General features: G+C 69.1%; 95 protein-coding genes and 3 pseudogenes (2 of these 98 running past the window's edge). 50 read left to right on the top strand and 48 right to left on the bottom strand.

What is annotated here, in order from left to right; all coding sequences use genetic code 11:
* On the bottom strand, positions 1–494 hold the start of the coding sequence (locus ACG83_RS15090; protein WP_054566850.1) for a recombinase family protein. The gene continues 1,471 nt to the left of window position 1, outside the view; the window shows 494 of its 1,965 coding nt (coding positions 1–494); the start codon lies at positions 492–494; its stop codon lies beyond the left edge, outside the window.
* A gap of 591 nt (positions 495–1,085) precedes the next feature.
* Between ACG83_RS15090 and ACG83_RS15085 the strand changes: the two genes are divergently transcribed.
* Together ACG83_RS15085 and ACG83_RS15080 are read left to right on the top strand one after the other, a co-directional pair.
* Positions 1,086–1,667 (top strand): MarR family transcriptional regulator, encoded by a 582-nt coding sequence (locus ACG83_RS15085; RefSeq protein ID WP_161934763.1) that lies wholly within the window; start codon positions 1,086–1,088, stop codon positions 1,665–1,667.
* 92 nt (positions 1,668–1,759) lie between these two features.
* Positions 1,760–2,011, top strand: coding sequence for a hypothetical protein (locus tag ACG83_RS15080; protein WP_054566848.1), 252 nt, complete (start codon positions 1,760–1,762; stop codon positions 2,009–2,011).
* A 56-nt stretch (positions 2,012–2,067) separates the two neighbouring features.
* Here the strand turns inward: ACG83_RS15080 and ACG83_RS15075 are convergent, their stop codons facing one another.
* Positions 2,068–2,919, bottom strand: coding sequence for a replication-relaxation family protein (locus ACG83_RS15075; protein ID WP_161934762.1), 852 nt, complete (start codon positions 2,917–2,919; stop codon positions 2,068–2,070).
* Positions 2,920–3,923: 1,004 nt separating this feature from the next.
* Between ACG83_RS15075 and ACG83_RS15070 the strand changes: the two genes are divergently transcribed.
* On the top strand, positions 3,924–4,673 hold the full coding sequence (locus ACG83_RS15070) for a bifunctional 2-polyprenyl-6-hydroxyphenol methylase/3-demethylubiquinol 3-O-methyltransferase UbiG (RefSeq protein WP_054566846.1): 750 nt from the start codon (positions 3,924–3,926) through the stop codon (positions 4,671–4,673).
* A 206-nt stretch (positions 4,674–4,879) separates the two neighbouring features.
* Here the strand turns inward: ACG83_RS15070 and ACG83_RS15065 are convergent, their stop codons facing one another.
* Both ACG83_RS15065 and ACG83_RS15060 read right to left on the bottom strand, forming a co-directional pair.
* Positions 4,880–5,452, bottom strand: a complete 573-nt coding sequence (locus ACG83_RS15065; RefSeq protein WP_054566845.1) for a GNAT family N-acetyltransferase — start codon at positions 5,450–5,452, stop codon at positions 4,880–4,882.
* A 2-nt stretch (positions 5,453–5,454) separates the two neighbouring features.
* A complete protein-coding gene (locus ACG83_RS15060) occupies positions 5,455–6,747 on the bottom strand; it encodes a hypothetical protein (RefSeq protein ID WP_063793091.1) in 1,293 nt (430 codons plus the stop codon).
* Between the two features lie 285 nt (positions 6,748–7,032).
* Between ACG83_RS15060 and ACG83_RS15055 the strand changes: the two genes are divergently transcribed.
* The 8 genes from ACG83_RS15055 to ACG83_RS15025 all read left to right on the top strand — a co-directional run bounded on the left by ACG83_RS15055 (position 7,033) and on the right by ACG83_RS15025 (position 16,219).
* Positions 7,033–7,263: a DUF397 domain-containing protein gene (locus ACG83_RS15055; RefSeq protein WP_235497916.1), complete on the top strand. Its 231-nt coding sequence runs from the start codon at positions 7,033–7,035 to the stop codon at positions 7,261–7,263.
* Complete coding sequence (gene fxlM / locus ACG83_RS15050) at positions 7,263–8,471, top strand: methyltransferase, FxLD system (RefSeq protein ID WP_054566842.1); 1,209 nt, start codon at positions 7,263–7,265, stop codon at positions 8,469–8,471. Before ACG83_RS15055 ends, fxlM (ACG83_RS15050) begins: the two co-directional genes overlap by 1 nt.
* A 37-nt stretch (positions 8,472–8,508) precedes the next feature.
* A complete protein-coding gene (gene fxlM / locus ACG83_RS15045; RefSeq protein WP_347280105.1) occupies positions 8,509–9,753 on the top strand; it encodes a methyltransferase, FxLD system in 1,245 nt (414 codons plus the stop codon).
* Between the two features lie 49 nt (positions 9,754–9,802).
* Entirely contained in the window at positions 9,803–9,973 is a 171-nt protein-coding gene (locus tag ACG83_RS42385) for an FxLD family lanthipeptide (protein WP_076825254.1), read from the top strand.
* Positions 9,974–9,997: 24 nt separating this feature from the next.
* Positions 9,998–13,087 carry a lantibiotic dehydratase gene (locus tag ACG83_RS15040; protein ID WP_054566841.1) on the top strand — a complete coding sequence of 1,030 codons (3,090 nt, stop codon included), beginning with the start codon at positions 9,998–10,000 and terminating at the stop codon, positions 13,085–13,087.
* Positions 13,084–14,301 (top strand): lanthionine synthetase C family protein, encoded by a 1,218-nt coding sequence (locus ACG83_RS15035; protein WP_054566840.1) that lies wholly within the window; start codon positions 13,084–13,086, stop codon positions 14,299–14,301. The genes ACG83_RS15040 and ACG83_RS15035 overlap by 4 nt, the downstream gene beginning before the upstream one ends.
* Positions 14,283–15,323 (top strand): thiopeptide-type bacteriocin biosynthesis protein, encoded by a 1,041-nt coding sequence (locus ACG83_RS15030; protein WP_054566839.1) that lies wholly within the window; start codon positions 14,283–14,285, stop codon positions 15,321–15,323. The genes ACG83_RS15035 and ACG83_RS15030 overlap by 19 nt, the downstream gene beginning before the upstream one ends.
* A 146-nt stretch (positions 15,324–15,469) precedes the next feature.
* Positions 15,470–16,219, top strand: a complete 750-nt coding sequence (locus ACG83_RS15025) for a hypothetical protein (RefSeq protein WP_235497915.1) — start codon at positions 15,470–15,472, stop codon at positions 16,217–16,219.
* Between the two features lie 872 nt (positions 16,220–17,091).
* On the opposite strand, the gene ACG83_RS42380 is transcribed toward ACG83_RS15025, so the two are convergent.
* The 4 genes from ACG83_RS42380 to ACG83_RS15005 all read right to left on the bottom strand — a co-directional run bounded on the left by ACG83_RS42380 (position 17,092) and on the right by ACG83_RS15005 (position 25,280).
* The gene (locus ACG83_RS42380) at positions 17,092–20,688 is read right to left on the bottom strand and encodes an NB-ARC domain-containing protein (protein ID WP_161934761.1); all 3,597 of its coding nucleotides are present in this window, start codon (positions 20,686–20,688) and stop codon (positions 17,092–17,094) included.
* A 544-nt stretch (positions 20,689–21,232) separates the two neighbouring features.
* The gene (locus ACG83_RS15015) at positions 21,233–22,978 is read right to left on the bottom strand and encodes a ThiF family adenylyltransferase (RefSeq protein ID WP_054566836.1); all 1,746 of its coding nucleotides are present in this window, start codon (positions 22,976–22,978) and stop codon (positions 21,233–21,235) included.
* A 15-nt stretch (positions 22,979–22,993) separates the two neighbouring features.
* The gene (locus ACG83_RS15010) at positions 22,994–24,022 is read right to left on the bottom strand and encodes a cyclic GMP-AMP synthase DncV-like nucleotidyltransferase (RefSeq protein ID WP_054566835.1); all 1,029 of its coding nucleotides are present in this window, start codon (positions 24,020–24,022) and stop codon (positions 22,994–22,996) included.
* A 91-nt stretch (positions 24,023–24,113) separates the two neighbouring features.
* Positions 24,114–25,280: an SAVED domain-containing protein gene (locus ACG83_RS15005; protein ID WP_054566834.1), complete on the bottom strand. Its 1,167-nt coding sequence runs from the start codon at positions 25,278–25,280 to the stop codon at positions 24,114–24,116.
* 926 nt (positions 25,281–26,206) lie between these two features.
* Between ACG83_RS15005 and fxsT the strand changes: the two genes are divergently transcribed.
* A complete protein-coding gene (gene fxsT / locus ACG83_RS42375; protein WP_083473264.1) occupies positions 26,207–28,738 on the top strand; it encodes an FxSxx-COOH system tetratricopeptide repeat protein in 2,532 nt (843 codons plus the stop codon).
* A 919-nt stretch (positions 28,739–29,657) separates the two neighbouring features.
* Here fxsT and ACG83_RS15000 read toward each other — a convergent pair.
* The 3 genes from ACG83_RS15000 to ACG83_RS47605 form a co-directional block, all read right to left on the bottom strand.
* A complete protein-coding gene (locus ACG83_RS15000; protein WP_054566833.1) occupies positions 29,658–30,038 on the bottom strand; it encodes a type II toxin-antitoxin system death-on-curing family toxin in 381 nt (126 codons plus the stop codon).
* Positions 30,035–30,232 carry a ribbon-helix-helix protein, CopG family gene (locus ACG83_RS14995; RefSeq protein ID WP_006541402.1) on the bottom strand — a complete coding sequence of 66 codons (198 nt, stop codon included), beginning with the start codon at positions 30,230–30,232 and terminating at the stop codon, positions 30,035–30,037. Before ACG83_RS14995 ends, ACG83_RS15000 begins: the two co-directional genes overlap by 4 nt.
* Before the next feature lie 86 nt (positions 30,233–30,318).
* Entirely contained in the window at positions 30,319–30,450 is a 132-nt protein-coding gene (locus tag ACG83_RS47605; RefSeq protein ID WP_255354736.1) for a hypothetical protein, read from the bottom strand.
* 368 nt (positions 30,451–30,818) lie between these two features.
* Here ACG83_RS47605 and ACG83_RS14990 point away from each other — a divergent pair, with 368 nt between their 5' ends.
* From ACG83_RS14990 to ACG83_RS46690, 6 genes and pseudogenes are all read left to right on the top strand, one after another.
* Positions 30,819–31,469, top strand: a complete 651-nt coding sequence (locus ACG83_RS14990) for a toll/interleukin-1 receptor domain-containing protein (RefSeq protein WP_083473263.1) — start codon at positions 30,819–30,821, stop codon at positions 31,467–31,469.
* The gene (locus ACG83_RS14985) at positions 31,459–32,250 is read left to right on the top strand and encodes an NUDIX domain-containing protein (RefSeq protein ID WP_054566832.1); all 792 of its coding nucleotides are present in this window, start codon (positions 31,459–31,461) and stop codon (positions 32,248–32,250) included. Before ACG83_RS14990 ends, ACG83_RS14985 begins: the two co-directional genes overlap by 11 nt.
* The gene (locus tag ACG83_RS14980; RefSeq protein ID WP_054566831.1) at positions 32,210–33,382 is read left to right on the top strand and encodes a 5'-methylthioadenosine/S-adenosylhomocysteine nucleosidase; all 1,173 of its coding nucleotides are present in this window, start codon (positions 32,210–32,212) and stop codon (positions 33,380–33,382) included. Before ACG83_RS14985 ends, ACG83_RS14980 begins: the two co-directional genes overlap by 41 nt.
* On the top strand, positions 33,379–35,325 hold the full coding sequence (locus ACG83_RS14975; protein ID WP_054566830.1) for a hypothetical protein: 1,947 nt from the start codon (positions 33,379–33,381) through the stop codon (positions 35,323–35,325). The genes ACG83_RS14980 and ACG83_RS14975 overlap by 4 nt, the downstream gene beginning before the upstream one ends.
* A gap of 1,264 nt (positions 35,326–36,589) precedes the next feature.
* Positions 36,590–36,640 (top strand): annotated as a pseudogene (locus ACG83_RS46695) (hypothetical protein); the annotation flags it as partial.
* A gap of 181 nt (positions 36,641–36,821) precedes the next feature.
* A pseudogene (locus tag ACG83_RS46690) lies at positions 36,822–37,024 on the top strand (transposase); the annotation flags it as partial.
* A gap of 276 nt (positions 37,025–37,300) precedes the next feature.
* Here the strand turns inward: ACG83_RS46690 and ACG83_RS44200 are convergent.
* Positions 37,301–38,755: a hypothetical protein gene (locus tag ACG83_RS44200; RefSeq protein ID WP_152991389.1), complete on the bottom strand. Its 1,455-nt coding sequence runs from the start codon at positions 38,753–38,755 to the stop codon at positions 37,301–37,303.
* Positions 38,756–39,397: 642 nt separating this feature from the next.
* Here ACG83_RS44200 and ACG83_RS14970 point away from each other — a divergent pair.
* The 6 genes and pseudogenes from ACG83_RS14970 (at position 39,398) to ACG83_RS14945 (ending at position 43,772) form a co-directional block, all read left to right on the top strand.
* Entirely contained in the window at positions 39,398–39,622 is a 225-nt protein-coding gene (locus tag ACG83_RS14970) for a hypothetical protein (protein ID WP_054566829.1), read from the top strand.
* Positions 39,619–40,029: pseudogene (locus ACG83_RS47945) on the top strand (type II toxin-antitoxin system VapC family toxin). The gene ACG83_RS14970 and the pseudogene ACG83_RS47945 overlap by 4 nt, the downstream one beginning before the upstream one ends.
* A gap of 384 nt (positions 40,030–40,413) precedes the next feature.
* The gene (locus ACG83_RS14960) at positions 40,414–41,514 is read left to right on the top strand and encodes a phosphotransferase (RefSeq protein ID WP_054566828.1); all 1,101 of its coding nucleotides are present in this window, start codon (positions 40,414–40,416) and stop codon (positions 41,512–41,514) included.
* A 103-nt stretch (positions 41,515–41,617) separates the two neighbouring features.
* The gene (locus ACG83_RS14955; RefSeq protein WP_054566827.1) at positions 41,618–42,334 is read left to right on the top strand and encodes a CoA transferase; all 717 of its coding nucleotides are present in this window, start codon (positions 41,618–41,620) and stop codon (positions 42,332–42,334) included.
* Positions 42,335–42,394: 60 nt separating this feature from the next.
* Positions 42,395–42,865 (top strand): nuclear transport factor 2 family protein, encoded by a 471-nt coding sequence (locus ACG83_RS14950; protein WP_054566826.1) that lies wholly within the window; start codon positions 42,395–42,397, stop codon positions 42,863–42,865.
* Complete coding sequence (locus ACG83_RS14945) at positions 42,855–43,772, top strand: hypothetical protein (RefSeq protein WP_054566825.1); 918 nt, start codon at positions 42,855–42,857, stop codon at positions 43,770–43,772. Before ACG83_RS14950 ends, ACG83_RS14945 begins: the two co-directional genes overlap by 11 nt.
* A 40-nt stretch (positions 43,773–43,812) precedes the next feature.
* Here ACG83_RS14945 and ACG83_RS14940 read toward each other — a convergent pair whose 3' ends face one another.
* On the bottom strand, positions 43,813–44,202 hold the full coding sequence (locus ACG83_RS14940; RefSeq protein ID WP_054566824.1) for a VOC family protein: 390 nt from the start codon (positions 44,200–44,202) through the stop codon (positions 43,813–43,815).
* Positions 44,203–44,446: 244 nt separating this feature from the next.
* Here ACG83_RS14940 and ACG83_RS45400 point away from each other — a divergent pair, with 244 nt between their 5' ends.
* On the top strand, positions 44,447–44,620 hold the full coding sequence (locus tag ACG83_RS45400) for a hypothetical protein (RefSeq protein WP_161934760.1): 174 nt from the start codon (positions 44,447–44,449) through the stop codon (positions 44,618–44,620).
* A 190-nt stretch (positions 44,621–44,810) separates the two neighbouring features.
* On the opposite strand, the gene ACG83_RS14935 is transcribed toward ACG83_RS45400, so the two are convergent.
* The 4 genes from ACG83_RS14935 to ACG83_RS14920 all read right to left on the bottom strand — a co-directional run bounded on the left by ACG83_RS14935 (position 44,811) and on the right by ACG83_RS14920 (position 47,715).
* Complete coding sequence (locus ACG83_RS14935) at positions 44,811–45,191, bottom strand: type II toxin-antitoxin system death-on-curing family toxin (protein WP_054566823.1); 381 nt, start codon at positions 45,189–45,191, stop codon at positions 44,811–44,813.
* Positions 45,188–45,385, bottom strand: coding sequence for a ribbon-helix-helix protein, CopG family (locus ACG83_RS14930; RefSeq protein WP_006541402.1), 198 nt, complete (start codon positions 45,383–45,385; stop codon positions 45,188–45,190). Before ACG83_RS14930 ends, ACG83_RS14935 begins: the two co-directional genes overlap by 4 nt.
* Before the next feature lie 466 nt (positions 45,386–45,851).
* A complete protein-coding gene (locus tag ACG83_RS14925; RefSeq protein WP_054566822.1) occupies positions 45,852–46,211 on the bottom strand; it encodes a type II toxin-antitoxin system PemK/MazF family toxin in 360 nt (119 codons plus the stop codon).
* 226 nt (positions 46,212–46,437) lie between these two features.
* Entirely contained in the window at positions 46,438–47,715 is a 1,278-nt protein-coding gene (locus tag ACG83_RS14920; RefSeq protein ID WP_054567241.1) for a YncE family protein, read from the bottom strand.
* Positions 47,716–48,050: 335 nt separating this feature from the next.
* On the opposite strand from ACG83_RS14920, the gene ACG83_RS14915 reads away from it, so the two are divergent.
* Positions 48,051–48,911: a polysaccharide deacetylase family protein gene (locus ACG83_RS14915; protein WP_054566821.1), complete on the top strand. Its 861-nt coding sequence runs from the start codon at positions 48,051–48,053 to the stop codon at positions 48,909–48,911.
* Positions 48,912–49,023: 112 nt separating this feature from the next.
* On the opposite strand, the gene ACG83_RS14910 is transcribed toward ACG83_RS14915, so the two are convergent.
* Both ACG83_RS14910 and ACG83_RS14905 read right to left on the bottom strand, forming a co-directional pair.
* On the bottom strand, positions 49,024–49,974 hold the full coding sequence (locus ACG83_RS14910) for a DMT family transporter (protein ID WP_054566820.1): 951 nt from the start codon (positions 49,972–49,974) through the stop codon (positions 49,024–49,026).
* Positions 49,940–50,782, bottom strand: a complete 843-nt coding sequence (locus tag ACG83_RS14905; RefSeq protein WP_235497912.1) for an iron-containing redox enzyme family protein — start codon at positions 50,780–50,782, stop codon at positions 49,940–49,942. The genes ACG83_RS14910 and ACG83_RS14905 overlap by 35 nt, the downstream gene beginning before the upstream one ends.
* 29 nt (positions 50,783–50,811) lie before the next feature.
* On the opposite strand from ACG83_RS14905, the gene ACG83_RS14900 reads away from it, so the two are divergent.
* Together ACG83_RS14900 and ACG83_RS14895 are read left to right on the top strand one after the other, a co-directional pair.
* Positions 50,812–51,390, top strand: coding sequence for a CGNR zinc finger domain-containing protein (locus ACG83_RS14900; protein ID WP_054566819.1), 579 nt, complete (start codon positions 50,812–50,814; stop codon positions 51,388–51,390).
* 10 nt (positions 51,391–51,400) lie between these two features.
* Positions 51,401–51,916, top strand: a complete 516-nt coding sequence (locus ACG83_RS14895; RefSeq protein ID WP_054566818.1) for a hypothetical protein — start codon at positions 51,401–51,403, stop codon at positions 51,914–51,916.
* 410 nt (positions 51,917–52,326) lie between these two features.
* Here the strand turns inward: ACG83_RS14895 and acpP are convergent, their stop codons facing one another.
* Positions 52,327–52,563, bottom strand: coding sequence for an acyl carrier protein (gene acpP, locus ACG83_RS14890; RefSeq protein ID WP_054566817.1), 237 nt, complete (start codon positions 52,561–52,563; stop codon positions 52,327–52,329).
* A 422-nt stretch (positions 52,564–52,985) separates the two neighbouring features.
* Here acpP and ACG83_RS14885 point away from each other — a divergent pair, with 422 nt between their 5' ends.
* The 8 genes from ACG83_RS14885 (at position 52,986) to ACG83_RS42360 (ending at position 60,118) form a co-directional block, all read left to right on the top strand.
* Complete coding sequence (locus ACG83_RS14885; RefSeq protein ID WP_054566816.1) at positions 52,986–54,056, top strand: dihydrodipicolinate reductase; 1,071 nt, start codon at positions 52,986–52,988, stop codon at positions 54,054–54,056.
* A complete protein-coding gene (locus ACG83_RS14880) occupies positions 54,053–54,763 on the top strand; it encodes a TetR/AcrR family transcriptional regulator (RefSeq protein WP_054566815.1) in 711 nt (236 codons plus the stop codon). Before ACG83_RS14885 ends, ACG83_RS14880 begins: the two co-directional genes overlap by 4 nt.
* The gene (locus ACG83_RS14875) at positions 54,760–55,815 is read left to right on the top strand and encodes a dihydrodipicolinate reductase (protein ID WP_054566814.1); all 1,056 of its coding nucleotides are present in this window, start codon (positions 54,760–54,762) and stop codon (positions 55,813–55,815) included. Before ACG83_RS14880 ends, ACG83_RS14875 begins: the two co-directional genes overlap by 4 nt.
* Before the next feature lie 84 nt (positions 55,816–55,899).
* On the top strand, positions 55,900–56,721 hold the full coding sequence (locus tag ACG83_RS14870) for an SDR family oxidoreductase (protein WP_063793090.1): 822 nt from the start codon (positions 55,900–55,902) through the stop codon (positions 56,719–56,721).
* The gene (locus ACG83_RS14865; RefSeq protein ID WP_054566812.1) at positions 56,718–57,827 is read left to right on the top strand and encodes a dihydrodipicolinate reductase; all 1,110 of its coding nucleotides are present in this window, start codon (positions 56,718–56,720) and stop codon (positions 57,825–57,827) included. The genes ACG83_RS14870 and ACG83_RS14865 overlap by 4 nt, the downstream gene beginning before the upstream one ends.
* Positions 57,828–57,948: 121 nt before the next feature.
* Positions 57,949–58,806 carry an SDR family oxidoreductase gene (locus ACG83_RS14860; protein WP_054566811.1) on the top strand — a complete coding sequence of 286 codons (858 nt, stop codon included), beginning with the start codon at positions 57,949–57,951 and terminating at the stop codon, positions 58,804–58,806.
* 59 nt (positions 58,807–58,865) lie between these two features.
* Positions 58,866–59,897 carry a dihydrodipicolinate reductase gene (locus ACG83_RS14855; RefSeq protein WP_054566810.1) on the top strand — a complete coding sequence of 344 codons (1,032 nt, stop codon included), beginning with the start codon at positions 58,866–58,868 and terminating at the stop codon, positions 59,895–59,897.
* Between the two features lie 71 nt (positions 59,898–59,968).
* Positions 59,969–60,118 (top strand): toll/interleukin-1 receptor domain-containing protein, encoded by a 150-nt coding sequence (locus tag ACG83_RS42360; RefSeq protein ID WP_076825314.1) that lies wholly within the window; start codon positions 59,969–59,971, stop codon positions 60,116–60,118.
* Between the two features lie 4 nt (positions 60,119–60,122).
* Here the strand turns inward: ACG83_RS42360 and ACG83_RS14850 are convergent, their stop codons facing one another.
* From ACG83_RS14850 to ACG83_RS14825, 6 genes are all read right to left on the bottom strand, one after another.
* Entirely contained in the window at positions 60,123–61,496 is a 1,374-nt protein-coding gene (locus ACG83_RS14850; protein ID WP_054566809.1) for a M20/M25/M40 family metallo-hydrolase, read from the bottom strand.
* Between the two features lie 27 nt (positions 61,497–61,523).
* Positions 61,524–62,795: an FAD-binding protein gene (locus tag ACG83_RS14845; RefSeq protein ID WP_054566808.1), complete on the bottom strand. Its 1,272-nt coding sequence runs from the start codon at positions 62,793–62,795 to the stop codon at positions 61,524–61,526.
* Between the two features lie 225 nt (positions 62,796–63,020).
* A complete protein-coding gene (locus ACG83_RS14840; protein WP_235497911.1) occupies positions 63,021–63,956 on the bottom strand; it encodes a hypothetical protein in 936 nt (311 codons plus the stop codon).
* Positions 63,953–64,195 carry a helix-turn-helix transcriptional regulator gene (locus ACG83_RS14835; RefSeq protein WP_255354735.1) on the bottom strand — a complete coding sequence of 81 codons (243 nt, stop codon included), beginning with the start codon at positions 64,193–64,195 and terminating at the stop codon, positions 63,953–63,955. Before ACG83_RS14835 ends, ACG83_RS14840 begins: the two co-directional genes overlap by 4 nt.
* Positions 64,196–64,203: 8 nt before the next feature.
* Positions 64,204–64,638 (bottom strand): hypothetical protein, encoded by a 435-nt coding sequence (locus ACG83_RS14830; protein ID WP_054566806.1) that lies wholly within the window; start codon positions 64,636–64,638, stop codon positions 64,204–64,206.
* A gap of 162 nt (positions 64,639–64,800) precedes the next feature.
* A complete protein-coding gene (locus ACG83_RS14825) occupies positions 64,801–68,100 on the bottom strand; it encodes an FG-GAP-like repeat-containing protein (RefSeq protein WP_083473261.1) in 3,300 nt (1,099 codons plus the stop codon).
* A 1,196-nt stretch (positions 68,101–69,296) separates the two neighbouring features.
* Here ACG83_RS14825 and ACG83_RS14815 point away from each other — a divergent pair.
* On the top strand, positions 69,297–70,463 hold the full coding sequence (locus ACG83_RS14815; protein WP_235497910.1) for a hypothetical protein: 1,167 nt from the start codon (positions 69,297–69,299) through the stop codon (positions 70,461–70,463).
* A gap of 94 nt (positions 70,464–70,557) precedes the next feature.
* On the opposite strand, the gene ACG83_RS14810 is transcribed toward ACG83_RS14815, so the two are convergent.
* Complete coding sequence (locus ACG83_RS14810) at positions 70,558–72,024, bottom strand: YhgE/Pip domain-containing protein (protein WP_083473260.1); 1,467 nt, start codon at positions 72,022–72,024, stop codon at positions 70,558–70,560.
* 791 nt (positions 72,025–72,815) lie between these two features.
* Here ACG83_RS14810 and ACG83_RS14800 point away from each other — a divergent pair.
* Positions 72,816–73,325 carry a hypothetical protein gene (locus ACG83_RS14800; protein ID WP_152991388.1) on the top strand — a complete coding sequence of 170 codons (510 nt, stop codon included), beginning with the start codon at positions 72,816–72,818 and terminating at the stop codon, positions 73,323–73,325.
* A 59-nt stretch (positions 73,326–73,384) separates the two neighbouring features.
* Here ACG83_RS14800 and ACG83_RS14795 read toward each other — a convergent pair whose 3' ends face one another.
* The 6 genes from ACG83_RS14795 to ACG83_RS14770 all read right to left on the bottom strand — a co-directional run bounded on the left by ACG83_RS14795 (position 73,385) and on the right by ACG83_RS14770 (position 82,334).
* Positions 73,385–73,684: a hypothetical protein gene (locus tag ACG83_RS14795; RefSeq protein ID WP_152991387.1), complete on the bottom strand. Its 300-nt coding sequence runs from the start codon at positions 73,682–73,684 to the stop codon at positions 73,385–73,387.
* 86 nt (positions 73,685–73,770) lie between these two features.
* The gene (locus ACG83_RS14790; protein ID WP_054566799.1) at positions 73,771–76,353 is read right to left on the bottom strand and encodes an Hsp70 family protein; all 2,583 of its coding nucleotides are present in this window, start codon (positions 76,351–76,353) and stop codon (positions 73,771–73,773) included.
* Positions 76,350–77,030, bottom strand: a complete 681-nt coding sequence (locus ACG83_RS14785) for a hypothetical protein (RefSeq protein ID WP_054566798.1) — start codon at positions 77,028–77,030, stop codon at positions 76,350–76,352. The genes ACG83_RS14790 and ACG83_RS14785 overlap by 4 nt, the downstream gene beginning before the upstream one ends.
* A complete protein-coding gene (locus tag ACG83_RS45395) occupies positions 77,027–79,954 on the bottom strand; it encodes a hypothetical protein (RefSeq protein ID WP_161934759.1) in 2,928 nt (975 codons plus the stop codon). Before ACG83_RS45395 ends, ACG83_RS14785 begins: the two co-directional genes overlap by 4 nt.
* Positions 79,955–80,387: 433 nt before the next feature.
* Positions 80,388–81,272, bottom strand: a complete 885-nt coding sequence (locus tag ACG83_RS46035) for an SgcJ/EcaC family oxidoreductase (protein WP_200931324.1) — start codon at positions 81,270–81,272, stop codon at positions 80,388–80,390.
* A gap of 129 nt (positions 81,273–81,401) precedes the next feature.
* On the bottom strand, positions 81,402–82,334 hold the full coding sequence (locus ACG83_RS14770; protein ID WP_054567236.1) for an NAD-dependent epimerase/dehydratase family protein: 933 nt from the start codon (positions 82,332–82,334) through the stop codon (positions 81,402–81,404).
* A gap of 115 nt (positions 82,335–82,449) precedes the next feature.
* Between ACG83_RS14770 and ACG83_RS14765 the strand changes: the two genes are divergently transcribed.
* Entirely contained in the window at positions 82,450–83,406 is a 957-nt protein-coding gene (locus ACG83_RS14765; protein WP_054566796.1) for a GlxA family transcriptional regulator, read from the top strand.
* 38 nt (positions 83,407–83,444) lie between these two features.
* On the opposite strand, the gene ACG83_RS14760 is transcribed toward ACG83_RS14765, so the two are convergent.
* The 3 genes from ACG83_RS14760 to ACG83_RS14750 are packed head-to-tail and all read right to left on the bottom strand — an operon-like array spanning position 83,445 to position 86,819.
* Positions 83,445–84,122 (bottom strand): hypothetical protein, encoded by a 678-nt coding sequence (locus ACG83_RS14760; protein ID WP_054566795.1) that lies wholly within the window; start codon positions 84,120–84,122, stop codon positions 83,445–83,447.
* Positions 84,109–85,710 (bottom strand): VWA domain-containing protein, encoded by a 1,602-nt coding sequence (locus ACG83_RS14755; RefSeq protein WP_054566794.1) that lies wholly within the window; start codon positions 85,708–85,710, stop codon positions 84,109–84,111. Before ACG83_RS14755 ends, ACG83_RS14760 begins: the two co-directional genes overlap by 14 nt.
* 5 nt (positions 85,711–85,715) lie before the next feature.
* Entirely contained in the window at positions 85,716–86,819 is a 1,104-nt protein-coding gene (locus ACG83_RS14750) for a hypothetical protein (protein ID WP_054566793.1), read from the bottom strand.
* Positions 86,820–87,323: 504 nt separating this feature from the next.
* Here ACG83_RS14750 and ACG83_RS14745 point away from each other — a divergent pair.
* The gene (locus tag ACG83_RS14745) at positions 87,324–87,893 is read left to right on the top strand and encodes a hypothetical protein (protein ID WP_054566792.1); all 570 of its coding nucleotides are present in this window, start codon (positions 87,324–87,326) and stop codon (positions 87,891–87,893) included.
* 15 nt (positions 87,894–87,908) lie between these two features.
* Here the strand turns inward: ACG83_RS14745 and ACG83_RS14740 are convergent, their stop codons facing one another.
* Both ACG83_RS14740 and ACG83_RS14735 read right to left on the bottom strand, forming a co-directional pair.
* Entirely contained in the window at positions 87,909–88,550 is a 642-nt protein-coding gene (locus tag ACG83_RS14740; RefSeq protein ID WP_054566791.1) for a DsbA family oxidoreductase, read from the bottom strand.
* Positions 88,551–88,660: 110 nt separating this feature from the next.
* Positions 88,661–89,467 carry an SDR family NAD(P)-dependent oxidoreductase gene (locus tag ACG83_RS14735; RefSeq protein WP_054566790.1) on the bottom strand — a complete coding sequence of 269 codons (807 nt, stop codon included), beginning with the start codon at positions 89,465–89,467 and terminating at the stop codon, positions 88,661–88,663.
* 160 nt (positions 89,468–89,627) lie between these two features.
* On the opposite strand from ACG83_RS14735, the gene ACG83_RS14730 reads away from it, so the two are divergent.
* Both ACG83_RS14730 and ACG83_RS46675 read left to right on the top strand, forming a co-directional pair.
* Positions 89,628–90,533 carry an AraC family transcriptional regulator gene (locus tag ACG83_RS14730; protein WP_054567235.1) on the top strand — a complete coding sequence of 302 codons (906 nt, stop codon included), beginning with the start codon at positions 89,628–89,630 and terminating at the stop codon, positions 90,531–90,533.
* Between the two features lie 217 nt (positions 90,534–90,750).
* Positions 90,751–91,626, top strand: coding sequence for a serine/threonine protein kinase (locus tag ACG83_RS46675; protein ID WP_235497908.1), 876 nt, complete (start codon positions 90,751–90,753; stop codon positions 91,624–91,626).
* Positions 91,627–91,652: 26 nt separating this feature from the next.
* On the opposite strand, the gene ACG83_RS14720 is transcribed toward ACG83_RS46675, so the two are convergent.
* From ACG83_RS14720 to ACG83_RS14685, 8 genes are all read right to left on the bottom strand, one after another.
* Positions 91,653–96,905, bottom strand: a complete 5,253-nt coding sequence (locus tag ACG83_RS14720; RefSeq protein WP_054567234.1) for a DNA repair ATPase — start codon at positions 96,903–96,905, stop codon at positions 91,653–91,655.
* 10 nt (positions 96,906–96,915) lie between these two features.
* A complete protein-coding gene (locus ACG83_RS14715; protein WP_054566789.1) occupies positions 96,916–99,015 on the bottom strand; it encodes a hypothetical protein in 2,100 nt (699 codons plus the stop codon).
* A 21-nt stretch (positions 99,016–99,036) separates the two neighbouring features.
* Positions 99,037–99,441: an OB-fold-containig protein gene (locus ACG83_RS14710; protein ID WP_054566788.1), complete on the bottom strand. Its 405-nt coding sequence runs from the start codon at positions 99,439–99,441 to the stop codon at positions 99,037–99,039.
* Positions 99,442–99,744: 303 nt separating this feature from the next.
* On the bottom strand, positions 99,745–100,971 hold the full coding sequence (gene fahA, locus ACG83_RS14705; protein ID WP_054567233.1) for a fumarylacetoacetase: 1,227 nt from the start codon (positions 100,969–100,971) through the stop codon (positions 99,745–99,747).
* A gap of 13 nt (positions 100,972–100,984) precedes the next feature.
* Complete coding sequence (locus tag ACG83_RS14700; protein ID WP_054566787.1) at positions 100,985–102,235, bottom strand: homogentisate 1,2-dioxygenase; 1,251 nt, start codon at positions 102,233–102,235, stop codon at positions 100,985–100,987.
* A gap of 103 nt (positions 102,236–102,338) precedes the next feature.
* Complete coding sequence (gene hppD / locus ACG83_RS14695; RefSeq protein ID WP_054566786.1) at positions 102,339–103,544, bottom strand: 4-hydroxyphenylpyruvate dioxygenase; 1,206 nt, start codon at positions 103,542–103,544, stop codon at positions 102,339–102,341.
* Between the two features lie 37 nt (positions 103,545–103,581).
* A complete protein-coding gene (locus ACG83_RS14690) occupies positions 103,582–104,478 on the bottom strand; it encodes an alpha/beta fold hydrolase (protein ID WP_083473259.1) in 897 nt (298 codons plus the stop codon).
* Entirely contained in the window at positions 104,478–105,197 is a 720-nt protein-coding gene (locus ACG83_RS14685) for a DNA alkylation repair protein (protein WP_054567232.1), read from the bottom strand. Before ACG83_RS14685 ends, ACG83_RS14690 begins: the two co-directional genes overlap by 1 nt.
* A gap of 145 nt (positions 105,198–105,342) precedes the next feature.
* Between ACG83_RS14685 and ACG83_RS14680 the strand changes: the two genes are divergently transcribed.
* The 4 genes from ACG83_RS14680 to purN all read left to right on the top strand — a co-directional run bounded on the left by ACG83_RS14680 (position 105,343) and on the right by purN (position 108,285).
* On the top strand, positions 105,343–105,705 hold the full coding sequence (locus ACG83_RS14680; protein WP_054566785.1) for a PadR family transcriptional regulator: 363 nt from the start codon (positions 105,343–105,345) through the stop codon (positions 105,703–105,705).
* Position 105,706: 1 nt separating this feature from the next.
* Positions 105,707–106,294 (top strand): hypothetical protein, encoded by a 588-nt coding sequence (locus ACG83_RS14675; protein ID WP_054566784.1) that lies wholly within the window; start codon positions 105,707–105,709, stop codon positions 106,292–106,294.
* A gap of 74 nt (positions 106,295–106,368) precedes the next feature.
* The gene (locus tag ACG83_RS14670) at positions 106,369–107,535 is read left to right on the top strand and encodes a serine hydrolase (protein ID WP_235497906.1); all 1,167 of its coding nucleotides are present in this window, start codon (positions 106,369–106,371) and stop codon (positions 107,533–107,535) included.
* Between the two features lie 117 nt (positions 107,536–107,652).
* Positions 107,653–108,285 carry a phosphoribosylglycinamide formyltransferase gene (purN, locus tag ACG83_RS14665; protein WP_054566783.1) on the top strand — a complete coding sequence of 211 codons (633 nt, stop codon included), beginning with the start codon at positions 107,653–107,655 and terminating at the stop codon, positions 108,283–108,285.
* 71 nt (positions 108,286–108,356) lie between these two features.
* Here purN and ACG83_RS14660 read toward each other — a convergent pair whose 3' ends face one another.
* A complete protein-coding gene (locus ACG83_RS14660) occupies positions 108,357–109,352 on the bottom strand; it encodes an aldo/keto reductase (protein ID WP_054566782.1) in 996 nt (331 codons plus the stop codon).
* Positions 109,353–109,524: 172 nt separating this feature from the next.
* Here ACG83_RS14660 and ACG83_RS14655 point away from each other — a divergent pair, with 172 nt between their 5' ends.
* The 4 genes from ACG83_RS14655 to ACG83_RS14640 all read left to right on the top strand — a co-directional run bounded on the left by ACG83_RS14655 (position 109,525) and on the right by ACG83_RS14640 (position 114,806).
* Positions 109,525–110,391, top strand: coding sequence for a helix-turn-helix transcriptional regulator (locus ACG83_RS14655; protein ID WP_054566781.1), 867 nt, complete (start codon positions 109,525–109,527; stop codon positions 110,389–110,391).
* 775 nt (positions 110,392–111,166) lie between these two features.
* Positions 111,167–113,314 carry a PASTA domain-containing protein gene (locus ACG83_RS14650; protein ID WP_054566780.1) on the top strand — a complete coding sequence of 716 codons (2,148 nt, stop codon included), beginning with the start codon at positions 111,167–111,169 and terminating at the stop codon, positions 113,312–113,314.
* Between the two features lie 212 nt (positions 113,315–113,526).
* Complete coding sequence (locus ACG83_RS14645; RefSeq protein ID WP_054566779.1) at positions 113,527–113,796, top strand: hypothetical protein; 270 nt, start codon at positions 113,527–113,529, stop codon at positions 113,794–113,796.
* 101 nt (positions 113,797–113,897) lie between these two features.
* On the top strand, positions 113,898–114,806 hold the full coding sequence (locus ACG83_RS14640) for an oxygenase MpaB family protein (protein ID WP_054566778.1): 909 nt from the start codon (positions 113,898–113,900) through the stop codon (positions 114,804–114,806).
* A 40-nt stretch (positions 114,807–114,846) separates the two neighbouring features.
* On the opposite strand, the gene ACG83_RS14635 is transcribed toward ACG83_RS14640, so the two are convergent.
* A protein-coding gene (locus ACG83_RS14635; RefSeq protein WP_054566777.1) for a response regulator transcription factor crosses the window boundary here: on the bottom strand, positions 114,847–115,343 show its 3' portion. It continues 148 nt past the right edge of the window; 497 of the gene's 645 nt are visible here — the last part of the coding sequence; its start codon lies off the right edge, out of view; the stop codon is at positions 114,847–114,849.

The raw sequence follows: 115,343 nt of genomic DNA, 5'->3' as shown, positions 1-115,343 counted from the left end.
CCGAGGCTGGCTTTGACTTCCATGCCGTTGATGACACGGTCGATGATGAGGGCGCGTTCGAACTCGGCGATGACGCCGAGAATCTGGATGATCATTCGTCCGGTGGCGTTGCCGGTGTCGAAGGGTTCGGTGGCGGAGCGGAACGCGACTCCGGCCTTGTCGAGGGTTTCGAGGAGTTCGGTCAGGCCGCGTAGGGAGCGGGTGAGGCGGTCGAGGCGGTAGACGAGCAGGATGTCGAACTTCCCGGCGCGTGCCGCGGTGAGGGCGCGTTGGAGCTGGGGGCGGTCGGTGGTGGCGCCGGACGCCTGGTCGACGTACTTGCTGGTCAGTTCCCAGCCGTCCTGGCTGGTGATGAACGCCAGGAGCTTGATCTCCTGCGCTTCCAGGGAGAACGGCTGGTTCTTCTCGTCGGTGGAGATGCGCAGGTAGATCGCTACCCGTTTGGTCGTGCGGTCGGGCTGGTGGATGCGACTTTTTCGATGGCTGGACGTCACGTCAGTTCTCCTCGGGAATGAACGATCGACAGGTCAGCGACGCGCCGATAATGGTGGACGCCGGGTTATCGCTGTTTATTATCGCTCGCATTCAACGGCGGGACGACCGTCATTCGACATCATTTGGCTGCTCTTCCTGTTGCCTGCTTCGATGTGCGCGAAGGAGGTCCGTGAGGGCGCTGACAGCGGCGGCGTGTTCCTCAACGGTCAGAGGAATGAAGTGCGGCGCCGCGACGACTACGTCGATAGATGGGAGGGCTGGGCTTCTCCGCCTGACAGGTTTCTTCGGCCGGTGGGTGGCCGGGCGGCGTCCGACTACGGGCCGGGTTGCGCTCGGGTCTGGCGGGGTCGTGTCATCGGTTGACGCGATAGCCCTGTTCTCCTCTGCCTAGGCACCACGGACTTTTCCTGCTCGACGTCGCACTCCGACACGGCGATCTCCGTCGAGACTTTTCTCAACTTCCGATACCCGGAACGTGGGCATCCGGGTTTTCTTTTGGTTTTTGCTTGCAAGGGCGGCGGTTTGGAGTTCTCCTGCTGGCGGCCCGGCACATGTCGGGTCGCCGTTCGGAAATATGCGGAGGGTTTCTGGTGTCGGTTTCCTTGAACGACGACGAAGACGGGTCCGGGTCCGGTACCTCGCGACTGGTGGCAGGGGCACTTGCCGCCGCGGAGGGGTCGGTGACGGTGGCGGAGCTGGTGGAGAAGACGGGGCTGGCGCGCACGACGGTGAGTCGTTCGTTGACTGTGCTGGAGGCCGGCGGTCGTGCCGTGCGCGTTCCCGGCCGGCGGCATGGTGCCGGCCGGGATCCGGACCAGTGGAGCCCCACCGGCAAGCCGGGTTCGGCTGACACGGCACCGCCGCCGGTGCCGTCCAGCCCGGGGGCCGAGGTGCCGTCCCCGGGCGGCAGGGCCGAGGTCGACGGTGCGCCGGTGTGGAGGACACAGGGCCGGGTGACGTCGACGGGTAGCCGGCTGGCGCCGGGTGGGTTGCGGGAGTTGGTGGTGGCCTGCCTGGGCCGGGATCGGACCCGGGCCTGGTCGGCCGGGGAGATCGCTCGCGTGGTAGGCCGTTCCGCCGGGGCGGTGACGAACGTGTTCGATCTGCTGATCGCGACCGGCGTCGCCGAACAGGCCGGGACGTGCCGTCCCCGCCGCGTCCGCCTCCGATGAGGCGAGGCCTCCGGCGGCCCGCCGGCCCGTTCCCGCCAGGTCACGACCGGGAGCCGGACCCGGTCGGGAACCAGCCGCAGGGGCAGGACCGCGTGTCGAGGCTGGTGGACTACGGAGCGGGCAGCAGCGTTCTCACCGGCTACCTCGACGGGACAGAGATCCTGATCCGCCCCGAGGGCGGCACCGCAACCGGGCCGGTGATTCTGCTGCGTCTGCACAACACCCTCGGCGATGTCGGCGCCTGCTATCTGACCCCGGCGGAAGGCCGGGCGCTGGCGGCGGCGCTGCACCGCGCCGTCGACCAGCAAAGCCCGTCCTCGGGAACGGCCGTCGCGCCGAGGTGAGAGCACACTGGCGGCCGGTGGGAGAGCCGGCCGCCGCCTCTCCCTGTGGACGGGGCTCACGCGATCTCCGGGAGATGCGGGGCCGGGAGCGGGGCGGTGCCGACACTGAACTCGTTGATCTGTAGAGCGAATCCGCTGTTTGCCAGTTCGTTCAGCCGGAGGCGGCGCCGAGTGCCAGCCGCGCTGGCCAGCCAGACCGGCCCGCTCGCGCCTTCTCCCGACGCGGCGAGGAGCTCGGCCGTCGTGGTCGCGATTCCCTCCCGACCGGCTCCGATGAGCCTGTGGTGGAAGTGCGTCTCACGAAGCGCGGAATGTAGGTGGAACAGGACGGTCATGCCCGGATAGTGAGTCGCATAGGCGGTGATCTTGCTGCCTAGCCGTTCCAGCGACTCGGTCCCCCGGTCGTACTCGACGAAGAACGTCGTCACCCTCGAGCCTTCGATCCACCGGCCGTACCCATCTGGACGGACCGCCCCTGCGAGCCGGTGCCATTTCATCACCTCGTAGATGGTGGATTCCGAGTACCAGCTGGCCAACCGGGTCGCTGGACGGGCAGCCGCGTCTCGAGCGAGGCTGGTGAAAAAGCCGTTCACACCCAGCTGGTGCTCGAGGGTTCCGCTCCGCGCCAAGCGGAGCACCGCGGTGTTGTGCGCCGACCGAGACACCGGCCGCTCTGCCCGCGCAGCAGCGAGGAGCTGCACCGCCGGATGGCTCAGCGTGTACCGCCACGCCTGCGACCCGGGATACACCCGCGCGCGGAACCGCTCCAATGCCCCTCGGCGCGTCAACGCCAGCAGCCGGCGCTGCGCCCGATCCACCGAGGGATACAGCAACGCGGCCACCTGCTCCGCGGTCAGGACACGATGCGCCGCCAGCACATCCAGTAGGTAGAGATCTCTGTCGGTCAAACCCTGCAGGAGCGCCAGCGGACCTACCGGCCGGCCCCGCCCGCGCGTCGAAGTCGTGGGAATACCTGCTCCAGGACGTCGAGTCTGGATCCGTCCGCGAACCCACCCAGCCGCGCTGACCTGCGTCAACGCACGCGCCGGCTATCCGGCTGGCCCGCCGTCTCATAAGGCGGTGGGCCAGCCGGTCCCAGACACGGTCGGCCAACCGGACCGCCACGCGGACCCGTCGTAGGGGTCGCGGCGGTGCGCTGGCCGACCGGCGTGCTTGGCTAGGAGGTGACCTTCAGGAAGGTTCGTGGACGGAGAATGGTCGCCATCTCTGTCGTCCCTCCTTTCCGGCACGACGCCACACATGTGGCACCCGGCTGCGGACCCGCGTCCCCCGCTCACGGGAAACAGCTCCCGGGAGCGGCTCGCAGGCCACCCGACTCACAGCAACACCCGCTGGACTTCTCGCTCCGTCACCAGTCCGGTGGACCGCCGACGGAAACGAGTCCCAGCGCCTCGCTGCTACCACCACCCCGTCTCCCACCGAACCGGCCGCCCGCTAGCGGGTCGGTGCCCGGCGGTCAAGGGGGCGGATACGACCGTAGCTCCATTCCACCGTCCGGGACAAGCCCGCCCACGACCTCTCAATTCGCCTCGAAACAGCCCCTCAAAGCCAGGGAAGCGACACTCGGCGGCGCTGTTCCCGCAGGCCACAGACCCGCAGCCCCCTCCGATCGACATAAGGGACATACCAGGGCGATGATTATTTAACCGGCGAACCTGAAGTTCTGCTCACGCAAACGAACATCGGCTAACTACTCGGCGCTGGCAGATCGCGGTTGTTGGCCAGCCGCCGATGGGCAAGCTTCTCTGCAGTTGACCACAGCGGGGCACCGCAGCGGCGCCTGGCCAAGCGCTGCTGCGGTGCCCCGCTTTGAGACAGCCGTGGCCAACCGATCGCCCCGGCGGCCAAAACCGATGGACGGCGCCAACGCCCGGGACGATCGTGGTCACCCGTGGAACAGCGCGAGATCTGGGACGTTGATGCCGCTCAGCGCTATGACACGCCGGGCGTCGGTATGTTCGCCCCCGAGGTAGTGGGGCCGACCGTGGACCGCTTGGCAGGGCTCGCGGGCACCGGGAGGGCGTTGGAGTTCGCCATCGGCACCGGCCGGGTAGCCATCCCGCTCGCCGCGCGAGGGGTGCCCGTCACCGGGATCGAACTATCCCTCCCGATGATCGAACGGCTACGCGCGAGGGCGGACGAGGCGGCGATTCCCGTCATCGTGGGAGACATGGCGACGGCGGTCGCTCCGGGCACCTACGCCCTCGTCTACCTCGTCTACAACACGATCTCCAACCTGCTCACGCAGACCGAGCAGGTCGCCTGCTTCCGCAACGCCGCCCGTCACCTCGCCCCCGGCGGCCACTTCGTGATCGAACTGTGGGTGCCAGAGCTACGCAAGCTTCCACCAGGCCAGCAAGCCGTCGTCTGGCAGGCCGACCCCGACTACATCGCTCTCGACACCTACGACGTCCTGCACCAACACGTCGTCTCACACCACATCAGGCTCGAGGAGAACGGAGAAGCCCGGCTGGCACGCAGCCACCACCGCTACATCTGGCCAGCCGAACTCGACCTCATGGCGCAACTGGCAGGCTTCGAACTCGAGACCAGGCACGCCGACTGGCACGGCACCGCGTTCACCACCGAGTCCCGATCGCACGTCTCCGTCTACCGCATCCCGGCGAATCGATCGATCTAAACCCAGCTACGGCGCGTAGCCAGGAACCAGCAAGCTCATGCCACCACAAGGCATCCGCCTCGGCCGACGACGGGCGCAAGAATGCCCCGGCATTGCTCAGCACCACCCGCAGCCTGGCCAACAACGACGGCTCCCGGCCATCGACGGGCCGATCATCTCACCGAATGGCCATCTGTCCCCGATCTCTACGACCATGCACGCAACGATTAGTTTTGGACCGCTTCCGGTCGGTTGGCGGTCCAGGAGGCACGGCTGATCGCGTGGACGTTGTTCGCCTTCCACGGGCCGACGTCGGCGATCTCGCGGAAGGTCATCCCGAGCTTGTGGGCGATCATGTTCATGCCCGCGTTCTCCTGGTGTGTGGCGGTGATCAGCTCTTCGACGTCGAGGTGGGCGAACCCGAAGTCGAGCGCCGCCGTGATCGCCTCGGTGCCCAGGCCCTGGCCCCACCGGTCGCGGCGGATCGAGACCGCGACCTCGACACCCGGCCAGCCCTGGGCGAAGTAGGTGCCGGCGCGGCCGAGGAACTCCCCGCTGGCCCGGTCCTCGACCGCCCACATGCCGTGCCCGCGGATCGCCCACATGCCGATCAGATGGGTGACCAGCCGCTCGGTGCCCGCCCGGTCGAACGTGCCGTCCAGGTAACGCATCGTCTCCGGGTCCGCGTTCATCGCCGCGTAGGGGTCGAGGTCGGCAGCCCTCCAGCCGCGCAGCACCAGCCGTTCGGTGAGCACGGTGGGGATGGTGACCACCGTCGGGGTTCCGTAGTGGAGGGTCATGGTCACGCCTGGCCCGTGGTGAGTTCGAGGCGAGGACGTGCCTGCCAGCGGTCCCAGAAGTCCCGGACGGGTTCGACGGTGGGATGGCCGGTGAACGCCGTGGCGATCTCTGCGACCCGGTCGGAGACCGAGGCGGTCGGCCGGGTATCCAGCATGTCCACGACCTTCCCGGCCATGGTCGCGGCTTCGTCGATCTCGGGCTGTTCACGGGCGGTGAGGCTGGCCGCGACGGCGAGCAGCGCGTGGCCGTAGTCCTCGAAACCGCCCGCCTGCCCGCCTTCGTACGCAGCGAGCGCGGCGCGGGCGATTGGCTCCGCCTCGACACCACCGCCGATCCGGGTCAGGACCCCGGCGTACATCATCTCGGCGGCGGCGGGGCCGAACGGGCTGATCCCGGGCTGCAGCGGCAGGTCCGTGACCGACGTTCGCATCCGGTTCAGCGCCGCCCGGGTGCCCTCGACGTCGCCGAGCGCGCCGAGGGCACGGGCCTCGTAGCTGGCGATCCGCGCCCGGGTGTACGGGTGGTCCGCCACGACGGCGGTCCTGCGCGCCGAGACGGCGGCTTCCTGGTAGCGGCGGCCGTAGAACGCCAGCGTCGTCACCATCTCCCCGACCGACGCGGTGAGCACCACGTCGTCGGTCTGGCTCGCGTGGTCCTCGGCGAGGCGGATGAACCGGCGTGAAGCCAGCGTGTCTCCGAGGTTGAACGACAGCCGCGACAGCATGTAGGAGGCGTAGCCGGCGGCGACGGTGAGCCGGGTCTGTGGGCGGGCCCGGCCGCTGCCGTTCATCAGGTGGTGGTGTGCCGACTTCCAGGTCTTCCACACCTTCGGTGCGAGTCGCTGGTGCGGTTCGACGGTGAACGCGACGGTATGCGCGTTGATCGCGTCGTCGATCTCGTCGAGGGTCAGCACATCGGGTGCGGACGAGGTCCATTCCCGGTACATCTGGGCGGCGACGAGGCTCGCGGCGGCGAGTTCGAACGCCTGTCGGCGGTTGGCGTCCACGGGTTCCTCCTGCCTGCTCGGGTCGAGCCCCAGATCCCGGGCCCGCTTCTCCCTGACAGCTTCGTCCCGCAATCGCCGGATGGCTCCCCCTGCGGCCAACGCCGTGTCCAGCGCGTCCGCGAGGTCCGCGGACGGGATCTCCTGCCCGTTGACGGCGCGGGAGATCTGCTGGCGTTTGAAGCCGGTGCGGGCTTCGAGCCGGCTGTTGTTGGTCCGATGCTGGTCACGCAGGTTCTGCAGGAGATCGGCCAGGTTGGCGAGTGCGTCGTTTCGCTGACCAGCTTGCACCTTCGGCCTCCCCGTCGACGCCTTCGCAGGTGGGTGCAACGAGCTGTTGCATGCACGCAACGAGCCGTTGCGTTCTGTTGCTCCGTTTGGGCGCAGTGTGTCATGGGTGCTGCGCGCGGTGAACACGCCGATCCGGTCCCGTCCGTTCCAGCAGCTCACAGCGGATCAACTCCCCGGATCGTGTCGCGTCGCCGCTTCAGCTCCCGCCGGGCCTGGGCCGAGTCGTGCGGCCCGGGTTCGGCGGGCTCCACCCGTCCACACCGATCGCATCGTTTCGAGGAACCCGTGTCTGTTGCGCCCACCGGCATGCCTGTCCCGGCCGTCCCACGATGGCGGCGCCCGTCCACGCTCGATCCGACGGTGCCCGATGCCGTCGAAGTCGCCCTCGACGATCACCGCGTGTTGATCAGGTCGAGTCTGGGCCCGTCGGTGCGGACCACCCCCGGCGCGTTCGGGGACTTCGTCCGTGCGGTCAAGCGGGGCGAGTACGACGACCTGCTCGGCGAGGGAGCGTGATGCCCGCCTCGGCGCAGGCGTCGATCGCGCTACTGCACACGGCCATGGTCGACCTGGTCCTGGCGAAGGAGCCCGTCTCGGCCCCGGTCGTGGCCGCGTTGCGCGCCGTGCCCCGGGACCTGTTCCTGCCCGACGCCTCCACCGAGGAGGCCTACAAGGACGACGTCGTCGTCACGAAATGGGATGTCTACGGAGCACCGCTCAGCGCGGTGTCGCGGCCCTCCACCGTCGCGGCGACGCTCGAGCAGCTCCGGGTCGAACCCGGCCAGCGGATTCTGGAGATTGGCTCCGGCGGCTACACCGCGGCGCTGTTGGCTGAGCTGGCCGGGCCTACCGGCCACATCACCACCATCGACATCGACCAGTCCGTAGTCCACCGCACCCACGCCTGTCTGGACAAAGCCGGCTACACCGACGTCACGGCACTGATCAACGACGGCTATTTCGGGTTTCCGCTCCGCGCTCCTTACGACCGGATCGTCGTCACCGTCAACGCACCCGACATCCCACCGGCCTGGACCGTCCAGCTCGTCCCCGGCGGACGCATCGTCATCCCGCTGCAGCTACGCGGCCTGCTGCGCACCGTCGCGTTCACCTGGGACGGCGAGGTTCTAGCCTCGGACTCGATGCGGCCGTACGGCTTCGTCCGTCTCCAGGGTGCCGGGGCCCGTGTCTCCTCGCCTCGGATGATCCGCCTGACCGACGGGGTCCATCTTGACGTCGACGACGGCCAGGACGCTGATCCCGACGCGCTCCGCGACGCGATCAGCGGGCCGAGCCACACCCACTCCGCCGGGGTGTCCCTCTCCCCCTCCGCAGATGACCTGCCGAGTCTTGATCTGTGGCTCGCCACCGTGCAGCCCACCTACGGCCGGCTCCACGGCACCGACGCCTCCGCAGGAGCCGAACTGCCTGCGCCCACGACTCCGGCCGGGGTGTCAGCCTGCTGGTCCGACGACAGCCTCGCCTACCTGACCTTCAACCCGACCGGCGGGACCGGGGTTGAGATCGGGGTCGTCGCGTACGGCCCCGACCGTTACCGGCTCGCCGACCTGCTCACCGACGACGTCCGCATGTGGGACGCCGAGCGGCGCGGTGGGCCGGACCCCACCATCCGCGTCTACCCCACCGAGGCCGGCCGCGCCTCGGCGCCGGCCGGCCGGATCCTCACGAAACCATCCGCCCAGCTCCTGATCACCTGGGGCTGAAACCCAACCATCCGACGATCGTGAGAGGAGAACGGTGTTGAGCGACGTGCACGGGCATCAACGACCGCCCGCAGCCGACGAGGAAGCACGCGCTGAGGATCTGCGGGCCCGCCTCGTGGATGACCTCGTCGGGGCGGGCTCGATCAGAACGAAGGAGGTCGAATCCGCGTTCCGCGCGGTGCCGCGGCACCTGTTCGCTCCCGAGGTGTCGCTCCAGGACGCCTACGCCGACGACATCGTGCGGACCAAGCAGGACCAGCACGGCATGACCGTCAGCTCAGTCTCCGCGCCCTGGCTACAGGCCACGATGCTCGAACAGGCCGGGATCAGCCCCGGCATGCGGGTACTCGAAGTCGGCTCCGGAGGCTACAACGCCGCACTGATCGCGGAACTCGTCGGCCCGACCGGCGCGGTGACCACCATGGACATCGACGCCGACGTCACCGAACGAGCCCACCACTGCCTCGCAGCGGCAGGCTACGACCAGGTCCACGTCGTGCTGGCCGACGCCGAACACGGCGCCCCCGAGCAGGCACCCTACGACCGGATCATCGTCACCGCGGGCGCCTGGGACATCCCACCCGCCTGGACCGATCAGCTCGCCCCGGACGGCCGGATCGTCGTCCCCCTGCGGATGCGGGGGCTGAGCCGCACGGTCGCGCTCACCCCCCGCGACGGCGTTCTGGTCAGTCTCGACCATCAGATGGCCGGCTTCGTGCCCGTGCGCGGCGACGGCGCCCATCCCGAACGCCTCGTCCCGCTTCACGATGCCGACGTGGGCCTGCGGTTCGACGAGCAGGTTCCCGAACTCGACGCCGCCGCGCTGCGGGCCGCGCTGCTCACCCCGCGGGCCGAGGCGTGGTCGGGGGTGCGGTTCGGCGGGATGGAACCGTTCGACGGGCTGCTGCTATGGCTGGCCGGCACCCTCGACAACTATGGCCTGCTCTCCCGCGCCCGCTCCCAGACCGCGCGAGAACTCGTCGACCCCGTCTCCCCCATCGGCACCCCCACCGCCGTGGAAGCGGACAGCTTCGCCTACCTCACTCTACGAAAGGTCGAGGACGGCGACGACACCTACGAGTTCGGCGCCTACGCCCACGGACCCCACGCCGCCCACCTCGCCGACCTGGTCATCACGCAGGTCCAGGTCTGGAACCGCACCCATCGCGACGGGCCCGCGGCCACGATCAGCGTCCACCCGGCCACAACTCCGGCAGAGGCACTCCCGGCCGGCCGGGTGATCGCCAAGCGTCATCGCATCGTCGTCCTGAGCTGGCCCTGACCAGCACAGCGACACACTCACCACCACCCTTCTGAAGGAAGGCATCGCCATGACTCCTGCCCACTCAACCGCCCCGGCTCCGCTCCCCCTCGCCGGCGACTACGACCTGGACGTCGAGATCGTCGACGGCGGACCCGTCATCCCCGAGCTGCTGCGCTCCACCAGCGACAACTGCGGCAAGACCTGCTCGTCGGCCTGCACCAGCTGCAAGCAGAACTGAACCTCCGCCGCTGAGAGGTGCGTGATGTACCGCAGCCTTGACGTTCCGCTGCTACGGATGGCGGTGGTCCCCGCCGATGTCGACCTACCGCCATGGCCCGACCTCGACGACAACACCGACGGCGCTGTAGCCGGCTGGACGGATTGGCTGCGGGACATCTGGGCACGGTCCGTGTTCGCCGACGCGATGACGCTCGCCAGCCCGTCGCTGGCGGCGCGGGTCGCGTCGATCTTCGACGGGCAGTGCCACGATCGGCGGGCCGTCCGGCGGGCTGTCACGGCGACAGCCCGGTACACGTTGCGGATGCTCGGGCGCGCCACCCCGTTCGGCCTGTTCGCCGGTGTCGGGCCCGCGGGTTTCGGCCCGCGGGCCCGTGTCCGGCTCGGCGACGAGCATCGGGTTCACGCCCGGCCGGGCGGCGGCTGGCTCGCCGCGCTCGCCGACGATCTGGAAGCGTGCGACATGCTGCTGCGGCGGCTGCCGGTTGCTGCCGACGGGCTGCCAGTCGCCCGAGGCGACCGACTGTTCATCGGCCCTGTTGTCCGGCCCGGCGACGATGCCGGGGAGGAGACGGTGGTCGAGGTGTCGGTGCGCCGCACCCGGGTTGTGGAGGCCACATTGCGCCAGGCGGCGAGCTCGCGGCCCGTCCCCGAGCTGGTCGCTCGCCTCGCCGCCGACGCACCCGCCTCCGCTACCGGCCAGATCGAGACCATGGTGATCGAGCTGGTCCGCCGCCGGTTCCTGCACACACCCCTACGCCCGCCGACGACCATCACCGATCCGCTCGGCGAAGTCACCGACCAACTGGCCGCGGCACGGACTTACGACCTGCCCCCACTCGCCGGCCGCCTCAGCACGATCCGCGACCTACAAGACCTGCTCACCCACCACGACAACTCGAGCTCGGCCTCGCACCGTCGCGCGCTGCGCACGCAGGCAGCTGCACTTCAACGGCGCGTCGTCCCCAGCGCCGACCCGGACCTCGACGTAGGCCTCGTATTGAACGCGGATGTGGTCCTACCGGCGGCTGTCGCCGAGGAGGCAGGGGCCGCCGCTCAGGCGCTCGCCCGGCTCACGCCGCCGACTGCCGTCCCCTCGGAGTGGGCGGACTGGCACGAAGCCTTCCTGGAACGCTACGGTCCCGCCGCCCTCGTCCCACTGCTGGAAGCCGTCAACCCTGACACCGGCCTCGGTCTGCCCGCCACCTTCCGCGGCTCCACACGCTCCCACCGCCCCGGCGGGAACGCGGCCCGCGATCAGCGCCTGGCCGCCCTCGCGCAGCGGGCGGCCCTGGACGGCTCGCTCGAGGTACGCCTCGGCGACGCCGCCATCGCGGCTCTGGCCGGCGACACCGCACCGGCCAGGGTTCCACCGCACGCCGAACTCATTGCCGAGGTCCACGCCAACGACCTGCCGGCCTTGTCCCGCGGCCTGTTCACCCTGCGTGTGACCGGAGGCGGACGCGCCGCCGCAACCACCACTGGCCGCTTCCTGCACCTGCTCGACCCCGCGTCCTTCGACCGGTTCCGCGACATCTACGCCGCACTGCCCACCATGCGGGCCGGCGCGACGGCCGCGCAGGTTTCCTGTCCGCCGCTTCCCGCAGCCACCGTCGGCGTGGCCCGATCACCGCGGCTCACCGACACGGTGATCACGCTTGCCGAGCATCACGACGCCGGTCCGTGCGTGCTGCGTCCAGCCGATCTGGCTGTCGGTGCCGACGCTGAGGGGCTTTACCTGGTGTCGCTGCCCGACCGGCGTCTCGTCGAGCCGTCCGCCGCGCACGCGGTGGAGTTCCGGTACCACACCCACCCGCTGGCACGGTTCCTGTGCGAGCTGCCCACCGCCCGCGTCGCCGTCTCCATCCCCTTCTCCTGGGGCACCGTCAGTGGGCTGCCGTTCCTGCCCCGGCTCGTCCATCGGCGCACCGTGCTCGCCCCGGCCCGCTGGAACCTCACAGCCGCCGACCTGCCCGGCCGCGCCGAGCCGGCGAAGGAATGGCGCGAGGCCCTGGCCCGCTGGGGCGGCACGATCCCAGTGCCCGCACGGGTCCAGCTCGTCGAGACCGACAACCGGTTGCGTCTCGACCTGCACGCTGACTCTCACCTGGCCCTGCTACGCGATCACCTGCACCGCCACGGCTCCGCTCGACTCGACGAGGACGCCGCCCCGGGCGCCTTCGGCTGGCTCGACGGCCACGCCCACGAACTGGTCATCCCGCTCGCCACCACCGCCGCACCCCTCCCGGGACCAGCACCGGAACGCCTCGCGGCAACCGTGCCCGTTACTCGGTCGGATGCCCAGCTACCCGGTGTGTCGCCGTGGCTGTCGGCCCGGCTCTACGGCCACCCCGACCGGGCCACCGATCTCCTCACCCGCCTCCACAACCTCATGGACGCGTGGCCCGACCCGCCCGCGTGGTGGTTCCTGCCCTACCGCGACACCGAGCCCCACCTGCGACTACGCCTCGCCGTCAACGAACCTGGCGGCTACGGGCCGGCGGCCACGCGGCTGGGAACCTGGGCGGCGGCACAGCGCGAGGCCGGACTGCTGTCCCACCTCCACCTCGACACCTACCAACCGGAAACCGGCCGCTACGGCTGCGGCCCGGCGATGACCGCCGCCGAAGCCGTCTTCAGCGCCGACTCCGCCGCCGCCCTCGCCACCCGCCGCCTCGCCGCCAGCGCCCGCCTGCCCGTCGAAGCGCTCACCGTCGCCGGCCTGATCGACATGGCCATCGCCTTCACCGGCGCGTCTTCCACCGGCATGCGGTGGCTTCGTGACGTGCTGCCCCACGAGCCCGCCCGCGTCCCACGGACGGAACGCACCACCGCACTGCACCTGGCCAACCCCCGAGATGACTTCGCCCGTCTGCGGGCCGTGCCGGGGGCCGACACCGTGTTGTCCGCCTGGCAGACGCGGGCAGCAGCACTGGCTGCCTACCGGAATGCCCTCGCCGCGCAGCGCCCGCCTAACCAGGCCTTGGCCTCGCTGCTGCACCTGCAGGCCGTCCGAACCCTCGGCCTGAACCCCGCCGCCGAACAGACCTGCATCGCTCTCGCCCGAGCCACAGCCGCACGCATCCTCGCGACCACCGAAGCAACCGTCTCGTGATCGACCGCGATCAGGCCGCCGCCACCGCAGCCAGCCTCGCCACCCGTCTCACCATCCCGGCTCAGAGCGAACTCGGGCAGACCGTGCAGTCGCTCGCCGACGGAGCGGCCGGCATCGCCCTCCTCCATGCCGAACGAGCGCACGCCAGCGCCGAGCGCTGGGAGCCCGTCCAGACGTGGCTGACCGCGGCCACCTCCGGCCACGTCAGCGTGGCGATGGACAGCTCGCTCTACGCCGGCGCCCCGGCGGTCGCCTTCGCCCTCCACACCGCCGCCGGGCAGAGCCGCCGCTACACCACAGCGCGCACCGCGCTCGATCAGGCCGTCGCCACCATCGCCCACCGCCGCGTCGACGCCGCCAACGCCCGCATCGACCGAGGTGAACCGGGACGGTTCACCGAGTACGACGTCATCAGCGGGCTGACCGGCATCGGCGCCCACCTCCTCGCCCACACCCCCGGCGACGACGCCCTCGGCCGCATCCTCGCCTACCTCGTCCGCCTCACCACACCCCTCAACCTCGGCGGCGAGGAACTCCCCGGCTGGTGGTGCAGCCACGACCCATCCCAGGGCAACGCGCCGGAATTCGCCGGTGGACACGCCAACCTCGGCATGGCCCACGGCGCCGCCGGCCCGCTGGCCCTGCTCGCGCTCGCTGCCCGCGCCGGGATACACGTCGACGGTCAGACCGACGCGATCAGCAGGTTGTCCGCCTTCTACGACCGATGGCGCCAAGACTCCCCTGCCGGCCCGTTCTGGCCCCAGTGGATCACTCGCGCCAACCAGCACTCCGCAGCACCGGCCCAGCCCGGCCCCGGCCGTCCGAGCTGGTGCTACGGCACCCCTGGGATCGCCCGCGCCCTTCAGCTTGCCGGCCTCGCCACCGGTGACACCACCCGCCAGAACTCCGCCGAACAGGCACTCGCCGCCTGCATCGCCGACTCCACCCAGCTCGCCCACCTCACCGACGCCGGGCTATGCCACGGATGGGCCGGGCTCTACCAAACCGTCACCCGCGCCGCCGCCGACGCCACCACCGACACCCTCAGCCGCCACCTGCCGACACTCGCGGCCTTCCTCCTGCTCTCGGCCCCTTCAACCAGCGGGCGGGCTGCTGGGCTCCTCGAAGGAGACACCGGCATCGCCCTCGTCCTCCACAGCGTCGCCACCGGCACACCGGCCACCGGATGGGACAGATGCCTGCTGATCCACTGACCGTCCCCAGCAGAGCCATCGGCACCGAACAGGCCGTACTCGCCGTGCTGGCCGGCATCCCGCTACCCACTGCGGCAGCCCATGCCGCCCTGCCTCCCGACCAGCTCGCCGCAGCCGTAGCCACCTACCAGGCGGCAGGTCGCGCCGCGCTCGCAGTCCAAGGCACCGCCTGGTTCCAGGTACGCGTCACGTTCCCCGACCCAGCGGACACAGAGACCGCCGCAGCCACCCACCTGGCACCCGTCCTGCGCCACGCCCAGGCCACCGACTCTGTCGACTCCTGGTGGTTCGTACGCAAGTCGCCCGACTGGCGGCTACGGCTCTCCCCAGCCAGCGGCCAATCTGTGGCGGAGCTCCGTGCCACCCTCCGCCCCGCCTTCGACGACCTGACCCCGGCCGGAACGATCCACACCTGGACGGAAGGGATCTACGAGCCGGAGGAGTACGCCCTCGGCGGCGAGATCGGCACCGACATAGCGCACCGGCTGTTCACCGCCGACAGCGGCCACATCCTCGACCGCATCCACAGCGAGATCACCAGCAGGACCCCGCCGACTCTCGGCCGCCGCGAACTGTCGATACTGTTGATCGGCACGCTCATGCGCACCGCAGGCCTGGACTGGTACGAACGCGGCGACGTCTTCGACCGCGTCAGCCGCCTACGCCCTCCACCAGCAACATCACCCACCGCCGCCGAAATTCAACGGCTGGCCACCGCTCTACGCAGGCTGCTGACCGCCGACACCGACCCGGCAGGCGACCTGTTCAGCGCGGACCGACCGCTGGCCAACCTGGCAATCTGGGCCAGCGCCTTTCACAATGCCGGTCGGGCCCTTGGCCAGGCCGCACACACCGGGACCTTGCGCCGCGGGCTACGCGACGTCCTCGCCCACCATGTGATCTTCCACTGGAACCGCCTCGGCCTGAATGTCGAGACCCAGGGCATACTCGCCGCCACAGCACGCGAAACCATTCTCCGCGCTCCCGCACTCCCCGAAGCGCTAACGCCGCAGGCACGCTGATGTGGCCGCCGCCGAACGACGCAGACACCGTCACCCGCATGCGCGCAGCGCACAAGCGCGCCAGCACCGCCCTCCGGGTCACGGTCGACCGGACCCAGGCTGAGGAAGCGTGGGGCTTCGCCGGACGAACTCTCGGCCGACCGGTAATGACCTCCGACAGCCCAGGCTGGCTGCGGATCGCCGCCGCCGAAGCTGGACAGCAGATCACCACGTTCTGGGACGGCGGGCGCACCGCACAGCAGGCGCTGCCAGCATCCATCCCACGCCCAGCGCTACGCGCGATCCACGACCATCACCACGACGGCTGGGACTACCGCGCCGAGCTGTACGACCGCGTCCACGTCCGACCTCTCGCCGTCACCACCGTGCCGCGGCGGCTCACCGACTCACCGAACAGGCAATGGTTCCAGGCACTGCGCCACTCCCTGCGCATCCTCGCCACGGTCTCCACCGACCGGCGCACCATCGAGCAGTCCAACCTCGACGACGTCATGCCCAGGATGCTCGGCGAACCGATCACCACCACGGCGCCCGCACCGTGGGTAACTGCGCACGGAGACCTGCACTGGGCCAACCTCTGCGGCCCCACCCTCCGCGTGCTCGACTGGGAAGGCTGGGGCCTGGCACCCTCCGGCTACGACGCCGCCACCCTCCATTGCCACAGCCTGCTCATGCCATCGCTCGCCGCACAGGTTCAGGCGCGCTTCGCAGACGTACTCTTCACCGAGAGCGGCCGGTACGCCGAACTGGCCGTCATCGCCGAGCTACTCGACGCCGTCCCCTCCGGCACCGGTATCGATCATGCGGGGCTGCTGCGCATCCGCGCCACACATCTTCTCCGCCGCGCCATACCCCGCCCGAGAGAAGGCACCGTCACGAGGCCAGGACAGACATGACACGCCGCAACGGCCATGCTCGGGAACAGCTCCTCCACTGGGCAGCGTTCCGAGCCTGCGCTGGGGCCGAGCATCTGCCCCCAATGCCTGGCATGCGGCGGTGGACAGCTCTGGACCCCCAGAGCTCGCCAGAACTGGCCCACGAGAAATCTCACCGCCACTGTGCCGGGAGGTGAAGCTGTCTCGCACCCGGCGGAGACCTGCAGGCAAGTCTCGCTATTCAGCGGAGGATCCCACATCAGCCAGAAGATGATCTGACGGTGATCTGACTGTTGTTGCGTATGCAACTTCTGTCAGATCACCGTCAGATCTCTACGGCCCTGCTCCACCTGCCCCGTGACTGCTCTCCGGACAGCCGCCGCGAGCCTGGCGCCCACCGGCTACGACGCCGCCACCCTCCACTGCCACAGCCTGCTCATACCGAAGGTCGCCGCACAAGTCCGAGCCCACTTCACCCACGCGCCCACCACTGAAAGTGGCCATTGCGCCCAACTGGTCGTCATCGCCGAACAACTCGACAGCGTCGACCTCGACCATGCCGGGCCACTGCGGGCCCGCGCCGCCCACCTTCCCGGCCGTCCCGTTCCCCATCCAGCCGAAGGCACCCAGAGGCGACCTGCGCATGATCTTACGGTGGTCCGACAGAGATTGCATACGCAACAACAGGCAGAGCGCCGACAGTCAGATCGCCATGATTCGAGATCAATCGGAAACGAAGTTGCGCGGTCTTCTTTTTGGCAGGCGCGCCCCACTTGCCACGCATACGCACAATTGAATTAGGCCATCGCCAGCCCAACTGCCGGGTAACTAGGTTGCGCGGAATAGGAGTTCCGGGGCAGGTTCATCACCCAGAACGCGGAGATCCATTCATTCTATCTCCACTCCACTAAGCCCGCAGCTATCAGGCCCAGTCGCGCTGCTCCAGTGAGAGCCTCAGACCACGACTCCGGGGAAGCGAAAATCGCATCCCTCGCCTTCGGCGCGTCGAGTCGAAATCCGAAGCCGTAGAAGACAAGAGCACGACGATGACGGCGGACCGAATCAAGCCATTCCGCAGTAGAGAAATTCGTTGCGATGGCGCGAACGGCACCGCCAGCATCAACAAGTTCCAGCGTCCGATTGACTGCACGGACTACGGCGCCGGCAACCTCGGGAACACTTAGGTGATTTCCATAAACTCGCCGGAATCCCGAGTTGCAGATCCGTTGAATCTGTAATTCGACTATTTGCTCGCGGGTCACACCCGACACAACAATTTGCCGGTGCGGCTGGAGGAAAAGCACCGGAATAGTGAGATCACTAAACATTCGACTTTCAAGAAGGATGCGAGTCGTCGTTAGCCCTACATGCGCTAGCGCCGGATGGGAGCCAAGCACGGAAAAAGCATCAACCTTGACGTTCCGCAGCACCTTCTCTATCTCACGCAACGTACCCTCGTCGGCCAACTCGAGGAGTTCTTCTCCGCGCGCCTGTAGCTGATCATTATAGCTTCGACCAAAGATATGGAAGAGCCGCGCTGGCAGCGCTCTCAGAAGCAGTTCCCAGGGCATCGCATCATCTTCATTTTCGGCGAAGGAAACAGTGCTCAATGACTTCGCCTTTTTGATGAACTCACTCGAATCCCCGCGCACCGCCGCGGCGACGACCTCAATCAGCGCAATCCTTGATTGATCTTGAGACGTTAGAGTATCTCGGAAATCATCCAACCCGCAGCGATCGAGAAGAAGGCAGAGAAAATCGCCAGCCGCTTGATCCCCCCAAATGACCCACTGAAGGGCGCTCATCGAACCGACGTTGTGCACAAGATACTGGACCGAAAACTGGTGTAGCGATTGACGTCCCATGTATGCGGAAAAAAGATCGAACTCATCGGAGGCTTCGCTCCATCTACCCTGCATCACCAATGACTCGATCAGAAGACGGCGGGCTTCAACAATAGGCCTGGCGTGCGATCCATCGCCATCTGCAAGGATCCTCCGAGAGGAACTCTCCGCTTCCGCAAGACGGCCGGCTTCCAAGTGATACCCTACTGACGAAAGATCATTCATGAGCTCAGTAACTGGGGTAGAAGGCAGCTTCTGAATCAGATCAAGGAAGCGACCGTGTAGCGACTGCAGACGCATATCGCCCGGATCCCGGCGGACCTGAGATTGCAGAACAAAGAACGCATTCGTCGCAAGGTAAACGGCAGCGTCCGGCTCCTGCTGGGACATGGTATCAATATAGTTGTAGAGATCTTCAGTAAGGAGCTCGGACAGGCGCCCATCAGGTACATCAATATCGCCATGTTGATATATTTTGGCAAGAATAATTCTACTTTGAATGGCAAGCAACTCGTTCGGGTTCTCAATCTTGGCTAGCCAGGAAAGCTCAAGTTCCAGCAGTTCGGCGGCCTCGGCCGCCCTACCCTGACTCTCATGGAACGCGGCAATATTTCCGATGAGCAGGGCCGAGATATTACTCTTGATGGAAAGTCTTCTAATATGGACCGCCAGTGAAATTGCATGCTGCGCGACGTCCCAAGTCCATTCCGAACGACCGACCTCCATGCCGACACTCAGCCATCGATCAACATGACAAGCCATTCTTGATATATAGGTCGATGCGACCCCATATTTCTCGATTTCACGCCGAAGAATATCTTGCAAAACCGAGTTCATCGACACGGTCGCATCGGTTCCTACATAATCATCAACAGTTGAGATGAGCGGTTCAGAGCGGCGAATAAACGAGATGTCTAAAAGCAATCTGATGTTTTCGTGCACAACACCTTCGGCCTCATCCATAACCATGGCGGTAACGGGTCCACCCGGTACGTCTTCGGGTGGAATAAATGTAGCTACGATCGCAAGGTGTACCGGGATCCGAGACGGGCCGACAAAGCACATATGCCCCAGTAGATCCAGGGGGCGTAGCGGAACCCCAGTTTGCCGCTCGGCCGTGCGAACAAGGCGCTCAAGTCCGACTTGAACAGCCGAGACGAGCGTACGAGGGTAACCCAAGGGTAGCGAAGATGCGTCGTCCATAGCACGACTCAGAACCATCTCACGATAGTCCCCGATCCGCTCTAGATCAATCCCGCAGCTAACGATGTAGCCGCTTGCCAATTCAATGGCAAGCGGCCAATAGCCCAATACTTGCACCAGATCAGCAAGCGCTTCTGCGTGGCGTTCGACCTCTCCGGCAGAAATTCGGATTCGCCGCGCCAACAATCCTAGCGCCTCGTCGTGAGACATCGGTTCCACTTCGAACCGGCCTTGAAAATCGTTCCACCCATTGCGTCTCACTGAAGTGATGAGTATGTGACCTCGCCCGAACCTAGGTAGCCAGGAGCGAACACTATCCGGCGCGGCGTCGTCGAATACTATCATCCATCGACCCGGAAGTTGCTGCAAGATCACATGAACCCGCTCGCGAAGGAGACTAATTTCTATCTGATCTCCTCGATCATCCGTGGAATCAGCGAGAAATCGCCAAAGACGGAGATAGGATGCAACTAGAGAGTCTTCCGATGAAGCATCTACCCAGAACACTAGATCGTATCTGTACGCAAACGATGCAGTGAAGGCCGCAGCCAGGCTCGACTTTCCGATTCCTGATAGGCCTGTCAACACGCAGACTGAAGGTGAATTCTCCCGAACTCCGGGCGAGGAGAAGTTTTGACTGATCCGCTCGAGGAGCTCGTCGCGAGGAATATCGGGGATCGGAGGAACCGGCCCGGCGACTACGCCCCAGTCCCGTCGCCCGAGTGCCTCACCGAGAATATCTTCCTCAACAGAAACGTCTGCGCGAAACTCGGATAAGGTCCATCTGGAGGCGCTCGGATCGGCCGCCCGGCGGAGAGTCTCGGACACCAAGTAGCCCAAAACCAATCCACCCGAATGTTTACCCAAGCCAACTTGAGAGTTCAATCGAATGGATTTTATCGCGAAATGAAGATCCTCACGAATCTCGTCTATTTCGCGGTGATCGAATTCTATGGTTGAACGACTCAAGCGCGCCAGATGCATCGGAGACAACGAGGTAACTCGGTCGAGCGATCTGGGCGCTCGGGCGAACAAGCCGGTGAGTCTGTAGTGCAAAGTGGCAGGGTTTCCTTCGCAGTCGCGGAGGCTTTTTGCGAATGCCTGACAAGTATCGTCCGGAACCGCCTGCGTGATAAGCTTGTACCGTTCAGATTCGGTTGCCGTCGCCAGTTTCACCAAAATGGAGAGTGCTTCGGGAGCACCGAGCCGACGCCCCGGCGTCGCACTCTTGACTTGTGCGGCTACCAAACATTTTCCTAGATCATCAACTAGATCAAAATCAACTGCATCCTGCCCACCGAGGGACGTCGGGTCAACCGGTCCCTCTACGCGACAGGCGTGATGTCTCGGCTTCTCGGAAGCGACCAAGATGGCTTCCAACGTTCGCAAATACTGGTATTGAAAGCCCCGAGCTGCTGCCCGGCCTCCGTCCAGTCGTGCCATCGTCTCGCTCCCCGTCGGACATGCGCCTGCCTTCCCGAACGGTACAACCATCCACCGACATGCATCTGCCGATCCACGATTCGTCCGTGACCAGGCTGCTGGAGCAGCCGCGTTCAGGACGTCACAGGTGGCCGCCGCGCGGTTCTGTGACCACCGACCCACTGGTCACTCGTGGCCGCCTCCCGGGCGGGGACACAGCCGCCGCAGGCGGGATACTCAAGAGATAGCTAGGTGTCCGCTGTCTCTTGAGGACTACGACCGTCATCACCCCCTCCAGGTTGACAATGCTGATCAAGCTGTGTCTGTCAAAGCAAAAGCGCCAGGCTACGACCTCGTCACGGCGTTGCGACCGTCGGGGCTCTACCCGCTTCGGTTGGATCGGGCGTCGCCAACCGCAGGAACGCTCCCCGCGAGACGCGTTTGTCGACAGTCGTCTGAGGGCACCACGGTCTGGCGGGTGGTTTGAGGTGTCCGGCCGCTAATGCTCTGGCCGATACGTGCGCTGGGCCGGGCGGCTCGGCTCCCATGATCGCGGTCAGCAGCGTCAGACCGCCGGGATGAAGCGGCGGAAGGGTCCTGCGGGTGAATGCGGCAGTCCGATCAGGTGGGTGCCGGATACCGGATCGGTGCTTGCGAGGTGGCTGCCGAGCAGGGAGGTGAGGCTGGCGGCGACGGCAGCGATGTCGGCAGCGGAGCCGTGGAAGGTGGGTACCGAGCAGCCCCGGGTCGGAATGAGTTCGTCCTGAGCGGACACGTCTTTCCAGAAGGTGTGGAAAGGCTCCAGTGCGCCGTTGGCGATGACTCGTCTGCCGGCCTGTTGGTCGATTGTGTAAGGCCCAGCAGGACTAGCAGGGTCGCTGACGGTGAGCAGTCCGAGAGTGCTGGTTCCCGCGTCTGTTGCGACCTGGGCGAGCAGTGGGCGCACCGTCGCTGGAGCCAGGTCGTCGAGCAGTTGACCGATGGCGCGAGAGATGGTGGCGTCGATGACGAGGTCAGCCTCCGCGAGGAGCGTGGCGAAGTTGTCTGGGATGAGCCCGACATACGCCTCGAGTTCGATGTCGTCGCGGATGGCGGCGAGGCGCTTTCGCAGTGCCTCTACTTTCGCTTCGCCGATGTCGTCCTCGGTGAAGTCCTGACGGACCAGGAGTCCTCCGGTGACGGTGCCAGGGTCGCAGAGGACGAGGCGTCTGGCGCCCGCGCGGGCGGTGAACTCCGCGATCCAGGACCCCAAACCGCCGCAGCCCCAGATGTGGATGGTTTTTCCTAGGTAGGCGCTGGTGGGACGGCTGGTGTCGCGTCGGGTTGTGACGCTGTCCCGTTCGTCGGACACGGTGCACCACTCCACAGGTGTCTGGATGTCGAGCGCCTCAGTATCGATTCTGATCATGGGGTCGCGGCGCTGGCGGACGAGTCGCCGCAGTTCGTCGGCCGTTGTGGCGGGCACTCGGCCTGCGAGGAGATGCGGCGGTCCGCCGGTGGGGTGAGGGACCGCGAGGATGAACATTTGGGGTGTGCGCGCCGGGTTTCGGATGGCGGCAGCCGCGAGCGCCGCGAGAAAGGCCTCTGCTTGAGGCCGGGGCCGCGGAGTGACGGGGGCCCCGGGCGCGCTCGCGGTGTCGAGCCGCGTCAGCAGGTCGGATAGCCGGGTCCCCGCGCCGAGAGGTAGGGGGCCTGCCACCTGGAAGAGCACGGTTCGGTGCTGGTCTGGGTGACCGCCGTCGTAGTGAAGGTCATACCGGTGTGGTGATCGCACCGTGAGGAAGGCGGGTCGTGCCTTGGCCGGCGTGCCGGATTCACGAACGACGATGGTGGGGGTGCCCGGCGTGCGATGGAGGATGCCGCCGACGGCGTGGTGTAGGGCCGCGTCGGGGTTGAACCGTGCTGCCGCCGCGTCTGCCAGCCAGTCGTGCAGCCGATCGATCGCACCGGCGAATCCTCGCTGCGGGTTCCACTCCCGCGCAGGATCCAGGTAGATGCACAGCCGTCGCCCTTCTAGCACATGCGGGTAGCCAATGAACCGATCATGGTCGACCTCGACGGACGGCGGCACCGGCCGAATAGGGCCGATTCCCAGCAAGAACTCCTCGTACTCGTGCAGGGGAAGGCCGCGCGGGGCGCGGGGCAGGTCGGCGGTCCGCAGGCGGATGCGGGTTTGAACGAACCCGCGGTCGATCAGCCTGGGGCGGTCGAGCAGTCGGAACTCGCCCGGTAGGGCGACTGCGACCGCGTCCAGCTCACGGACGGCTGACTCCTGCCAGTCCGTGAACCGGACACGCTTCCGCTTCGTCACCACCGACTCGATTCGCTACCCGGCTCGACCGGATCGGCCGGACGAGGAGATGCGAGGAAGGTTGGTACCGCCGGTGAAGCCGGCCGCCGCTCCAGCGGCTCCGAACTTCCTGCTGGACGACGAGGCCTCCGGCGCCTGGAACTTGTCACCGAACAGGGCCTGCCACTTCTTGACGCTCTCCTCCTCGTCGGTCTCCTCGTAGGCGTCGCGGATCTCGGCCGCGTGGACGTGGATGCGGTCACGGAAGTAGGCGTAGGTCTCCTCGCTCCACCGGTGGTCGAAAGTGACAACCTGGTTCGACGGGTCGGCGATGGACGGCTTGGTGGGGCGTGCCTGGAGCCAGGCGTCCAGGTCGCCGACCATGTGCAGCAGGGCGGTGGGCAGGTCACTGTAGTAGCCGGGGTCAAGGATCTTCTTCCATTCCTCGACCTGCATCCCGAGAAGGGTGGTGAGGAGGATCGACTTGGTGCCGGTGAAGGAGTCCTTGTGGTCGCGCAGGAACTTCAGGAGGCGGATGACCTTGCGCAGCTTGCGGTTGGCGATCTTGTCCTTGTCTTTCATCCACTGGGTGAAGCCGGATGGGTCGGTGGTCTCGAACGCGTTGTCATCCCGGTTGATGATCACCTGACGGCCGTCGGTGAGGATGACGTACGGGACGATGTCGACGTGCATCCTGTTGTTCGCGTACTCGACGTACACGCAGCGGCACTTGCGGCTGTGCGGCATGTCGCCGTAGATCGAGTGGTGGTGGATGACCTTGTAGACAGCGTTGATGTACTGCTGCACGTCGTCTGACCAGTCGGCCTCCTCCGTCATCTGAACGAGGAAGTCGGCGTCGAACGGCTTGCCGTTCTGCGGGTTGATGATCGTCTCCTGTGCCCAGGAGCCCTGCGGGATCTTCTTGACGAGTCGCGGGCCGAGGTCCGGATCCGCTTTGAGCGCCGCGTAGATGGCATCGACGCGGCTGGCGAGCAGGTCCAGGTTGTACTGGCTGAGGTTGACCGTGTTCTTCATGAAGCTGTCGAAGTAGTCGGTGTGTCTCATTGGGCGTCCCCCGTGGTGGTTACTGGCGATGCGGTGACCGGCGTCTCCGATCCGGTCGTGTGCGTGTGGGCGAGGTCGAAGCGGTGGCCGGTCACGTGTTGACCTGGACGACAGGCGCGTAGGTGTCGCCCTGCCGCTCGTACACCTCGGTGGGAGGCTGCGCCCCGCGCATAAAGGCGCGTCCCATCTCGATGACGGAAGACAGCGGCGCGGCAGCGACGAGGTGCCACCTCGCGGCTCCAGGGCATCTCGCTTCGACTTCGGCGAGCAGGTTCCGCCAACGGTCGGCGAAGTTCCGCAACGTGTCCGGGTGTGCGAAGAGACCAGGACCGAAGCGATCAGCCTCGGGCCTGATCTCGAAGTACGGCAGCCCCCCCAGTGCATCCGGGAGGTTGGACTTCTGGACCTCCGCGGTGAGGGAGGCGGCGAGGACGACCTCCGTGGCCGGGGCGGAGTCCAGGGTGGCGACGGTAGAGAAGTCGTGGATCGGGGCGGTCTTGTCCCAGCGCCAGCCCTGGTCTCCGTCGCGGTGCTTCTGGTACAGCTGCGTGTCCGTCTTGTCGTCAAGCCGAGAGCCCAGGTACACGAGCAGCGGGATCGGAGCGATCGCGAAGATCGACAGGTGGTCGACCTGCCCGCTCGCGACCGCCTGCTCGACGAGTCCCAGAGTGTGGTTGATCTCTTCCTGGCCGGCGATCCAGTAGGAGGAGCGGCTCGGGTCACCGGGGATGTGGCAGACGAAGTCTCCCTGCCATCGGCCGTCCGCGAGGCCGAGATAGCCGTCGGACAGGAGCGCGTCGGCTGTCTGCCGCTGAGACGCGAAGGCCGTGGCCCCCCGCACCAGACCGCCCATCCGGATCACCGCGGTCCGCCGCAGCCCACCGCTGGTGGCGGCCACCCGGACACGATCCTCATGCGCCTTCTTGAGACCACGGAGCCGCTCGGTCGTGAAGTACGGGGCATGATCCTCATCGTCGATCAGACGGTGGCAGGCGTGGCAGAGCAGCAGGAGGTTCTCCTCCGCTTCCCGATCCGCGAGTTCTTCGGCCATCCCGCGGGGCGAGCCAGGAGTGGCCGTGGCGCCGACGTTGTGCGCCAGTTCTCCGACCAGGACGGTGTGGAAGAAATTGCGGTGCTCGAGCAGGCTGGTGGAGCACATGACGCAGCACCCGGCGGCTCGCGCCCAGACAGCGAGTCGCACCGCGGCCTTGATGCTTCCCCGCTTGACGGAGGTGTCCCGGACCTGGTTCAACGCCATAGATCAGAAGCTACCGGGAGGGTCCGACAGATCCGGACGGCCATACGCCACCACGTCATGTCATAGGCGACCTCACCGCTGACATGCTCGCCGAAATCAATGGCTCATGACCGGTCGGGCGGGGCTGACAGACGACGCCCCGCCGCCCAGCGCGATGTCCGTCGCTGCAGCACGAGCGAGATGAAGACCTCGCGGCAGCGGTCTGCCAATCACAGCGAGTGGGCCCCGTCCGAGCCACCGCGTCCTGCCACTCAAGCATAGTGTTCAGGCGGTACGATCCGATCGGCCACATAGAGACGCGATCAGGCCGCGCACTGCTGGGGGTCAGGGCCTGCGGGTGGCGCCGGTCAGCACCGCTCTGGCGTGACCCTATCTATCCGGCCCGACAAGCAGCGCGGTCATCCCCATCGGCTCTTACCCGATCTTCCTGGCATTCGCGTTGCCGTTGTATCCTGCCCGTCGGATCTTCACGTGGACGGGCTCGACGGAAACGGTCGGGCCGTTGACCTGCAGGTTTCGGTTCGCATTAATGCTGGTTGGGTACACAAAACACCCACTCTGACCTGCGGCTTCACAGTTCAAGATCCGTCAGGCGGATGCTGGGAAGTTCTGCAGCGAGAGGGAGAACCCACCTCCCACTGGCGCGCTCCGCCAACGCCCGACAGGCCCCGCGACCTGGGACTTCAGCCCAGATCAGGCCGTCCACGCCCGTCCGCGCCGCCGCACAGCGCGCAGACACCTGATAGCTTTCCAAGTTTTATCAACCGTAGAAGATCCTTTACAGGATCCCTGGCAGGCGGAACGACCAGCTCTCCGGCACAGACCATTCACGGCGCCGCAGCCCCGACCGGCCACCGAGCGCAGGCAACGGCCCAACACCGTACCAGCACGGTCTGTCCAGCCTGTCCCGGTGGCACACTGTCCGGGTGAGCAACGGGGGCACCACGCACAGCACCAACGGTGACGGGTGGGACTTCTTCATCTCCTACACCCAGACCGACCGGACCTGGGCAGAGTGGATCGCCTGGACCCTCGAAGACGCCGGCTACCGCGTCCTGATCCAGGCCTGGGACTTCACCCCCGGCTCAAATTGGATCACCGGAATGGACCAAGGCGTCGCCGCCGCAGAACGCACCATCGCGATCCTCTCCACCGCTTACACCCGCTCCGTCTACGGCGCCGCCGAGTGGCAGGCCGCCTGGTCCACCGATCCCACCGGCGCAACGCGCAAACTCCTCGTCGCACGCGTCGATGACTGCCCCCGACCCGGCCTCCTCGGCCAGGTCGTATCCCTCGATTTGTTCGGCATCGCGCAGGACGCTGCTCGTGCGGACCTGCTGCGCGCCGCCGACCTTGCCGTCTCCAGCGGGCGAGCAAAACCCGACGCCGCACCCGCATTCCCCGTTAGCCCACAGGCAGCGCGAGCGTCTAGACCAACGCCTTTCCCTCGATCTGACCCACACCTCCTGCTGCCGTCATCACGCGACGAGGTGTTCCCTGGAAAACTGCCCCCTCTTTGGGGATCAGTTCCTGCTCGCAACTCGTTTTTCACCGAGCGAGTCGATCTACACGGCGCGATTCAGACCGCGCTCACCGACCAATCCAGCAACACGAAAATCGCCACCCTTGTAGGAATCGGGGGGGCCGGCAAGACACAGCTCGCTGCCGAATATGCCTGGCGACAGGCTGCGAATTACAAGCTAGTTTGGTGGTTGGACGCGGAAACGGCCTCCGGGTTGTCAGCAGGCCTCATAGAGCTCGCCGTCCACCTCGGGCAGGGCCACGGAAACCCGCGGACCCGATCGCATTTTGCACTCGCCGAACTCGGCCGCATACAGGGATGGCTGCTGATCTACGACAATGTGGCCGACCTAGCGGCAGTCGCCAAGCTAATACCCCCCTCGACAGGGCATCTAATTATTACGTGCCGGGATCCGCGCGCAAGAAGGCTGGGAGGGAAATTGATTCATGTAGCCGAGTTCACACGCGTCGAATCCGTGGCCTTACTCCGTCGACACGTTCCCTCCCTAACCGACACAGACGCCAATCAGATCGCGCAAGCCGTCAGCGACCTGCCGCTGGCTGTCGACCAAGCCGGATCCTATCTGGCCGATACCGAGATGACAGCAGGCGGCTATTTGGATCTATTGCGGAGGCAACCGCAACTCGCCCTTGCCGAGGAGACTCTCCATCATCCCGGACTAACCGCGACCGTTTCAGCTGCCTATAGACGCCTGGCGGAGCAGCACCCGCCGGCCGCATCACTGCTGGACCAACTCGCCTTTCTCGCACCCGAACCCATCCCAATTTCGGCCGACGGGTCCACACTCAATAATAACCACCTCGACCTCCCTATCGCAGCTCCACGTGTGGCTCCGGAGACCATCGAAGCGATTGTCCGGCTGGCCCTCGCACGAAGAAGCGGCACCACCTTGTACGTACATCCGCTAGTACAGACACTCCTCCGCACCCAGCTGCCTCTCGGGACGCAGGCGACCGTGATTGGAAATGCGCAGAATCTACTAGCATCCGCCCACCCCGGCGACCCTAATGATCCCGGCACTTGGCCAAGCTATCGCGCACTCACACCCCATGTCCAAACGCTCTGGCAGCAAACCGATATGATCGGCACCGAAAGTTGGCGGCGGCTTGCCCTTGCCCTCGCTCGCTACCTTGAACACGCCGGGAACGCTCTGGCTGCCAACAAGCTCGCCCGGGAGGCCCGGGAACGCTGGTCCGCTCATTTCGGCGACGACCATCCGGACACGCTGGCCGCGGCCCAGCGGCAGGCTGCGACCCTACGCCCCGGACATCCGGAAGCTCGGCCACTTGAGGAAGACACCCTGATGCGCCGTCGGCGATTGCTCGGCGGCAATCATCCCGACACACTCGCTTCAGCAAACAACCTTGCATTGGCGCTCGCGGACCTTGGTGAATATCACGCAGCACGTACATTGGACGAGGATACGCTAGCCCGCCGCCGCCAGATCTACGGTGAGGATCATCCCATCACGTTGTATTCGGCACACAATCTCGCCGACCGACTGGCAGATATCGGCGAGTACGCCTTGGCGATGGCACTGCATGAGAAAACCTTCACGCTCCGGCTTCGCGCTCTCGGCCGGAATCACCCCGAGACGCTCAGGACGGGCTGCAGCCTCGCCAGGGACCTAGCTAGTCTCGGCGAGCTCCAACGGTCAAGAGAACTCGCGGAAGACATTTTAGTTCGGTCTCGGCAAGCACTTGGTGAAGATCATCCCATCGCTCTTACAGCAACCAGCAATTTTGTCACCGTCCTCCGTGGACTTGGAAAGAATCAGGAGGCTACGCGAATGGCCCAGGAACTTGTCGCCCGCCGGGTTGCTACTCTCGGGGATGACGATCCCGAAACTCAAGATGCTAAGAATTTACTGATCCAGCTTTGCCATCAGGAATCCTCTGAAAGTCCGGCAAGCTAGACTGGACGTTGTTTGCGACCGAGATTCTCCCTTGTTCGATGCGACCTCCATATCCGTAGTCATGCCACCCAGCGCCACAGGACTCCACACCCCCTTCGAACCGCATCCCCGCTACAATCCGCCATGCCGTACGAATGTTGCGCCACGACCAACCCGGTAAAGCGAGTGTCTCATCCGAGACTGACACAGAGGGTTCAGCGCGTCGATCGACGTCGACGAGTTCGGGCTCCTGTACGAGTCGACGACAACCGTTCAGAACCTGCGGCTCGAGGTCCCCGCGGGCCGATACACGGCGCTGATCACCGGCCGCGGGTTCGTCCATCGTGGCTGGCCGGGTTCGACGAAGCCGGGTGACGAGTGGCGCGTCCAGCTATGGCCCCGCGACGGCGCCCACCGCGACCCGGCCCGGTTGAAGGCCTGGGCGGGCTGACCCACCCCAGCGGTCCCACAGGGCAGGCTCCGGCGAGGCCGCAGATCTCCCAAGCCCCATCGCGTCAACGAGATCAATCCCGTCCGCTGGGGCAGGAGGCCCGGCGGACGGGTGGCTCAGGGGTGCCCAGCGTGCGTGTTGCCGGTGTAGCCGGCACGGCGGATTTTCGCGTGGGCGGGTTCGACGGACACGGTCGGGCCGTTGACCTGCAGGTTTAGGTTCGCATTAGTGCTGGTTGGGTGCACCCAAGCTCGCGATCAAGGTCGTGAGCTGCGAGAACGAGTTCGCGCACGGCCCTGACGACGGAAGATGGCCCGCCGTATGCCACTGATCAGAGCGGCCATTGGCCACCCGAGCAGACCGAGGAGTCCCCAGGGCAGGCACGCGGTCTACGTGACGGCCATGGGCAGTGTCGTCGCGTTTTGGGTGCGACCCTCGTCGTCGATGCGGGCAGGAGCAGAGCCCGATACGCCGAGACATGTCCGGTTCTCACCGACGACTGCGGGTCGCCCCTTCGAGGATCTTGGTGATGTCCTCGACAGAATCGAGGACTCCGGAGGCGATGCTCATGATGAGGTCGTAGGCCTCATCGTTGGTCAGCGTCAGGCGGCGGCCGTTGACGCCGTAGAAGGCGATCAGACCGGCGAGCGCGAGCCGCTTGTTCCCATCGACGAGGGCATGGTTGCGGGCCAGCGAATGCAGGAGCGCGGCGGCCTTGCCGTCGAGAGTGGGATAGGCATCTCGGCCGAACACCGTCGCCCGCGGGCGCGCGAGAGCGGACTCGAGCAGGCCGTGATCCCTCACTACCGGCTCGGAGCCGATGGCCCGCTCGGCGATGTACAGCAGTTCGCGAAGCGTCAGGTAGATCATTCGCCAAGCCGGCGGAGCGCCTCCGCGTACCGCGGCAGCTCCTCGTCCAACACCTGATCCAACAGCTCCGCCCGACTGTGTGCCTCGATGTACTCCCGGATCGCCTCCCGGGCGATCTCCTGCATCGACCGCTGCTCCAGCTCCGAACGCAGGCGCAAAGCCTCTGCCTCGTCATCCGTCAAGCGCAGTGTCATCGCCACCACTCGACGGTATCACCGCCGATACCACACCGGGACTCGTGCCGTGGCCGCGGCGCCCGGTTCCTAGCGGCGCACGGTTCCTATCCGATCTTCTTGGCGTTCGCATTGCCGGTGTAGCCGGACCGCCGGATCTTCGAGTGGACGGGCTCGACGGACACGGTCGGGCCGTTGACCTGCAGGTTCAGGTTCGCATTAATGCTGGTTGGGTGCACAAAATACCCGCCCTGACCTGTGGCTTCGCATTTCAAGATCCGCTGAACGGATGCGGGGAGGCGGTTCGCCGCAAGGCGCGGATCACCTCCCGCCAGCGCACCCAGCTGGAGCCCTGCATGCCCCATGACCTGGGAGATGAGCCCAGAACCGGCCGTCCGAGCCCGTCCGCGCCGACGCACAGCGCGCGGACACCTGATAACTTTCGCACTTTTACCAGCCGTAGAAGAGCCCTGGCGGGTCCCTGGCCGGCGGAACGACCAGCACGCCGACAGCACACCGCTCGCGCGCCCCGGCCCCGGCGCGGGCACCGGCCCAACGCCGTACCAGCGCGGTCTGACCCGGCCTGACCCGGTGGCACATCGTCCGGGTGAGCAACGGGGGCAACACGCAGAGCATCAGCGGCAGCGGCGCGGGGTGGGACTTCTTCGTCTCCTACACCCAGACCGACCAGCCCTGGGCCGAGTGGATCGCCTGGACCCTCGAGGACGCGAGCTATCGCGTCCTGATCCAAGCGCGGGACTTCGTCCCCGGCTCGAACTGGGTACGAAGCATGGACCAAGGCGCCGCGGCCGCGCGGCAGACGATCGCCGTCCTCTCCGCCGCCTACACCCGCTCCATCTACGGCGCCGCCGAATGGCAGGCCGCTTGGTCGACGGATCCGACCGGCGCCAGGCACAAGCTCCTCATCGCACGCGTCGAGGACCGCCCCCGGCCAGGTCTGCTGGGCCAAGTCGTCCCCTTCGACCTGTTTGGCGTCCCCCAGGACATCGCCCACGCGGACCTGCTGCGCGCCGCCGAACTCGCCGCCTCCGGCGGGCGAGCGAAACCCACCACCGCTCCACCATTCCCACCAGCAAACAGGCAGCACCGGCACAAGTCCTGCACGTGGCACCTCGATCGGCGGGGGGCCGCTGGGGTCGCTGAAGGCGCTGCCCACGCGCCGCGCCGATACTGTCCGCCAGCCGACACCACTTCCTGTCAGACATACAAAAAGCTACTCTCACAGTGTGATCGATGATCCTTGGAGGCCACCGACGGTCCTGCTCGCGGTCGACCTCGTCGTTCTGACATTGCGCGAGACAAGCCTGCGAGTCCTTCTCATAGAGCGGGCAATCGAGCCCTACCAGGGTGCGCTCGCCCTACCGGGAGGCTTCCTCGCACACGCCGAGGAGGACATTGCCGCGGCGGCGCGGCGAGAACTCGTGGAGGAGGCGGGCCTAGACGCCGCGGCCCTGCACTTGGAGCAGCTTGGCGTCTACGGTGAACCCGGCCGGGATCCTCGGGGCCGCGTTGTCTCAGTGGCCTATCTCGCGGTCGCGCCGCGGCTGCCGGAACCGGTCGCGGGAACGGACGCGGCGGCCGCAAGATGGCAGCCGACGGACCGGGTGCTCTCCGGCGATCTATCCCTCGGCTTCGACCACCGTCGAATCATCACGGACGGGGTGGAGCGCGCGCGAGTCAAACTTGAGCACTCAGCGCTCGCCACCGCGTTTTGCGGGCCCGTTTTCACCATCGGCGATCTGCAGGCTGTCTACGAAACGGTCTGGGGAATGCGGCTCGACCCCAGGAACTTCTATCGCAAAGTGCAGAAGTCCGACGGGTTCATCGTCCCGACCGGTGAAGAGCGAAGAACGGCCATCGGGCGGCCTTCCCGCCTGTTCCGGGCCGGCCCGAGCGCCGTTCTGTCGCCACCGATTGTCCGGTCCGCCGACCTGGCGGGCGCCGCCGACTTCCATACACAAAAAGGGGGAAACGAGCATGGCGAAAGCTCGACCCATCGTCATCCTGACCGCACTTGACCTGGAATATCAGGCAATTCGTGAACATCTGGTCGATATTCGTCTGCGCCGTCATCCGCAGGGAACCCGATTCGAGGTCGGCCAGCTCAGCGACGGCCGGTGCGAGATAGCCCTGGCTCATGTCGGCGTGGGCAACCAGTCAACCGCGGTCCTCGCCGAACGCGCGATCGCGGAGTTCGCAACGACGGCGCTGCTGTTCGTCGGGATCGCCGGCGGGCTGTATCGGCACATCGCTCTAGGCGACGTCGTGGTGGCCACCCAGGTGTACGCCTTCCACGGCGCGACCAGCGAAGACGACGGGCTCTGGGGGCGGCCCCGCGCCTGGCCACTGTCGCACCGCGCCGAACAGATCGCCCGTCACCTCTCCCGGACAGAGTCGTGGATACGACCGCCGGTCGAGGCGGGCGCGCTGCCGCGGATCCATTTCGGGCCGATCGCGGCTGGGGAGGTGGTGCTGAACTCGTCGGTCTCCGCCCTGACCCGCTGGCTGTATCAGCACTACAACGACGCCCTCGCCATCGAGATGGAGGGAGCCGGAGCCAGCCAGGCCGGGCAGCTGAACGGCTCGCTGCCGGTCGTTGTCGTTCGTGGCATCAGTGACCACGCCGACGGCACTAAGGAAGCGACTGACCGTCAGCTGTGGCAGGAGCGCGCCGTGGCGAACGCGGCAGCGTTCGCCACGGCGCTGGCCGAGGAACTGTCAGCGGACATCGGACGGATTGATGCCGCCGAGACCACGATCGAGAGGACATCCACCATGCAGGCGCCGAAGCAGAACATCCGCAACATCGCCTCGGGCAATGCGCAGGTCGGTGCGCAGACCGGAGTCATGTACGGCAACGTGCAGGTCGGTGGCCCCGGCGAGGCAGCTCCGGCCGACCTGCCCACGGCGCTCGCCCGCTTCCGCGCCCATCTGGACACCGCGCGCACGGCCGGCGACGTCGATGAGGAGACCTATGTCGCCGCCGAGGCCGAGCTCCGAGCGGCCGACGAGGCGCTCCAAGCCGACGCACCGGCCAACCGTGGTGCCATCCTGATGGCGCTGAAGAAGGTCCGCGGGCTGATCGGTGACGTCGCCGACCTCGCCGCGAAGATCGGCATGGTGATCGTCCTCGCCCAGGGCTTGTCGTGATCGGCGGCTGGGACGCCTCCCCGGGCTCGGATACCCAGCCCGAGCCGGGTTCTTCTTCCAATGTCGCCGACGGCTTCTCTCAGGTCGGTGTGCAGGCGGGCACGGTACACGGTGACGTCAACAACTACATGTTGCCTCCTGGCGCTGGGCCGGCGGAGAAGTTCGAGGCCGGTGTGCATCACCTGGATGGCGGCATGGCCGAGCAGGCCCGGGAGCTCATACGTGAGGCCGTCGTCAGTCCCGGACGATCCGAGAAGGTGCTGTTCTTCTGGCTGCTGGCCTTGGTCAGCGGGCGGTCGCGGAATGAGCTATCCGCTGCGGAGGCACGGCATCTGCGGGAGCTGCAGGCAGACCTACCTGAGCCGAGCTCCGATCCCTGGACCCAAGCACTACGCGTGGTGCTCCTGCTCACGGAGCCGGTCCGGGGAACGAGCACCGGCGTCACGGATGCGATGAAGGAGCTCGACAACCTTTCTATCCCGCAACGATCCCTGATCCTGCGGCACCTGGAGCAGTTCCTGGAGGGACCTCTCGAGGACGAGATGTGGGATCGTGCGCTCGCTCAGGCCCGCGAGAAGCAGCTGGATGGCGCGCGCATAGATCGGGTCTGGAAGTTCTTCGAACCGATCCCGATCGGGCCTAGGGCGCGCAAGGCACGCTCTCCCGTGATCCCCGCGAGAATCCGCCTGTACGCCAATGGATCGGCCGTTCTTCTCGCGGCCTGGGCCGCCTACGTTGCCGCGCACCTGATAGCAACCGGGCGAATCTGGGAAATGCTCGGATGTTCTCTTCTCGTCACTATAGGATTAGTCGCTGTTGAACGCGGTCACGCGTGGCATCCGGGCTATATCCAGGCCGACCCGGACGCAGTCACACGTTCCGGCGGGTTTGCGAGCGAGGTACGCGAAAAATTCGATTACTACGTCGGAAAATACCATCCGCGCAACCTAACAGCCACGGACTGGTTGTGGCGGTCGGAGGCAACGCGACGAAGCATCGGTAACGAGATCATCGAGCTTTATCGGGAATCCCGGATCGACGTGGGCCGGGTCGCCTGGCTACTGCGCCACGAGGCCGGTCACATTAGGAACATGGCGAAAGATGACGATAGTCTCATTTACACCCGCGAGCCGTGCGAGATGCCGAGGCTCAGCGCTGTCGGCCTCGGCGGGATCACAGTGCTCGGAATCGGAGGCCTGCGCGTACTCAGCACAACCTTCGGAGTCGATGTTCTCCTCGCCATCGAGACGACACTCGTCGTCACTGCGGCAAGCCGCTTTCATGTTCGCGCCCGGCTGACAGTCGAACGTGAGCAGCGGCGGTACGCGGCTGAAAAAGAGCAGCACGACCAGATACTTGCGGCGCGATGGGCCGGATACGAGCGGTGGCACGCCAAGCTGGCCGATAAGCCGCACGACCAAGAGATGGCCGCGTGGCTGGACTGCGACCGCAAGCTGCTGCTCGATCGCGCGCTGTGTCATTATCGACTGGCGGCGAGCGACGTCATCGCCCATGCATTCATCGAGAAGCAGGTCGGCAAACGTGCCCGGGTCCAGCAGGGGCCATGGCGCTACGAGAAGTATGAGATCGAGGTCTATCTCCTCACCACCAACGGCGTCCGGACCTTCGTTTCAGTACTGGACTTCACGACAGGAGAGTTCACCGACCAAGGGCGCCTGAACTACCGTTTCGACGCAGTCGCCTCCCTGCGCGTCGCCCGCAGCACCGGGAACATTCAGAATTTCGAGCTCGTTCTGGTGAACAACCAGAGAATCCAGGTGCGGATGACCGAGACGACCACGGAGGAGCTCGCTGAAGGCGAGACTCCCGAGCAGGTGGCCAGGCTCACCCAGGACGCCGGTGGGCTCCAGCACACGATCAATATCCTGGAAGGCATCGCCGCGGACGGCCGGGGCTGGTTCCAGCGGGCCGCATCCGCCTGACCCGGAGGCGGGCAGGGCTCCTACACTGATGGCGGCGAGCAGACCTTGGCCGACCACATGGGCTGGGACTCGACGGCGATGACCCGACTGCACAGCACGGCTGGCCGGAGCAGGCACCCGCAAAACCAGCATGAGCGCCTCGGCCTGGGCGGCCGGATCTGACGGGAACGCGGGGAACGGGTCAGGCGTCGGTGAGCCGACGCGCCTCTGCGAAGTCCAGCAGGTCCGCACTATCCGCAGCCCGTCACCGGGCGCGGGACGCCGCTATGCGTCGGTACCGGGCAAGCCGGGCCAGCGTGCGGTCGAGCAGACTGGGCGGCTCCCATTGGCTACGCGGTCCAAGTCCTTCAGGTCCACCTCGTGACCCAGGCCGGTCAGCAACACCACTCCTCCGGCCTCTGACTCGCCCGTCGGGAGGATGAGGTCGGTGCGCGGCGTTGGCGAGACTCGGGGTCGATAGGGTCGGTCGGTGATTACTGGGACCTGCGGACCAGGATCGTCAACCGTGGAAAGTCACAGTTACGGTCGGGCCACCGGAGAACCTGGCACTCTACGAACCGCGCCCTCGAACCCGGCAGCCTGCACCTACGAGACATGGGCAGTTGCGCCGCTTGACAAGCTTATCTATTAACCAAGGTCAGACGCCAGCTACGGAGCATGGTGGACCAGCGGGGCGCGATTCTTGAGACGCCAGTATCACTGCCCAGGGCAGCCAGGTGTTCAACGTGGCTAGTCGGCCTGCGTACTACCTTGAGTCCAGGATCTTCGAGTGAGGCATGGCCGCATCGGTCGACCCCTATCCGATCTTCCTCGCATTCGTGTTGCCGGCGTAGCCGGCCCGACGGATCTTCGCGTAGGCGGGTTCGACGGACACGGTTGGGCCGTTGACCTGCAAGTTTAGGTTCGCATTAATGCTGGTTGGGTGCACAAACCCCTGTGCCACAGCGCTTTTCGCCTCGGTAGACAGTCGCGGTGAGCCCCGTGACAGCGCAGACAGCTGGTAATTGTCCGGATCCCGTGGGCCCGCGGCTCTCCCCCGCGATCGAGGAAACACGGACGAACTGGGACGTCTGTTCACCCGATCACCGGGCGCGTACCTACGTCCGGGGCCCGCCATGGTGTCCGTCCGCCGCCCGTTACCCCAGCCCCTCCGGGACTCTGGGACCGGCCCGAGATGGCCGATGCACTCGCCCGCCGCGACATCGGCACCGTCTTCAAGATCTAGCGCCAGTGGACCGGTGCGACCCAGACCCAGATAGCCGCCGTGTGCGGACTCCCGCAGTCCCACGTCAGCAACATCATGAACGGCCGCCGTCAGGTCACGACCCTGGAGATCTTCGAGCGCATCGCCGACGGCGTCGACCTCCCCCGCGGACGCATCGACCTTGCCGAGAAACCGGGAACCGTCCCCGAACCCCGCAGCGAACCCGGGACGCCGGCTACGGATGTCCCGAGCGACATCGTGCGCGTCTACCTGGCGAACCTGCCCGATGTCCACCCAGAACGGGGTTTCGTACGCCGTCGTGGCATTGGGCCCAGGACCTGCTCGCCTGGGCCCAGATACTCGCCCTGGCCGGCCATGCCGCGCCGGTGGGAACCGAAACGCCTGCGGCACCGGCTGTTCACCATCGCCGGACGCGTCGCCCACCACGCCGGCAGCACCATGATGCACCTGGCCGCCCATCATCCCCCGCCCCCGGGTAAGCCCCGACCGCCCGGACGAACCCGCACCCACCTCGGCCGTGGACCGGCGCCCAGCCCGCGCGACAGTAGGCCATCCCGTCACACCTCGACGGCACAACTCAACATCAAAAACGAGGGGAGGTCACCCAACAAACCGACCCAGCCACCAGACGAAAGATCGAGGCTAGACCGTCTACCACAGCCCGTGCCGTAACGAGAAATCCCGCCACGGAGCACCTTTGCAGACCCGCAGCGACACAACAGAACCAAAAATCCTTCGAACAAGTGACCGCTACGGTATAGGCCGAGGCTCGCCAAGAAGATCGTGGATGGATCGCACCTCCTGCACTGGTTGACTAGATCCGATTTTCTTGAAAACTTTGGCCTCCACCTCCATCGGCTGCGCCTGCAGCCTTGTTGAAAAATCTTCGAACGCCTGCTTCGCCGTTCTCGGCCGCCAAAATGCACGCTTGACAAGAATGTACATAATCGGCGCGTAGAACAAAGTAAGGGCTACCCGTTCAAGATCGGGCGCGAGCGAGGTATCGCCGCCGGCAAAGAAGTAAGCGAGTGTGGCCGTAACCGCCCCCTCGATGCCGCCACTAATATCCAATGTATGCAGCGCTTCACGCATCGTCGATTGATCTACGGAGCGGATCCACATCCCCCGCCCTATTTTGCCGTCAGAGCGGGTCGACAGCACCGCGCTTCGGCCATTTCCCAAAGTGAGGTGATCAAATTCCACCGGTAGACGTTCAATGCCAACGATGCCAAACTTAGGATCAGCAAGGAGGGGGCGCACCAAATCAAAGGCGTGCCGGTCATAGAGGTCGCGCTCTGCGTCTGCGAGCCGGGCGATCGTGGCACTATACTGAGCACGGGCACGGGTCAACTCAAAATGATAGACACGTGGTCGTTTTTTTGCTCTCTCCAAAAGGGCGGAGAAGTAGGGGGCGCGCGCACTGTTTTCTGGCATTACATCCGCCAAGTCCGGCCGCCCCAGCGTCTCCCGAAAGAATGCCGGGCCGTGACGCTCCTCCGGCAGAAAAAGTCCCGGCGTGGTTGCGAATACCGTAAAAGGATGCCCCGACAGAGGAGGAATCCGATAGTGTTCAGTACCAGCCGAATAAAAGTCGGCCGCGGTTGGCAGTAGGTCGATCTCTACGCGCCTGGATGGTCGCGTCCATTCTTTCGCTAGGCCAGTGAACGCCCTTTGCATGCGCTCGCCGAGATCCCTGACATGGAAGTCGTAGAGATCTTGAGCCTGCCGGGCTGAGAGCGGTTCACCCCTGATAGAGGCAACCTGTTGAAGATGTTTTACAGCCTCTTTCGGACTCAACCGCCACAGCCTTCCGAGATTTGCAACAGATACGCTAGGGTGGAGGAAGAATGTTATATCTCCACTACGGGTGACAGTAAGAACACCGAAGCCGTGAAGGGCTGCGACATTCGCACGTGCCGATTCCGACAGGGTCATGGGTCGGACAGAAAAGCTTTCCAGTTCACCCTGCATATCACGCCATAATGTGCGCATCCTAATGGCATTTTGATCCGTAAGTCGTCCTTGGGTACGCAATCCGTCGGCAAGTTCCGCAAGACCGCCAAGTCCTGCCCGTTCATAGAGTTGGTTGATCTCTGCACTATGGGCATTCGCAGCGGATCCCAGCCGTTCGACGAGGGAAGCTTCCTCCCTGCAGCCGGCAGTCGTCAGCACCCAGGAAATTGATGCCATCATCTCGTCGAACATCGCCCCACCCCGCCAGTCCCATCGGCATGTCGCAGTAGCAACGGGCGCGGCCGGACGCACCCATCGAACGCTGATCGACCCGACAAGCCTCATCATGCACACTTTTCGACCGGAGGAGCAGCTATTTAACAGTTTCAGCCCGGCGTGCGGAGCGATTTGTCCGATGGCCGGTTCGTGCTCCTCACCGTCGCCGCAGGGCCGCGCCCCAGTCAATGCCTATCCGATCTTCCTGGCGTTCGGCTTGCCCCTGTAACCGGCCTGTCGGACCTTCGCATGGGCGCGTTCGACGGACACGGTCGGGCCGTTGACCTGCAGTTTAGGTTCGCATTAATAATGCTGGTTGGGTGCACCCAACAGCGCGATCAAGCCTCTGACCTGCAAGAACGGGTTCGCGCGCGCGGCCCCGACAGCCGGAAGAGGGTCACACGAAGGGCCCGATCAGGGATGACCTGGAGGTTCAGGTTCGGTTCCGCCACGCCCTCGCGAGATCGGACTTTCCGGCCGGAGCGCTGGTGCGGGTCGGGAGCCGCCGGGGCGTGTGGATGCCTGCGACCGCCGGGCCGGAACGAGACGTCGGGCTTCCCGGGATGGAGACCACGCCGGTGGCAGGGCCGGACGCAGGCAGGGCTCTTACACTGGCTGATGAGCGTGCGCGAGGAAGCACACCGGCTGCTTGACGCGCTGCCGGAGGACCGACTACCCGAGGCTGTGGAGCTCCTGCGGCAATGGGCGGCGGTGGAGCGCGGAGAGCGCCCCCGTCGTCAGTTCCGTACGACGGCCGTCTTCGACGGCGAGCCAGATCTCGGCGAGCGCGCCAAGGAGATCATGCGCGAGGCCTGGAGCGACAAGGACCGCCGCAGCGCGTGATCGTCGTCGACACCGGCCCCGTGGTGGCGGTCGCCAACCGCAAGGACGACCACCACCGGCAGTGCGTCGACCTGCTCCAGAACTTTCCCGGGCCACTTCTGCTACCGGCCCCGCTCCTCTCCGAGATCGGCTACATGCTCTTCAGCCGGGCCGGAGCGAAGGCCGAGGCCGACTTTCTGCGCGACGTGGCGGACGGTGTCTACGAGCTGGTGCCCATCACACCTGCCGACGCCCATCGGGCCGCCGTTCTGGTCGAACGGTAGGCGAGTCTTCCGCTGGGCACCGCCGACGCCTTCGTCGTCGCGGTCGCCGAGAAGTTTCAGGCGGTGCACGTCGCCACGCTGGATCGCCGCCACTTCAGCGTGGTCCGTCCAAGCCACGTCCCCGCTTTCACTCTGCTGCCTTAGCCGGCCGCCAGCCATCTTTCCTGGCGTTCGTGTTGCCGCTGTAGCCGACCCTACGGATCTTCGCGTGGATGGGCTCGATAGACACAGCAGGGCCGTTGACCTGCAGGTTCAGGTTCGCATTAGTGCTGGTTGGGTGCACCCAAGCTCGCGATCAGGGTCGTGAGCCGTGAGAACGAGTTCGCGCGCCGATCCTGACGGTGGTAGACGGCCGCACCGGACGCCACTGGTCACAGCGGCCATCGGCCACCAGGCCGGCCCGAGGAACCCCAGGGCAGGCACGCGGTGTGCGCGACGGCCATGGGCAGTCGGCGCGCACGAACAGCCTGATGAGTGGCGGTTCCGTGCGGTTGACCTGCTAGATGAGTGAATACATACTTCATCTTCATGTCGTCTGTGGATGTCGGCGCGCCGGAGGGGCCGAGCCGATTACGGGTGCCCGCCAGCTGGACGGAGGCGACTGCGGCATGGTTCACGGCCGCCATCGCCGAGAACTGCCCGGGTGCCGCGGTCGAGAGTGCGGTCCTGGTGGAGCAGGACGACGGCACCAACCGGCGGGCACGCTTCGACCTCACCTACTCCGCCGGTTCCGGCCCGAGCCGGGTCTTCCTGAAAGCCGAGGGCGTGCACCGGGAGGTGCACGCCCGCAACGGCAACCTCTTCAACGAGCCGGAGCTGTTCGCCTCGGGCGTCCCGATCCCCGTCGATCATCCACGCTCCTACCGGGTGATCATCGATCGTCCCGGGCTGGACTACGTGATCATCATGGAGGATGTGACCGGGCGGGGTGCCGATCCGCGGGACTCGACCCGCCCGATGACGGTGGACCAGGTCGCGAACGGGTTGCGTGGGCTGGCCCGGCTGCACAGTCGGTACTGGGGGTTCTCCGCGGCGACCGAGCCACGGCTCGCGTGGGTACAGACGTGGGCGCCGACCGAGGGTTTCCAGGCCGGCCTGCGGACCTATACGCCCGCAGGCCTGGCACGCGGTGCCGGCAGCCTCCCCGCGGCGGTGACGGCGCGCGGCGGTGACGCCCACGTCGACCTGTGGGCGCGCTACGTCGCCACGCTCGGCCGCGAGCCGGTGACACTGCTGCATGCCGACGCCCACATCGGCAACACCTATGTGCTTCCCGGCGACGAGGTGGGCTTCCTCGACTGGCAGGTCCTGCGCCGCGGCGCGTGGCCGCAGGACGTCGGCTACTTCCTGGTGGGCTCGCTCACGATCGAGGACCGGCGTCGCGCCGAGGCGGATCTCCTCCGGGAGTACCTCGCCGCACTGGACGTCCCGGAGGAGACCAGACCGACCCTGGATGACGCCTGGCTCCGCTACCGGGCATCCGCCTCCTACGGGCTGACGATCTGGCTGTCGACCCTCGGCACCGACGGCTATCAGAGACGGGAGGTGTCGACGGCTCTTGCCGAGCGTTTCGCCGCCGCGTTCGTCGATCTGGACGCCGAACAGGCCCTGGCCGCCATCGAACGTTGACCCCGGGCGCTCCGGCGCGGACGCGGCACGGCCCCCGTACAGAGTGAACGCACACTCGAAAGTTCCGGTTCAAACGCTCCTACGAAGAATATGGAGTACCGCCATGGACACCGGCACCGCCCATACCCGCCCCGACCCGGGGTTCCGGCCCCCCGGAGCCGGGACCGCGGACGTGGCCGGGCCCGGGCAGTCGGTGTCCACCTCGCTGCTGGGCTCCGGCCTGGCACTCAAGGCAGGTGCCCACGTCACGGGCGACACGGTGGCCGGCGGGCCGGTGCTGGACGGCGAGCAGACCGGCTACGGCGCCGCCTACCGCATCTACCAGGCACGAGACGGGCAGTGGTTCGCCCTGGCGGTGCCGGACCACGCCGCCTGGGAACGCCTCCGGCGGACGGCCGCCGCACCCGGCCTGCCCACGTCCCCGCCGCCGCTGCGGCTGGTGGGCGGCGAGCCTCAGGAAGCCGAGATCCTCCTGGAGGAGGTGTTCCGCACCGAGCCGGCCGGCGCGTGGGTGCGCCGGCTGCACGCCGCCGGCGTGCCCGCCGAGCTCGTCGAGGAGGTCGACCGGGTGCGGCTTGTCGCCCGCGTCCTCGACGACCCCATCGCCCGGCAGAGCGGCCGGATCGCCAGCTACGACTGGGGCGCCCGCGGACGCACCGAAACGCCCGGCTGCCCGTTCGGTATCGGGCCGGCCGCACGTCCCGCGGGGCGCCCCGGCATCCCCGGGCTGGGACAGCACACCGCCGAGGTACTCGACGACATCGGTTTCGACGCGGACGCCCGCGCCGCCCTGGTCGCCTCGGGCACCGTGAAGGGATAGCCGATGGGCCCCAGCACCGATATCCGGCAGGATCACCGCCCGCGGGGAGATGAGGCGTGTATGGACCGGCTCGACCGGCTGGAAGCAATCGAGGAGATCCGCAACCTCAAGGCCCGCTACTTCCGCTACATGGACTCGAAGCTCTGGGACGATCTGGCGACGGTCTTCACGGCGGACATGCAGGTCATCACCCCAAATGGGGACGTCTGGATGAAGGGCGGCGCGAACTACGCGGCCAGCCTCCGGTCCAGTCTGACCGACGCCGTCTCCTGCCATCAGGGCCTCACCGGCGAGGTCGAGGTTGTCGACGAGCGGCACGCCACCGGCATCTGGGCCATGCAGGACGTCATCGAGTGGGCGGACAGACATCCGCGTGAGGGCTGGAAGAGCATTCTGGGTCGGGGCCATTACCACGAGACGTACCGGTGGGAGAAGGGCCGATGGCGAATCGCCACGCTGACCCTCACCCGACTGCGCCTGGACATCACATGGCCGGGCGAAGCACACCCGGGAGTAAACGGTGACTCTTGACGTCAGCGACGAGGCGTTCCACCGCAACGACGCAGATCCGTACTGGCGGGAAAGCGTCTGGTTCCATTTCTCAGTCCCCGAACGGAACCTGATCGGGTTCGTCTATTTCTTCTTCGATCCCCGCACCGGTGTCCCCGGCGGAGGGCCGGCTGTCTGGGACCCCAGCGGCGCGGAGACCTACGACTGCCTTTTCTACGACTGGCGGTGGCTCCAGCCCACGATGGAGAACGCCGATCTCCGCAAGCTCGAACTGCCGAACAGCCTGCGACACGAGGTCCTCGACCCGATGCGGCGTTACCGGCTGTCGTACGCGAACCTCGGGCTGGAGCTCGACCTCGAATGGTCGGCGCTGATGGCGCCGCACGAGCTCCGTGAGGATCCCACGTCGATCGTGAGCGGCGCCCGCCACTTCGACCAGCCCGGCCGGTGTACCGGATCCCTGGTGCTGCACGGGGAGCGCCTCGACGTCGACTGCTTCGCGCTGCGGGACCGTACCTGGGGGCCGCACCGGCCGGGCGCCACCCGGGCCGGCGACTACCTGTGGGCGATCGCGTCCCCCGATGCGCACTGGCACGCGATCACTGGCGCGACCGACCGGCCCGGGGTCGAGATCGTCCGGGACGGCTACCTGTTCCGGGACGGGGTCGTGGGTGACCTCGTGAGCGGTACCCGGCGGGTGGTCGAACGGCGCGGCGACGCCCCGGCCCGCGTCGAGCTGGAGGCCGTTGACGAGCACGGCCGGGAGCTGCGTGCCGCGGGTGAGGTCCGCACGTTCCTGCGGTGGTTCGGCTGGCCAGGCCGTCTCGCCTACTGGACCCTCACTGACTGGCACTGGGACGACCAGCGGGGATGGGGCGAGAACCAGGAGTTCTTCCCGCTCGCTGATGTCCGGGCGCTGCGGCGGTGAGCCCGGACGTCGGCGAGCGGACGGCCCTTGGCGTGAATCGCTAGGAAGCACCCTCGACGACCTCGAAGGCGTTGCCGTCCGGGTCACGAAAGACCGCGACGCGTATGCCCGGGCCGAAGGTAAGGGGGCCCTGCAGCAGATGGCCTCCGGCATCGGGCACACACGCAAGAATCTTGTCCAGGTCGTCAACATAAAGGGTGAGGTACTGAATGCCGGTCGCGCCGACGAAGAGCGAGGGCGGGTCGGCGGCGGCCGGTGGCTGTACAGGAACCATCACCTTGATGGCTGTGCCGGGTGCCTGGAGGCGATGGACGACGCCTGTCTCCGACTTGATCACCGGGAGCTGCTCGAGCTCGAAGACCGTGGCGTAGAAGGTCGCCAGCGCATCGTCGGCGCTGACGAGGCCCACCTCGACTCGCGCTACCGCCATTCCATTCCTCCGAAAATCTCGACCGATGGCTCGGAAAATGCCGCTGGGGACGACCAGCTGGTCGTGTTCACGTCGCCACGGCGGCGCGGGCGGGCCGCCGTGGCGTCCTCGGCCTTCAGGTGACCCGCAGCGACGCGCGGACCGCACCCTGCCCAGGCACGCGGCGGTCCGCCCAGGCCGGTGCGCCGTCACCGTTGAACACGATTGCTCGCGGCACGTCAACGCCTCCTCGCGGTGATGTGCGTTGATTGTTATCCACCAGCCGACCGGCAAGTCAATACTTGACAGTCAACTGACAAGTCATGCCTTGATCGCCGTGGTGGTGGATGACGGACTGCGGTGCTGGTTGGGTGCACCCAAGCTCGCGATCAAAGTCGTGATCTGCGAGAACGAGTTCGCGCACGGCACTGACGACTGACGGCAGAAGAGGGCCCGCCGTACGCCACTGATCACAGCGGCCATTGGCCACCAGAGCGGACCGAGGAACCCCAGGGTAGGCACGCTGGTGTACGCGACGGCCATGGGCAGTGTCGTCACGTTTTGGATGCGGCCCTCGTCGTCGATGCGGGCAGGAGCAGAGCCCGATGCGACAAGACATGTCCAGGTCCTCACCGACGACTCCGGGTCGCCCCTTCAAGGATCCCGGCGATGTCCTCGACGGAGTCCTGGGCGCCGGAGGCGACACTCACGACGAGGTCGTAGGCCTCATCGTTGGTCAGCGTCAGGCGGCGGCCGTTGACACCGTAGAAAGCGATCAGACCGGCAAGAGCGAGCCGCTTGTTCCCATCGACGAGGGCATCGTTACGAGCCAGCGAATGCAGGAGCGCGGCGACCTTGCCGTCGAGGGTGGGATAGGCGTCACGGCCGAACACCGTCGCCCGTGGGCGCGCGAGAGCGGATTCGAGCAGGCCATGGTCCCTGACCACCGGTTCGGAGCCGATGGCCCGCTCGGCGATGTACAGCAGTTCGCGAAGCGTCAGATAGATCATTCGCCAAGCCGACGGAGCGCCTCCGCATACCGCGGAAGCTCCTCGTCCAGCACCTGATCCAGCAACTCCGCCCGGCTGTGCGCCTCGATGTACTCCCGGATCGCCTCCCGGGCGATCTCCTGCATCGACCGCTGTTCCAACTCCGAACGCAGACGCAGAGCCTCTGCCTCGTCATCCGTCAAGCGCAGTGTCATCGCCACCACCCAACGGTATCACCATTGATACCGTCGCCGGACCCGTACCGTGGTCGCGGCGACCGGTTCCTATCCGATCCTCCTGGCGTTCACGTCGCCTGCGTAGCCGGACCGCCGGATCTTCGCGTGGACGGGCGACGTGTCCGGCGGACGTGACGTCCACCGGGCACAGATCGAACGCTGACTGGCGGACCTGCGAGCGCGTGGACAGTCCCACTCCACGGTGAATAAAGAGTTACCAGGCGTCAGGATCGCGGTCAGAGGCACGCCGAGGCCGACTAACTGTCCGTTCCCTAGGGATCATGAGAAGCTCCGTGGGAGCCGAGAAGTGGTCTGAGAAGTCCCGGTGGGTCTGAGAAGTTGATCGGCGTGTGTCGGCTGATGTTCCGTCGAGCCCCTCTGGCGCTGGATCGACGACCTCCGCGACCAATGGACCCGTAGCGACCTGCCATCGGCTCTACGAGCATCAACCATCGGCTCCCGCAGCGTCCACCTGCTCCAGGCCACTGAGACGAAAAGCTTCGTCGAGCTCGCCGAGCTTCGCGGGCGACAGGCTTCCGGCCTTCTCGATCAGGTCTGCCCTGGTCAGGGTGACCAGCCATGTGCAAGGAACGAGGCCTGGGCGTGGGAGCGCGACTCGCAGGACACCGCCCAGGGGCAGTCCCTCGGGGGCGCCTACTGCCACCTCGACAGCCACGCCGCTGATCTCGATGTTCGCTGGAGCGACGACCTGTATGGCCCGGAACCCACCGGGCTCCTCTCCCGAGAGCAGAACGACCGGTCGCCGCTCATCGAAGTCCACCCACCAGACTTCGCCGCGTTCCATGTGTCCTCCTACACGGGACGGCGGGCGCACCCCGCACGACCGCGCAGAGCACGCATCGGTCGTCAGCCACGCCCGGATCTCCCTCACCGACTGCCATCACATCACTACAACGATCGTCCGGTCGCCGAAACTCCCAGCTCCGATGGGACTCACCCGCGGTCCGGCCCGCCCCCTCCGTTGAGCACGGACCGCCGTCGCCGGGACGAGCTGCCCGGTGGGCGCGGGATCAGCGCATGATTCCGGTGTGGCCCAGGGAATAGCGCCCGGGTTGCGGCCAGACCGTGAGGCCGTGCGGTTCGTGCCCGACGGGGATCTCGGTGAGGAGCCTGCCGGTGGTCGGATCCGCGCCGTTCCCGCCGCCGGTGTCGAACACGTAGACGACATCGCTGCGCCGGCCGGCGAGCCACAGGCGGGTGCCGTCGGCGTTGACGTTGCCCATGTCCGGGGTTCCCCCGCCGGGGATCGGCCAGTTGGCCACCACCGCGCGGGTGGCGAAGGAGATGACCGAGACCGAGCCCTGTGTTCCGGCGTGCGGGAACGGCGGTTTCATCGACTGCATCTGCCCGCCGCGGTTGGCGACGTAGAGGAACCGGCCGTCGCGGCTCGGGTAGAGCCCGTGGGTCTCCGGCCCGGTGTGCACGAAACCGACCTTGGTGAAGTTGTCCCCGTCGATGAGGTGGACTCCGTCGGAGTTCATGTCGGCGACGTACCAGACCCCGCCGGCCGGGTCGATCTTGATGTCCTGCGGTGCCGCCTCCCGGCCGAGGTCGAGGTAGCCGAGGACGCTCTGGTGGGCGAGGTCGATCTTGACGAGCCGGCCGGCGAACTCACAGGTGGCGATCGCGTAGGAACCGTCGACGGAGAAGTCGACATGGTTCACGCCCGCGCAGTCGCTGCCCACATCGAGGCTGTGCCGCAGCGCGAACGTGTGCGGATCACGGAAGTCGATTTCGTGGTTCGCCTCCGCGATGACCATCGCGTTGGCCCCGTCGGGCGTGAAGTACAGGTTGTACGGGTCGGCGACGGGCACCGCGGGCCCGGACAGCCGCCCGGTGCGCGGGTCGATCGGCGACAGGCTGTTGCCCTGGTTGTTGTTCACCCACAGGGTCCGCAGATCCCAGGACGGGACGACGTGCTGCGGCGCACGGCCGGTGCGGTAGCTCTCCGCCACCCGCAGGGTGCGCTGGTCGATCACGGTGACCGTGCCGTCGCGCAGGTTCGGCACGTAGACCAGCGGCGGGTCGTCGCGCACGGCCGGGCTCAGCATCCCCGCGCGGGCCTGGGAGTAGACGTCGACAGCCGGGACGCCACCGCCACCGGCGGCACCGGAGGGGCTCGCCGGACCGCCCGTCCCCGGGTGCGACATCCCTGGGTGCGAGGCGCCGGCAGTGGCATCGGCGGTGGCTCTGACGGCGGTGGCCTGCGCATTCGAGCCACGCCCGATATCGGTGGCCAGGTAGAGACCAAGGGCGAGTACCGCGACGACCAGCGTCACCGTCAACAACAACACCCTCGGATCCCAACGGCGAAATCTGTTCGTTGTTCGCCGACGATGGGAGGAGGCTCGGTCCGGCACGGGGTCAGCCTAGCCACGCCGGATGCGCTGGGCTCAGGCACTCCCATTTCGGCCGGGGGAGTGGAGGTGGATGTGCCTCGATTCCTCGCCCGTCTCATAGCTCTCACATCCCGCCACGGAATACTGGGGACGGATTCGGCGAGCGAAGCCGGACGCCTTCGGGACTTACGGAAGGGAACACCGACTGTGGCCAGGAACCGGACCGGATTTTCCCGGCTACCGTCGCACCCGATGACCGCGGGCCACGTCGAGCAGCCTCCGCTATGACCGAGATATGCGACCACGGCCTCTCCCGCCGCCGCTTCCTGGCCGCATCCGGCGCCGCGGCGGCCACAGCCGCCGCCGGCGGCCTCGCGGCCTGTGCCGGCGGACGGCCGCAACCGGCGGCGTCAGCTTCACCGTCGCCCGCCCCGCAGGCTTCCACCGCGGCCTTCGGCACCGCGGAGGCCGGCACGGCGGCACCCTCCGCGGCGTCGGACCTGACCGGCCCGGGGCTGGTGCCGGGAGGGCCCGCGACTGCGATCACCCACGGCCCGCGGGACCGGCCCCGGGTCGCGCTCACCTTCCATCTCGGTCCGCACGAGGCCGGCCAGGATCTCGCACTGGCCCACCAGCTGCTCGCCGACGCCGCCCAGCTCTCCGTGCCGATCACGGTGTTCGCGGTCGGCCAGTGGCTGGACGGCCATCGCGATCTCGTCCCGACGATCCTGGCGGCCGGTCATGAACTGGCGAACCACACCCTCACCCACCCGACGCTGACCGCGCTGCCCGCCGATCAGGTGGCCACCGAGATCGCCGGCTGCCGGGACGTCCTCGCCCGGCTCGCCCCGACCCAGGGCCGCTACTTCCGGCCTTCCGGCACGAGCACCGCCACCCCGCTGATCCTCGCCGAGGCCGGCGCCGCCGGTTACCGCACGGTCGTCGACTTCGACGTCGACCCGCTCGACTACACCTCCCCGGGAGCCGACGCCGTCGTCGCCCGCATCCGCGCCGACACCAGGCCGGGCTCGATCGTGAGCATGCACTTCGGGTACCCGGGCACCGTCAGCGCGTTTCCCAGAATCGTCGCGAACCTACGCACAGCCGGCCTCACCCCGGTCCGGGTACACGACCTCCTCATCTGACCCGACGCAACGCACTTCCCTCAAACCAGCCAGCCTCCGGGTAACCCGGGGCGGTTCGTTCTGCGCGACATGGCGCACGGTGTATGCGAGCTGGCGGATCTCTGTTTGGTCTTCACGGCGGTGGAGTGCGGTGAGTGGCCTCCTTTGGACGGGAGACCACAAGGGTGGCTGTCGTTATGAGCAGAACCGCGATCACCTGCCGCGGGCTGAGCTGCTCCCCCAGCAGGAGATAGCCGACGACGGCGCCGACCGCGGGCCCCAGGCAGAGCAGGACGCCGAAGACCCTGGCGCTGGTTCTCCGCAGCGTGTGGACGTCAAGTGTGTAGGGCAGCGCCGAGGAGAGGACCGCGACCAGCAGGCCCAGGGCCAGGTTCCTCGGGTCGCCGAGGCGGTGGACGTGCCCGAAGGCCAGGGCGAACGGGGTGAAGACGCAAGCGCCGACGAGGAGGGCGACGGCGAGACCTGACAGGTCTGCGGTCGTGCGTCCGATGTGCCCGGCCAGCAGGACGTAGGAGGCACGCAGGATCGCCGCGAGCAGGCCCAGTGTCAGGCCGGCGGCGGTGACCCCAGCTCCGTGGGGAAGGGCGATCAGGGTGATTCCGCCGAGGGCCAGTACCGCCGCGAGGGCGTCTGCCCGACTCCGCGACATGACGGTCGCCACCGCGAGTGGTCCGAGCAGTTCCAGGACGGCCGCGATGCCGAGGGGTAGGTGCGCGACGGCCTGGAAGTACGCCATGTTCATGGCCGCGAGTACGCATCCCAGTGCGGCTATCGGGCGTATACCCCTGGCACAGGTGACCCGAAGGCTGGGCCGTGCCAGGGCGAGCAGGAGCAGCGCGGCGAACCACAGGCGCATCAGGACGGTCGCGGTGGTGCCCACGGCGGGGAACAGGTTCTTGGCCGCCGCGGCGCCGCACTGCAGGCTCAGGACCTGGGCGAGCACGAGGCCTGCGGGCACCCACCGGCCCCGGGCACCGGCCTGGTGGCGGTGTTCCGGGTCACGGCTCGGGTCCCGCGGGCCGGCGTCGCTAGCGGGCCCGAGCGGCAGGTACCGCGTTCGCATGGGCTCGGAACTCCAGGCCCCCCGCCGCGCGCATACGCGCTTCCACGCCGCGCCAGTACTCCACGGTCAGGTCGAGGAAGCCGTCGAACCCGACCTGGACCCGGGCAAGGTCCGTGGGGTCGGTGCACACGTGGGCGGCGGACTCGACAGCCTGGATCCGGTGTTCCTTCTCCGCCTCTCCGATGTGGACGTAGAAGTACTCGCAGTGCTCGTGAAACTCCTCTTCGGAGCTGTAGTAGCTCTTGTAGTTGCGAAAGCCCTCGTACAGCCTCACCATCATCGAGTACGCCAGCCATTCCTGCGCCAGCAGGGCACCCTGGACAACCCGCTGGTCCGCCGATGTGAAGAGCGCGCGCTGCCCGGAGCTGAAGGCCAGGGTGCTGGGCAGGGGCGACTCGTGGTACAGCTCATCGATCGTCACCGAATATCCCGAGACCCGCCCGAGAAGATCCGCGAGAAAGTTCTCGAGAAGGGTGAGATGAACTTTCTCGGGATCACCTCCACCATATTCGGAGAACAGATTTTTCACGCATTCTGTCCGCGCGGCACGGTCCGCCGTATTCACCACGGACAGCGCTACCATCTCGCTCGTCCTGATGGTTCTGGTCAGGTATTCGACGGCGAACACCCTGACTTCTTCCGCCGGCAGGGAACGGGTCGTCCACCTCTCATAGAAGTCGTTCCGCAGTGCCTCGTGCCGGAAGACGGAGCTGGCCATCTTCTCGATCTCTTCCCTCCGGATGCTCACAGGCGTCGCGTGCATCACCGTCATGGACTCAGCCTCTCTGGCGGTAGGCGCGTCTTGCATGGCTCCTCCGAGAGTGCTGGAATGACAAGGTGCAATTCAACCATTACAGTATGCACGGGGCTCATCTGGCGGCTGACCTGGCAAATCTCGAGAGGAATGCGCCCGCGCATCTGGTGCGGGCGGTTCTGCGGGGCCATGCGGTGGTCGAGGCGGAGCTCGACAACGATGCCGCGCGGACGGATCTGCTGCGCTGGGCCGACCGACTGGACGCGTGTTTCGGCCTGCCGGCGGACCACCGGCTCTACGACCTGGTCAATGACCTGCTGGCGGAAGCAACCGGCTCGCCGTATATATCCGCGCATGACGGACGTCCGCACCTGCATTATCGGCTTCCCGATTCTGGCGTTGTCGCGCGGATCAAGGCGATCACGTGCGCGGGGTTGGCTCAGGTGATCTGCGGTGGCGGCGCGGGCCGACTCGGGCGATGCGAACGCGCGAGGTGCGAGATGGCGTTCGTTGACGTGTCTCGCAATGGCCGACGCAGCTACTGCTCTGTGCGATGCGCGAACACGGCTGCCGTGGCACGCCATCGCGCCACGGCAGCGGAGATGGCGGACCCGGCGTCTCTCCGCGGCGTCCGGTCGCACCGCCGCAGTAGCTTGCCCTGAGGATCATGGGATGACCAGTGGCCGCCGGAAGGAGCAGGGCGTACAGGTCGTCGAGCGGCGGAGCGAGGTCCCCGCCACGGCGGCCCAGGTGTGGGCTCGGGCAAGCCGAATCGAGGGAGTGAACGACGAGCTCAGGCCGTGGATTCGGATGACGGTCCCGCGATTGCTGCGCGGGGCCACCCTCGACGACCTGCCAGTGGGGGGCAAGGCCGGCCGAAGCTGGCTGCTGCTGCTCGGATTCCTCCCGTTCGACTACGACAACCTCGTCATCGCCGAATGCGAGCCGGGCCGGCGGTTCCTCGAGACTTCGACGATGCTGTCGATGCGGCGGTGGGAGCACGAGCGGACCCTCGAACCGGGCAACGCCGGTACCCGGACCGTGGTCCACGACCGGGTCACCTTCGAGCTGCGGCAACCTCTCGCCCGCCTTCCCGGTCTCGACGCCACGCTGGCCTCGGTCGTGTCCAAGGTGTTCGCGCATCGCCACCGACGTCTGCGGCGCTCCTTCACGCCGACGGTCGACTGAGACGAACCGGTCGCGGCGTAAGGACGCGAATCCTGGCCCAGTCACCGGCCTGACCTTCCGGCCTGATTGTCCGGCCTGACTTCTCGACGCACCGCCCCAGCGGCACAAATGCCGACCGCCTGGTCGCGGCCACGGTCAGGATCTCCCACATCGCGCCCCGGCAGCGGTCGCTGCCGTCTGTCAGGCAGTGGTGCGCCGACTTCCACGTCCTCCATATCCTCGGCGCGAGCTGTTGGTTCGGTTCGAAGAACCTGCCTCGAGCAGCTTCACGGATTCCGCCGGAGTAGTGGTCACGAACACCACGATTCTCACCTGCGCTTCCGGCGCAGACGGAGACCCCGCAGGTTCCTTCGTGACAATTTCCACCAGCACCAGCTCCGGCGGATCGCGTCGACAGCCCGACCGCGCTCCTACGGCCGGCGCGCCCTGATCCAGTCGATGGCGTTCTGCACGGTGTTGATCCCCTCGGCATCCTCGTCGGAAATACCGAGCTGGAATTCCTCTTCCAGGGCCACACCCAGCTCGACAAGGTCCAGGGAGTCCGCCCCCAGGTCATCGACGAAGGACGCGTTGTTGGTCACCTCCGTTAGCTCGACGTTCAGCTGCTCCGCGACGACGCTCTTTACGCGCTCCTCAACGGTGGACATTCCGCGGCCTCCTGCTCGGGCGTGCATTGGAAACGGACAGAACCCGCATGATCTCCGATCGGCCCACGCCGTGAACTCCACTGTCCACTCCTGGCCTGGTGATCTTCACCACACGGAGGTCCGTCCCGCCAGGCACGGCCGCGCAGGTTGTCGCGGACCTCGTCGGCACCCCATGCCACCCGGACCGTCGGGCCTCCACGGCGCACGGCGCCCGGCGCACGGCGTCCGGTGCACGGCGTCCGGTGCACGGCGCCCAGAAGGAGGCGGACACCCGACTGTGCCGGGCCCATCCTGCTCTCGTCGTCATGTCGGGATCCGCTGGCGACCACTGGACAGCGAAACCATTAAGGAGTTTATGATGCCTCGGGTCGGAGGTCGTCGACCCACTCGGAGGTCGTCGGCTCGCACAGTCGGGAGCTTCCATGTCGCTGCGCGTGATCCAGTTCTCCACCGGGAACGTCGGTCGTCACTCCTTACGTTCGATCATCAACCGGCCCGGGCTGGAACTGGTGGGAGTACACGCCAGCAGCCCCGACAAGATCGGCCGGGACGCGGCCGATCTCTGCGGTCTCGACACCGCCACGGGTGTCACCGCGACGGACGATCTGGAGGCGCTGCTGGCGTTGAAGGCCGACTGCGTCGTCTACACGTCGCAGGCGGAGACCCGCCCGCAGGCCGCCCTCGCGGACATCACGGCCTTCCTCGCCGCGGGCACCAACGTCGTCGCGACGTCCCTGGTGTGGCTCGTCTATCCGCCCCACGCTGATGCCTGGCTGCGCGAGCCGATCGAGGCGGCCTGCACGGCCGGGGGCACCACCATGTTCGTGAACGGCATCGACCCCGGTTTCTCCGGTGATCTTCTGCCGCTCGCGGCGCTGAGCCTGACCGAACGGGCCGATGAGATCCTGGTACAGGAGATCTTCGACTACGGCACGTACGACGACGCCGAGTTCACCGGAGCGAGCTTCGGCTTCGGCGCCACGCCCGACACCGTGCCCGCCCTGTTCCTGCCCGGTGTGCTCGCGTCGATCTGGGGCGGCCCGATCCGGCTGCTGGCCGACCGCCTCGGGGTGCAGGTCGAGGAGCTCCGCGAGCGCCACGAGACCTGGACGGCCACCGAGACCATCACCTGCACGATGATGACCGTCGAGCCGGGCCAGGTCGCCGCCGCCCGTTTCGCCGTCGAGGGCATCGTGCACGGACGTCCCGCGATCGTCATGGAGCACGTGAACCGGCTGACCGCCCAGGCCGCACCCGAGTGGCCGTTCCCGCCCGACGGGCGCCCAGGCGTGCACCGGGTCGTGGTCAGGGGCGTGCCCGGCGTCGAGATCAACACTCATGTCGGTGACGAGAGCACCGATCACAACATGGCCGGCGTCATCGCGACGGCGGCCAAGGCCGTGAACGCGATCCCCGCGGTCTGCGCGGCACCCCCGGGGCTCACCCACCTGTCCGACCTGCCGGTCGCCCAGGCCCACGGCCTGATGCCGTGACGTCGCGCGGCACGCGTCGCGGCGGGCCGATCGCGCCGACCCGGCCGGCGAGCGGCGCGCAGGAGCGTGCCGAGCGGACCCGCGCCCTGATCATGGATGAGACCGTGCGCTGTGTCGTCGAGGAGGGCTTCGCCGCCGCCAGCGCCAAGCACATCGCCGAGCGGGCGGGCGTCACCTGGGGCGTGATCCAGTACCACTTCGGAGACCGTGACGGCCTGCTGACCGCCGTCGTCGACGCGAGCTTCGAGGAGTTGCGCCGGCGCATGGCCACGCTCGGGGTCCCGATGGGCTCCGTCCGCGACCAGGTCAGCGCGCTCGTCGAGGCCGCCTGGGCCGCGTTCTGCACACCTGCTTCGCGCGCCAGTCTGGAGATCGCCGTCGCGACGCGCAGCCAGCGCGACGCGGAGACGGGGGAGCACTTCGCCCTGGTCGCGGCCGAGCTGACGCGCCTCGGCGAGGAGCTGATCGCCGAACGACAGCACCACGGCGACGCGAGAGCCGTCGGTCACCTGCTCTGGGCGGCGCTGCGTGGGCTCGTCTTCGCCCAGCTGGCCACCCGCGAGCCGCTCGACACGTCCCGCGAGCGCGCCGCGCTCGTCGACCTGCTCGCCGCGCACCTGGAGCCCGGCCCCGGCGTGGCTCCCTCGGGCGCGCCCCCCGCGGGCGCGACCCCCGCAGGCGAACACCTGGCAGGAGATGCCTCATGACGGTGCCGTCGACCGCACCGCTTCGCGTGGTCCAGTGGACGACCGGGAACGTGGGCCGGCGAGCGCTGCGCGCCATCGCGGCGGACCCCCGTCTGGAGCTCGTCGGCTGCTACGCGCACAGCCCGGACAAGGTCGGCGTCGACGCCGGCGTCCTGGCCGGGGGGCAACCAGCCGGAGTGTTGGCGACAGACGACATCGACACCCTGTTGGCCACCCGCCCGGACTGCGTCAGCTACTCCCCCATGCACTTCGACGATGACCAGGTGTGCCGCCTCCTCGAGGCCGGCGTCAACGTCTCGACGACCGCCGAGTTCATCACCGGTGACCACCTCGGCGCACGGCGGCGCTCCAGGCTGGAGCGGGCCGCTCTCGACGGTGGCGCCACCTTGTTCGGCTCCGGGGTGAATCCTGGCTTCGCGAACCTCTTCGGGCTCGTCAGCGCCGGGATCTGCCAGCGGGTCGACCGCATACGCGTGACGGAGTCCGTGGACGCGAGCGGGTACGAGTCGGCCGAAACGCAGGGGTCCATCGGCTTCGGGCTCCCCATCGACACCCCCGACCTGCCGGCGCGCGCCCGGCGGGCCACATCGGTGTTCGCCGACGCGGTGGCCGTCATGGCCGACGCGCTGGGCGCCGAGCTCGACGACATCGTCTTCGACGCGGAGTTCGCCGTCGCGACCGAGGACGCCGACCTGGGTTTCATGGCGATCCCGAAAGGCACCGTCTCGGGCGTGCGCGCCGCCTGGACGGGAACGCGCGGCGGGAAACCGTTCGTCGAGTGCCGCGTCCTGTGGGTGATGGGCCCGCACCGGGAGCCGCCGTGGGAGGTCGGCCACGGCTACTTCGTCGAGATCGACGGGCTGCCCGCGGTCCGGTCGCAGTTCCAGGTCCTCCCGCCGCCGGACTGGTCGGAACCGAACTACATGGGCCTAGGCATGATCATGACTGCGATGCCCGCCGTGAACGCCATCCCCGCGGTCTGCGCCGCGCCGCCGGGGATCGCCACCGTCGCGACGCTGCCCCTGGTGACAGCCGTCGCCGTGGGCCTTTGACGCTCTTTGACGCGACCCCCAGGGGGCGGCGGAGCGACCGGCCGCCGCGCCATCCGACGCAGGGACCTCATGGAGGAGGGCGAGATGACCGGTACTGATGGCCTGGCAGGTGGGGAAGGCCCCTCCCTGTTCGGCGCCGGGAAGGTCGCGGTGGTGACCGGGATCGGGCCGGGCATGGGGCGCAGCATCGCGCTGGGATTCGCCCGGTCGGGTGTGGATGTGGTGCTCGCGGCGCGGCGGGCGGACCGGCTGGCGGCGGTGGCCGCCGAGATCAGGGCACTCGGCCGGGAACCGCTGTCCGTGCCCACGGACATCACCGACGCGGGCGCCTGCCAGCGCCTCGTCGCCGCGGCCGTCGAGCGGTTCGGCGGCGTCGACATCCTCGTGCAGAACGGCCATCACGAAGGTGACTGGCAGCCCGTCATGACCGCCGATCCGGACGTGTGGCGGGGCATCTTCGACGTCAACCTGTTCGGCGCGCTGCACCTCGTGCAGGCGGCGGTGCCGGTCATGAGAGAGCGCGGCGGCGGCTCGGTCATCCTCGTCAACTCGGGCGCGGCGGTGCGCACGCCGGCCACGATGGGCGCCTATTCGACGTCGAAGTCGGCGCTCGCGGCGCTGGCCCGCACGCTGGCGCTGGAGGTCGGCGGCTGGGGTGTCCGGGTGAACGGGGTCTTCCTCGGCCCGGTTCTCGGGGAGAACCTGGAGCGCCTGGGAGCCGGCGCTGCGGCGACGGCGGGCACGAGCGTCGAGGCGTGGCTCAGGACGAAGGCCACGGAGATGCCGCTGGGGATCGTCCCGTCGCCGGACCAGTGCGCCGGAGCGGTGCTGTTCCTCGCGTCCGACCTGGCCAGCGTCATCACTGGCCAGCATCTCGCGGTCAACGGAGGTCAGTGGCTGTCATGAGCACCTCAATCGAAACCGGCTTACCCGGGCGCGCCTACCGGGTCATCCAGTGGGCGACGGGCTCGATCGGCCGGATCTCGATCCGGCACATCGTCGACACCCCGGGCTACGAGCTGGTCGGGGTCTACGTCACCAGCGCGGAGAAGGTAGGGGTCGACGCGGGGACGCTCGCGGGGATCGACCCCGTCGGCGTCGCGGCGACCGGCTCCGTCGACGACGTCCTCGCGTTGGATGCGGACTGCGTGAACTACGCGCCGCTGTACGCGGACGTCGACGAGATGTGCCGGATCCTGCGGTCGGGCAAGAGCATCGTCACGCCGACGGGCTGGGTGTTCCCGGCCGGGCTCGCGAACCAGGAGCCGGTCGCGCGGCTCGCCGCGGCCTGCCGGGACGGCGGCAGCTCCCTGTTCGGCGCGGGCATCCACCCGGGCTTCTCCGGTGACCTGCTGCCGCTGACCGTCGCTCGGCTGTGCACCCGCGTCGACCGGGTCACCGTTCAGGAGGTCGCGGACCTCGCGCCGCACCCGTCGCACGCGATGAACTTCGACGGGCTGGGCTTCGGCCGTGACCCCGACGACGCGCGCCGGAACCCCAGCCCGTTGATCCACACGATGGAGAACATCTTCCGGGAGTCGATGGCGCTGCTGGCCGTGGGCCTGGGCGTGACCGTCGACGAGTACGTGACGGACTTCGACGTCGCGGTGGCGAAGACGGACCTGGCCGTGCGGTCGGGCGAGATCCCCGCCGGAACCGTCGGGGGCATGCGCCACGAGTGGATCGCCCTGGCCGGCGGCCGGCCCGTCATCGTGTTCCGCAGCTTCTGGAAGATGTCCGACGACCTGGAGCCGAACTGGGGCTACGGCACCGTCAAGTACTCGGTGAGCATCGAGGGCGAGCCGTCGACAACCCTCACCCTCGAACCGTCCCGCAGGCACCCGACCGGGGACGAGGGTTACTGGGGCCGGGTGTGGACGGCGATGAACGCCGTCAACGCGATCCCGGCCGTCTGCGCCGCCCCGCCCGGGATCCACACCCACCTGGACCTGCCGCTTGTGCGCCCGGTGGGTCTCGTCCGGCCCGAGCCGGCCACTGTCGTGCGGTCCTGACGCCGCCGCGTCCTCATTCCAGCCTGCGGAGCATCAACGTGGACCGCACCAGCCTGCGGAGCACCAGCCTGCAGGGCATCAGCGCGCCGCTCGTCGGCGCCGACCGAATGGTGGGAGAAGCATGTTCAAGGACAAGTACGGGCCGTGGGCCTTCATCGCCGGCGCGTCGATGGGCATCGGCCGGGCGCTTTCCCTGGAGGCGGCGGCCCGTGGGCTGAACGTCGTGATGAACGCCCGCGGTGCCGAGACGCTTGCCGCGACCGCCGCGGAGGTGCGGGCGACACACGGCGTGGAGGTGCGCGAGTTAGCCGCGGACCTGACCGATCCGAAGATCGGCGAGATCGTGGCCGCGGCGACGGACGATCTGGAGGTCGGACTGTTCGTGTACAACGCGGCGGTGGCGCCGATCGGGCTGTTCCTCACCCATCCGCTCGAGCTGCAGCTGCGGTCGGTGCAGGCGAACTGCGCGACGCCGATCATCCTGCTCAACCTGTTCGCGCCGAAGATGGTGGCGCGCGGCCGGGGTGGGATCTCCCTGGTCAGCTCCACCGGCGGCACGCAGGGCGCCGTCACCAGCGCCACCTACAACGCGGGCAAGGCCTTCGAGTGGATCCTCGCCGAGTCGCTGTGGGGCGAGCTCGGCGACCACGGTGTGGATGTCACCGCGATGCTCGTCGGTGCGACCGCGTCGCCGAACTTCAACGCCTTCAAGGACACCCTCGACCCGGAACTGTGCAACCGGGCCGACTCGGAGGATCTGCTCGACCGGATGCGCAACGGCCTGTTCAACCCGGCCGAGCCGGAGACGGTGGCCACGTCGCTGTACGACGGGCTGCCGAACGGGCCGGTGACCTGGTCCAAGCCCCTCGACGAGTGGATCACCACCCGGTCGCTGGCGATGCCGCGCGGCGAGGTCACCCTGACCTGGCGGGCGCTCATGGAGACCTCGACCCGCCCGCCCGAGCGGCAGGCCCGGTAGGACCGGGCCCACAGGACCGGGCCCACGGCGACGAAGACCTCGAGGAGACGGAGATTTCGATGAGCAAGCTGCGTGTCGTTCAGTGGACGACGGGAAAGACGGGGACCGCCGCTGTCCGCGGGCTGGTCGGGCATCCGGCGTTGGAGCTGGTCGGCTGCTACGCCTACTCGCCGGAGAAGGTCGGCAGGGACGTCGGCGAGCTGGCCGGGATCGCGCCGATCGGCGTCACGGCGACCGACGACGTCGAGGCGCTGCTGGCGCTGAAGCCGGACTGCGTCGCCTACATGGCCTACCGGCCGGATTTCGACCAGCTCGACCGGATCCTGTCGGCCGGGGTGAACATCGTGTCCACGATGTACATGCTGGCCGGCGCCGGTTACGGCGAGGACGTCCGGGACCGGCTCGCAGCGGCCTGCGAACGCGGCCGGTCGTCCCTCTACACGACCGGCGTCTACCCCGGGCACATGGGAATGACCGTGCTGGCGGCGAGCGCGATGTGCACCCGGATCGACCGGATCTCGATGCTGGAGTCACTCGACATGAGCGGCTACGCCAATGAGCGGATGTTCCGCGCGATGAGCATCGGGCTGGACCCCGACGACCCGGCCGCCCCCGGCATGATCGAGGTCAACTGCGGGTCCTTCAAGGAGCAGATCCGCGTCCTCGCGCAGGCCCTCGCGATCGAGCTCGACGAGGTCCGGTTCACCGCCGAGTTCGCCGCCGCGACCGACGATGTCGACTTCGGTTTCATGAAGCTGGAGAAGGGCCAGATCTCCGGCTTCAAGGGCGTCATCGCCGGTATCTCCGGTGGCCGGTCGGTGATCGAGTGTCGCTTCGTCTGGAAGGTTGGCGACCAGATGACGCCGAACTGGCCGGTCGAGGACGGCTACGTCCTGGAGATCGAGGGCGACCCCGGCGTCCAGGTGCGGCTCGCGCCGATCGGCAGCGCCCACTTCGCCTCGGCCGGGCCGACCGCGATGCCCGCGATCAACGCGATTCCCCATGTCGTCGCCGCGGCCCCGGGCATCGTCAACCACGCCGACCTGCCGTTCGTCACCGGCCGTCACCTGCTGAACCGCGAGAACGTGTAGCGCCTTCGACCCTGAGCCAACACCGTACGAGCACGGTCTGCCCCGACCTGGGCCGGTGACACACTGTGCGGGTGAGCGACGGGGACGACACGGACAGCACCGACCGTGCGGGCGTGGGCTGGGACTTCTTCGTCTCCTACGCCCAGCCCGACCGGCCGTGGGCGGAGTGGATCGCCTGGACTCTGGCAGAAGCCGGGTATCGGGCGACGGCGAGATCGTGAACTGTCAGCATGACAGCAGGAAGCGGTACAGGACGCGGGTGCCGAACTCGAGCGCGTCGACCGGGACCCGTTCGTCGACGCCATGGAACAGGGCAGTGAAATCGAGGTCGGGGGGCAGCCGCAGCGGCGCGAAGCCGAACGTGCGAATACCGAGACGCTGGAACGACTTCGCGTCGGTCGCGGCCGGCAGCAGGTAGGGCAGGATCCGTGCACCGGGATCCTCGCCGACCAGCGACGCGGCCATCGCGTCCACCAGCGCGCCACCGAACCTGGTCTCGACCGCGGGCAGGCTCGCCCACTCGCACTCGATCTCCGGCCCGAGAACAGCCTCGACCTCCGCCCGGAACGCGGCCTCCCGACCGGGCAGCACGCGGCCGTCGACGGTGGCCCGCGCCACCGACGGCACGACGTTCGACTTGTAGCCGGCCTCGAACATCGTGACGTTGGCCGTGTCCCGCAGCGCAGCTCCCACCAGGCGCGACAGGCCACCCAGCCGGGCGACCGTGGCCTGCGGGTCACGCTCGTCGAACGGATGCCCGGTCAGCTCCGCCAGGCCGTGGAGCAGTTCGCGCACCGGTCCGGTGAGGACGAGCGGAAACCGGTGCCCGCCGAGCCGGCTGACCGCGGCGGCGAGCTTGACAACCGCGTTGTCCTCGTTCAGCAACGAGCCGTGGCCAGCCGTTCCACGTGCTCGTAGCCGCAGCCACACCGAGCCCTTCTCCGCGGTCTGCACCAGATACACCCGAGGTCCGCCGGGTGTGCCGTCCCGCTGGGCGCCGAGCGTGACCGAGAACCCGCCGACCTCGCCAATCGCTTCGGTGGCGCCCTCGAACAGCTCCGGGCGGTGCTCGACCAGCCACCGGGCGCCCTGAAACCCGCCGGCTTCCTCGTCTGCCACGAACGCGAAGATCAGGTCGCGCGGCGGGCGGACGCCGCCGCGCCGCAGGGCGCGGGCGACGGCCAGCATCATCGCCAGCATGCCCTTCATGTCGACCGCACCGCGCCCCCAGACGTAGCCGTCCCGCACCTCGCCGGAGAACGGGTGCACGGACCACTCGCTCGCGTCCGCCGGAACGACGTCCAGATGGCCGTGCACCAGCAGCGCGCCGCGGGCCGGGTCGGCACCGGGCAGCCTGACGACGACGTTGCCACGCCCCCGGCCGCCCGACTCCACGTAGGCCGGCTCGTACCCGGCCTCCGCCAGCCGCGCCGCCACATACTCCGCGGCAGGCTGCTCGGAGCCTCGCCGGTCCGCGTCTGCGGTGTTCGTGGTGTCGATCGCGATCAGCTCGCTGGCCAGCCGGACCACCTCGGCGACCGCCGCGCCGACCACCGGCTCGGCTCCCCCGGTCGACGCTCCCGCAGACGTGGTCACCATGCCCGCATCATCCCGTCGAGGGCCTGATCAGGTCAGGCCCAGTGTGTTCGCCAGGAAGGTGTTCCGGAAGACACCGGTCGGGTCGCGGCGTTCGGCCAGCGCGGTGAAGTCCGCGGCTCGCGGGTAGGCGGCGCGGATCGTCTCCGCGGGCAGAGTGAAGATCTTTCCCCAGTGCGGGCGCGGCTCGAAGGGGGCCAGTTGGCGTTCCACCGCGGCGACCGCTCGGGTGACGGCGGCTTCGGCCGGACGCCAGGTGAAATGCAGGCTGATCGCCGCGCGGCCCTGGGTGGGGCTGAGCCACAGATCGTCGGAGGCGATCGAGCGCAGTTCGCTGACGTGCAGGGCTGGCCGGATCTGCTCGCCGATCTGGTGGATCGCCTCAACCGCCGCGGCGGCGCGGTCGCGGGAGACAAAGTATTCCGACTGCAGCTCGTTCCCGGCGCTGGGGGTGAAGCCCGCCCGGAAATGCGGCAGTCGTTCATGCCAGGGGCCGGCAACGCCAAGCTGTCGCGTGGTGTGGATCGGGTCGAGGCCGCATATCGGGTGGACCGGATGGACCAGTGCTCCGGCCCCGAACATCTCCCCCGGCGCCGGAGCGGCCTCGTCGACCGCATCGGCCCGCTGCTTCACCCACAGCAGGGACGAATCGGAGCGCCAGGTCGTGAAGACGCTGACGCTGTAGGCCATGGCGAAGATCTCGTCGAGATGGTCCAGCAACGCGGCGCGCGCCAGGCCCTGGTAGACGTTCTGACGAACACGGAATGTCGGCACGATCGCGAGCGTCACCGCCACGACCACCCCCAGCGCACCGAGTGCGACGACATGACCGGCGAAGTCGCGGTCCACACCCCGGCGAACCGTGACGACGTCGCCCGACGCGGTGACCAGATCAAGCGCGACGACGGACGTCGCCAGATTCCCGTTACGGTCACCGGAGCCATGCGTCGCCGTCGCACACGCACCGGCGACACAGATGTGGGGCAGGGAGCCGAGGTTCCGCAGCGCCCAGCCCCGCGCGTCCAGCTCGCGGGCGAGATCGCCGTAGCGGGTCCCGGCGCTCACGGTGACCTCACCCGCGTCGGCATCGAGCCGGAACAGGGCAGGCAGCCGGGTGGTCGAGATGAGCGTCCCCGCCGTGTCCGCGATCGTGTTGAACGAGTGACGTGTGCCGACAGGCCGGGCCCGATCGCAGGCGGCCACGATCTCGCACAGCTCCTCGACGGACGTCGGCGCGACCCACCGGTCTGCCCGGTAGACGATGTTCCCGGCCCAGTTGGTCTCGTCCGAGCCCTCACGCATCGCGCATCCTCCAGGTTCCGCCGCGACGAGCACGCCGGGATGACCGGGCCACACCACCGCTGCTGGTGCCCCCGCTGGTGGGGCTGCCGCGGGTGCCGATGGACATCGTTCCACCCCGACCGCCCTGACCCCACGACGATCGGGCCCGTCTGACGGTCAGCCTGCCGTGCTGGTTACGCGTCGGGGGGCGAGTCCGACGCCGGTCGCGGCCACGGCCGGCGTCGGCTACCCCGAGATCGGCTCGCGTGGGTCGGGCACACCGATCGGGTTCGGCCACCGCAGCAACGCGGCGGCGCGGCGCGCGACGGGAGCCAGGAGTGCCGCGCAGCGTTCGACTCCGTCGGTGCCGAGCTCGTCCCAGACCGAGGCGGCTACCCGGTCCGTCGTCGTCTCGATCGACCTGAAGGCGGACAGCGACGCCTCCGTCGGCTGGCCGGCGGCACCGAGCCAGCCACGGGCACGCAACCTGCCGGCGGCCGCCGTCCACTCGTCATCGGACCAGCCGCGCACGCGCTGGAAGTCCGCCCGCCCGACGCCACCCATGCTGGCCCTCCAGACGGCGGTCTCGACACCGTCAAGACCAGCGGTCACCAGAGCAGCCACATGACCGTCGCCTCGATGCTCACGCAGGATCGTCGTGGCATGCCAGACGACGCCGAGCGGATCCGACGGCCAGCTCAGGGCCGCGTTCGCGGCGGCGAGGACGCGGCCCGCGACCGGGGCGTGCTCAGCGGCGGCCCGCAGCAGACCGCCCAGCTCGGCCAGGTCGGCCGGCTCGGCCAGATCAGCCGCCTCGCCGGGACCAGGCTCCCCCAGCACCTGGCCGAGGGCCTCGCGAGCACCGGCGAGCCGCGCGTCCAGCGCCTCCGCGGGCGTGATCCTCGTCCAGACCTCCGGCAGCGCCCGCGAGACCATCGCCGGCGCGAACCCGAAGAAACATCCGACGACGGGCCCCGCGCCAACCGGGCCGAGCGGCGCCGACCGCCCGGCGAAATAGCCGCGCCAGAAACCGCGCAGGCCCGCGCGCTCGAAGGCCCCGGCGCAGGCCGGCGCGAAGTACGTGACGGCATGCACCGGCTCGAACAGCCGCCACATCCGCCGGGCCACGGTGCCGCCCGGCAGAGCCCCGGGCGGCAGGCCCTCGGGCGACGGGCGCTTCATCGACGCGTGCCGGACGCGGCGGGACCGTCGGGGCGGTCAGCATGGTCAGCACGGTCGGCGCGGTCGGGGAAGAAGATCTCCTCGATGGTCAGCTCGAAGATGCCCGCGAGGGTGAACGCCAGGGGCAGGCCTGGGTCGTACCGTTCGGTCTCGATCGCGTTGATGGTCTGCCGCGATACCTGGCATCGGTCGGCCAGGTCCGCCTGGCTCCAGCGGCGCTCGGCCCGCAGGGTGCGCAACCGGTTCCTCACCGATGCAGGCGGGTGCGCACGTCCGCGACGGCGAACCAGAGCCCCACGCCACCGATGACGATCGCCTCGCTGAGTGGGCGCAGCCCGACGATGTCGGTGGCGTCGAGCAGGACGGCGACCTGCAGACCCACGAGGACGGCGGCGAAGGCGATCGCCATGCTCTCGAGCTGGATCTTGCGCTGATACTCGTCGGCCCGGCGGAAGGCCCGCACCAGTACCCACACGACGGCGAGGGTGAAGGCGGCGGTCACGCCAAGCCACCAGCCCTTGTCGGCGGCGCTCTGGTCGGGCGAGCTGCCCAGCGCAAGCGCGATCATCCCGAGGAGAGAGACCGGGATGCCGTCGATCATGATCGCCCGGCGGGCGTCGCGCGTCATGTTGTCCTGGCGGCTCTCGTCAACCATGACCCGAACGTAAAGCTCGCTTTCCATCTAGTCAAGCTCGCTTGTCATGCTTGCGCGTCGCCCGACCGCGGCCGCCTGGGCGGACGTCTCGGCGCTGGTCGGTGCGAAACGTTGCGGCGAGCGCTGGAACCCGGGCGTCTCCTTCTGGAGAGGATCTCCGCCTCCGCCTGCGCCTGCGCCGGGCCGCGGTCAGGCGTCCACCTGGTTGCCGCCCCGGTTGAGCCAGGCGCGGACGGCGCCGTTCGTCGGGTCGACGACGAGGTAGTCGTCGAGGCCGTCGCCGGAGATGTCGGCGAGGCGGACCTCCACCGGGAAGCCCATCGCGACACCGTAGGCGACGAGCTTCTTCGCCGACCACGAGTTGTCGAAGCCGCCGAGGTTGAACCAGCCGTGGAGCAGGTTGTTCTGCCCGGGGTCGCGCAGGACGTAGTCGGCGCGGTCGTCGCAGTTCATGTCCGCGAACACGGTCCGCTCCGTGACGGCGATGGTCCCCTGTGGCTGCGCGATCACGCCCTTCGCGGCCCAGCCGCCACCGACGTCCGTGCCGTTGTTCTTCCAGGCGCGCACGGAGTGGTCGACCGCCACGAGCAGGTAGTCGTCGTCTCCGTCACCGTCGATGTCGGCGAACTGCACCTCGTTCCCGGCGGCCCCCGACGGGCCCTGGGCGATGACGCCGAGCCCGGCCCAGGCGGTGATGCCGTTCGTGAAGGGGTTGTTGTTGCGCCAGGCCCGCACCCGGCCGTTGGCGGTGTTCACCACGAGGTAGTCGTCGCGCCCGTCGCCGTCGATGTCGGCGAACACGACCCGCTCGCCGGCGGCCGGGGACACGCCGTCGGCGACCCGACCGATCTTGATCCAGGCGTTGGTGCCCCGGTAGGCGACGTTGTCGTTGCGCCAGGCCTCGACCTCGCCCTTGGGCCCGACGAGGAGGTAGTCGTCGTCCCCGTCGCCGTCGAGATCGGCGAACGTCACCGACCTGGCGTTGGAGGCGGCGTCGGCCAGGTGGTTGCCGTACGTGCCCCGGCTCCTGAAGCCGTTCTCCCGGTCGGTACGTGTCGCGACCTTGTCGTTCTCCCACCAGGTCACGGTGCCGTCCGTGCCGAGGATGAAGTAGTCGACGTCCCGGTCGGCATCGGCATCGGCGAACTGCACGGCCGTGCCGCCCGTACCGGTGCCCGCCGCGATCTTCCCGATGGAGTCCCAGCCCGCGCCCAGGTCCTCCGCCACGTTGTCGTTGACCCAGGCCGTGGTCGAGCCGTCGGAGTTCACGACCAGGTAGTCGGCGTCCAGGTCGCCGTCGAGGTCGGCGAGGCGCACCTTCAAGCCCGGGTTCCCGGTGCCCGCGGCGATCCGGCCCAACCCGTTCCAGGCGCTCTTTCCGTTGACGAGGACGTCGCCGTTGCGCCAGGCGTCGACCGATCCGTCGGCGTTGACCACCAGGTAGTCGTCATCCAGGTCGCCGTCGAGGTCGGCGAACACGACCCGCGCGTCGGCGGCGGCGCCGGTGCCCGAGGCGACGACGCCCTTCGACGTCCAGGCGGAGCTGCCGTTGATCCAGGCGTCGTCGTTACGCCATGCCTCGACGGAACCGTTCGTGTGCAGCACGAGGTAGTCGGCGTCATGGTCGCCGTCGAGGTCGGCGAAGCGGACCTGCGACCCGCGACCGGCCACCCCGTTGCCGGACGCGACCTTGCCCCGGTTCTCCCAGCCATCCGTGATCTTGGTCCACAGGTACACGGCGCCGGTGTCGGTGACGATCGCGTAGTCGGTCTTGCCGTTGCCGTCGAAGTCCGCGAGGCGCACGTCACCGATCACACCGGCACTGGAGCTGTCCGGGTTGATCGGGCCCTGCGCGATCCGGCCGAGCGCCTCCCAGCCGCCGCCGGGGACCGCGCACGTCCCGGCCCCGCCGCCGGTGCCTCCGCCAGAGCCGTCGACGGCCGCCGGGTTGCTCACCCAGCCGTACTCCAGCATCGCCCGGACGGCGTCGTCGAACTGGATCGCCATGTAGTCGTAACCGGCGTCGTTCGGATGCAGCCGGTCGAACATCATGGCGTCCGTCATGGGCCCCATCTCAGCGAGCATGATCTTCTGCCCGCCGTCCTGCCGGTCCGCGACCAGCGACCGCACCGCCTCGTTGTAGGTGTTGCGCCGGTTCTGCGCCTCCGTGTCGCCCTTCACCGGCACCAGCGTCGCCACCACGATCGCCACTCCCGGCGAGGCCGCCCGCAGCCCGTCGATCAGCTCGCCCAGGCGGGCCGGCGCGCCCGCGACATCCTGGTTCTTCTGGATGTCGTTCGTGCCTGCCATCAGCGTCACGACGTTCGGCCGCATCGACGCCGCGTCCGCGACGGCCACGTTCGCGATCTCGTTGATGACCGCGCCCCGCCAACCGTTGTGGTTCCTGTCGGACATGGTCCCCGACGAGTTGGAACCCACGAAGTCCAGCGTCAGCACCGTCGGGCTCAGGGAGTCCCACAGCTCGTCCCGATAGCCGTTGTCGTCCGACGACCCGACGCCGTAGGTGATCGAGTCACCCACCGGCATCAGGCGTATCCCGGACAGGACCGACGCCGCGCCCGCCGCGTCCCGGGCGATGCGTTCGAGGATCGGCGCGAGGTTCTGGAACTCGAGGCCCGCGTCCTCCAGGGCCAGGCCGGCGCCGCCGGTCCACCAGCCCGCCAGCGTCTTGCCGACCTTGACCGCGGTCCGGCCGATCGCCGCGAAATAGCCGGGCAGGTCGTCTTTCGCCCAGTTCTTGACCCAGGTTTCCCAGGCATAGCCGGCCGCGGCGCCGATGACGGTGGAGACGATGATCTTGGCCCACCCGTCGAGTGTGCCGAGCTTCTTGTCTATCGCCTGCACCAGGAACTGCCCGGCGAACCCGCCGATCGCGCCGCCGATGGCCGCGCACAACGCACCGGCCACCGCCGTCCCCCCGATGCAGGCGGCACGCACCACCATGCCCAGCCCGGTGCCGAGAGCGATCGCGATGGTATGGAACAGCGCGCTCACCTGGGTGCTTACCTCGGCCGCGGGGATGGTCACGCGCAGGACGGTGTCCGTCACCTCGACGACGCCGTCGACGTCCGGGTAGGCGCCGACATCGGCCGCGCCTCCCGGCAGGTCCGTCGGCAGCGCGAGCAGGTTCTGCTTGAACGCGTCGCTCAGCGACCCCTGCCGGGAGTTCAGCTCGGCGACGACGTCCGCCAGGGCCTCGCGGTCCACATCGTCGCCAAGCTCCACCTCGACGACGATGTCCTGAGGCGTGACCCCCGCGGCGAGGTCCTCCGGGGCCGCCGCGAGCGTGATCGGTCCGACCCCGTCGATCACCATCGACTCGTTCGGCCCGGACAGCTGGGGGGTCTGCGCGACCGGATGCACGGCGCCGGCACCGAGCGCGACAGCCACGACCATGCCGACGGCGATCCGGCGGATGCGCGTGAGAGTTCCCCGCAGCCGAGGTCCTACCTGAGAACGGCCGTCCATTCCTGGGCGCTCCCTGCCTGGAGTCCGTACCGGACCACCCTGGCGGGCGCCGGAACCGAGCGATCGCCGGAGCACGACAGGCACCGACCACCGGAAACAGCTCGCGCAGACTATCCACTTTCAGGCATTCCGGTGGACATTCCGGCCTGGTTCGACCTAATGCGCACGGTCCAGCACTCCGGCGACGCCACCCCCTACACGGCTAAGGACGCACCCGGCGACTGCGACGCCATTCCGAGCACCACGTGATCACCGCCGGCAGAATGCTGAACCACCCGAACGTGACAGGGAAATGGCAGACTTCATGAAGACCGAAAGTCCAAAGGATGAACATTAAATCCTGCACATCGCGAAAACAGTCAGTAGTTAGACGGAACGGTCTCTTCTGCCTGGACCGCCGCCTCCGCCGACCCCCCGGATGCCGGCAGGCCTGCCTGGGCCAGGAGCGAGGCGGTGAGGCCGGCTGGGACACACAGTTGCGTAAGCCCGCCCGCGACTCATGGCGCGTTCACCCCCGGCGGGCGACTGGTTCCAGCGGGAGCCGGTCGCGACGGGGGCCACACGATCTCTGGGCGCCAGCACCTACTGCGAGTACTCCGGGGGTCCTGGGCGATCTGTGCGCCATCGCTGAACCGAGCAGCCCGTCTCCCGAACTGAGGTGACCACTCGTCTCGCGCCGTTCCCTGCCGCTCGCTGTCAGATCATCCTGGCGTTCGGGTTGCCGTTGTAGCCAGCCCGACGGATCCTCACGTGAACAGGTTCAACGGACACTACTGTGCCATTGACCTGCAGGTTCAGGTTTGCAGGGATGCCGACCTGCCTGAGCCGGCCCATCAACGTCCGTAACCCACAGCGCCGAAAGCGGCCCGCTTGCCACGGGTCGTCCAACGCCCATCACGCTGAGGCACCCCAAGGTTAACCACCACCCGCAGTGCCGCGCCCCCACCCCCGGTCGCTAGGCAGCGAAGACCAGTCGTCACGCCCGACGACGCCCACCGTACGGTTACTTAGTGGATTTCGATAGCGCTTTAAGCGCGCTGGCGACTCTCCGGAGAGCGTCGAACCGTGGTGTCCTGCTGCCACACCAGCCGGTGGCGCTACTGTGGGCTTTGCGGCGTGCCGCAGAGGGCGTGCGGTTGAGCCGATGGTCTCAGGCCCGCGAAGGACTTGCCGCTGCTCTCGTAGCTGACGGCGCCGTGGACCCTCGACGAGCAGCCCCGGAGTATCCCGTCGTCGCGCTACGGGACTCACCGCTGTGGGAGATCCGTGCCAGCACTGCGCCGCCGGCGGCCCACGGCTCGCAGCCACGCCGTTGGCTGGAACAGGAAGATCCTGAGTTCGGTCTCTCCGCACCAGCCTTCGACTTGTTGCAGGACGAACACAAACGCACGCAGTTCATGGTGGCCCTGCGCAGTCTCATCGAGCAGGCCACCAGCAGCGCTAGTACGGCTGGTGTCTTCTGGGAGATCGAGCCTGGCGTGATCATGGTCCGGCGTGACGTCCACGCACGATACGGCGGTCGGCGACAAGGGGGTATCGGTCCGTCCCGGTCCACTCCCAACGTGCTGCTCTTCACCGATCCGGAGCGGGGGAGAGCGCACGGATACTTCGATGGGTGGGGAGACGACGGCTGCTTCCATTACACCGGGGAAGGGCAGCTCGGCGATCAACAAATGGTTCAGGGAAACCTTTCCATTCTCCGTCACCGGGAACAAGGCCGCGCGCTTCGACTCTTCCGCGCCGCCCAAGGCGGCGTCGAGTATCTCGGACCATTCGAGGTCGATCCTGATCACCCCTGGTACACGAGTGAAGCTCCGGAAACCGGCGGCGGGCCGATTCGTACGGTCATCATGTTTCGGCTGCGCCCGCAGGGTCTCGTGCAATCATTTGATGCGCCCCTGCCTGCGACCCCGACCGCCGTAAGCCGTGTCATCTCGGTGCCAGTCGAGATCTCGAACACCGCGCAGTACGGAATGACGACGTCCGGAGAGCCGACCACCGCCTTCCGCCGCGAGGCCACCCTCGTCCACTCCTACGCCGATCATCTTCGAGCTCTTGGCCACGAGGTGTGCCGCAAGCAGATCGTGCCCGCCAACGAGTCGCGGCCCCTGTTCACCGACCTCTACGATGCGACGGCAAATGAGCTCATCGAGGCCAAAGGCACCGTCACCCGCGAGGCCATCCGCATGGGCATCGGCCAACTCCTCGACTACGGACGCTTCATCGACCCGCCCCCGCGTCTGGCCCTCCTCGTCCCCTCAAAACCGCGTCCCGACCTACTGGAGCTCTGCGCCACCGTTGATGTCACGGCTGTGTGGAAGATCGGTAATGAATGGCAGCGGACACCACCCGCGCATCCCTGACGTCCCCACCTGGTCGAGGTCGACGACATACGTCCGTCTCCGCTGACCGCCGTCCGCCGGTGACCACCCGCACGGCGGGCCCCGGGACGGGCGATCATGGCGCCCGTGGTCCCTGGTCTTCTGCGGGCTTGCTCTGGGCGCGATAGTCCTGGACGGCGCGGTTGACGTAGGTGAGGAGTTCCGGGTTCATCCGGTGCAGCGCTCGGCGGTCGTACCAGCGGACGATCAGTGCGCCCAGGGCGAGCCAGCAGAGCAGCCCGATCGCGGCGGACACGGCGCCGCGGGTCAGGCCCGCGTCGGCCTGGGCGTCGAAGTACAGGATGGCCCGGTCGCCGGCGAGGATCTGCCGCAGCGGCTCGGCCTCGCTGAGCAGCCGGAAGAAGCCGGGCAACGCTTCGATGGGCACCGTTCCACCGGCCGATGCCAGACCGGCGTAGACGAACAGCAGGAGCGCGACCAGCTGCCCGGGGGTGCCGAGCGCCGCGAAGAGCACGATCGTCCCGGCGGCGACACTGGCCGCGCACAGCCAGGAGAAGACCCACAACAGCAGCGGATGGGGGGCGTCCATGCCCACCGCGCCGGCTCCGATCGCGATCATCAGGCCGGTGACGACCGCAGTCAACGCCGCCGCCATCACCCATTTGATCAGCAGGGTTCGCCAGCGGCTGATCGCTTTCGGCTGGAGCTGGGTCCAGCGGGGTCCGACCTCGGAGGTGCCGTAGCCGAGGGCCGCGTCCACCGTGGAATGCAGGAGGGTCCCGACGAGGAATCCGCACATGAGGGTCAGCAGGGCCAGGTAGAAGGCGCTCAGGCCGAGCGCGCTGTTCGCGGGCGGAGGGTGGAACTGGCTGGTGGTGACCGTCACCGGGTTCGCCAGGAACGCCTGCGTCGCCGCGCCACCAGCGCCCGCACCCGCAGTCGCAGTCGCCGCACCGCCAGTCGTCGCGGTTCCGGCGCCGGTCGAGGCCCCGGCCGTCGCGTCGGCCGCCGCGGTGAGCTGAGCGCTGATCGTCCGGGAGGCGGCGGCGAGGGCGGGCTGCAGGACGCCGCTGGCCAGGCTCACTCCCAGCGTGCCGGCCCGCGGGTTGGTCAGCAGTTGGACCGATCGGTCTCCTGTCCGGGTAGCCGCGCCCCCCGATGCCCCAGCTGCCGGCAGGCCGGCCTGGGCCAGGAGCGAGGCGGTGAAGCCGGGCGGGATCACCACGGTCGCGTAGGCCCGCCCGCGGCTCATGGCCCGTTCCGCCTCCGGCAGGGTGACGGGTTCCAGCCGTAGCCGGCGGGACACCTCCGGGCTCGCCTGCAGACCGGCCTCGATACGCGAACCGATGTCGAGGTGCTCTGCCCCCAGCGTGGCGCCGCGATCGTTGTTGACCACCTCGACCGGCAGGCCACGCACATGGCCGAGGGGGTCGACCGCGGACGCGAGGTACAGCGCGGTCATGGCCGAGACGACGACCGAGGCCAGGATCAGCGGCAGCACCCACACGGCGCGTTCCCGCAGCAGGTCATGCACCCGAACCGGGAAGTCGTCCCGCGGCGGCGTTGCGTCCTTCGGAGCCAACAGCCTGTCTCGATTCGCTCAGTCCCCCGTGGGCCACACGATATGTGGGCCGCCAGCAGCCGCTGCGAGTACACCAGGGAGTACTGGACGATCTGTGCACGATCACTGAACCAGGCGATCCCGTTTCGGCCGCTCTTTGGCAATGGCGCACACGGATGCGCGGCTTCCTCGGGTGGAGGAACATCGCGCAGACAAGCCGTCAGATGTCGTGGCGACTAGAACGGGCCCATCATCCACGCAGTTTGGCCCGATGCGTTCCGTGCGGCCTGATGCGAATCAACCGAAGTGGAATCAACTCCTGCCCTCAGCATGTCCTGCGGGGTGGCCCGCAGCCGCCGGACCGCCCGTCCGCGCAGGACGAGAGCCACGAAGACGAAGAGCAACAGGAAACCGATCAGTACGAGCCCCATGGCAAGCCTTCCCTCTGTTACGGCTGAATTCGAGGTTTCCAGATCTCGCGGCCGAAGACAACGACGCGGACCGGAATCCGACAGGGCCTGCCCGAGATCCCGTCGCGGGCAACCGTGATCTCGTGCACTGGTCGCCGATATCGTCGACGGCGGCCGGGACCAACGCGAACGCCCGCTGGAGGAGCTCGGCCCCCGGGCCCTCCGGCCGAAGCCGGCGTTGCGTCTGAACACCGCCGCCCGCCGGGAGTGTGGGCGGGAGTCCGCCAAGGTACCGATCCCGGCCGCCCGGGCCCTACAACGATCGGGCCCGTCCCACGAGGCGGCATGAACACGACAACCGTGATGTAATTCCGGCACTGACCATCCTCGGCGGGAGGGGTGTTGAGCGGGATTGTCGAACCGCTGATCGCCTCGCTGGGAACTCTCGTCGGGGTGGCCACCGGCGGGATCATCGCCAGCCGGGCGCAGACCGTCACCTGGCGGCGGGAGGAAGCCGGCCGCGAAAGGGACACCCGCCAGTCGGTCTACGCCAGGTTCATCTCCTCGGCTCGTGAGTGGCGCGCGGTCGTACAAAGCGATCAGGTGGCTGTCCGGGAGGGCGGCAACGTCGCCCGCGGGCGGCACGCGGACGGCGGCCCGGCGCAGGTGGAGACGCTCAAGCTGCAGATCGAGATCAGGCTGGTCGCCCGCCACCGGGAGACCGTCGACCGGTCCGCGGAGGTCGTCGACGCCATCCGCCAGGTCGCGAAGGCGCGGCCCGGGCACGAGCCCGGCCAAATTCCCGACATCCTGATCGCGGCCTGCCGCCAGGCGGAGCGCGATTTCCTCGACTCGGCCCGGGCCGAGCTGGGAATCCCACCCGTCGACGCAGGGCCCGGCGAGCCCAGCTGAATCTGACCGGGCCGGGCCTGGGCACATTGTGCGGGTGGGCGGCCGGAGCCGAACCAGCTTCAGGTGAACGACTGTCGGCGATGCCGGCTGGCCTGGCGTTGGTGGTAGCGGACCTTGCGGAGCAGGCCCAGGGCCTCGGTGTCGTCGGGGGTGATCGCGAGGGTCGCGGCCAGTGCCGCGGCCGCCTCGTCCCACCGGCGTTCGCGCGCGGCCCGGACGGCCTCGTTGAACCGGTGGTCCGCGAGGTCCTGCACGGCGACCAGCGCGGACAGGTCGCCGCGGCAGGCGGGGCAGCGGGCCACCAGGCCGGCGAGCCGGCCGCCGCACAGCGGGCAGACCACCGGCGCGCCAGAGGCCACCGGCACACCCGGAACCACCGGCTCACCAGGAGGCACCGGCGCACCAGGGGCCACCGGTGCGGCCGGGAGCACCGGCAGGTCCGCCGTCACGGGGTGCGCCCGCCGCGCAGGTTGAGGAAGATCGTGCCCTCTGGCACCGGCATACCGAGCTTGCGGATCGCGGCCTGCAGCGGGCGCACGGTGTCCTCGTAGATCTGCAGGAGCTGGCTCGCCGCGTCCGGCCGGTGCAGGGCCACCGCGAGCGCCCGCTGGCTGGCCTTCGTCAGCTGGTCACGCAACCGGGCGGCCTCGGCGGCCGGGGCCGTGGCCGGCAGGACGTCCAGCAGGTGCCCCACCTTCAGGAACTCCAGCTGCAGCGCGTCCAGGATCTGCTCCACCGTCAGCTCCGGATACCCGGTCAGCCGGTGCAGTGCCCCGATGCGCTGGTCGAGTGCGTCGTTGGCAAAGGCCCAGGCCATCGCCTGGTCCTGCTCGTAGGCCACCCGGCCCTCGACTTCGAGCTTGGCGACCGCGGCGCGGAACTCCTGGGCCGTCGTCGGGTTGTCGACGCGCGCGATCTGCCTGCCGGCCAGCGCGAGGTCGCGTTCGAAATCGGCGAGCCGCGGCCGCAGATGCGGCTTGTCCGTGCCGAAGGCCGCGGTGGAGACCAGTGTGCCTGCCTCCAGCAGCCGGTGATGGGTCTGGGCCTGGTCCTGGGCCTCGTCGAGCAGCGCCGCGACGTCGTAGAGCAGGTCGTCGATCTCGGTTCCCGCCCGGTTCGCGTCGGCCTGGGCGAGTTCGCTGCGCGTGCTGTTCCATCGGGTGCGGACGTCCTCGAAATCCATCCGCAGCCGCGACCAGTCCGGGACCTCCCGGCGCGGGATGTCGATCAGGGCCGCGACGCGGGACTGGACGGAGGGCACCGACGCCTCGGCCCGGATCGTCCACCCGGCCTGGAACTCGAGGATCACCTCGACGGGCGTCCCGACCGGGAGCTTCGCGGGGAGGTCGTCGACGAGGATCTCCCCGATCGGCACCCGCCCCTCGAACAGCTGTACCCGCAGCGCCGTGCCCTGGCTCGCGGTCTCGAGCCGCAGCGAGGCCCGGTAGGGCAGGGTGGCGCCGCTGAGGGCCACCGGGTGCAGGCCGCCGCTGAGCTGGATCGAGAAGTCGTGCGCCAGCACGTCCCCGGGTGGGGTGTCGTCCAGCGTCATCTGGCCTTCGTCGTAGCGGATCACCAGGCGCTGCGAGCCGATGTCGGCGCCGCCGCCGTCGAGCACCGCGATGGTGAACCCGTTGTCGCCCGGGCGCAGCGGGACGTCCTCGAAGACGAAGTCACCGTCGGGCCCGCTGGTCGTGCGCAGCTGGAACGTGGCGTCGTCCGAGAGCAGCAGCACGGTGAGCCCGGCGGGGCCGCCGACCGGCCCGCCAGCGAGGTCGCCGACCGGCCCGCCGGCCCGGATCCGGCCGGTCACATCGGTCGGGGAGAAGCTGGCGTCCGGCGGGTCCAGCTCGAGGATGCCGCCGCGCCGGGGCACGGCGGCGGCCCTGAGCGCCGCGCCGATGGCCACGGCCAGGTCGGGATGCAGCAGCCGGGGTGGACGTCCGAGATGCTCGGCCAGCAGCTCCGCGACTCGCGGGATACGCGCCGAGCCGCCGACGAGCACGACGTCGTCGAGGGCCGCGAGGGTGCCGCCGGCGCGAGCGACCCGCTCACGGGCACCCGCGAGCGAGCGGTCGCAGCTGACGAGCGTCTGGCGCAGCTTCGCGTCGATCATCGCTTCGAAGGTGCCGCGCTCCAGCCCGAGGTTGAGGTTCATCAGCTCGCCGCGCCGGTCCGTCACGTGCTGGCTGACGATCTCGGCGTACCCGGTGCGGGAGAGCTCCTGCTTGGCCTCCTCCGCGAGCGCCAGCAGGCTGGTGTAGGCGGCGAGGCTCGCCGGGTCGTCCGGGTCGGTGGACAGGTCGTACTCGGGCAGCTCGTCGCGCATCCAGCTCACGATCCGGCGGTCGAAGTCGTAGCCGCCGAGGTAGCGGTCGCCGTCGAAGGCGAGGGTCTCGAAGCCCTCCGCAGGGTCCCAGCGCAGCACGGAGGTGTCGAAGGTGCCGCCGCCGAGGTCGTAGACGAGGAACGTGCGGGGCTCGACCAGGCTGGAACGGTTCTCCCGGGCGTAGGCCATCGCCGCGGCGACCGGCTCGACGAGCGTCTCGACGACCTCGAGGCCGGCGAGGCGGCCCGCCTCGGTGGTGTCGATCTTCGCCTGGGTCTCGAAGAACGCCGGCACGGTGACCACCGCCCGTTCCACCGGCACACCGAGGACGTCCTCGGCGAGTGCCTTGAGGTGGCGCAGCACGTGCGCGGACGCCTCCACCGGCGTGAGCGTGGCGTACCCGGCCGCGATCGGCGAATCCGTGCCCATGCTGCGCTTGAAGAACATCGCCGGGGGCCGCCTGGAGGTGCGGGCCTTCGCCTTCGCCCGCATGCCGACGAGGACGGTGCCGTCCTCGTCGACCCAGACGACCGAGGGCGTGGTCGGCGAGCGGTCCGGGTTGGTGATCACCAGGACGTCGCCGACCCTGCGCAGGCGCCGCTGCTCGATCAGCGCGTCGAGGTTGGCGACCGCGGTGTCCGCGGGGATCGCGACGGCGCTGTTCGTGGTTCCCAGGTCGATCCCGACGACGACGCTCATGGCTTCGCCTTCCTGTTCCGCAGGGTCGTCTCTGTCTCGGAGGCTGTGCGGGCGCCCGTGGATGTCGCCGGTTCCGCCGCGGGCTCCGCCGCCGGTTCAGCCGCCGCGCCGAGCTGGACCTGGGCTCGTTGGGCGATCTCGCCACCCGCCAGCAGCACCGCGGGGCGCAGCGCGCGGACGGCCACCAGACCGGCGGGGTCCGCACCTGACGGGGCGTAGGTGACGTCGACGAGGCGCCCGCGTTCGAGCTCCGGGTAGCCCACACCGGTGGGGTCGACGACCGTCGTCTCCGCCAGGTCGAATGCACGTTCGAACCGGCGGGCGAGGGCGGCGAGCAGATCGAGCTCGGCTGCCAGGCCGCCCGCCCGCAACATCGGTTCCTGAGCGGCGAGGAAGCCGCGCAGTTCGTGCAGCGCGTTGGCGGTCTCGACCGCGAGCACGCGATGGCGGGCACGGTGGACATCCATGAGGCGCCGAGCCCGCTCGCGTTCCTCCCGGCGGGTGCTGCCCTGAGCCGCGAGGAGCTGGTAGACGACGGTGCGGACCGAGTCCGCCGGTGCGGCGGCCGCCGTCGGCCGCTCACGTTCGTCGATGTCCATCGAACGCGGGACGGCCCGTGCCCAGCGCGGTCGTTGGCGCTGGATGGCCGCGGCGCGCGTGACGCGCCCGCGTCTCACCGCGGCCCGTCCTCGTCCGAGTCCGACAGCCCGTCCGGCCAGAGCTCGTCCCCGGTGGCCATGGTGGCGGTCAGCAGGGTGCGCAGCGCGAGAAGGTGCAGATCGTCGGCTGTGACAGTGATGTCATCCGCCCCGTGGGCCCGGCCCGATGGCACGGGCAGCGCTCGGTGGCGCGCTGTCAGGTCGTTCACGATGGCCTCTTCCTGGGCCGGATCATGGGTGAGCAGTTCGGCCCACAGCCTTCCGGCGACGCCGGAGATCTCCTCCCCGGCGGTGTTGATCTCCGCGACGCTCACCACCCGGCCGAACAGCGGGTAGCGCTCGGCGCCACGCTCGATGCGTGCCCGGCGCCGGCGGATCCGCAGCCGGATCTCCGCCCGGTCCGTGACCTCCGACGGCAGGTCGAGAACCTGGAACGCGGTCGCCCGGTAGGGGTTGCGCAGGTCTGCCCATTCCCAGGGGTTGTCCGCGGACGGGCCGCCAGCCGCCGAAGCCGCACCGCCAGCCGCCGACGCACCGCCAGCCGCCGACGCACCGCCAGCCGCGGACGCGCGGGCCGCCCGGGCCCGCCGCCTGGCGGTGGCGGCGCCCGGGGAGGCTGGGAACCGCCAGCCGAGATGGCTCAGCAGCGGTTCGACCTGGTCGTAGGGATAACCGCTCCGGGTCAGTTCCGGATCCAGCTCCAGAGCTTTGCGGAGGTGCTCGGTGGCCAGGCTCAACAGATGGTTCCGGGCCGTGTACGCCGACCAGGTCGAGGCGTCCTGCAGCACCGACAGCCCGGCCCAGGCCTGCAGCCGGGCCAGTTCGAAGTCCAGCCGCGCGTGTGCCGGGCCACGGGCGTCCCCGTCCGGCGCGGCGACGTCGGCGGACAGTGCCGCGAGCAGCGGGGCAGCCAGTTCCTCCGCCCGTTCGAGTACCGGCGAGATCCTTGCCCAGCCGCCCTTCCGGCGCCCCTCGTTCTCGAACCATCTGCGGCAGGCGGTGAGCAGCGCGCCGCACAGATGGGCGTTGGTCGGGTCGGCCACGAACCACGGCGCGGCCTCGTCGAGGACGAGCGCCGGCGACTCGGCCTCCTCGAGTGCGAGGGCACGGGCGACGACGTCGCGTACCAGCCGCGCCCGGGCCGCATCGACAGCTCCCGACGGCAGCCCGGATCCGATGATCAGCGCGACGTGCCGGCGGGCCGCGTCGGGCTGCGGAGACTGGCCGGTGACCAGCCGCGCGGCCAGGGTCACGTGCGGGCCGAGCAGGTTGTGGGCGAGCACCTCCCGGGCGGTGGCCACCGGGCCCGCCACGGCGCCGGCGCCGTCCGCGCCGGTCGCCGCCGCCAGCCGCTGCCCGAGCGCGTCCCAGAACGGGTCGTCGCCGAGGACCTCGCCCCAGAACCGCAGCGCCGCCTGCCAGTGGTCGAAAGCCGCCGGGTCCCCCGCGGCCTCGAGGTCGTAGGCCCGGGCATGGTGCGCGACGGCCAGGTGGTGATGGTCTCCTGCGCCAGCGCCCTGCTCCCAGTGGCGCTGTGCCTGTTCCGTCCAGGGCTGGAGCTGCCCGTCGACGGTCAGTGCGAGGTAGGCCGACCGGTTCCTGACCGCGTCGGCGATGCGGCGGGCGAGCAGCCCCGACGGGCCCCCGACGACATAGGGCGACGTGACCGCATCGCTGCCCACCAGGAGCAGCGCGTCGTCCCATCGCCCGGCCCGCAGCGCCTCCGCCGCGTCACCCAGAATCCGGTACGCCTCGCCGCTCAGGACGTCCATGATCGCCGCCCTGGCCGGCTCCAGATGCTCCGGCCGGCCGGCGAGCTGCCTGACCAGCTGGTCGGCCAGCGCAGGATCACCGCGGGTCGCCAGGGTGACCACAAGCGCCGGCCGGACGACGCAGCGCTCAGCCCAGTCGTGGCCGTCCTCGCCCACCACGGCCCGGATCAGGTCGGCCAGCGCCGCATCATCGCCGGTCAGCACCGCGAGGAGCAGCCGCGCGGCGCGGTGCACAACCCGCTCGGCCGAGCCTCGCGCCGGTTCCTCCACGGAGGCGCAGCTCCGCAGTGCCTCGATGGTGGCCTCCGGCTCACCGGCACAAAGTCGCGCGACGCCCTGCCAGAACCGCCCCTGCGGCGTGGCCGCGGCCGCCCGGCCAGCCGAGGCGAACCAGCGCAGCAGCGTTCCGGCCGTGCTGGCCGGCTGCCCGAGGAAGCTGTCGAGTTCGCGGTACAGCTCCTGTTCGGCGTCTACCGCGTCGTCCACGCCGTCTATGCCGTCCACGCCGTCTTCTATGCCGTCTACGCACTTCGCCGGGCTCGGGCTGTCGCCGTCGGGCGGTGCCGCGTCCGCCTCCGCCGATCGGGCCAGCCGCCTCGACGACGTCAGGCTGCCTGCCTCGACGCCCCGCCGGTAGCAGGATGTCGCCCGGTCGAGGTCGCCGCCTTTCCTGACCAGGTCCCCCAGCACGGTCCACCGGTCAGCGGTGCGGATGCGAATGCCGAACGGCGGCGGGTCGAGCACGGCGAGCAGCTCCCAGCCGGCACCGGTGACCGCGCCGTCGGCGGTGGCCAGCGCGACGAGGTCGGCGCGCAGCCTGCGAGCGGCAAGGAAGCGGAACAGCCGCGCGGGCGCTCCCCCATCTGGTTTGGCCAACGCCATCACAAGCCAGACGCGCAGGTCGAACCCCACGTGGTTGAAGCGCGCGCTCAGCTTTCGCCAGATGCGCTCGAAGGCCTCGCGGTCCGGTGCGGCCGTCCACCTACGCAGGAGCCCCAGGAGCACTTCGGCATCGCCGGACGCCGCGATCCTGGCCGAGGAAGGCAGGCCCGACCGGGCCGATGCGGTGAGCCCCGCCGCCAGGTCGACGGCGACCATTCTCAGCCAGTCGCCCGCGAGCTTTCCGTCGGCGGGCGGCCCACCGCCAGATTTCTGGTTTTCTCCGTGCACCCCGCGCCACCCCCAGGTATTTCTGGCACGTGTCAGTAGCTGGACCGCCGATGCAGCGCCGGGACAGATGAATGGTTCCGAGGTTGAAATGACGGCCCTGCGGCGATCTCGAGGAGTTGATACGTCAAGAAACGGACTTCCGCTGTCGGCCAGCCGACACCGAGGAGGAGGGTGAATTCGACGTGCAGCTCACGGGTGCGAGAAGAACCATCGTCGGCCTTCGAGGAAAGGCCGAACAGGCGGCTGGTCCCCCGATGCCATCTCTGTGGCTGCCACGAGGCGTCGCTCATCGACATCGCCGGCCGGCAACCTGCGGACACGGGCTCGAACAGACACTGCTCCGCTGAACTGCGCCCCTCTCGCGGGTTCCGCTCGACCCGTGAGAGGGGCGATGAACCGGGGCTCGCGTTTGCTACGCGCCTACCGGAAACGGTCAGGTCACCGCGGCGGGCTGCACCAGGGTGTTCTGGCGGCGGATGATCCACCACCGCCCGTCTCGTCGCTCAAGGACATACAGCGCGTTCATCTCCGGTGGCTCTCCGGCGTCGGCCGCGGAAGGCGTCGCCCAGGCGTTCTTGTGAGCCACCGCGATGTCCGCGGAGAGCAGGGTGACGTCGGTGAGTCTGTAGTGCGCGGTCGCCGCGTGGAGCGCGCCGCCGCGGGCGAGGCCCGCACGGGTTGCCGAATCGATCTCGTCACGCCCTCGCAGGACGGTGCCGAGGGCGTTCGCGACGAGCGCGTCGGACGCGATATGGCGCATCATCAGCTCGGGGTCGTTGACGTTGAAGCCATGCTCGATATCAGCCAGGATGCTCCGGACAGCGGCCTGGTCCTGATCGGCATGCGTGGATTCCACCTCGTCGGGAGACCGGGCACCCTCGGCATCGGTGGTACTGGCGGGCGCTGTGGTGTTCTGGCCGACGGTGATAAACCATTGGCCGTCGCGGCGACGCCAGACATAGCTCGGGCGTCCCACCTGCGGTGGCGACAGCGGCCGACCGTCGGCCGTGAGGTATTCCTGATTGACACCGGTAAGCACGACATCTGGCGTGATGAAACTGAGGTGCTCGACGTCGTAACGCACCGACAGGTCACCCGCGAAAGCACCGGGGAGAACCTGGCGGGTGAAGGCGGCAATGGCGTCGTACCCGATCAGGCGGACGCCGCCACCGGTCACCCAGACCGCGTTCTCGTCGAAGAGAGCGAGCGTGGCCTCGACGTCCTCGGCTCGCTGTGCGCGTTCGAGCTCGGCGACACGTGCCACGAGTTCCTGTACATCGGAGGTGGGCGACTTGGGCGGGGCGATGGTAGGTGTCATGACCTGAAGTCGACGACATCAAGTTCACTTGAGGTCAAGGGGTGACCGTGGCGGGCGTGCCGCGAGGGACGCGGTGTGCCTGAGGCTCTCGTGGCCGTCAACCACGACATGCCTCCGGCAGAGGCTCAGTCAGGTACCGGTGCCGTAGGCGGTGACGGTTTCGGCCAGGACGGTCTCGAGGGGGGTCGGGGCGAGGCCGAACGTCCGCTCGGTGAGCGCGGAGTCGAGCAGATCGGGCCGATCCAGGGAGTACATCATCTCGATCACCTCCCGCATGATCGGATCCGCGGCTCCGATCGCGGCAAGCTGATCGGTGGAGATCGCCGTCAGCGCAGGTGCAGGTCCCCCGGCGGCGGTCGTGAGCTGCGTGGTCAGCTCCCGTACGGACAGGGCCGCGGTGGAGGGCACGTGCCAGGCCCGTCCCCACGGGCGGTCGTCACCGGCCAGGGCCACCGCGGCCAGGGTTCGTGCGACGTCCCCGACGTAGGACCAGGTTTTCGGGGTGTCCAGGTCGCCGGGGAAGGCTGCCGGCTCGCCGCGCAGGACAAGGGGCGCCACCATGAAGTTGTACAGCGAACCGGCCCCCGCGCCGAGGAACGCACTGGCCCGGACCTCGGTCACGCGGACTCGACCCGCCCGATGCGCTTCGAGCGCCTCGGTCCACATCCGGGCCCGTACCCGGCCTTTGACCGATACCGGCGCCATCGGCAGGTCTTCGGTGAAGCGACCGCTGACGATGCCGTAGCCGTAGGTGTTGCCCATCATCACGTAACCGGCGCCGGTGCGTTCGGCCACGTCCAGCAACGCCGTCGCCAGCGGTGGGAACTCCTCCGGCCACCGGTCGTACGGTGGCACCGCGGTGTTGATCAGTGTCGTCGCGCCCTCGGCGAGGCGGCTCAGCGCGTCGGCGTCGGTCGCGTCGGCGGCGATCCGCTCGATCAGTGGGTGCTCGGGCCCGCCCCCGCGCCGGCTGACCAGCCGGACGCGTTCGCCCCGCCGGGCCAGCAGTTCGGCGGTGGGGGCTCCGGTGCCACCGGCACCGGTGATCACATGCAGCGGCATCATTTTCGTCTTCCACTCGGCGGGCCCGCGCGGGTTCGCGGGTGCCGTCCCACCTTGCTGCCCGCCGGAAACGTACGGTAGTGGCCTGAATGCCACGTAGCCCAAGGATCAGGCCATGCTTCGGATCGTCGTCGTCGCCGTCCCGCCGGTCACCACTCTTGATCTCTCCATCCCGACGGCGGTGTTCCCGGCCGCGACCGTCGACGGTCAGCCGGGCTATGAGGTCGTGATCTGCACGGCCGAGCCCGGGATCGTGCCTGCGTACACCGGGCCCAGTGTCGTGGTGGAGCACGGCCTCGACGTGATCGACAGCGCCGACACCGTGATCGTCACGGGCACCGGAGCCCGCGCGTACGCCGGCGAGCGGGTCCTGGACGCGCTACGGCGGGCCGCGGGCGGCGGCCGTCGCCTCGCCTCGATCTGCACGGGTGCCTTCGTGCTGGCCCAGGCCGGGCTGCTCGACGGTCGCCCGGCCACCACGTACTGGCAGTACTCCGACGAGATGCGCCGCCGCTTCCCAGCCGTGGACCTGCGGCCGGACGTCCTGTACGTCGACGACGGGGCGATCCTGACGTCCGCCGGTCTGGCCGCCGGCCTCGACCTGTGCATTCACCTGATCCGGCGGGACTACGGGGCGGCGGTCGCCAACGCCGTCGCCCGAGCCGCGGTCGTCGCGCCGATCCGTCCCGGCGGCCAGGCCCAGTTCATCGAAACGCCGCTGCCGCCGGAGAACGGCACCTCACTGGCCGAGACCCGCGCCTGGGCATCGGAACGCCTCGCCGAGCCGCTCACCCTCAGCCGCCTCGCCGCCCACGCCCACACCAGTACCCGTACGCTCACCCGCCGGTTCCGGGAGGAGACCGGTCTGAGTCCGTTGCAGTGGTTGCTGCACCAGCGGATCGACCGGGCTCGTGAACTCCTCGAGGCGACGGATCTGCCGATCGCCGCCGTCGCCCGGCAAAGCGGCCTGGGAACCCCCGAGTCGCTGCGCCTGCACCTCCTGCGCCGCAACGGGCTCACCCCCAGCGCCTACCGCAGCACGTTCACCCGTATCGGACCGGCCCCGAGCTGACCTGACCCGACCTGACCTGACCTGACCCGCTCCGCCGGTCAGCGGTCGCCGAGGTTCAGGTCGCCCGAGGTCGGGCCGAAGCGTTCGGCCAGGAACCGGCTCTGGACGGCCAGCCGTTGGGACGCGTCCCGGGCGGCCGACGTCGTGACGTCCTCGGCGGCGGTGGCCAGCAGCGTGAGCTGCTCGAGCAGCAGCTCCCTGGCGGTGAGCCGGCCGTCGACCAGATGGCTGTCGGCGAACGCCCGGGGCAGCTCCAGGTAGGCCTCGACCGAGGTCGGCAGGTAGTCGACCACCATCCGCTCGACCACGAACGTGTCCGGGGACCCGGTCTGCAGCAACGCCGGGCGGTCGAGCAGGTCCCGCAGGTCCTGGGTGACCTTCCGGTAGGCCGTCTCGACGTCCGGCGGCAGCTGGCCGAGAAAGCGCCGGTCGTGGGCGGTCAGGTCGGCCCGGAGCGTCTGCGGGTCGCGCGGCGGTGGCAGAGCGCCCGTCTGGCGCCTGGGTGGGGGTGCGACCAGCGCTCCGATCGCGTACAGGGCGGCCACCACGAACGGCCACTCCGGCATGCCGACGACACCGCCGAAAAACAGGCCGAGCCCGCCGGCCGCGGCCACGCAGCCGGCGAGGTTCTTGGCCGAGCCGGCGTAGTCCAGGGCTCGTTCGGACGCCGAGCGGCTCGGCCGGGCGGGGCGGCCGCGTCGCCTACTGGTAGCCACGGATCTCCTTGAACACGTCCGGCAGCGACGTCGAACCGGCGTCGAAGACCGTTCCCCCGGTCACGTCGGCGATCTGCCGCAGTGCGTCCGGGTCGGCGTCGCCGAACAGCACGGTGAACGTCGGCACCGCCCGGGCGGCCGGCGACAGCGAACGGTAGTGCTCCAGGAAGTCGTCGGCGGAGGCGCCGGCCGTGTTCTCGCCGTCGGTCAGCAGGACCACAGAGGTGTAGTACGACCCGTCTCGGGCCAGGTCGGCGGCGGCCCGGTCGTAGGCGGCGCGCAGGGCCGAGTAGATCGCGGTGTCGCCGCCGGCGTTGAACCCGTCGACTGCCCGGCGGAGCTTCTTCAGCTCAGGCGAGTCCGGCGAGGGATCGGTGACGGCGAAGTCCCTGATCTGGTTGACGCCGCTGTCGAACGGCACGAGGGTGATCTTCTCCCGGGCCCGGAAGCTGGTGAATCGCGCGGCCAGCGAGGAGTCCGCGCCGGTCAGCCCGATCAGGGCCGACCGCAGGTCGGAGATGCGGTCGCCCTCCATCGAGCCGGACAGGTCCAGCACGAAGATCGCGTGGGTGGGGGCGCGGAAGTGGTTGAGGTAGGCCAGGATCAGCTCGTCGGCGACGGCCGCCGTGCCCGGGAAGGGCAGCTCGACGTGGGTGTCCCCGGCGGTGAACCGGGTGTCCAGCGGCACCGTGGGGGTCGCCGGCCGGCGGCTGGTCTGCTCCTGCAGCCGCTGCTGCGTGGCCGGGCTGCGCAGCCAGTCGACGACCCGCTGGTACGCCTCCCGTCTGGCCGGGTCGAGCAGCAGCAGCGGGTAGTCGGCGGTGATGATCCCGTCCTTCGGGAAGATCAGTTCCAACGGTTCCCGCAGCCGGTTCGAGGCGTTCAGAGACAGCAGCACCGACTCGTAGTTGATCATCGCGTCCAGGCTGTCCTGCCTGTCCACGTAGGCGTCGTTCAGATAGCCGGAGCTGCCCGCGGTCAGCTTCTGCCCGGAGAAGAAGTCGGTCAGCTCCGCCGGCCTGATGTCGGCCGAGGTCAGGGCATCGGCCGTGCCGGCCAGGGCCGCCGCCACCCCGACCAGGGCCGAGAACCCGGAGTTGGACGACGCCGGGTTGGTCATGCCGTAGCGCAGGTTCCCGGCCCGGGCCGCGGCCGCGACGTCCTTCCAGGTCACGTTCGGGTTGCCGGACCAGCCGAGCTTGCGGGCCACCGACTGGCGGACACCGAGGACCACCGGCGAGCGCATGATCGAGGTGCTGGTGACGGCCGCGTCCGCGCCGCCCGGCAGCAGCCGCAGGTAGCGGTCCGAGGAGAACCAGGCCAGATCCGTACCGGCCTGGCGCCGGGCGATCCGGTCGGCTCCGTCCAGCGTCCCGGTGTAGGTGACGTCCAGCTTGACGCCGGTGTCGTGACGCAGGTCGGCGAGCAGCGGCTCGATGTCCTTCAGCTCGGACCCGGCCAGGACGGTCAGCGTGGTCTTCGGGCCGGCCCCGTCGGCCAGCGGCGGCTCCCCGCCGGAGCAGGCGGGCAGCGTGGCGGCGGCCGTCAGGGCCAGCACGAGGGCCCCCAGCCGGGCACGGATGCTCATCGGCCTCAGCTCCCCGCCGGCCCGGCGATGTCGGTGATCATTTTCTCCATGAGCTCATAGGTAGGCGGGTCGACGACGTCCACCAGTTCCGGCGGCTCCGGGATCCCGTTCTCCCGGGCGAAGTCGCTGACGTAGGACCGGTCGTCGGTACGGAAGCCGTGGTGGGCGGCCAGTTTCAGCAGGGTGGCGTTCCCGGTCAGGAGCTCCCCGAGGGCCTGGCCGCCGGCGCTGAGCCCGACCAGGGTGTGCTTCGAGTAGGCCGTCGGCGACGGGTACATCAGCACCATGTCGGGTGTCGTCGTCTTCGCCGCCTGTGCCGCCAGGAACTGCGCCTCGTAGATCATCACCATTGGCCGGGCGCCCATGCCGCCGCGCAGGTAGTCCTCGAACGGCCCCTCGCTGGAGCTTTCGGTGTAACCCTGCTTGGTGAAGGCAGGGGCCAACTGCCCGGCGATCGTCTCGGCGGTGGTCGGATCGGCGACGATGTCGTTCTTGTTCGCCACGTACGACAGGAGCGCGAGGTACATAGCGGCGGAGTTCGAGGTGCGCAGATCGGTGGAGGAGATGAGCACCGACTTGTCGGTCGAGAACACCGTGTTCCGGTCCAGCTGCGACCATCGGCGGTTCTGCTCCACCAGGTCCAGATACTTGGCCATGTCGAGCTGGTAATAGCGATCGCTGATTTTCTTCGCGAGATTGTTGGCGACCAGCAGATCGGCGAGGTCCCGGAAGGTCCCGATCGCCATCGGGCTGAAGAACGGCACGTAGCTGCGGCCGCGGGTGTCCTGGGCGATCCGGTCGCCCTGCGGTGCCCCGGACGGGAAGGCGAAGTCGTAGGCCTTCGGGTCCTTCTTCACCTCGGCCACGATGTCGCGGGAACCCGCGTAGTCGACCTCGACGCGGTAGCCGGCCTCGGCGAGCGCCTTCGCAACGGCCGGGTCGTCGAAGAAGGGCTTCTTCTCGGATCCGGCGATCCCCCTGAGCACGGTCAGATCGCCACTGCCGTCCCCCGCGCCCGACCCCCGGCGGGAGACGACGACCGCAGCCACCACCCCCACCAACAGCACCGCCGCGAGCACCAGGCCCACGGCCCGGCGCGCCCCGTTCATGTCGTCTCCCCCAGCCGTGCCACGCACGCTCGCACGGGATTCCAGCCTCGCGCTCCCGTGCCACCACAAGGACGAATCCGATGATGCCGGGAGAGGCTTCGCAAAGCCTCCGCCAATCGTCAACCCGACTGCGCGGCGACAACACTCCACCTGGAGTTCATCCTGGCGTCGTGTGCCAGCCACCCTGACGGCGTCTCCGTCCTGATCACCCCGTCGGCACCTCCGCCGGAGGGGCGGATCATTCGCCGAGCTGTCGGAGCGCCTCCGCGGCCGCACCCGTTCAGGCGCCTGAACAGGTGCGTGTTCAACGGTCCGCCCGGCGACGCCTGCAGGAAGCTCCGTGAGCCCGCCGCGGGCATTCTCCTTCGACTTGCTATGGCCCGCCCGGCACCCTTTGGTCGTCCCGGGACTGATGATTAAATAACTGCAGAATCCGTCGGGGGGACGGAGCCGCCGAACAACTTTCCGACCTCTCCAGTCTCCCTTCAGGTCTCGAGGGAGATCATGGCAGAAGGCTCCGGCAGCCCGGGCAGCGTTCTGATCATCGCCGCCGCGGTCGTCACCGCCATTGGAACGCTGATCGGGGGCCTGGGCGCGGCGGGGGCTTTCGGCGGGGGCCGCCGCAGCCCCGTTACTGTCTCGCCGGTCGCCAACCAGCCCACGGTCACGGCGACACCGGCGACCGATCCACCGGTCTCCCCATCGCCGACCACGCCACCGACGACCAGACCACCGAGGACGACGACAACTCCGGCCACGGAATCATCCACCCCGTCGACGCGCCAACGGGCGTCGATACGCCTTGTCTACGAGGGCGATGTCTTCGGCTGCGGCCTGCGGCTGGCCGTGCACGTCGGCGGGCAGACCGTTTTCCCGTCGGGCCCCAGCTACGTCATGGAGAACGTCCGGACGGGAGAACAGGAATACACCGTCCAAGGCACGATCTCCTGCCCGACCGCCGGCTTCTGCCAGGCCTCCGGAACCGGCACCATCGACGTCGTCGACGGGGAGTCCTACCGGGTTGGATGGCTCAATGTCGCCGTCGGGACGTGCACGGTCACACTCACGGACTGAGCCTGCCGCGTCCGGTCAGGGCGTGACCGGGGATGACGCCGCGCGCAGGGTTTCGAGGATGGTCTCGACCGGCTGGGCGCCGGAGATGCCATAGGCGCGGTCGACGGCGTAGAACGGCACACCGCTGATGCCGAGCGCACGGGCCTGGCGGATGTCGTCGCGGACGTCGTCGGCATAGGCGTCGCTGTCGAGGACCTCACGGGTTCCGTCGGCCGGCAGGCCGGCCTCGGTCGCGAGCCGAACGAGCGTGCCCGGGTCGTCGACGGCCGCGCCGTCCGTCAGGGTGGCGCCCATCAGGCGTTCCTGCATCGCCGCGGCGAGGCCGTGGGTGGCGGCGAAGTGCAGCAGGCGGTGCGCGTCGAAGGTGCTGGCGGTGACGGCCCGGTCGAGGTGGTAGGTCAGGCCTTCCTCGGCCGCCAGTGCGCTGACCCGGTCGTTCATGGCCCTGACCTCTGGCGCGGTGACGCCGTACTTGCGGGCGAGCATCTCGGAGGTGGGGATGTTCTCCCCACGCGGCTGGGCCGGATCCAGCTGAAAGCTGCGCCAGATGACCTCCACGTCACCGGCGTGCTCGTACTGGCGCAGCGCCTTCTCCAACCGCCGCTTGCCGATGTAGCACCACGGGCAGACGATGTCGGACCACACTTCCACCTTCACGATTCCTCACCTTACGGCGCGGTACGGCCTGATCCGGCCTGCCTCGACGACAGTGCCGCTGCACCGGAGGACGTCACCGGCCGGCGGCTACCACGATCGCGACGAGGCCTTCACAGGTTGTAGCCGCCGGAGACCTCGATGTCCTGGGCCGTGATCCAGCGGCCTTCCTCTCCGAGCAGGGCGGCGATCGCCAGGCCGATGTCATCGGGTTCACCGAGCCGCCCGAGGGCCGTTCTGGCCGCGATCGGGGGGATCACCTCGGGGTGGCGCGCGAACGCGTCGTCGGCGATACGGGTACGGGTGGCGCCCGGCGAGACCGAGTTGACCCGGATCCCGCGCACGCTGAGCTCCTTGGCGAGGTAGCGGGTCAGGACGACCACGCCGCCCTTCATCGTTCCGTAGGCCGAATAGCCGGGTTCCAGTCCGGAGAACCGGGCCGCGTTGCTCGTCGTGTTGATGACGGCGCCACCGTCAGCCAGCAACGGAAGCAGGGTCTGGGTCAGAAAATAGGGGCCCTTCAACAGCACCCGCATGAGCTCGTCGAACATCTGCTCGGTGGTGTCCTCGAACATCGCCATATGGCCGAACCCGGCGTTGTTGACCAGGAAGTCGAAGCTCTCCCGCTGCCAGGTCTCGCGCAGGGCGACGGTGACGGAGTCCCGGAAGGCCGGGAAGTCCGCCGAGCAACCGACGTCCAGGGGCAGTGCGACGGCCGTGCCGCCGTCCTTCTCGATCATTGACACGGTCTCCCGCCCGCCTGCCTCGTTGCCGTGGAAGGTGAGGATGACTCCGGTGCCGCGCCGGGCGATCTGGATGGCGGCGCTGCGTCCTATCCCGGAGCTCGCACCGGTGACAACTGCTACCCGCGGCGCGGGCCGGGCGGTCGCAGTGGCGTTGAATCCGTGACTGACAGACATGGCTGCGCGGCCTCCGTGTTTCGGGGAGCTGTCGGATGCTCCCGGGATGTCGACCAACCCATGAAAACACCGCTACCTGCGAAAACGTTAAACAGATACTCGCGACCTCTTGCACGATCCTACCGAGACGGCGACTTTCGTTTGATGTTCTAATGTGGTCATGGACCTTGGCGAGCTGCGTTCCCTGATCTCCCGGCACGCCCGTCCGGACATGACGACCGCCATCGACAGGGTCCTCGTCTCGAGGGTCGAGCACTCGACCGAGCCGGCGCCGGCGATGTCGGGCACGGTGCTCGCGCTCGTGGCGCAGGGCGCGAAGCGGATCGCGCTGGGTGAACGCGTGTACGAGTACGGCGCCGGGCAGTACCTCGTCGCCTCGGTCGACCTGCCGATCACCGGCCAGTTCGTCGAGGCGAGCCCGGATCGCCCCTCACTCGGATTCGGCCTGGTCCTGAACCCCGCCACGATCGCCGAGCTCCTGCTGCGGGCCACACCGGCGGACGTCGCACCCGCCGGTGGCGGCGCACCGTCGGGGATGGCCGTCAGTGACGCGCCATCGGAGCTGGTCGACGCGGTGGTGCGGATGCTGCGCCTGCTCGACCAGCCACGCGACCGAGCCGCGCTGGCACCCCTGGTCGAGCGGGAGATCCTCTGGCGCGTGATCACCGGTGAGCAGGGCGCCGTCGTTCGCCAGCTCGGCCTCGCCGACAGCAGCCTCAACCACATCGCCCGGGCCGTCCGCTGGATCCGGGACCACTACACGCAGTCGTTCCGGGTCGAGGATGTCGCGCGGCAGTCCGGCATGAGCGTGTCCGCCTTCTACCGGAACTTCCAGGCTGTCACGGCGATGAGCCCCATCCAGTTCCAGAAGCAGATCCGGCTGCAGGAGGCCCGGTTGCAGCTCATCACCCACCCGGGCGACGTCACCGGTGTCAGCCACCGCGTCGGCTACGACAGCCCGTCGCAGTTCAGCCGCGAGTACCGCCGCCAGTTCGGCCTGCCCCCCAGCCAGGACGCCGCCCGCCTGCGCCACCTGGCGCGGCGCCCCGCACCCGCCCTCGTCTGAGGCTCCGCGCCGCGGCACCCCCGCCGCTGCGCGGCTTTGGCATGCGCTGGTATGCGTGCGACGCATGTCCTCTGCGTGGACCTGCCGATCACACGCCGCAGGCCTGACGCAACCGAGGGCGCGGAACACCGAACCGGTGACCCCCCGCATCGACCGGACCGGATCCGATCCTGAAAAGCTTTCGGGCGTTATGTCCCTTCTCGCTCAGGAGCCGGCGATGCAGGAACCGACATCGGAGCCCGGTCAGGCAGATGGCGGGGACGCGGGCCCGGGATCGGGGAGATCAGGTGCCCGCCGGCGCCGTACCGCCCTGCTTGCGGCGGCGGCCGGCGCGCTGGCACTGATCGTCGCGGTTCCGGTGATCCTCTGGGTCTCGCCGGGGTCGGACGATTCGGGGCCGAGCGGTTCGCGGTCGGCGGGAGGAAATCTCCTCGACGCGGCCGGGGCGGACTCGGCGGACGCCGCGGCGCGCAAGGGAGGGCATTCGGAGCGGGGCGCGGCGGCTTCCGCGACGGCGCAGGCCGAAGCGGCGGGCAGCTCCGCGGCATCGGCCGGCACGGCCACCCCGCAGGCCGGCGGCGAACCGTCGGCGCAGGCACCCGGCTCGAGTCCCGGTGGCACGGGTTCCGTTCCGGGTAGCTCGGCGTCGGGCGCGTCCGCCGGCGCACCCGCGCAGACGGTTCCCGCCGCGCCCGCGGGCACGCAGGCGCGCGCGACCACGGCCGCGCCCGCTCCGGCGCCCACATCCGCACCCGCAGCCGCGGCGAAGCCGAATCCGTATACCGCGACACAGGTGTGCGGGTCGGGCTACTCGCAGATCGACCGGCATTCCCTGGGCTCGGCGACGATCTATCTGCTGTACAACGGCAGCCAGAACTGTGTGGTGACGCTGAAGTCGGGGTCCGGCGTGGGGGTTGCGCAGGCGATGGGTGCCTGGGTGCAGGTGGAGGGCAGTTCGACGCGGCAGTCCGACACGGGCAGTTTTCAGTACTACGCGGGGCCCGTGTACGTGACCGCGCCGGGGAAGTGCGTGAAGTGGGGTGGCAGCTACGCCGGCTCGACCTGGACCAGCGGCTGGGAGCACTGCGGCTGACCGCTCCCGGCCGCTGCTTCCTGGTGCTACTCCCCGCTGCGCCGGTAGCGGGCCTTCACCTCGGCCCACCGGGCGGCCTGTTCCGGGGTCAGCGCGCCGCGCAGCTCGGCGAACCGGAGCAGGTTCGCCTCCGTGCCGGAGGTGAGGGTCTGCGCCTCGGCGAGGTAGTGGTCGGCGATCAGGGCGTCCAGCTCCTCGTCGTTCATCACCGGGACGATCCGCTCCGCCAGCCGGTTCATGTTCCGGTAGGAGCCCTGCAGCAGGAAGGGCGGCTCGTTGCGGTCCGCGTCGTTCTGCCCGGCTGAGGCGATGTAGGCCCGGTTGACGGCGAGCACGACCTGCTGGACGCGCACCAGCTTCCGCAGCACGGCCAGGATCTGGTCCAGCTCGGCCGGCGGATACGGATGGCTGAGCCGATCCGGCCGCGCCGCCGAGTCGCCCTGGGCCATCTGGATCAGAAGTTCCAGGTCGGCGCGCTCACGGCCGGCCAGCGGGGCCAGCACCGGGTTCGACGTGACCGCGTTCTCCAGATAGCTGCGCGCGAACAGATCGTCCCGGCCGGAAAGGACGTCACCGAGGTTCCACACGTCGGCGCGGTTGGCGAGCATGTCCGGCACCCGGAACCGTCCACCGGACTCGGTGTACGGGTTGCCCGCCATGCACACGGCGAAGCGCTTGCCGCGCAGGTCGTAGGTGCGGCTCGCGCCGTCCCAGACACCGTCCATCCGACGCTGGGTGTCACACAGCGGGACGAACTTCTCCAGCAGCTCGGGCGCGGTGTGCTGGATGTCGTCCAGGTAGAGCAGCACGTTGCTGCCCAGCTCAAGCGCGAAGGAGACCTTCTCGATCTCGCGGCGGGCGGCCGCGTCGGGTGCGGCGGCGGGGTCGAGCGAGGTGACAGCGCCGCCGAGCGAAGGTCCGTCGACCTTCACGAACACCAGGCCGAGGCGGCTCGCCACATATTCCATCAGCATGGTCTTGCCGTATCCGGGTGGGGAGACGAGCAGCAGCAGGCCCATCCGGTCCGGATTCGTGCCGTCGCCCGCGGTCCCGAGCTGGCGGGCCAGGTTCGCACCGACGAGCGGCAGGTAGACCTCGTCAACGAGCCGGTTACGGACGAAGCCGCCCGGCGGCGTCGCCTGGTACTCCTCCAGCCGCAGCCGCCGGCGTTCCTGGGAGATCAGCTCGTCCCGCTGCCGCCGGTAGGCGCGGTAGGCGGGGACCCGCTCGGTGTGGAACCGGCGGGTGCGCGCCAGTGTCTCGTCGAGGCGTAGCTCAAGGCGCCCGCCGTCGATGCGCGGGTGGCTGCCGAGCAGGCCGTCGACGCTGGCTTCCAGGTTGGCCGACGAGTCGTGCCGGGGCAGCCGCGAGCCGCAGACCAGCACGGCTACCGCCTCCGGCAGGTCGGCCACGGCACCCACGGCACCTACGGCACCCACGGCTTCCCCGGCGCTCACCGCTTCCCCGGCGCTCACCGCTTCGCCGACGCTCACCGCTTCCCCGGGGCCTGCGGCTTTCTCGGGGCCCGCGGCATCGACCGTGCGGGACGCGTGGAACGCACCCAGCCAGGCCGTCGCGAGCTGGTGCCCGGCAGCCAGATCGTCGTCGAAGGCGAGCAGATCGTGCTCGAAGCCGTCGCCGGCCCCCCGCTCCCCGAGCGCTCGTCGGAAGCCGGCGAGCAGCTCGCGGGCGGCGGCGCCGGTGACGAATCCGGTGGGCTCGCCGGCGAGCTCCTCGAACAGGTACTCCCCGACGAGGTCGACTCCACCGGTCCGCTCGACGAGGGCGGTCAGGCTGGCGATGCTGCCTGGGCTCGGTCCCGTGAGGAACTGTGTCACGGCGGTGGCGAGCTCGGCGCACAGGTCACCGATCTGCTCCGGGCCCCCCTGGTGAGGGCTGGTCGAGCCCGGCTGGTGGGCCGGGCCGAAAACGGCCCGGGCCCGGGCCAGCGACCCGGCCCGGCGGCCCCAGGCCACCCGGCCGGCGACATCTGTGCCGTAGGCCCAGAACAGCTGGGCGGCGGCCCGCGCCGCCGGCGGGTAGCGCAGCAGCCCCGCCTGGGCGTAGGAGTGGGCCAGCGCGGCGAGGATCCTGGTGGCGTCCCGGTCGTGGACGCCGCGCTCGTACCCTTCGTCGTGGCGGCTCCCGGCCGCCCTGCGCACCAGATCGAGCAGGTCGTCCCCGGTGTCGGCCGCCTTGACCAGCGCCGCGACGGAAAGCCCGGCGGCACCGGCCACCGCGTCGGCGAGGATCCGCGTGGCCAGGTACTCGGCCCGGTACACCCGCGGCGACTCCGACGGCAGCGGCTCGTCCCAGAACGGCCTGGTCCCCTCGAAGGACACGTCGCGGACCGGGCGGCGGTAGTCCGTCCCGGTGATCACGAACGCCAGCTGGTCCCCGTCGGGGACGAGAGCGATGTCGAGCGGCTGGGTGTTGATCGCGAACAGGTGGCGCCCGAGGCGGATGACGTCGTCGCCCGCGTAGAGGTCGACCCGGTCGCGCAGGGCGCGGCGGGCGTCCAGGCGCGCCGCCTCGATCCGGCCGGCGATCTCGTCCGCGCGGATCGGCTCCCCGAGTGAACGCAGCTCGGCGATGATGCCGTGCAGCGTGGTCACCATCGGGTCGGTCGAGAAGTAGGTGTTGATCTCGTCGAGGGTGCGCAGGTCGGTGCAGCGGCGACGGACGCTGGCCAGGATCCGGCTGGCCGAGTCGGCTCGCCGGCCGGCCCGCCGGGTCCGTGCCTGCACCAGCTCCTGGCGGCGGGCGGAGAACGTGTCGTAGAGGTCGGCGCGGCGGGCCGCGACCTGCTCGCCGGCGTCGTCGGATTCACCGAAGCGCGCTTCCAGCCGCTCCAGCGAGACGAGCAGCCGTCCCAGCTGCTCGTCGCAGCGCTCGGGTGTGTCGGCCACCGCCAGCGCCGCGTTGACGGCCTGGCCGATCAGCGTGAGCTCGGCCGCGAACACGGCCCGGCTCTCGGTGTCGAACAGCTGCCCGCGGCGGGCGTCCAGGATGGCCCGCACCCGGTTGGCCTCGGCGAAGACCTCCCCGATCCGGTCCAGGATGTGGGTGCGCACGGTGGTGTCGACGATGTCGAGACCGGTGACGATCTCGACGACGGCCTCCAGGCCGCCTGCCTGCTCGGCGAGCCGGTCGGCGATCGGAGTCGCCGCAGCGGCGCTGGTGATGGTCGCCGCCTGCCCGGCCAGCCGGTCGGTCTCGGCGTGGTAATCGGCGAAGGCCTCATCGCCGTGCAGGAACTCCACCGCGCGCCGGCCGGCGGCCGTGATCTCGCCGTCCAGCTCGGCCGCGTGGACGTCGATCCGCGCCAGGTCGATGTAGCGGACGTCGCGCAGGGCCACCAGGCGGCCCTGCGCCCGGCGCAGGTCGGCGAGTGCCGCCACCGCCGCGCCCGCGTTCTGCGGGGCCTTGTCGCGGACCTGCCGGAGCAGGGTGTCGATCTCGGCGGCGGTGTCGGCCAGCGTCGCCCGGGCCGCCTCGGTGAGAGCCTCGACCGTCGCGAACTCCGCGAGCACCTGCCCGGCGGTGGTCCGGACCTGCGCCAGTGGCCCGCCCAGATCGCCGAGGTCCGCGTCGGCCAGCCAGTGGTAGCGGTCGAACGCCCGCCCGCAGGCGCTGATCAGCGCGTCGAGCCCGGCCCGCGACGGGGTCGTCTGGGCCACCAGGCGTGCCACCGAGACGCAGTCCGAGATCCCCTGCACCAGGTCCGCGTTACCGATCCGCTCCAGCGGCCCGCTGCCGGTCACGGTCACGGACCTGACCGCGTGCCCATACGGCGTCTGCCAGATCTGCACGGCGTGCGCCCGGGTGGGCCGCGTGGACGGAGTCCGCAGCAGCACCAGCGTGCCGTCGCCGAACAGGGCGTACCCGTGGCAGGTGAGCGGGGTCGCGACGTCCTGACGGATCACGTTGTAGGGCAGCAGGAGGAACCGGCCCGCGGCCCGGGCGTGGAAGACGTAGAGCACGTCCTCGCCGCCGGGGGCGTGGATGACCCGGTCGAACTCCAGGTCGGAGGTGTCGGTGTCGAAGGACCGGACGGCACCGGTGGTCAGGTGGTAGCCATCGGGAAAGATGATCCCCTGCTCCGCGGGCAGCCGCCGGCACCCCTGCCCGATCCCGTCGACGCGCACGATCCGCGCGCTGCGGGTGTTGAACACCAGGTACCGCCACCTGGTCTCCTTGTACGGCCGGATCCGCAGCACGACGAGCGGCCCGACCCGGGCGTGCCAGATCTCGGCGTCGGCCAGGCTCTGCAGCGGCTCGTCCACGGGCTCGCGGTAGATGCCGCCCGGGTTCTCGGTGTCGTTCTCGGTCTTGACGGTGAGGGCCCCGCCGACCGTCGAGACGAAGACGGCCCCCTGGACGGACACGTGCGGGAAGCGCCCGAGGACGTGGTCGTCACGGCTGACCGCGGTCCAGTCGAGGTCGTCCACCGGCGGGAGCACGTGGTCGCGCTCACCGAGGTTGTCCAGGTAGTCGACGGCGCCGTCGGTTCCGGTCCGCCACCGCAGCACCCGGATGTCGTCCGGCCGGCGGCCGGTCTGGAAGACGGCGAGCATTCTGTCGTCGAGGCGGCGCAGCCGCAAGAGCCGGGTGTCGCGGTAGTACCGGACCAGTTCGCGGAGGTCACGGTGCAGCGTCGGGTCGCGCAGCACGCCGGGCGGGACGTCCCCGCCCCGCGCGGCGCCCTCGCCGGGGCTCTCGTCCTCGCCCAGGGCGTCGTCCGCACCCAGGTTCTCGTCCCCGCCGAGGGCGTCTTCGGCGTCCGGCCTCTCTTCGGTGTCCGGGCCCGCTTTGACGTCCGGGTCCTGGCTCCCGGCCACGCCGTCGTTGACGCCGTCCAGCCGGAACCGGGTGGCGCCGCTCTCCGTGGGGGTGCCGCTCTCCGTGGCGGCGCCGCCGACGGCCCGGACCAGGCGGTGCAGGGAGAAGTAGTCGGTGACCGCCCCCGCCGCCGCCTCGCCGTCGGCCGCGGAGGCGGCGGGCAGCGCGGTGGGCACGTTGCAGCCGAGCAGCAGGTGCTCGCCGAGCGCCACGACGTCCTGCGCCACACCGGGACGTCGCGTGCTGACCTGCTCGGCACCGAGCAGGCGGAGCCCGCTGCCGCCGAACACCGCCAGCCGGCGGGTGTTGAGGGCGTCGGCCCGGCGGGTCAGCTCCGCCGCCTGCTCGGCCAACCGGGCCCGCAGCACCTCGTAGGTGTCATGGTCGGGAGCGCCCTGGTCGGCGGAGAGGGGTGTGTCGGTCGGGTCCGGGTCCACGCGCCCGGCCTCAGCGGGTGGTGCCACGGCCGGGGGTGGTACGGGTGGCCGATGGCGTCGTCACGGTGGCGGCCTTCGCCGTCCTGGCGGACGTCGTCGCGGCCTCCAGCGTCGTCGTCGTCGTGGTCGTGGCCCCCGGCTGGGCCGCCGCGGCGGCGGCCGCGTCCGCCAGCTCCCGCAGCTTCCCGGCGTCCAGCCCACCGCCCTTGATCAGCTGCATCAGCAGCGCCGACACCGTGAGGTTCTGGACGTCACCGGAGCCCAGCGAGCCGAGCACCCTGGTCAGATCCGCGGTGAAGTCGGCGGAGCCGTCCAGCCACCGGCCCGCGAGGCCCCCGACGACGTCGGAGTGCTCGACGAAGCCGTCCACCGCGCGGCCCATGGTGATCGAGCTCAACAGCCGGTCGAAGAACATGCTCTCGCCGCCGACGATGTCGATGTCGGCGCTCTCCAGACCGGCCGCCAGCACCGTGGCCTGGGACTCGGCGATCCGGCGCTGGATGTCGAGGCCCGCCAGCCGGATCTCCTTCTCGGCCTCCAGCCGCAGCCGGTACTCCTCGTGGCCTCGGCTCGCCTCGTCCAGCGCCGCCATCGCCGTCGCCTTCTCGGTGAGGCCGTCGGCCTCACCCCGCAGCCGCTCCCGGATCGCCGCCGCGGCGACCAGTGCCTTCTCCCGGTCGACCACGGCCTCGGCCCGGCCGACCTTCTCGATCGCCTCCGCCTCCCGTTCCCGCACCACGGCCGCGGCGAGCCCCTTGGCCGCGGCCTCGGCCTGGATGCCCTGGGCGAGCTGGATCTTGGCGCGGGTGTCGAGATCCGCGGCCCGCTGGCGGGCCTCGGCGAGGATCACCGCCTCCTGCGCCTTGTGCACGGCAGCCTGCTCGGCGGCCTCGGCCGCCTTGATGTCCTTGACGAGACCCTGCTGGGCCTCGGCTTCCGCTTCGATCACCAGGGCCTGCCGCAGGCGCTCGGCGTCTTCCACGGCCCGCAGCCGCTTGATGTTCTCCTCCTGCTCGGCGACCGTCAGGTCCACCGCGACCCGGTCACGGACCACCTCGGCGACCGCCTGCTTCTGCACCTCCAGCTCCTTGTCCATGGCGGCGCGGGACAGCGAGGTCTCCCGCTCCCGGGCGACGACCTCGAGCTGGCGGTCCTTCTCGATCCGCTCGGTCTCGATGGCGATGACCCGCTGCCGGTTCTTCTCCGCGACGGCGATCTCCCGCGCCTGGTTCTCCTTCTGGATGCCGATCAGCTCGTCGGCGCGCAGTGCCGCGGAGGTGGCCTTCAGCCGTTCCTCGGCCTGTACCCGGGCGGTCTCGGCCTCCTCCCGGGCCCGCGCGGTCGCGATCTCCTGCTTCTGCTTCGTCTCGGCGTCGGCCTGCCGCCGTTCGAGCTCGAGAATCGTCTCCCGCGTCTCGACATCCTTGCGGGTGATCTCCTTCTCCTCCTGGCGCTGATACTCGTTGGTGCGGACATGCTCGATGGTGGTCAGCTCGGTGATCTTCCGGATGCCCTGGGCGTCCAGGATGTTGTCCCGGTCGAGCTGGGTCATCGGGGTCTGCTCGAGGAAGTCGATGGCGGCGTCCTCGAGGCTGTAGCCGTTCAGATCGGTGCCGATGACCTGGATGATCTGGTCGCGGAACTCCTCGCGCTTCGTGTAGAGATCGACGAAGTCGAACTGCTTGCCGACGGTCTTCAGCGCCTCCGAGAACTTGGCGTTGAAGAGCTCCTGCAGCGTCGTCTGGTCACTGGCCCGCGCGGTGCCGATCGCCTGCGCCACCTTGATGACATCCTCGACCGTCTTGTTGACCCGGACGAAGAACGTGATGCGGATGTCGGCCCGTATGTTGTCCTGGCAGATCAGCCCCTCCCGGCCGGTCCGCCGAATCTCGATCGTCTTCACGGAGATATCCATCACCTCCGCCTTGTTGATGATCGGCAGGACGATCGCTCCGGTGAAGGTGACCTCCACCTTCTTGGAGCGCGACACGATCAGGGCTTTTCCCTGCTCCACCTGGCGGGACAGGCGACTGACCGCGACGACCGCGCCCAGCGCGGCAAGAATGACCAACCCGAAGAACACGCCCAGGAGGATGGTGATGAGGCTCATGCGCTTTCCTTTTCTACGCTCTCACTCGACGGCGGGGTGGTCGCGGTCCAGTTCGCGGATGAAGTCCAGCGGACTCACCCAGAAGATCTCGCGGGCGGCGTCATAGCTGTAGATCACGGCGGAGCTGCCAGCCCGCAGCAGCGGGTTGTTCTCGGGATGTCGCACCTGGACCAGCACGGACGAGCCGTCGTCGGCTCTGACCTCCGCCTGGCCGAACTCAGGCCCCACCCGGCCGGTGCGGATGACGCACAACCGCCCCAGCAGCTCGGAGCGGGAAGTTGCCGCCCCACGCCGCCGCCGCAGCAGCCGGCGCAGCGGGAAGAGCAGCAGGCGGACGAGGAGCCAGGTACCGACCAGCGCCACCGCGACCGCCACCACGGCCAGCGCGACGTGGAATGACGCGTCAAGCTCGACGTGGTCAAGCACTGCCGCATCCCGTGGACTGACAGCGGAGAACACGGCGATCAGCGGCGGCGTTGATCCGCGTTTTCCATGGTGAAGTACATGTACCCGCGGCCATCCATCCGTGCGGTGTTCTCGATGAACACACGGAAGATTTTCGGGTGACCTGTCGTGGACAACTGCATTACCTCCCCGGCGCGTCCCGAACCTGCTCGGGCGGGCATTCCCTCCCGCTGGAACGCCCACGTTGGCAAACCTAGAACGACCAGGCCTCGGGCGTGTAGTGGAGCGCTACACCCCCGGAGGGCCCGGCACGCTCGCGGTTTGTCAGGCCAGCGCGGCGGCTGGTTGAACGCGGCCGGTGACCTCACCGAACGACAGGGTTTCGCCGTGGTGGCCCGGGGCGACAGCGGTGATGGCGACATGGTCACCGTCCTGCAGGAACATGCGGACGGACCCGTCGGGCAGCTCCAGCGGCTCCCGGCCGCCCCACGACAGCTCGATGAGCGAGCCACGCTGGTCCCGGGCCGGGCCGGAGACCGTTCCGGAGGCGAACAGGTCGCCGGTTCGCAGCGAAGCGCCGTTGACCGTCAGATGCGCCAGCTGCTGGGCCGGCGTCCAGTACATGAGCCTGAAGGGCGGGCGGCTGACCAGGTGCCCGTTCAGCCGCACCTCCAGCTGGATGTCCAGGCCCCACGGCTCCGCCGCGGCGTCATCCAGATAGGGCAGCGGCGTCACCTCCCGGCGCGGCGGCCGGATCCGGGCCGCCTCCAGCGCCGCGAGCGGCACCACCCACGGGGAGACCGAGGTGAGGAAGGACTTCCCCAGAAAGGGACCGAGCGGCACGTACTCCCAGGCCTGCAGGTCACGCGCCGACCAGTCGTTGAGAAGACACACGCCGAACACGTGCCGGGGCAGGTCCGGCAGCGCCACCGGCCGCCCCGCCGGGGACGGGCTCCCCACGACGAACCCGATCTCCGCCTCGATGTCCAGCCGCTGCGACGGCCCGAAGTCGGGTGTGTCGTCCGCTGGGCCTCTGCGCTGTCCGCGGGGCCGGGTCACCGGCGTGCCGGAGACCACCACGGTGCCCGCGCGCCCGTGGTACCCGAGGGGCATGTGCAGCCAGTTGGGCGTCAGCGGCGCACCGCCCGGGCGGAGGATCCGGCCGAGGTTCTCCGCGTGGTCCCGCGAGCTGTAGAAATCGACGTAGTCGGCGATCTCGACCGGCAGGTGCAGGCGTGCCTCGCCGCGGGGCACGAGGTGCGGTTCGACGCGGCGGCGGTGGCGTTCGTCGGTCAGCCAGGTGACCAGATCGGCGCGCAGGGCCTGCCACCGCCGCGGCCCCTGGGCCATGAAGGCGTTCAGCGACCCGGTGCCGTGCACCGGATCGCCGGTGACACCGGTGAGATCGAGGATCTGCTCACCGATCGCGACGCCGCTGCGCGGCCTGTCGTCGCGGCCGGTGGAGAACACGCCGTACGGCAGGTTCTCCAGCCCGAACCCGCTGCCGGCCGGAATCCCCAGCCAGCTCGCGGCGGACGGGCTCCCGCTCATCACGCGCACACGCTCATCCGGCACCGGGAAAGGCCGAGGCCGGGCTCGCCGTGCCTTCCGCCCCCGCCCAGGTCCAGGCGTAGCCCGGGTCGTCGACGGTCAGCGCCCCCTCCCCCAGGCCGAGCGGACGGAACGTGTCGACCATGATCGCGAGCTCGTCGAAGAACTCGGCGCCGAGGGAACGCTCGACGGCGCCGGGCTGCGGACCGTGGGTGTGGCCGCCGGGATGCAGCGAGACCGAGCCCCGGCCGATCCCCGACCCCCGACGGGCCTCGTAGTCCCCGGCGACGTAGAACATCACCTCGTCCGAGTCGACGTTGGAGTGGTAGTACGGCACTGGGACCGCCCGCGGGTGGTAGTCGACCTTGCGCGGCACGAAGGCGCAGATCACGAAGTTCTGGCCGGCGAAGACCTGGTGCACCGGCGGTGGCTGGTGCACCCGCCCGGTGATCGGTTCGAAGTCGGCGACGTTGAAGGCGAACGGGTACAGGCATCCGTCCCAGCCGACGACGTCGAAGGGGTGCTCGGGGAACACGTGCACCGTGCCCGCCAGCCCGTCGGGTCCGCCGGCCCGGTGCCGGACGTGGACCTCGACGTCCGTGCCGTCGGCGAGCATCGGTTCGGCCGGCGCCCGCAGGTCACGCTCGCAGTACGGCGCCTGCTCCAGGAACTGCCCGTACCGGGTGAGGTAGCGGCTCGGCGGCGCGATGTGGCTGGACGCCTCGACCACGTAGAGGCGCAGCGGGTCCGGTCCGGTGGGCACCCACCGGTGGATCACGCCGCGGGGCAGCACGACGAGGTCGCCGTGCCCCACCTCCAGAGCGCCGAACGACGTCTCCACCGTGGCGCCGCCGGCCTCGACGAAGGCGCACTCGTCCCCGACCGCGTCGCGGTAGTAGGGCGACGGCCTCGCGGCCACCACATAGGAGATCCGGACGTCGCCGTTCCCCAGCAGCAGCCGCCGCCCGGTGACCGCGTCGACCGCTCTGTACTGCGCGATGTGCCGCGCGTCGCCGGGAAAGAGCTCCGGCAGCCTCAGGTGCCGGGGCCGCAGCGGGCTGTTCGCGACCAGTGCCTGGTCCGGCAGCTCCCACGCTCGGGCGTCGGCGATCGCCGACGGGACGAAGCGGTGGTAGAGCAGCGACGAGTCGGCCGAGAACCCCTCCGTGCCGACGAGCTCCTCGCGGTACAGGCCTCCGTCGGGCCGGCGGAACTGGGTGTGCCGCTTCGGCGGGACGTCGCCCACCTGCCGGTAGTAGGCCATCGGGGCACCTTCCTGCCTCATCGCCGCCGGTCGTCCCTGCCAGTCGCCGGACGTCCCTGTCGGTCGCCGGACGTCCCTGTCGGTCGCCGGTCCCGGCTTTCCGTCAGAAGTTGCCGCGTTTCTCCTGCTCGCGTTCGATCGCCTCGAACAGCGCCTGGAAATTGCCCTTTCCGAACCCGAGCGACCCGTGCCGCTCGATCAGCTCGAAGAAGACCGTCGGGCGGTCCACGGGTGGCTTCGTGAAGATCTGCAGGAGGTAGCCGTCCTCGTCCCGGTCGACCAGAATCCCCCGGGAGGAAAGCTCCTCGACGGGCGCCCGGACCGAGCCGATGCGGGCTCGCAGCCGCGGGTCCTCGTAGTAGGAGGCCGGGGTCGGCAGGAATTCCACCCCTTCGGCGACCATCGCGTCATAGGTGGCGATGATGTCGTCCGTCGCCAGCGCCACATGTTGGGCACCGGGGCCGCCGTAGAACTCCAGGAACTCGTCGATCTGCGATTTCCGCCGCCCGGCCGCCGGCTCGTTGAGCGGGAACTTCACCCGGTGGTTTCCGCTGGCGACGACCTTGCTCATCAGCGCCGAGTACTCGGTGGCGATGTCACCGCCGATGAACTCGGCCATGTTCGTGAAGCCCATGACCCGGTTGTAGAACTCGACCCATCGGTCCATCCGGCCGAGCTCCACGTTGCCGACGACGTGGTCGACGGCCTGGAACAGCCGCTCCGGCGCGCCCGGGCGCCGGCGCACCGTCGAGGCCCGCGGCTCGTAGCCCGGCAGGTAGACACCCTGGTAGCGCGAGCGGTCCACCAGCGTGTGCACGGTGTCCCCGTATGCGGCGATCGTCGCCATCCGCACGAGACCGTGCTCGTCCCGGACGTCGTGCGGACGCGCGAGAACTGTCGCGCCCTGCGCCGCCGCATGGTCGACGCACCGGTCGACATCCGGTACCTCGAGCGAGATGTCGACGATTCCGTCACCATGGCGCCGATGGTGCTCGACCAGCGGACTGGCCGGGTCGTAAGCGCCTTTTACCACGAAACGGGCCGCCCCGGAGCACAGCACATAGGCCCGATGGTCGCGATTTCCGTTCTCCGGCCCCGAATAGGCCACCAGCTCCATACCGAACGCCGACTGGAAGTAGTGCGCGGCCTGCACCGCGTTGCCGACGACCCAGACCAGCCCATCCCACCCGGAAACGGGAAACGGGTCCGCGGACGAGTCGTACTCCACCAGACCGACCAGCCGCCTCAGCTGATCCACGCTCAGATCAGCCAGGCGTTCCAGCTCGTTAACAGCCCGATCGGACGACATATCGCCCCCCTCACCATCGCGCTCCCCCGACAGGCCATCACGCCTCCGGCTGGTTTTCAAGCGCCGCGCTCAACGGGCCAGAACGCGCCGGGACAGAATGCGCCGGGACAGGACGCAGCAGGGCGTCCAGGATGACCGCGCGGACCGCGGCGGGCTGCTCCACCCAAGGGGAGTGGCCCGCGCCACCGAGAAGGACGCGGTCAGCGTTCGGGAGGGCGTCGAGCAAGGGGATCACCGCCTGCCACGGGCGAGGATCGTCCTCCCCGAAGATCATGTGAACCGGGGTCTCGATGGTGGTAGCGAGCGCAAGCAGGTCGATGCTGGTGCGGTCGGCCCAGAGCTGCCGGCTCGCGGTCAGGTTCACGCTGGCGCCCGGGGGCCGGGTGTCCCAGAACGCCTGCGCGTGCTCGGCCGCTCCTCCCGGGGAGAAGTCAGGCCGCCACTGCAGGAGGCACCACTCGCGCTCCTCGGCCGGCGTCCGGTCGCGCGCCGCGAGTTCTCTCCAGCGGCCGAGATCCACACCGAGGCGGCGATCGCGTTCGGCGGTGTAGGCCGGGCGGAAGGAGTCGTCGGCCCCGACTCCGGCGATGTAGACGACGCGGGTGGTGCGCTCGGGATGAGCCGCCGCGTACCGCAGCGCCAGTTCGGCACCCCACGAATGTCCGAGGACTGCCCAGCGGTCGATTCCCAGTGCGGCGCGCACCTGGTCCAGGTCGCTGACCGCCTGGGCGATGGTGAAAGGACCATCGCCGGTCGACCGTCCGCAGCCCCTCTGATCGAAACGGGCGACAGCGACGTTCTCGGCGAGCAACGACGCCAGCGGGCCCAGGTAGTCCCAGAGGCCAGGGCCGCCGTGGCAGCAGACCACCGGCGGCCCAGCGCCGTCCATCACCGTCCAGAGCACTGCCCCGTCCTGCACTCGGACGTGACGCATCACGATGCCTCCAGCGGTTTCAGCTGATGTTCTCCGATGTTCTTCAGGGCCTCGCGGCGCGAGAGAGGTGACAGGGAGTCCCCGCGGGCGGTGACGAAGCGGCGGACCTCGGCCGGGTTCGTCCAGGCGTACTGGCGCAACGCCCATCCGATGGCCTTGCGGATGAAGAAGTCCCGGTCGTCGAGGTTGGCGTCGATGCAGGCGTACAGCAGGTCCAGGTCGGTCGCGGCCTTGAAGGACAGCTGGCAGATGATCGACGTCCGGCGCCGCCACAGGTCGCCGTCACGGCTCCACCGCAGCATCACGGGGCGGATCGCGGTGGGGTCCGCGGCGAGCAGCGGGCCGACCCGGCGGGAGGCGATCTCGTCGACGTAGTCCCACCAGGCACCAGTCGTGATCATCTCTTCGTAGAGGTCCAGCGTGTCCGCGTGCTGGTAGCCGCGATAGGCACGGTGACCGGTCAGGTCGATCGCCGCGTACCGCTCCTCGCGGTACTCCGCCTCCCGCCACAGCGCCCGGACGGTCGCCCTCCAGCTCGACTGGCTGGGCAGGGTCCGCTCGGCCAGGACGGGACGCAGCGCTCGTTCCCGGACGGGCTTCGGCACGCCGCGGAAGAGCATCTCCGACTTCATGTACGCCTGCATGGCCGTTGCCTTCGCCGGGTCGGCGGCACCGGCGAGCGCCGCTCGCACCGCCGCGACCAGCTGACCATCGGCCATCTCCGCACCCGTCTCGTTACGCGCCATCTTTGACATGCTGCCCGCCACCACCGCGCTGAACGGTCGGCGGGTGTCCGGTCCTCGACAGCGCACTCGCCAATGCCAGCTACTTGACGATACCGAGTACCAGGCTTAGCTTGCATCCATGGCGCCGACACATGATCCCCAACTCCTCAAGGGCGTCCTGTCACTGCTGTTGCTTCGGCTCCTCGCCGAGCGTGAGTCGTACGGCTACGAGGTCGTTCAGCGGCTGCGGCAGCTCGGCCTGACGGACATCACCGAGGGCAGCGTGTATCCGGCGCTGGCCCGCCTGGAACGCGAGGGCCGGGTGGAGGCGCGGCTGGTCGCGTCCCGATCCGGCCCGGCCCGCAAGTACTACCGGCCGACCGCGGCCGGCACCGAGGCCCTGGCAGAAGGCACCGCGAGCTGGCTGTCGCTGGCCGCGGTGGTCCATCCCACGCTGGTCCGCCCCCTCCCCGACCCACCCACCTCGACGGAGGACACCTGACATGGCCACATCACGGGGAACTCTCGACCGGCTGCGCATCGAACGCGCCGTGTGGACGCTCGACGCCCGCCTGCAGGACCTGCCTCGCAGATCCCGGATCGCCAAGCGGCGGGAGCTACGCGACAACCTGTGGGCCGCCGCCGAGGATGTCGGCGCCCGGCAGGCCGTGCGTCAGCTCGGTGATCTGCGGGTCCTCGCGGCCGGCTATCTCGCCGCCGAATACGGCGAGCTCACCCGGCGGCCGTCCTGGGGAGCCGCGGCGCTCACCATCCTCCTCGTCGAGGTGGTGATGACCCTGCTCACGCACGTCGGAAGAGTCGCCTTCGACGCCGGGATCACCGCGACCGACCCGCAGGCCACCGGCACCTTCAGCTGGGCCGGGGTCCCCTACCTGATCAGCGACGAGACATTCACCTATCTCGACGGAGCACACACATCCGTCGGCGGTGCCTGGACACCGCTGGTCTACGCGCTCATGCTCGGCGGGGCATTCGTCACCGGGCGGCTGTGGCGGCTGACAATCGCCTGGCGGCGGTACCAGACCCGACCGGTTGTCACTGATCAGCAGAAGACCGGCGGTCAGGCGTGAGGCCCGGGCCGACGGGGGCGGCGCACCTGAGAACCGCCTCTCCATATCGCCACATCAGCACGGTTCTCCCGGCCGTGGCGGTCCTCCTGATCGCGGTTGTCATCTCGCCGCTGCTCGCGGGCACCGCACCAGCGCTGGCCGGCACCGCGACGCAGGGGGTTTCGACGCAGCGGGCTTCCGAGCCGGCCACCTCGTCGAGGATCAGCCCTGACCTGCAGACACTGCTGAGCGACGTCACCGCCGCAGGCGTTCCCGGTGTCATGGTCCGGGTGCAGGACCACAACCGGATCCGCCAGGTCGCCGCGGGTGTCACGGACCTGGCCACCGGTGCCCCTCTGCGACCGCAGGCCAAGGTACGGATCGGCAGCATCACGAAGACGTTCGTCGCCACCGTGGCGCTCCAGCTCGTCGGCGAGGGACGCCTCACCCTCGACCAGCCCGTGGAACGCCGGCTGCCGGGCCTGCTGCGCGACGGGAACAGGATCACCGTTCGGCAGCTGCTCAACCACACCAGTGGCCTGTTCGACTACACCGCCGACCCGAAGCTGCTGGCCGGCATCACCGCGAACCGGGTATTCGCCCCGGCGGAACTCGTGGCCATCGCCGAAACCCACCCGAGCTCCTTCGCACCCGGCACCGCCTGGGCGTACTCCAACACCAACTACATCGTCGCCGGTCTGCTCATCCAGTCGGTCACCCATCATTCACTGGGCGAGGAGCTCGACCGGCGGATCTTCCGGCCGCTGGGCCTGGCTGACACCTCGTTCCCCACCGCCATCGGGAACATTCCCGGCTATCACGCCCACGGATACGTCCCGCCGGACCTCGTTCCCGCGGCCGATGGTGGGCCGTTCGATGTGACCGGGCTCAATCCCTCGCACGCCTGGGCAGCCGGTGCCATCGTCTCCACCGTCAGGGACGTGTCCCGCTTCTATCAGGCACTGATGGGCGGTGAACTGCTCAGCGCCCGGATGCTCCGGCAGATGAAGACCACCACCGTGGAGGATGCCGCCGATCCGGGCTTTCGCTATGGCCTCGGGATCGAACGGGTCTCCGACCGCTGCGGAGTGAACTGGGGCCACAGCGGCGCGATCTTCGGATACCAGGCAATGGCGTTCTGGAACGAGGACACCGCCCGTACCGTCACGATGGCCAGCACCATCTATCCCGCCCCACCGGCCACCACGGCCGCGCTCACAACCGCAGCCGATCAGGCCCTGTGCGGGACACCGCGCTCCTGATCTGACACCGCGCCCCCGCCGCGGAACGCCCATAGAATCTGCGCGTGTCGAATCCCATGATCCACCCCGACGCCCCCCTGAACCCGAGGCCACGGCCGATGCTCCGAGGTTCCGTGCATGGCTGACTTCCGGGTGGCGGTGTTCGCCTCGCATACCGGGACCAATCTGCAGGCACTGCACCAGGCCTCGCTGGTGCCGGATGCGGCGTTCCACCTGTCACTGGTCCTGAGTAACAACAGGGAATCCGGTGCGCTCGCCTATGCCCATGCCCATGCCATACCAGCCGCGCACATGTCAGGAGCCACGCATCCCGAGCCCGACCAGCTTGACACGGCTGTATGCGCACTCCTGAACGAACATCGCATCGACCTGATCGTCACGGCGGGCTATATGAAGAAGATCGGCCCGAAAACACTGAGATCCTTTGACGGTAGAATCATCAACATACATCCTTCTCTGCTGCCACGGCACGGCGGGAGAGGCATGTACGGCAACACCGTGCATGAAGCCGTGCTGGCTTCCGGCGATCGCATCACCGGGCCTTCGGTCCATATCGTCACGGCAGAGTACGACGAAGGTCCTGTCATCGCGCAACAAGAGCTGGCTGTCCGGCCGGACGACACCATTGAAAGCCTCTCCACGAGGGTTCTTTCGGCCGAACACATCCTTCTTCCCGCGGTCGTTCAGGATCTCGCCCTGCGCGCGATCGGCGGCCACGGATCAGGCGGCGTCGCGAGACAGCGGCCGTGACCACCCGAAACCTGTTGGCACATCGGCACGTACGCGACCCGGCCTGGGCCGGGCCTCACGGGCCCGGAGGGTCAGTTCCCTACGCCCAGGGAGGACATGAGGGCGCTTGGGTACCGGTCGCCGCGGGCCGAGCCGGCCGGTACGGCCTTCTCGATCTCGGCGAGGTCGTCCGCGGAGAGGTTCAGCTCGAGGGCGGGCAGTGCCTCGGCCAGCCGATCGCGGGTCCGGGCGCCGACCAGGGGCACGATGTCGTCGCCCTGGGCCGCCACCCACGCGATAGCCAGCTGAGCGACGGTGGCGCCCTTCGCCGTGGCGACCTCCCGCAGCGCCTCCACCAGGGTGAGGTTGTGCTCCACGTTCCCGCTGGAGAACCGCGGGCTGTGGGCGCGGAAGTCGCCGGGGCCGGCGGCCTGGCCGGCGCGCCAGTGCCCGGAGATCAGGCCCCGGCCGAGAACTCCGTACGCGGTCAGGCCGATGCCCAGCTCCCGCAGCGTGGGCAGGATGTCCTCCTCCACCGCCCGGGACACCAGCGAGTACTCGATCTGCAGATCGGCGATCGGATGGACGGCGTGCGCGCGGCGGATCGTCTCGGCGTCGACCTCGGAGAGGCCCACCTGCCGCACATAGCCGGCGTCGATCATCTCCTTGATCGCACCCACGGTCTCCTCGATCGGGACGGCCGGGTCCAGCCGTGCCGGCCGGTAGATGTCGATGTGGTCGGTGCCGAGCCTGGCCAGTGAGTAGGCCAGGAAGTTCCGGACCGCGTCGGGACGGCCGTCCTGCCCGAGGAATCGGCCGTCCGGCCCGCGCAGCCCGCCGAACTTGACGCTCAGCACATAGCTGTCGCGGTCCCGGCCACGCAGTGCCTCCTCGAGCAGCAGCTCGTTGTGGCCCATTCCGTAGAAGTCGCCGGTGTCGATCAGGGTGACGCCGGCGTCCAGGGCGGCGTGCACCGTGGCGATGCTCTCCGAGCGGTCGGACGCCCCGTAGGCGCCCGACATGCCCATCGCTCCCAGGCCCAGCGCGGCCACGGACGGTCCGGTGCTGCCGAGAGTTCGTGTCTGCAATGTGCTCTCCTTCGTTCTCGGTCGGCCGCGAGCTGTCGTCGACCGTCGACTGTCGACCGCGGCTTTCGCTCGTCTCCACCTTGCGGCTGCCTCGGCAGATCCGGGAGAGGAGTGTTCATCGTGGGAGCGTCACTCCCTGGCTCGACTCGCCCTGCCGGGGAAACATGTGGTTGTGCAACGTGACGAGCTCGCCGACTTCCTGCGGCGGCGCCGCGAGGCGATCCGCCCGGCCGAGGTGGGCCTGGCCGACGGCCCGCGGCGGCGCACCACCGGCCTGCGCCGGGAGGAGGTGGCCATGCTCGCCGGCATGTCGGTCGACTACGTGGTGCGCCTTGAGCAGGGCCGCAGCAGCCAGCCGTCCACCCAGCTGCTGGGTGCGCTGGCCCGGGCGCTGCGGCTGTCCGACGACGAGCGCGATCATCTGTTCCATCTGGCCGGGCACCTGCCACCTCCCGCCGCCAGCCGGGCCCGGCTGGCCCGCGCCGGCCTGGTGCGCATGCTCGACCTGCTCGGCGACACACCGGCCCTGGTGATTTCCGACCTGGGCGAGACCCTGGCCCACAACCGCGCCGGTCTGCTGCTGACCGGCGATCACAGCGGTTTCGTGGGCGACCAGCGCTACCTGGTCTACCGCTGGTTCACCAGCCCTGCCACCCGCGAAGCCCACTCACTGGAGGAGCACGAGCACCAGTCCAGACAGCTCGTTGCCGACCTGCGCGCGACCGCAGGGCGGCGCTCCGGCGACCCGGAGGTCATCGGGCTCGTCGAGCGGCTGCAGGCCGCCAGCGCCGACTTCCGCCAGCGCTGGGCCGAGCACGAGGTGGCGGTCAGACGCGCCGACCGCAAGACGCTGCACCATCCGCGGGTGGGCCGCCTTCTGATGGACTGCGAGACCCTGGTCACCCCGGACCAGGGCCAGCTGCTGCTGGTGTTGACCCCGGCGGACACCGAATCACGTGAACGCCTCGAACTGCTGCTCGTCCTGGGTATCGAGAATTTCCCGATGGGCGGGACGAGTGAACCAGGACGGGTTCTCTGATCTCCTCGGTAGTCGAGCCCAGGCCCGCAGCTCGGAGTCGAGGATTTTTCGCCGTCCCAACGACCAGGATCCTCAACGCTTGCTCGACAGCAGCAGTAGCAGTGACAGCCAGAGGATCGGGATCCCGGCTACCCGCTCCCACGCTGGTGCAAATCCTGCACTTTTCGTAGCCTGCCAGGCGAGGCTGTTGCCGTCGGCGCCACCGGGACTGCGGGAGGCGAGTAGCCCGCCCCGTTCCAGGTGCGATGCGGTAGCAGCCGGTGCCGCGTCTGCTGTTTATCAACAGCAAACCGCCGGGACGAGCACCGAGAGCTGATGTGCACATTCACCGCCCGTTGTCGACCGGCTATCGGCTCCGCGATAGGTCCACAACCCGATTCCCGAACGCCGCGTCTTTGGAGGCGAAGCCACGAAGATGTAACGACGGAAGCGGTGCCCTGCACCGATGTTGACTCGGCCGTCCGGAGGCGTTGTGGACGTACGTGAGAACGCCCCGGCGTCCGATGCGACGGGGCGGAACGCCAGCGGGAATTCTCCCGCCGACGCAGGTGGCACGCGCCGGCCGGGAATCACGCCGACGCCTGGCGGGAATGTCGGCCCCGTTGGCGGCGGTCGCCCCGTTGGCGCCGGCCCGGTTCGCGGCGATCGCCCTGTTGCCGGCGGCCCCGTTGGCGTTGGTGCTGGCGGCGGCAGCCCTGGCGGCGGCGGTGGTGCTGTTGACGGCGGTGGCGCGACCCACCCTGGCACCAAACCGCTGCTTGCCACCGATCCCCGCGTGCTGGGGCGGTACCGGCTGCTCGGCCGGCTCGGCGCAGGTGGGATGGGGACCGTCTACCTGGCCACTCCCCGCGCCGGCCAGGCCACCGCCACCGCCACCGCCGCTGTCGCTGTCGGCGGCGCCAGCGACGCCAAGGCCGCCGCAGGCAACATGACCGACCGTCTGGTGGCGCTGAAGGTGATCCGGGCGGAGTTCGCGCAGCTGCCCGAGTACCGCTCCCGCTTCCGGCGTGAGGCCGACCTCGCCCGCCGGGTCGCGCGGTTCTGCACCGCCGAGGTGCTCGACGTCGTCGACCCGCCCGACGGCGCGCCCTACCTGGTCACCGAGTACGTGGCAGGGCCGACGCTCTACCAGGCGGTCGCGGCGAACGGGCCGCTCGCGTCGGGTGATCTCGAGCGTGTCGCGGTGAGCGTCGCGGCCGCCCTGACTGCCATCCACGGTGCGGGCCTCGTGCATCGGGACCTCAAGCCGGCGAACGTTCTGCTGTCCTCGCTCGGCCCGCGGGTGATCGATTTCGGCGTGGCACTGGCCGTCGACAGCACATCCCAGGTCGGCGAGAGAATGGTCGGAACGCCGGCCTTCATGGCACCGGAGCAGGTGACCGGCACGGAGGTCACCGGCGCCGCCGACGTGTTCGCCTGGGGCGGCCTGGTGCTTTTCGCGGGGACCGGTCGCCTGCCGTTCGGGGACGGACCCTCGCCGGCGCAGATGTTCCGGGTCATGCACAGCGATCCGAACGTGGCCGGCCTCGACCCGGCGCTCACCGAGGTCGTGCGGGACGCGATGCGCCGCGACCCACGCAGCCGCCCGAGTGCCGACGAACTGCTGAGCCGCCTGGTGCGGCTGGGCGCGGTGCCGGCTCCGGGCGGCGGCGGGCTGATGCCGTCCCCGGCGGTGGCGGCGGCGGCCCGCGACAGCGCCTCCGACTGGCTCACCGACCTGGCCCTGGTCTCACCGGTAACGCCGGCTGCCGGCACGCCGACGCCCGGCACGCCGGCGGCCGGCATCGCGGGACGGGAAACGCCGCCACCCGGGGTGCCCCACGCTCCCGCGCCCGGCTGGTCGGACTCCGGCGATCGACGTTCCGCGGAACCCGACCTCACGATGATCGCCCCAGCGGGCAGGCCGGCGGCCGGCTCGACCCAGGAGCGCCCGGCCGCTCGGCGGGGCCGCCGACGGGTGGTCCCGGTCCTGGTGGTGGCACTGGCGACGTTGCTGGTAGCCGCCGGGGCCGCTGCCGTCCAGCTGCTGCCGACCGGCTCGGATGGCCGGCTACCCACGGCCGAGGCAACCGGCAGGAGCACCGACGGCGGCAGTCGGGACCGGGAGGAGCCGGGCAGCACCGGCTCGACCGGTTCGACGGGTTCGACCGGACAGCCGGATGACCCGTCCGCGACCGCCGGCGACGCCGGGAGCTCACCGGCCCCCGGCGACATGGAGGGCTACCGGCCAGGCCCGCCCGCCAAGCGCGCCACCGTTCCCGACGTGGTCGGCGAGCCGATCGGCCGCGCTGAGGATCGGCTGCGCGCGGCCGGCTTCTCACACTTCCAACGGGACTACCGCCTGGATCAGGCCGCGGTGGACGTCGTCACTGCCACCGACCCGGTCTCCGGCACCTCGGCCAACACAGAAACGATCTTCACCCTCACCGTCTCGTCCGGCCGCGGCCACACCACGGTCAGCGACTTCATCGGCCGCACCGAACGGGACGTCCGCACCGGCCTGGCCAGCGCCGGGCTGAAGATGAACCTGGTGGTGAACAACGGCCCCTCCGACCAGGGCGCCGGGCTGGTGGAGAAGACCGACCCGCCCGCGGGAACGCAGATGGCCTTTGACACCACCGTGACGGTCACCATCGCGAGCACGCAGGTCAACGTGCCCGACGTGGTCGGCCGCAGCCGGTCCGACGCCCGGGCGACGCTCACCGGCTACGGCTTCGACGTGGTCGAGCAGAACCAGGCCAGCGACCGGCCTGTGGGCACGGTGCTGTCCCAGTCTCCGGCCTCCGGGCTCGTCACGCGGGGCGCGACGGTCAGCCTCGTCCTCGCCGCCCCGCCCAGCGGCGGCAGCACCGACGGATCGGGCGGCGCCGCGGGTTCCGGCACCAACCAGGACGGTTCCGCCGCACCGTCGACCGTGAGATAGCGGGGCAGGCACTGGGCCTCGGAGAAGTGGCGGCCCGGCGCGGCGGGGCTGCACCTGAAATGGACACCTACGCCTATGTCAGGTTGTCCGACCGGCCGGTCAGTGTTCGTAACCTGCGGCTGCGGGAATGGGACCTACCCAAACGGGCTAGTACATCCAGGCCAACCCTTGACGGCCGGATGCTTTCGAGCACATTGCGAGGTGTCCACAGCGTGGTCTTTATCGTTCTGCTGTTTCCGCTGGCGCTCCTGGCGATGACGACACTCATGGACGCGGTCGAGGACTTGCTGAGCTCACTGATGACGCCGGCACGACGACGCGGACTCGCCGGGGCGGCACAGATGCGGCGCAGGACCGAGAGCGCCGTACGGGCAGCGGCACCTGCGCCGGTGGCCGCACCGCCGATGCGGGCCGCCGACCGGCGTCCCGTGCTGCCCGCCGAGTACGACGCCCCGACGGCGCAGGCCGCGGGCTGGTACTGAGCGCACAGGCCGGCGTTCAGACCGGGACAGGCGGCAGACGGCCCTGTCCGGTTTGCTACATATCAACGACCTGGGTTGGCCCACCGCCAATACTCGGCCGAGTGATCGCTACCGGTGGCGGGTGCGGGAGTCTCAGGAGTAGAAGGAGTAAAAGGAGTCGCGGGGGTCACGGCGGGCGCGAGATCAGCACAGCCGGTCTCGATCCCGACCGGGACTGGCCTGAGATCGTCCGGCTCCTCATCTTCCACGAGTTTCCCTGGGATGCGCGGACCGCCGGCAAGCTGACGATCTGGCACCTGTTCGCGGTCCCGAGCACGGCGAGTGTCGTCGGCTCGATCGACGCGCTAGCCGAGCGGGCCGAGGAAACCTCGCTCACCTTCGGCGACCTGCTCGAGCACGGCTTCGAGTCACCGGTCGGGCGGGACGTCCTGCGCATGGTGAACAGGGCGCACCGCGGGTGGGGAATCACCGACGGCGATCAGTGTTACGCCATCGCGTCGCTGGCGGTGACGCTGGTGCGCTGGCTGGACCGGTACGGTTGGCGTGCGCCCACCCCGGACGAGCGCTCCGCCATAGCGCGGTTCTACCTGGAGCTGGGGCGGCGGATGGGCGTGCGCGGCCTGCCGGCCGACTACGACGGCCTCGCCGCCTACCTCGCCCGGTGGGAACGCGACCGGGCGGCGTACTCACCGCTCGGGGAACGCGTCAGCGAGGCGACCATCGCGCTGGCCGAGTCACAGCTGCCACGGCCGCTGGTGCCCCTGGTCCGGCCGTTCGTCGCGACGCTGCTCGAACCGCAGGTCCGCGCGGGAGTCGGCCTCGCGCTCCCGCCGGTGCCGGTCCGCGTGGCCATCCACGCCGTTCTCCGTGCCCGGGCGACGGTCGTCCGCCGGCTCCCGCCGCGGCGCCACCCCACCACCCCGCGCACGAGGCGGCGACGCCGCGACACCCGGCGCGCGCGGCTGTGGCCTCAGCACGCCGCCGGCGTGGTGTCTCCCGGCCGCGGGTAGTGCCCTGTCGCCAGAGCCTGCTGCCGGCGAATGCCGAGCCTCAGAGGATGCCGAGCTCGTGCGCACGGGCGAGTGCCTCGACCCGGTTGCGTGCTCCGAGCTTCTCCATCAGGCGCTGGAGATAGGTCTTCACGGTGTTGCGGGTCAGGCCGAGGGCGTCGGCGATCTCCGGGTTGGTCTGCCCCATCGCGACCCGGCGGAGAATGTCGTACTCGCGCCGGGTGATTCCGCGGCCCCCGAGTCCGGGGCGGGCCGTGACGGCACCGGCATCGGTCTCGATGCCGGCGGTGACGCCCCGCTCCCCGTTGACGACCTTGCGGATGGCGTCCACCAGGTCGGCGCGTTCGACGTCCTTCACGACGACGCCGTGCGCTCCGGCGGCGAGCGCGGCCTCGACCGCGGCGTGGTCGGGGTAGGCGGTGAAGAGGATGACCTTGAGCGACGGCGTGCCGGCGAGCAGGCCGGCGGTCGTCTCAGGTCCCAGCATGTCCGGCATGCGCAGGTCGAGCAGGACGATGTCGGGCCGCAGCCTGGCGG

This window comes from Frankia sp. R43 (genome assembly GCF_001306465.1).
GTDB lineage: Bacteria > Actinomycetota > Actinomycetes > Frankiales > Frankiaceae > Parafrankia > Parafrankia irregularis.
The sequence above is the reverse complement of the archived record's forward strand: the minus strand, read 5'-3'. Positions and strand labels throughout refer to the sequence as shown.

Excerpts from the sequence above, each read along its gene's own strand:
- ACG83_RS15065 (WP_054566845.1), bottom strand. The coding sequence starts at position 5,452 with ATGACCCTCCACTACGGAACCCCGACGGTGGTCACCATCCCCACCGTG.
- fxlM (WP_054566842.1), top strand. The coding sequence starts at position 7,263 with ATGCCCGCCTCGGCGCAGGCGTCGATCGCGCTACTGCACACGGCCATG.
- ACG83_RS42385 (WP_076825254.1), top strand. The coding sequence starts at position 9,803 with ATGACTCCTGCCCACTCAACCGCCCCGGCTCCGCTCCCCCTCGCCGGC.
- ACG83_RS15040 (WP_054566841.1), top strand. The coding sequence starts at position 9,998 with ATGTACCGCAGCCTTGACGTTCCGCTGCTACGGATGGCGGTGGTCCCC.
- ACG83_RS15030 (WP_054566839.1), top strand. The coding sequence starts at position 14,283 with ATGCCTGCTGATCCACTGACCGTCCCCAGCAGAGCCATCGGCACCGAA.
- ACG83_RS15025 (WP_235497915.1), top strand. The coding sequence starts at position 15,470 with ATGACCTCCGACAGCCCAGGCTGGCTGCGGATCGCCGCCGCCGAAGCT.
- ACG83_RS42380 (WP_161934761.1), bottom strand. The coding sequence starts at position 20,688 with ATGGCACGACTGGACGGAGGCCGGGCAGCAGCTCGGGGCTTTCAATAC.
- ACG83_RS15010 (WP_054566835.1), bottom strand. The coding sequence starts at position 24,022 with ATGAGACACACCGACTACTTCGACAGCTTCATGAAGAACACGGTCAAC.
- ACG83_RS15005 (WP_054566834.1), bottom strand. The coding sequence starts at position 25,280 with ATGGCGTTGAACCAGGTCCGGGACACCTCCGTCAAGCGGGGAAGCATC.
- ACG83_RS15000 (WP_054566833.1), bottom strand. The coding sequence starts at position 30,038 with ATGATCTACCTGACGCTTCGCGAACTGCTGTACATCGCCGAGCGGGCC.
- ACG83_RS14995 (WP_006541402.1), bottom strand. The coding sequence starts at position 30,232 with ATGACACTGCGCTTGACGGATGACGAGGCAGAGGCTTTGCGCCTGCGT.
- ACG83_RS14980 (WP_054566831.1), top strand. The coding sequence starts at position 32,210 with ATGGCGAAAGCTCGACCCATCGTCATCCTGACCGCACTTGACCTGGAA.
- ACG83_RS44200 (WP_152991389.1), bottom strand. The coding sequence starts at position 38,755 with ATGTTCGACGAGATGATGGCATCAATTTCCTGGGTGCTGACGACTGCC.
- ACG83_RS14970 (WP_054566829.1), top strand. The coding sequence starts at position 39,398 with ATGAGCGTGCGCGAGGAAGCACACCGGCTGCTTGACGCGCTGCCGGAG.
- ACG83_RS14960 (WP_054566828.1), top strand. The coding sequence starts at position 40,414 with ATGTCGTCTGTGGATGTCGGCGCGCCGGAGGGGCCGAGCCGATTACGG.
- ACG83_RS14955 (WP_054566827.1), top strand. The coding sequence starts at position 41,618 with ATGGACACCGGCACCGCCCATACCCGCCCCGACCCGGGGTTCCGGCCC.
- ACG83_RS14950 (WP_054566826.1), top strand. The coding sequence starts at position 42,395 with ATGGACCGGCTCGACCGGCTGGAAGCAATCGAGGAGATCCGCAACCTC.
- ACG83_RS14940 (WP_054566824.1), bottom strand. The coding sequence starts at position 44,202 with ATGGCGGTAGCGCGAGTCGAGGTGGGCCTCGTCAGCGCCGACGATGCG.
- ACG83_RS14935 (WP_054566823.1), bottom strand. The coding sequence starts at position 45,191 with ATGATCTATCTGACGCTTCGCGAACTGCTGTACATCGCCGAGCGGGCC.
- ACG83_RS14930 (WP_006541402.1), bottom strand. The coding sequence starts at position 45,385 with ATGACACTGCGCTTGACGGATGACGAGGCAGAGGCTCTGCGTCTGCGT.
- ACG83_RS14925 (WP_054566822.1), bottom strand. The coding sequence starts at position 46,211 with ATGGAACGCGGCGAAGTCTGGTGGGTGGACTTCGATGAGCGGCGACCG.
- ACG83_RS14915 (WP_054566821.1), top strand. The coding sequence starts at position 48,051 with ATGACCGAGATATGCGACCACGGCCTCTCCCGCCGCCGCTTCCTGGCC.
- ACG83_RS14910 (WP_054566820.1), bottom strand. The coding sequence starts at position 49,974 with ATGCGAACGCGGTACCTGCCGCTCGGGCCCGCTAGCGACGCCGGCCCG.
- ACG83_RS14905 (WP_235497912.1), bottom strand. The coding sequence starts at position 50,782 with ATGCAAGACGCGCCTACCGCCAGAGAGGCTGAGTCCATGACGGTGATG.
- ACG83_RS14895 (WP_054566818.1), top strand. The coding sequence starts at position 51,401 with ATGACCAGTGGCCGCCGGAAGGAGCAGGGCGTACAGGTCGTCGAGCGG.
- acpP (WP_054566817.1), bottom strand. The coding sequence starts at position 52,563 with ATGTCCACCGTTGAGGAGCGCGTAAAGAGCGTCGTCGCGGAGCAGCTG.
- ACG83_RS14885 (WP_054566816.1), top strand. The coding sequence starts at position 52,986 with ATGTCGCTGCGCGTGATCCAGTTCTCCACCGGGAACGTCGGTCGTCAC.
- ACG83_RS14875 (WP_054566814.1), top strand. The coding sequence starts at position 54,760 with ATGACGGTGCCGTCGACCGCACCGCTTCGCGTGGTCCAGTGGACGACC.
- ACG83_RS14870 (WP_063793090.1), top strand. The coding sequence starts at position 55,900 with ATGACCGGTACTGATGGCCTGGCAGGTGGGGAAGGCCCCTCCCTGTTC.
- ACG83_RS14865 (WP_054566812.1), top strand. The coding sequence starts at position 56,718 with ATGAGCACCTCAATCGAAACCGGCTTACCCGGGCGCGCCTACCGGGTC.
- ACG83_RS14860 (WP_054566811.1), top strand. The coding sequence starts at position 57,949 with ATGTTCAAGGACAAGTACGGGCCGTGGGCCTTCATCGCCGGCGCGTCG.
- ACG83_RS14855 (WP_054566810.1), top strand. The coding sequence starts at position 58,866 with ATGAGCAAGCTGCGTGTCGTTCAGTGGACGACGGGAAAGACGGGGACC.
- ACG83_RS14850 (WP_054566809.1), bottom strand. The coding sequence starts at position 61,496 with ATGGTGACCACGTCTGCGGGAGCGTCGACCGGGGGAGCCGAGCCGGTG.
- ACG83_RS14845 (WP_054566808.1), bottom strand. The coding sequence starts at position 62,795 with ATGCGTGAGGGCTCGGACGAGACCAACTGGGCCGGGAACATCGTCTAC.
- ACG83_RS14840 (WP_235497911.1), bottom strand. The coding sequence starts at position 63,956 with ATGAAGCGCCCGTCGCCCGAGGGCCTGCCGCCCGGGGCTCTGCCGGGC.
- ACG83_RS14830 (WP_054566806.1), bottom strand. The coding sequence starts at position 64,638 with ATGGAAAGCGAGCTTTACGTTCGGGTCATGGTTGACGAGAGCCGCCAG.
- ACG83_RS14825 (WP_083473261.1), bottom strand. The coding sequence starts at position 68,100 with ATGGACGGCCGTTCTCAGGTAGGACCTCGGCTGCGGGGAACTCTCACG.
- ACG83_RS14790 (WP_054566799.1), bottom strand. The coding sequence starts at position 76,353 with ATGAGCGTCGTCGTCGGGATCGACCTGGGAACCACGAACAGCGCCGTC.
- ACG83_RS46035 (WP_200931324.1), bottom strand. The coding sequence starts at position 81,272 with ATGACACCTACCATCGCCCCGCCCAAGTCGCCCACCTCCGATGTACAG.
- ACG83_RS14770 (WP_054567236.1), bottom strand. The coding sequence starts at position 82,334 with ATGCCGCTGCATGTGATCACCGGTGCCGGTGGCACCGGAGCCCCCACC.
- ACG83_RS14765 (WP_054566796.1), top strand. The coding sequence starts at position 82,450 with ATGCTTCGGATCGTCGTCGTCGCCGTCCCGCCGGTCACCACTCTTGAT.
- ACG83_RS14755 (WP_054566794.1), bottom strand. The coding sequence starts at position 85,710 with ATGAGCATCCGTGCCCGGCTGGGGGCCCTCGTGCTGGCCCTGACGGCC.
- ACG83_RS14750 (WP_054566793.1), bottom strand. The coding sequence starts at position 86,819 with ATGAACGGGGCGCGCCGGGCCGTGGGCCTGGTGCTCGCGGCGGTGCTG.
- ACG83_RS14745 (WP_054566792.1), top strand. The coding sequence starts at position 87,324 with ATGGCAGAAGGCTCCGGCAGCCCGGGCAGCGTTCTGATCATCGCCGCC.
- ACG83_RS14735 (WP_054566790.1), bottom strand. The coding sequence starts at position 89,467 with ATGTCTGTCAGTCACGGATTCAACGCCACTGCGACCGCCCGGCCCGCG.
- ACG83_RS14730 (WP_054567235.1), top strand. The coding sequence starts at position 89,628 with ATGGACCTTGGCGAGCTGCGTTCCCTGATCTCCCGGCACGCCCGTCCG.
- ACG83_RS46675 (WP_235497908.1), top strand. The coding sequence starts at position 90,751 with ATGCAGGAACCGACATCGGAGCCCGGTCAGGCAGATGGCGGGGACGCG.
- ACG83_RS14715 (WP_054566789.1), bottom strand. The coding sequence starts at position 99,015 with ATGAGCCTCATCACCATCCTCCTGGGCGTGTTCTTCGGGTTGGTCATT.
- fahA (WP_054567233.1), bottom strand. The coding sequence starts at position 100,971 with ATGAGCGGGAGCCCGTCCGCCGCGAGCTGGCTGGGGATTCCGGCCGGC.
- ACG83_RS14700 (WP_054566787.1), bottom strand. The coding sequence starts at position 102,235 with ATGGCCTACTACCGGCAGGTGGGCGACGTCCCGCCGAAGCGGCACACC.
- hppD (WP_054566786.1), bottom strand. The coding sequence starts at position 103,544 with ATGTCGTCCGATCGGGCTGTTAACGAGCTGGAACGCCTGGCTGATCTG.
- ACG83_RS14690 (WP_083473259.1), bottom strand. The coding sequence starts at position 104,478 with ATGCGTCACGTCCGAGTGCAGGACGGGGCAGTGCTCTGGACGGTGATG.
- ACG83_RS14685 (WP_054567232.1), bottom strand. The coding sequence starts at position 105,197 with ATGGCCGATGGTCAGCTGGTCGCGGCGGTGCGAGCGGCGCTCGCCGGT.
- ACG83_RS14680 (WP_054566785.1), top strand. The coding sequence starts at position 105,343 with ATGGCGCCGACACATGATCCCCAACTCCTCAAGGGCGTCCTGTCACTG.
- ACG83_RS14675 (WP_054566784.1), top strand. The coding sequence starts at position 105,707 with ATGGCCACATCACGGGGAACTCTCGACCGGCTGCGCATCGAACGCGCC.
- purN (WP_054566783.1), top strand. The coding sequence starts at position 107,653 with ATGGCTGACTTCCGGGTGGCGGTGTTCGCCTCGCATACCGGGACCAAT.